General features: G+C 70.6%; 117 protein-coding genes and 2 pseudogenes. 55 read left to right on the top strand and 64 right to left on the bottom strand.

Annotated features, from left to right (window positions below):
- The first annotated feature begins 99 nt into the window (after window positions 1-99).
- The gene (locus tag ACIBQX_RS00595) at window positions 100-858 is read left to right on the top strand and encodes a GntR family transcriptional regulator (RefSeq protein ID WP_396999220.1); all 759 of its coding nucleotides are present in this window, start codon (window positions 100-102) and stop codon (window positions 856-858) included.
- 790 nt (window positions 859-1,648) lie between these two features.
- Here the strand turns inward: ACIBQX_RS00595 and ACIBQX_RS00590 are convergent.
- From ACIBQX_RS00590 to ACIBQX_RS00575, 4 genes and pseudogenes are all read right to left on the bottom strand, one after another.
- Complete coding sequence (locus tag ACIBQX_RS00590) at window positions 1,649-2,005, bottom strand: hypothetical protein (RefSeq protein ID WP_396999219.1); 357 nt, start codon at window positions 2,003-2,005, stop codon at window positions 1,649-1,651.
- Window positions 1,993-2,286: a hypothetical protein gene (locus tag ACIBQX_RS00585; protein WP_396999218.1), complete on the bottom strand. Its 294-nt coding sequence runs from the start codon at window positions 2,284-2,286 to the stop codon at window positions 1,993-1,995. The genes ACIBQX_RS00590 and ACIBQX_RS00585 overlap by 13 nt, the downstream gene beginning before the upstream one ends.
- On the bottom strand, window positions 2,283-2,786 hold the full coding sequence (locus tag ACIBQX_RS00580) for an ATP-binding protein (RefSeq protein WP_396999217.1): 504 nt from the start codon (window positions 2,784-2,786) through the stop codon (window positions 2,283-2,285). Before ACIBQX_RS00580 ends, ACIBQX_RS00585 begins: the two co-directional genes overlap by 4 nt.
- 108 nt (window positions 2,787-2,894) lie before the next feature.
- Window positions 2,895-4,040 (bottom strand): annotated as a pseudogene (locus ACIBQX_RS00575) (helix-turn-helix domain-containing protein); the annotation flags it as partial.
- A 197-nt stretch (window positions 4,041-4,237) separates the two neighbouring features.
- Between ACIBQX_RS00575 and ACIBQX_RS00570 the strand changes: the two are divergent.
- Window positions 4,238-4,927, top strand: a complete 690-nt coding sequence (locus tag ACIBQX_RS00570; RefSeq protein ID WP_396999216.1) for an HAD family hydrolase — start codon at window positions 4,238-4,240, stop codon at window positions 4,925-4,927.
- Here the strand turns inward: ACIBQX_RS00570 and cutA are convergent.
- The 5 genes from cutA to ACIBQX_RS00545 all read right to left on the bottom strand — a co-directional run bounded on the left by cutA (window position 4,917) and on the right by ACIBQX_RS00545 (window position 10,418).
- A complete protein-coding gene (gene cutA / locus ACIBQX_RS00565; RefSeq protein ID WP_396999215.1) occupies window positions 4,917-5,246 on the bottom strand; it encodes a divalent-cation tolerance protein CutA in 330 nt (109 codons plus the stop codon). The two genes, ACIBQX_RS00570 and cutA, sit on opposite strands and share 11 nt — an antisense overlap.
- 364 nt (window positions 5,247-5,610) lie before the next feature.
- Window positions 5,611-5,928 carry a hypothetical protein gene (locus ACIBQX_RS00560; protein WP_396999214.1) on the bottom strand — a complete coding sequence of 106 codons (318 nt, stop codon included), beginning with the start codon at window positions 5,926-5,928 and terminating at the stop codon, window positions 5,611-5,613.
- Window positions 5,913-6,902, bottom strand: coding sequence for a hypothetical protein (locus ACIBQX_RS00555; RefSeq protein WP_396999213.1), 990 nt, complete (start codon window positions 6,900-6,902; stop codon window positions 5,913-5,915). The genes ACIBQX_RS00560 and ACIBQX_RS00555 overlap by 16 nt, the downstream gene beginning before the upstream one ends.
- Before the next feature lie 630 nt (window positions 6,903-7,532).
- Entirely contained in the window at window positions 7,533-7,823 is a 291-nt protein-coding gene (locus ACIBQX_RS00550; protein WP_396999212.1) for a hypothetical protein, read from the bottom strand.
- A complete protein-coding gene (locus ACIBQX_RS00545; protein ID WP_396999211.1) occupies window positions 7,824-10,418 on the bottom strand; it encodes an NACHT domain-containing protein in 2,595 nt (864 codons plus the stop codon).
- 196 nt (window positions 10,419-10,614) lie between these two features.
- On the opposite strand from ACIBQX_RS00545, the gene ACIBQX_RS00540 reads away from it, so the two are divergent.
- Both ACIBQX_RS00540 and ACIBQX_RS00535 read left to right on the top strand, forming a co-directional pair.
- Window positions 10,615-10,764 carry a hypothetical protein gene (locus ACIBQX_RS00540; RefSeq protein ID WP_396999210.1) on the top strand — a complete coding sequence of 50 codons (150 nt, stop codon included), beginning with the start codon at window positions 10,615-10,617 and terminating at the stop codon, window positions 10,762-10,764.
- A gap of 289 nt (window positions 10,765-11,053) precedes the next feature.
- Window positions 11,054-11,401 (top strand): DUF6968 family protein, encoded by a 348-nt coding sequence (locus tag ACIBQX_RS00535; RefSeq protein WP_396999209.1) that lies wholly within the window; start codon window positions 11,054-11,056, stop codon window positions 11,399-11,401.
- 5 nt (window positions 11,402-11,406) lie between these two features.
- Here ACIBQX_RS00535 and ACIBQX_RS00530 read toward each other — a convergent pair whose 3' ends face one another.
- The gene (locus ACIBQX_RS00530; protein WP_396999208.1) at window positions 11,407-11,730 is read right to left on the bottom strand and encodes a cupin domain-containing protein; all 324 of its coding nucleotides are present in this window, start codon (window positions 11,728-11,730) and stop codon (window positions 11,407-11,409) included.
- Between the two features lie 73 nt (window positions 11,731-11,803).
- Between ACIBQX_RS00530 and ACIBQX_RS00525 the strand changes: the two are divergent.
- A pseudogene (locus ACIBQX_RS00525) lies at window positions 11,804-12,794 on the top strand (helix-turn-helix domain-containing protein).
- On the opposite strand, the gene ACIBQX_RS00520 reads toward ACIBQX_RS00525, so the two are convergent.
- Together ACIBQX_RS00520 and ACIBQX_RS00515 are read right to left on the bottom strand one after the other, a co-directional pair.
- A complete protein-coding gene (locus tag ACIBQX_RS00520; protein WP_396999207.1) occupies window positions 12,741-13,064 on the bottom strand; it encodes an STAS domain-containing protein in 324 nt (107 codons plus the stop codon). The pseudogene ACIBQX_RS00525 and the gene ACIBQX_RS00520 sit on opposite strands and share 54 nt — an antisense overlap.
- Before the next feature lie 277 nt (window positions 13,065-13,341).
- Window positions 13,342-15,540 carry a BTAD domain-containing putative transcriptional regulator gene (locus ACIBQX_RS00515; RefSeq protein ID WP_396999206.1) on the bottom strand — a complete coding sequence of 733 codons (2,199 nt, stop codon included), beginning with the start codon at window positions 15,538-15,540 and terminating at the stop codon, window positions 13,342-13,344.
- A 94-nt stretch (window positions 15,541-15,634) separates the two neighbouring features.
- On the opposite strand from ACIBQX_RS00515, the gene ACIBQX_RS00510 reads away from it, so the two are divergent.
- Window positions 15,635-16,513 carry an alpha/beta fold hydrolase gene (locus tag ACIBQX_RS00510; RefSeq protein WP_396999205.1) on the top strand — a complete coding sequence of 293 codons (879 nt, stop codon included), beginning with the start codon at window positions 15,635-15,637 and terminating at the stop codon, window positions 16,511-16,513.
- Here the strand turns inward: ACIBQX_RS00510 and ACIBQX_RS00505 are convergent.
- From ACIBQX_RS00505 to ACIBQX_RS00465, 9 genes are all read right to left on the bottom strand, one after another.
- Window positions 16,503-17,876, bottom strand: a complete 1,374-nt coding sequence (locus ACIBQX_RS00505) for a serine hydrolase domain-containing protein (RefSeq protein ID WP_396999204.1) — start codon at window positions 17,874-17,876, stop codon at window positions 16,503-16,505. The two genes, ACIBQX_RS00510 and ACIBQX_RS00505, sit on opposite strands and share 11 nt — an antisense overlap.
- A gap of 24 nt (window positions 17,877-17,900) precedes the next feature.
- Complete coding sequence (locus tag ACIBQX_RS00500) at window positions 17,901-18,404, bottom strand: GbsR/MarR family transcriptional regulator (RefSeq protein ID WP_396999203.1); 504 nt, start codon at window positions 18,402-18,404, stop codon at window positions 17,901-17,903.
- 206 nt (window positions 18,405-18,610) lie between these two features.
- Window positions 18,611-19,570, bottom strand: coding sequence for a DUF5996 family protein (locus ACIBQX_RS00495; protein WP_396999202.1), 960 nt, complete (start codon window positions 19,568-19,570; stop codon window positions 18,611-18,613).
- A gap of 46 nt (window positions 19,571-19,616) precedes the next feature.
- Entirely contained in the window at window positions 19,617-20,060 is a 444-nt protein-coding gene (locus tag ACIBQX_RS00490) for a hypothetical protein (RefSeq protein WP_396999201.1), read from the bottom strand.
- A 71-nt stretch (window positions 20,061-20,131) separates the two neighbouring features.
- Window positions 20,132-20,560 carry a MarR family winged helix-turn-helix transcriptional regulator gene (locus ACIBQX_RS00485; protein WP_396999200.1) on the bottom strand — a complete coding sequence of 143 codons (429 nt, stop codon included), beginning with the start codon at window positions 20,558-20,560 and terminating at the stop codon, window positions 20,132-20,134.
- Window positions 20,561-20,587: 27 nt separating this feature from the next.
- On the bottom strand, window positions 20,588-21,385 hold the full coding sequence (locus ACIBQX_RS00480) for an SDR family oxidoreductase (RefSeq protein WP_396999199.1): 798 nt from the start codon (window positions 21,383-21,385) through the stop codon (window positions 20,588-20,590).
- A gap of 354 nt (window positions 21,386-21,739) precedes the next feature.
- On the bottom strand, window positions 21,740-22,204 hold the full coding sequence (locus ACIBQX_RS00475; RefSeq protein WP_396999198.1) for a Clp protease N-terminal domain-containing protein: 465 nt from the start codon (window positions 22,202-22,204) through the stop codon (window positions 21,740-21,742).
- A gap of 2 nt (window positions 22,205-22,206) precedes the next feature.
- Complete coding sequence (locus ACIBQX_RS00470) at window positions 22,207-22,437, bottom strand: hypothetical protein (RefSeq protein WP_396999197.1); 231 nt, start codon at window positions 22,435-22,437, stop codon at window positions 22,207-22,209.
- A gap of 50 nt (window positions 22,438-22,487) precedes the next feature.
- Window positions 22,488-23,357 (bottom strand): helix-turn-helix domain-containing protein, encoded by an 870-nt coding sequence (locus ACIBQX_RS00465; RefSeq protein ID WP_396999196.1) that lies wholly within the window; start codon window positions 23,355-23,357, stop codon window positions 22,488-22,490.
- Window positions 23,358-23,486: 129 nt separating this feature from the next.
- Between ACIBQX_RS00465 and ACIBQX_RS00460 the strand changes: the two genes are divergently transcribed.
- Together ACIBQX_RS00460 and ACIBQX_RS00455 are read left to right on the top strand one after the other, a co-directional pair.
- Window positions 23,487-24,236 carry an SDR family oxidoreductase gene (locus tag ACIBQX_RS00460; protein WP_396999195.1) on the top strand — a complete coding sequence of 250 codons (750 nt, stop codon included), beginning with the start codon at window positions 23,487-23,489 and terminating at the stop codon, window positions 24,234-24,236.
- 47 nt (window positions 24,237-24,283) lie between these two features.
- Window positions 24,284-24,499, top strand: coding sequence for a tautomerase family protein (locus ACIBQX_RS00455; protein ID WP_396999194.1), 216 nt, complete (start codon window positions 24,284-24,286; stop codon window positions 24,497-24,499).
- Window positions 24,500-24,538: 39 nt separating this feature from the next.
- On the opposite strand, the gene ACIBQX_RS00450 is transcribed toward ACIBQX_RS00455, so the two are convergent.
- The 3 genes from ACIBQX_RS00450 to speB all read right to left on the bottom strand — a co-directional run bounded on the left by ACIBQX_RS00450 (window position 24,539) and on the right by speB (window position 26,575).
- On the bottom strand, window positions 24,539-25,084 hold the full coding sequence (locus ACIBQX_RS00450; RefSeq protein ID WP_396999193.1) for a YdeI family protein: 546 nt from the start codon (window positions 25,082-25,084) through the stop codon (window positions 24,539-24,541).
- Entirely contained in the window at window positions 25,081-25,488 is a 408-nt protein-coding gene (locus ACIBQX_RS00445; RefSeq protein ID WP_396999192.1) for a VOC family protein, read from the bottom strand. Before ACIBQX_RS00445 ends, ACIBQX_RS00450 begins: the two co-directional genes overlap by 4 nt.
- A gap of 64 nt (window positions 25,489-25,552) precedes the next feature.
- Entirely contained in the window at window positions 25,553-26,575 is a 1,023-nt protein-coding gene (speB, locus tag ACIBQX_RS00440) for an agmatinase (protein WP_396999191.1), read from the bottom strand.
- A gap of 56 nt (window positions 26,576-26,631) precedes the next feature.
- Between speB and ACIBQX_RS00435 the strand changes: the two genes are divergently transcribed.
- Both ACIBQX_RS00435 and bla read left to right on the top strand, forming a co-directional pair.
- On the top strand, window positions 26,632-26,919 hold the full coding sequence (locus tag ACIBQX_RS00435; protein WP_396999190.1) for a hypothetical protein: 288 nt from the start codon (window positions 26,632-26,634) through the stop codon (window positions 26,917-26,919).
- A 153-nt stretch (window positions 26,920-27,072) separates the two neighbouring features.
- Entirely contained in the window at window positions 27,073-28,032 is a 960-nt protein-coding gene (gene bla, locus ACIBQX_RS00430; RefSeq protein ID WP_396999189.1) for a class A beta-lactamase, read from the top strand.
- A gap of 7 nt (window positions 28,033-28,039) precedes the next feature.
- On the opposite strand, the gene ACIBQX_RS00425 is transcribed toward bla, so the two are convergent.
- The gene (locus tag ACIBQX_RS00425) at window positions 28,040-28,870 is read right to left on the bottom strand and encodes a helix-turn-helix domain-containing protein (protein WP_396999188.1); all 831 of its coding nucleotides are present in this window, start codon (window positions 28,868-28,870) and stop codon (window positions 28,040-28,042) included.
- 88 nt (window positions 28,871-28,958) lie between these two features.
- Between ACIBQX_RS00425 and ACIBQX_RS00420 the strand changes: the two genes are divergently transcribed.
- From ACIBQX_RS00420 to ACIBQX_RS00370, 11 genes are all read left to right on the top strand, one after another.
- Window positions 28,959-29,393: a PPOX class F420-dependent oxidoreductase gene (locus tag ACIBQX_RS00420; protein ID WP_396999187.1), complete on the top strand. Its 435-nt coding sequence runs from the start codon at window positions 28,959-28,961 to the stop codon at window positions 29,391-29,393.
- Window positions 29,393-30,406, top strand: a complete 1,014-nt coding sequence (locus tag ACIBQX_RS00415; protein WP_396999186.1) for an aldo/keto reductase — start codon at window positions 29,393-29,395, stop codon at window positions 30,404-30,406. The genes ACIBQX_RS00420 and ACIBQX_RS00415 overlap by 1 nt, the downstream gene beginning before the upstream one ends.
- Window positions 30,407-30,417: 11 nt before the next feature.
- Window positions 30,418-31,272, top strand: a complete 855-nt coding sequence (locus ACIBQX_RS00410) for an alpha/beta fold hydrolase (RefSeq protein ID WP_396999185.1) — start codon at window positions 30,418-30,420, stop codon at window positions 31,270-31,272.
- A gap of 118 nt (window positions 31,273-31,390) precedes the next feature.
- On the top strand, window positions 31,391-32,029 hold the full coding sequence (locus ACIBQX_RS00405; protein ID WP_397001497.1) for an urease subunit gamma: 639 nt from the start codon (window positions 31,391-31,393) through the stop codon (window positions 32,027-32,029).
- Window positions 32,022-33,818: an urease subunit alpha gene (locus tag ACIBQX_RS00400; RefSeq protein ID WP_396999184.1), complete on the top strand. Its 1,797-nt coding sequence runs from the start codon at window positions 32,022-32,024 to the stop codon at window positions 33,816-33,818. Before ACIBQX_RS00405 ends, ACIBQX_RS00400 begins: the two co-directional genes overlap by 8 nt.
- Window positions 33,818-34,501, top strand: a complete 684-nt coding sequence (locus ACIBQX_RS00395; protein ID WP_396999183.1) for an urease accessory protein UreF — start codon at window positions 33,818-33,820, stop codon at window positions 34,499-34,501. Before ACIBQX_RS00400 ends, ACIBQX_RS00395 begins: the two co-directional genes overlap by 1 nt.
- Window positions 34,502-34,527: 26 nt before the next feature.
- Entirely contained in the window at window positions 34,528-35,214 is a 687-nt protein-coding gene (gene ureG / locus ACIBQX_RS00390) for an urease accessory protein UreG (RefSeq protein ID WP_396999182.1), read from the top strand.
- Window positions 35,211-36,017, top strand: coding sequence for an urease accessory protein UreD (locus ACIBQX_RS00385; protein ID WP_396999181.1), 807 nt, complete (start codon window positions 35,211-35,213; stop codon window positions 36,015-36,017). Before ureG ends, ACIBQX_RS00385 begins: the two co-directional genes overlap by 4 nt.
- Window positions 36,018-36,080: 63 nt before the next feature.
- Window positions 36,081-36,809, top strand: a complete 729-nt coding sequence (locus tag ACIBQX_RS00380) for a TIGR04222 domain-containing membrane protein (RefSeq protein ID WP_396999180.1) — start codon at window positions 36,081-36,083, stop codon at window positions 36,807-36,809.
- A 45-nt stretch (window positions 36,810-36,854) separates the two neighbouring features.
- The gene (locus ACIBQX_RS00375) at window positions 36,855-37,814 is read left to right on the top strand and encodes a sigma-70 family RNA polymerase sigma factor (protein WP_396999179.1); all 960 of its coding nucleotides are present in this window, start codon (window positions 36,855-36,857) and stop codon (window positions 37,812-37,814) included.
- Between the two features lie 62 nt (window positions 37,815-37,876).
- Entirely contained in the window at window positions 37,877-38,677 is an 801-nt protein-coding gene (locus ACIBQX_RS00370) for a nuclear transport factor 2 family protein (protein WP_396999178.1), read from the top strand.
- Window positions 38,678-38,838: 161 nt separating this feature from the next.
- Here the strand turns inward: ACIBQX_RS00370 and ACIBQX_RS00365 are convergent, their stop codons facing one another.
- Window positions 38,839-39,228: a hypothetical protein gene (locus ACIBQX_RS00365; protein ID WP_396999177.1), complete on the bottom strand. Its 390-nt coding sequence runs from the start codon at window positions 39,226-39,228 to the stop codon at window positions 38,839-38,841.
- Here ACIBQX_RS00365 and ACIBQX_RS00360 point away from each other — a divergent pair.
- Together ACIBQX_RS00360 and ACIBQX_RS00355 are read left to right on the top strand one after the other, a co-directional pair.
- A complete protein-coding gene (locus tag ACIBQX_RS00360; protein WP_396999176.1) occupies window positions 39,227-39,391 on the top strand; it encodes a hypothetical protein in 165 nt (54 codons plus the stop codon). The two genes, ACIBQX_RS00365 and ACIBQX_RS00360, sit on opposite strands and share 2 nt — an antisense overlap.
- Window positions 39,376-40,059, top strand: a complete 684-nt coding sequence (locus ACIBQX_RS00355; protein WP_396999175.1) for a response regulator — start codon at window positions 39,376-39,378, stop codon at window positions 40,057-40,059. The genes ACIBQX_RS00360 and ACIBQX_RS00355 overlap by 16 nt, the downstream gene beginning before the upstream one ends.
- A 10-nt stretch (window positions 40,060-40,069) precedes the next feature.
- On the opposite strand, the gene ACIBQX_RS00350 is transcribed toward ACIBQX_RS00355, so the two are convergent.
- Window positions 40,070-41,053 carry an aldo/keto reductase gene (locus ACIBQX_RS00350; protein ID WP_396999174.1) on the bottom strand — a complete coding sequence of 328 codons (984 nt, stop codon included), beginning with the start codon at window positions 41,051-41,053 and terminating at the stop codon, window positions 40,070-40,072.
- Window positions 41,054-41,155: 102 nt separating this feature from the next.
- Here ACIBQX_RS00350 and ACIBQX_RS00345 point away from each other — a divergent pair, with 102 nt between their 5' ends.
- The 5 genes from ACIBQX_RS00345 (at window position 41,156) to ACIBQX_RS00325 (ending at window position 44,639) form a co-directional block, all read left to right on the top strand.
- Entirely contained in the window at window positions 41,156-41,701 is a 546-nt protein-coding gene (locus ACIBQX_RS00345) for a dihydrofolate reductase family protein (RefSeq protein ID WP_396999173.1), read from the top strand.
- 44 nt (window positions 41,702-41,745) lie between these two features.
- Entirely contained in the window at window positions 41,746-42,354 is a 609-nt protein-coding gene (locus ACIBQX_RS00340) for a dihydrofolate reductase family protein (protein ID WP_396999172.1), read from the top strand.
- Between the two features lie 136 nt (window positions 42,355-42,490).
- Window positions 42,491-42,826 (top strand): YciI family protein, encoded by a 336-nt coding sequence (locus tag ACIBQX_RS00335; protein WP_396999171.1) that lies wholly within the window; start codon window positions 42,491-42,493, stop codon window positions 42,824-42,826.
- Complete coding sequence (locus ACIBQX_RS00330) at window positions 42,823-44,145, top strand: RNA polymerase sigma factor (protein ID WP_396999170.1); 1,323 nt, start codon at window positions 42,823-42,825, stop codon at window positions 44,143-44,145. The genes ACIBQX_RS00335 and ACIBQX_RS00330 overlap by 4 nt, the downstream gene beginning before the upstream one ends.
- On the top strand, window positions 44,142-44,639 hold the full coding sequence (locus tag ACIBQX_RS00325) for a DinB family protein (protein ID WP_396999169.1): 498 nt from the start codon (window positions 44,142-44,144) through the stop codon (window positions 44,637-44,639). Before ACIBQX_RS00330 ends, ACIBQX_RS00325 begins: the two co-directional genes overlap by 4 nt.
- Before the next feature lie 180 nt (window positions 44,640-44,819).
- Here the strand turns inward: ACIBQX_RS00325 and ACIBQX_RS00320 are convergent, their stop codons facing one another.
- A complete protein-coding gene (locus ACIBQX_RS00320) occupies window positions 44,820-46,214 on the bottom strand; it encodes an OFA family MFS transporter (protein ID WP_396999168.1) in 1,395 nt (464 codons plus the stop codon).
- 99 nt (window positions 46,215-46,313) lie between these two features.
- Between ACIBQX_RS00320 and ACIBQX_RS00315 the strand changes: the two genes are divergently transcribed.
- Both ACIBQX_RS00315 and ACIBQX_RS00310 read left to right on the top strand, forming a co-directional pair.
- On the top strand, window positions 46,314-47,504 hold the full coding sequence (locus tag ACIBQX_RS00315; RefSeq protein WP_396999167.1) for a sensor histidine kinase: 1,191 nt from the start codon (window positions 46,314-46,316) through the stop codon (window positions 47,502-47,504).
- On the top strand, window positions 47,501-48,148 hold the full coding sequence (locus tag ACIBQX_RS00310; RefSeq protein ID WP_396999166.1) for a response regulator: 648 nt from the start codon (window positions 47,501-47,503) through the stop codon (window positions 48,146-48,148). The genes ACIBQX_RS00315 and ACIBQX_RS00310 overlap by 4 nt, the downstream gene beginning before the upstream one ends.
- An 82-nt stretch (window positions 48,149-48,230) precedes the next feature.
- On the opposite strand, the gene ACIBQX_RS00305 is transcribed toward ACIBQX_RS00310, so the two are convergent.
- The 3 genes from ACIBQX_RS00305 to ACIBQX_RS00295 all read right to left on the bottom strand — a co-directional run bounded on the left by ACIBQX_RS00305 (window position 48,231) and on the right by ACIBQX_RS00295 (window position 50,164).
- Window positions 48,231-48,797: a hypothetical protein gene (locus ACIBQX_RS00305; protein ID WP_396999165.1), complete on the bottom strand. Its 567-nt coding sequence runs from the start codon at window positions 48,795-48,797 to the stop codon at window positions 48,231-48,233.
- Between the two features lie 102 nt (window positions 48,798-48,899).
- A complete protein-coding gene (locus tag ACIBQX_RS00300; RefSeq protein WP_396999164.1) occupies window positions 48,900-49,730 on the bottom strand; it encodes an alpha/beta fold hydrolase in 831 nt (276 codons plus the stop codon).
- Window positions 49,727-50,164 carry a MarR family winged helix-turn-helix transcriptional regulator gene (locus ACIBQX_RS00295; protein WP_396999163.1) on the bottom strand — a complete coding sequence of 146 codons (438 nt, stop codon included), beginning with the start codon at window positions 50,162-50,164 and terminating at the stop codon, window positions 49,727-49,729. Before ACIBQX_RS00295 ends, ACIBQX_RS00300 begins: the two co-directional genes overlap by 4 nt.
- 87 nt (window positions 50,165-50,251) lie before the next feature.
- Here ACIBQX_RS00295 and ACIBQX_RS00290 point away from each other — a divergent pair, with 87 nt between their 5' ends.
- Complete coding sequence (locus ACIBQX_RS00290; protein WP_396999162.1) at window positions 50,252-50,830, top strand: TetR family transcriptional regulator; 579 nt, start codon at window positions 50,252-50,254, stop codon at window positions 50,828-50,830.
- Window positions 50,831-50,833: 3 nt separating this feature from the next.
- Here ACIBQX_RS00290 and ACIBQX_RS00285 read toward each other — a convergent pair whose 3' ends face one another.
- The 8 genes from ACIBQX_RS00285 to ACIBQX_RS00250 all read right to left on the bottom strand — a co-directional run bounded on the left by ACIBQX_RS00285 (window position 50,834) and on the right by ACIBQX_RS00250 (window position 58,573).
- Window positions 50,834-51,526 (bottom strand): class I SAM-dependent methyltransferase, encoded by a 693-nt coding sequence (locus tag ACIBQX_RS00285; RefSeq protein ID WP_396999161.1) that lies wholly within the window; start codon window positions 51,524-51,526, stop codon window positions 50,834-50,836.
- A gap of 304 nt (window positions 51,527-51,830) precedes the next feature.
- Window positions 51,831-53,294 carry an amidohydrolase family protein gene (locus tag ACIBQX_RS00280; protein WP_396999160.1) on the bottom strand — a complete coding sequence of 488 codons (1,464 nt, stop codon included), beginning with the start codon at window positions 53,292-53,294 and terminating at the stop codon, window positions 51,831-51,833.
- A 168-nt stretch (window positions 53,295-53,462) separates the two neighbouring features.
- Entirely contained in the window at window positions 53,463-54,449 is a 987-nt protein-coding gene (locus ACIBQX_RS00275) for a zinc-binding alcohol dehydrogenase family protein (protein WP_396999159.1), read from the bottom strand.
- Window positions 54,446-54,808 carry a hypothetical protein gene (locus tag ACIBQX_RS00270; RefSeq protein WP_396999158.1) on the bottom strand — a complete coding sequence of 121 codons (363 nt, stop codon included), beginning with the start codon at window positions 54,806-54,808 and terminating at the stop codon, window positions 54,446-54,448. The genes ACIBQX_RS00275 and ACIBQX_RS00270 overlap by 4 nt, the downstream gene beginning before the upstream one ends.
- Window positions 54,805-55,668, bottom strand: coding sequence for an extradiol ring-cleavage dioxygenase (locus ACIBQX_RS00265; RefSeq protein WP_396999157.1), 864 nt, complete (start codon window positions 55,666-55,668; stop codon window positions 54,805-54,807). Before ACIBQX_RS00265 ends, ACIBQX_RS00270 begins: the two co-directional genes overlap by 4 nt.
- Window positions 55,669-55,692: 24 nt before the next feature.
- Window positions 55,693-56,499 carry a citryl-CoA lyase gene (locus ACIBQX_RS00260; protein ID WP_396999156.1) on the bottom strand — a complete coding sequence of 269 codons (807 nt, stop codon included), beginning with the start codon at window positions 56,497-56,499 and terminating at the stop codon, window positions 55,693-55,695.
- Window positions 56,496-57,686 (bottom strand): CaiB/BaiF CoA transferase family protein, encoded by a 1,191-nt coding sequence (locus tag ACIBQX_RS00255; protein ID WP_396999155.1) that lies wholly within the window; start codon window positions 57,684-57,686, stop codon window positions 56,496-56,498. The genes ACIBQX_RS00260 and ACIBQX_RS00255 overlap by 4 nt, the downstream gene beginning before the upstream one ends.
- An 86-nt stretch (window positions 57,687-57,772) precedes the next feature.
- Window positions 57,773-58,573: an IclR family transcriptional regulator C-terminal domain-containing protein gene (locus ACIBQX_RS00250; protein WP_396999154.1), complete on the bottom strand. Its 801-nt coding sequence runs from the start codon at window positions 58,571-58,573 to the stop codon at window positions 57,773-57,775.
- Window positions 58,574-58,841: 268 nt separating this feature from the next.
- On the opposite strand from ACIBQX_RS00250, the gene ACIBQX_RS00245 reads away from it, so the two are divergent.
- Window positions 58,842-60,107 carry an MFS transporter gene (locus ACIBQX_RS00245; protein WP_396999153.1) on the top strand — a complete coding sequence of 422 codons (1,266 nt, stop codon included), beginning with the start codon at window positions 58,842-58,844 and terminating at the stop codon, window positions 60,105-60,107.
- A gap of 96 nt (window positions 60,108-60,203) precedes the next feature.
- Here ACIBQX_RS00245 and ACIBQX_RS00240 read toward each other — a convergent pair whose 3' ends face one another.
- Complete coding sequence (locus ACIBQX_RS00240) at window positions 60,204-60,626, bottom strand: pyridoxamine 5'-phosphate oxidase family protein (RefSeq protein WP_396999152.1); 423 nt, start codon at window positions 60,624-60,626, stop codon at window positions 60,204-60,206.
- Window positions 60,627-60,971: 345 nt separating this feature from the next.
- On the opposite strand from ACIBQX_RS00240, the gene ACIBQX_RS00235 reads away from it, so the two are divergent.
- Together ACIBQX_RS00235 and ACIBQX_RS00230 are read left to right on the top strand one after the other, a co-directional pair.
- On the top strand, window positions 60,972-64,742 hold the full coding sequence (locus ACIBQX_RS00235; RefSeq protein WP_396999151.1) for a multicopper oxidase domain-containing protein: 3,771 nt from the start codon (window positions 60,972-60,974) through the stop codon (window positions 64,740-64,742).
- The gene (locus ACIBQX_RS00230; protein ID WP_396999150.1) at window positions 64,739-65,176 is read left to right on the top strand and encodes a DUF4149 domain-containing protein; all 438 of its coding nucleotides are present in this window, start codon (window positions 64,739-64,741) and stop codon (window positions 65,174-65,176) included. Before ACIBQX_RS00235 ends, ACIBQX_RS00230 begins: the two co-directional genes overlap by 4 nt.
- A 4-nt stretch (window positions 65,177-65,180) precedes the next feature.
- Here the strand turns inward: ACIBQX_RS00230 and ACIBQX_RS00225 are convergent, their stop codons facing one another.
- On the bottom strand, window positions 65,181-65,906 hold the full coding sequence (locus ACIBQX_RS00225) for a DUF2249 domain-containing protein (protein ID WP_396999149.1): 726 nt from the start codon (window positions 65,904-65,906) through the stop codon (window positions 65,181-65,183).
- 235 nt (window positions 65,907-66,141) lie between these two features.
- Between ACIBQX_RS00225 and ACIBQX_RS00220 the strand changes: the two genes are divergently transcribed.
- Complete coding sequence (locus ACIBQX_RS00220; RefSeq protein ID WP_396999148.1) at window positions 66,142-67,293, top strand: TetR family transcriptional regulator; 1,152 nt, start codon at window positions 66,142-66,144, stop codon at window positions 67,291-67,293.
- 79 nt (window positions 67,294-67,372) lie between these two features.
- On the opposite strand, the gene ACIBQX_RS00215 is transcribed toward ACIBQX_RS00220, so the two are convergent.
- The 4 genes from ACIBQX_RS00215 to ACIBQX_RS00200 all read right to left on the bottom strand — a co-directional run bounded on the left by ACIBQX_RS00215 (window position 67,373) and on the right by ACIBQX_RS00200 (window position 71,097).
- Entirely contained in the window at window positions 67,373-67,687 is a 315-nt protein-coding gene (locus tag ACIBQX_RS00215; protein WP_396999147.1) for a hypothetical protein, read from the bottom strand.
- Between the two features lie 232 nt (window positions 67,688-67,919).
- Window positions 67,920-68,675 (bottom strand): ABC transporter permease, encoded by a 756-nt coding sequence (locus ACIBQX_RS00210; protein WP_396999146.1) that lies wholly within the window; start codon window positions 68,673-68,675, stop codon window positions 67,920-67,922.
- Complete coding sequence (locus ACIBQX_RS00205; RefSeq protein ID WP_396999145.1) at window positions 68,672-70,183, bottom strand: hypothetical protein; 1,512 nt, start codon at window positions 70,181-70,183, stop codon at window positions 68,672-68,674. Before ACIBQX_RS00205 ends, ACIBQX_RS00210 begins: the two co-directional genes overlap by 4 nt.
- Window positions 70,180-71,097: an ATP-binding cassette domain-containing protein gene (locus ACIBQX_RS00200; protein ID WP_396999144.1), complete on the bottom strand. Its 918-nt coding sequence runs from the start codon at window positions 71,095-71,097 to the stop codon at window positions 70,180-70,182. Before ACIBQX_RS00200 ends, ACIBQX_RS00205 begins: the two co-directional genes overlap by 4 nt.
- A 107-nt stretch (window positions 71,098-71,204) precedes the next feature.
- Here ACIBQX_RS00200 and ACIBQX_RS00195 point away from each other — a divergent pair, with 107 nt between their 5' ends.
- From ACIBQX_RS00195 to ACIBQX_RS00175, 5 genes are read left to right on the top strand one after another with little or no spacing between them, the layout of a single operon-like run.
- A complete protein-coding gene (locus tag ACIBQX_RS00195; protein ID WP_396999143.1) occupies window positions 71,205-72,341 on the top strand; it encodes a sensor histidine kinase in 1,137 nt (378 codons plus the stop codon).
- Window positions 72,338-73,015, top strand: coding sequence for a response regulator transcription factor (locus ACIBQX_RS00190; RefSeq protein WP_396999142.1), 678 nt, complete (start codon window positions 72,338-72,340; stop codon window positions 73,013-73,015). Before ACIBQX_RS00195 ends, ACIBQX_RS00190 begins: the two co-directional genes overlap by 4 nt.
- 59 nt (window positions 73,016-73,074) lie before the next feature.
- Window positions 73,075-73,584 carry a PadR family transcriptional regulator gene (locus ACIBQX_RS00185; RefSeq protein ID WP_396999141.1) on the top strand — a complete coding sequence of 170 codons (510 nt, stop codon included), beginning with the start codon at window positions 73,075-73,077 and terminating at the stop codon, window positions 73,582-73,584.
- Window positions 73,581-74,273, top strand: coding sequence for an ABC transporter ATP-binding protein (locus tag ACIBQX_RS00180; protein ID WP_396999140.1), 693 nt, complete (start codon window positions 73,581-73,583; stop codon window positions 74,271-74,273). Before ACIBQX_RS00185 ends, ACIBQX_RS00180 begins: the two co-directional genes overlap by 4 nt.
- Window positions 74,270-76,792, top strand: a complete 2,523-nt coding sequence (locus ACIBQX_RS00175; RefSeq protein WP_396999139.1) for an FtsX-like permease family protein — start codon at window positions 74,270-74,272, stop codon at window positions 76,790-76,792. Before ACIBQX_RS00180 ends, ACIBQX_RS00175 begins: the two co-directional genes overlap by 4 nt.
- Here ACIBQX_RS00175 and ACIBQX_RS00170 read toward each other — a convergent pair.
- Window positions 76,773-77,048 carry a hypothetical protein gene (locus ACIBQX_RS00170; RefSeq protein ID WP_396999138.1) on the bottom strand — a complete coding sequence of 92 codons (276 nt, stop codon included), beginning with the start codon at window positions 77,046-77,048 and terminating at the stop codon, window positions 76,773-76,775. The genes ACIBQX_RS00175 and ACIBQX_RS00170 overlap by 20 nt on opposite strands.
- Window positions 77,041-77,598 carry an RNA polymerase sigma factor gene (locus ACIBQX_RS00165; RefSeq protein WP_396999137.1) on the bottom strand — a complete coding sequence of 186 codons (558 nt, stop codon included), beginning with the start codon at window positions 77,596-77,598 and terminating at the stop codon, window positions 77,041-77,043. Before ACIBQX_RS00165 ends, ACIBQX_RS00170 begins: the two co-directional genes overlap by 8 nt.
- Before the next feature lie 212 nt (window positions 77,599-77,810).
- On the opposite strand from ACIBQX_RS00165, the gene ACIBQX_RS00160 reads away from it, so the two are divergent.
- Together ACIBQX_RS00160 and ACIBQX_RS00155 are read left to right on the top strand one after the other, a co-directional pair.
- Window positions 77,811-78,176 carry an ArsR/SmtB family transcription factor gene (locus ACIBQX_RS00160; RefSeq protein ID WP_396999136.1) on the top strand — a complete coding sequence of 122 codons (366 nt, stop codon included), beginning with the start codon at window positions 77,811-77,813 and terminating at the stop codon, window positions 78,174-78,176.
- Window positions 78,173-78,805: a cation transporter gene (locus tag ACIBQX_RS00155; RefSeq protein WP_396999135.1), complete on the top strand. Its 633-nt coding sequence runs from the start codon at window positions 78,173-78,175 to the stop codon at window positions 78,803-78,805. Before ACIBQX_RS00160 ends, ACIBQX_RS00155 begins: the two co-directional genes overlap by 4 nt.
- A 28-nt stretch (window positions 78,806-78,833) precedes the next feature.
- Here the strand turns inward: ACIBQX_RS00155 and ACIBQX_RS00150 are convergent, their stop codons facing one another.
- On the bottom strand, window positions 78,834-79,970 hold the full coding sequence (locus ACIBQX_RS00150) for an FAD-dependent oxidoreductase (protein ID WP_396999134.1): 1,137 nt from the start codon (window positions 79,968-79,970) through the stop codon (window positions 78,834-78,836).
- A gap of 175 nt (window positions 79,971-80,145) precedes the next feature.
- Here ACIBQX_RS00150 and ACIBQX_RS00145 point away from each other — a divergent pair, with 175 nt between their 5' ends.
- A complete protein-coding gene (locus ACIBQX_RS00145; RefSeq protein ID WP_396999133.1) occupies window positions 80,146-80,754 on the top strand; it encodes an LLM class flavin-dependent oxidoreductase in 609 nt (202 codons plus the stop codon).
- Window positions 80,755-80,759: 5 nt separating this feature from the next.
- Here the strand turns inward: ACIBQX_RS00145 and ACIBQX_RS00140 are convergent, their stop codons facing one another.
- A complete protein-coding gene (locus ACIBQX_RS00140; RefSeq protein WP_396999132.1) occupies window positions 80,760-81,665 on the bottom strand; it encodes an LLM class F420-dependent oxidoreductase in 906 nt (301 codons plus the stop codon).
- 188 nt (window positions 81,666-81,853) lie between these two features.
- On the opposite strand from ACIBQX_RS00140, the gene ACIBQX_RS00135 reads away from it, so the two are divergent.
- Window positions 81,854-82,348: a signal peptidase II gene (locus tag ACIBQX_RS00135; protein ID WP_396999131.1), complete on the top strand. Its 495-nt coding sequence runs from the start codon at window positions 81,854-81,856 to the stop codon at window positions 82,346-82,348.
- A gap of 39 nt (window positions 82,349-82,387) precedes the next feature.
- Here ACIBQX_RS00135 and ACIBQX_RS00130 read toward each other — a convergent pair whose 3' ends face one another.
- Complete coding sequence (locus tag ACIBQX_RS00130; protein ID WP_396999130.1) at window positions 82,388-82,963, bottom strand: TetR/AcrR family transcriptional regulator; 576 nt, start codon at window positions 82,961-82,963, stop codon at window positions 82,388-82,390.
- A gap of 66 nt (window positions 82,964-83,029) precedes the next feature.
- On the opposite strand from ACIBQX_RS00130, the gene ACIBQX_RS00125 reads away from it, so the two are divergent.
- Both ACIBQX_RS00125 and ACIBQX_RS00120 read left to right on the top strand, forming a co-directional pair.
- Window positions 83,030-83,530, top strand: coding sequence for an FBP domain-containing protein (locus ACIBQX_RS00125; protein ID WP_396999129.1), 501 nt, complete (start codon window positions 83,030-83,032; stop codon window positions 83,528-83,530).
- Window positions 83,531-83,600: 70 nt separating this feature from the next.
- The gene (locus ACIBQX_RS00120; protein ID WP_396999128.1) at window positions 83,601-85,163 is read left to right on the top strand and encodes an FAD-binding oxidoreductase; all 1,563 of its coding nucleotides are present in this window, start codon (window positions 83,601-83,603) and stop codon (window positions 85,161-85,163) included.
- A 52-nt stretch (window positions 85,164-85,215) separates the two neighbouring features.
- Here ACIBQX_RS00120 and ACIBQX_RS00115 read toward each other — a convergent pair whose 3' ends face one another.
- From ACIBQX_RS00115 to ACIBQX_RS00100, 4 genes are all read right to left on the bottom strand, one after another.
- Window positions 85,216-86,682: an MFS transporter gene (locus tag ACIBQX_RS00115; protein ID WP_396999127.1), complete on the bottom strand. Its 1,467-nt coding sequence runs from the start codon at window positions 86,680-86,682 to the stop codon at window positions 85,216-85,218.
- 58 nt (window positions 86,683-86,740) lie between these two features.
- The gene (locus tag ACIBQX_RS00110) at window positions 86,741-87,370 is read right to left on the bottom strand and encodes a TetR/AcrR family transcriptional regulator (RefSeq protein ID WP_396999126.1); all 630 of its coding nucleotides are present in this window, start codon (window positions 87,368-87,370) and stop codon (window positions 86,741-86,743) included.
- A gap of 64 nt (window positions 87,371-87,434) precedes the next feature.
- Complete coding sequence (locus ACIBQX_RS00105; protein WP_396999125.1) at window positions 87,435-88,175, bottom strand: ABC transporter permease subunit; 741 nt, start codon at window positions 88,173-88,175, stop codon at window positions 87,435-87,437.
- Complete coding sequence (locus ACIBQX_RS00100; protein ID WP_396999124.1) at window positions 88,172-89,062, bottom strand: ABC transporter ATP-binding protein; 891 nt, start codon at window positions 89,060-89,062, stop codon at window positions 88,172-88,174. Before ACIBQX_RS00100 ends, ACIBQX_RS00105 begins: the two co-directional genes overlap by 4 nt.
- Before the next feature lie 244 nt (window positions 89,063-89,306).
- On the opposite strand from ACIBQX_RS00100, the gene ACIBQX_RS00095 reads away from it, so the two are divergent.
- Complete coding sequence (locus ACIBQX_RS00095; RefSeq protein WP_396999123.1) at window positions 89,307-89,759, top strand: hypothetical protein; 453 nt, start codon at window positions 89,307-89,309, stop codon at window positions 89,757-89,759.
- Between the two features lie 111 nt (window positions 89,760-89,870).
- Here ACIBQX_RS00095 and ACIBQX_RS00090 read toward each other — a convergent pair whose 3' ends face one another.
- Complete coding sequence (locus ACIBQX_RS00090) at window positions 89,871-90,116, bottom strand: hypothetical protein (RefSeq protein ID WP_396999122.1); 246 nt, start codon at window positions 90,114-90,116, stop codon at window positions 89,871-89,873.
- A gap of 92 nt (window positions 90,117-90,208) precedes the next feature.
- Between ACIBQX_RS00090 and ACIBQX_RS00085 the strand changes: the two genes are divergently transcribed.
- Window positions 90,209-90,445 carry a hypothetical protein gene (locus ACIBQX_RS00085; protein ID WP_396999121.1) on the top strand — a complete coding sequence of 79 codons (237 nt, stop codon included), beginning with the start codon at window positions 90,209-90,211 and terminating at the stop codon, window positions 90,443-90,445.
- Window positions 90,446-90,568: 123 nt separating this feature from the next.
- On the opposite strand, the gene ACIBQX_RS00080 is transcribed toward ACIBQX_RS00085, so the two are convergent.
- On the bottom strand, window positions 90,569-91,672 hold the full coding sequence (locus tag ACIBQX_RS00080) for a glycerophosphodiester phosphodiesterase (RefSeq protein ID WP_396999120.1): 1,104 nt from the start codon (window positions 91,670-91,672) through the stop codon (window positions 90,569-90,571).
- Window positions 91,673-92,373: 701 nt separating this feature from the next.
- Between ACIBQX_RS00080 and ACIBQX_RS00075 the strand changes: the two genes are divergently transcribed.
- A complete protein-coding gene (locus tag ACIBQX_RS00075) occupies window positions 92,374-92,721 on the top strand; it encodes an Lsr2 family protein (RefSeq protein ID WP_396999119.1) in 348 nt (115 codons plus the stop codon).
- Between the two features lie 319 nt (window positions 92,722-93,040).
- On the opposite strand, the gene ACIBQX_RS00070 is transcribed toward ACIBQX_RS00075, so the two are convergent.
- Window positions 93,041-93,637: a helix-turn-helix domain-containing protein gene (locus tag ACIBQX_RS00070; RefSeq protein WP_397001495.1), complete on the bottom strand. Its 597-nt coding sequence runs from the start codon at window positions 93,635-93,637 to the stop codon at window positions 93,041-93,043.
- Window positions 93,638-93,996: 359 nt separating this feature from the next.
- Between ACIBQX_RS00070 and ACIBQX_RS00065 the strand changes: the two genes are divergently transcribed.
- Window positions 93,997-95,460, top strand: coding sequence for an MFS transporter (locus ACIBQX_RS00065; RefSeq protein ID WP_396999118.1), 1,464 nt, complete (start codon window positions 93,997-93,999; stop codon window positions 95,458-95,460).
- On the opposite strand, the gene ACIBQX_RS00060 is transcribed toward ACIBQX_RS00065, so the two are convergent.
- Window positions 95,455-96,360, bottom strand: a complete 906-nt coding sequence (locus ACIBQX_RS00060; RefSeq protein ID WP_396999117.1) for a LysR family transcriptional regulator — start codon at window positions 96,358-96,360, stop codon at window positions 95,455-95,457. The genes ACIBQX_RS00065 and ACIBQX_RS00060 overlap by 6 nt on opposite strands.
- 118 nt (window positions 96,361-96,478) lie before the next feature.
- On the opposite strand from ACIBQX_RS00060, the gene ACIBQX_RS00055 reads away from it, so the two are divergent.
- Entirely contained in the window at window positions 96,479-97,795 is a 1,317-nt protein-coding gene (locus ACIBQX_RS00055; RefSeq protein ID WP_396999116.1) for an aspartate aminotransferase family protein, read from the top strand.
- 39 nt (window positions 97,796-97,834) lie between these two features.
- Here the strand turns inward: ACIBQX_RS00055 and ACIBQX_RS00050 are convergent, their stop codons facing one another.
- Entirely contained in the window at window positions 97,835-98,425 is a 591-nt protein-coding gene (locus ACIBQX_RS00050; RefSeq protein WP_396999115.1) for a TetR/AcrR family transcriptional regulator, read from the bottom strand.
- 107 nt (window positions 98,426-98,532) lie between these two features.
- Here ACIBQX_RS00050 and ACIBQX_RS00045 point away from each other — a divergent pair, with 107 nt between their 5' ends.
- Window positions 98,533-99,558, top strand: a complete 1,026-nt coding sequence (locus ACIBQX_RS00045; RefSeq protein ID WP_396999114.1) for an aldo/keto reductase — start codon at window positions 98,533-98,535, stop codon at window positions 99,556-99,558.
- A gap of 43 nt (window positions 99,559-99,601) precedes the next feature.
- Here the strand turns inward: ACIBQX_RS00045 and ACIBQX_RS00040 are convergent, their stop codons facing one another.
- The 3 genes from ACIBQX_RS00040 to ACIBQX_RS00030 all read right to left on the bottom strand — a co-directional run bounded on the left by ACIBQX_RS00040 (window position 99,602) and on the right by ACIBQX_RS00030 (window position 102,261).
- Window positions 99,602-100,705, bottom strand: a complete 1,104-nt coding sequence (locus ACIBQX_RS00040; protein ID WP_396999113.1) for a winged helix DNA-binding domain-containing protein — start codon at window positions 100,703-100,705, stop codon at window positions 99,602-99,604.
- Between the two features lie 3 nt (window positions 100,706-100,708).
- Window positions 100,709-101,737, bottom strand: a complete 1,029-nt coding sequence (locus ACIBQX_RS00035) for an aldo/keto reductase (RefSeq protein WP_396999112.1) — start codon at window positions 101,735-101,737, stop codon at window positions 100,709-100,711.
- 101 nt (window positions 101,738-101,838) lie between these two features.
- The gene (locus ACIBQX_RS00030) at window positions 101,839-102,261 is read right to left on the bottom strand and encodes a VOC family protein (protein ID WP_396999111.1); all 423 of its coding nucleotides are present in this window, start codon (window positions 102,259-102,261) and stop codon (window positions 101,839-101,841) included.
- Window positions 102,262-102,371: 110 nt separating this feature from the next.
- On the opposite strand from ACIBQX_RS00030, the gene ACIBQX_RS00025 reads away from it, so the two are divergent.
- The gene (locus tag ACIBQX_RS00025) at window positions 102,372-103,379 is read left to right on the top strand and encodes a helix-turn-helix transcriptional regulator (protein WP_396999110.1); all 1,008 of its coding nucleotides are present in this window, start codon (window positions 102,372-102,374) and stop codon (window positions 103,377-103,379) included.
- Here ACIBQX_RS00025 and ACIBQX_RS00020 read toward each other — a convergent pair.
- Window positions 103,376-103,555 carry a hypothetical protein gene (locus tag ACIBQX_RS00020; RefSeq protein WP_396999109.1) on the bottom strand — a complete coding sequence of 60 codons (180 nt, stop codon included), beginning with the start codon at window positions 103,553-103,555 and terminating at the stop codon, window positions 103,376-103,378. The two genes, ACIBQX_RS00025 and ACIBQX_RS00020, sit on opposite strands and share 4 nt — an antisense overlap.
- Window positions 103,556-103,757: 202 nt before the next feature.
- Entirely contained in the window at window positions 103,758-104,402 is a 645-nt protein-coding gene (locus tag ACIBQX_RS00015; RefSeq protein WP_396999108.1) for a hypothetical protein, read from the bottom strand.
- 220 nt (window positions 104,403-104,622) lie between these two features.
- Here ACIBQX_RS00015 and ACIBQX_RS00010 point away from each other — a divergent pair, with 220 nt between their 5' ends.
- Together ACIBQX_RS00010 and ACIBQX_RS00005 are read left to right on the top strand one after the other, a co-directional pair.
- Window positions 104,623-105,033, top strand: coding sequence for a YkvA family protein (locus ACIBQX_RS00010; RefSeq protein WP_396999107.1), 411 nt, complete (start codon window positions 104,623-104,625; stop codon window positions 105,031-105,033).
- A 251-nt stretch (window positions 105,034-105,284) separates the two neighbouring features.
- A partial coding sequence (locus ACIBQX_RS00005; RefSeq protein ID WP_396999106.1) for a DNA-directed RNA polymerase subunit beta occupies window positions 105,285-107,260 on the top strand: 1,976 nt, incomplete at its 3' end.

The following is a 107,260-nucleotide window of genomic DNA, read 5'->3' as shown; positions in this document are numbered from 1 at the left end:
TTTGCAACGTTACGGCCAACGTAGTACGTTGTGCAAGAGTGCTTATCAATAAAGCATCGGAAAGCCCGGGGCACCGCGTAGCCCCAGCTAGGAGCCTCAATGGTGGAGATCAAGGCCCCTGTCTCACGATGGAAGCAGGTAGCCGACTACCTCAAGGAACGCATTCTCGACGGCACCTTCCCTGCTGGACAGCCGCTCCCCTCCGAGCAACAGCTAGCCGAGGAATTCGGCCTCTCCCGCCCGACCATCCGCAACGCCATCAACGAACTGAAGAGCGCCGGCCTGGTCGAGGTGCAGCGCCCTCGCGGCACGTTCGTCAAATCGCCCACAGCGCGTCCGGCCCGTGCTGAGCAGCGGAGCTTGATCCGTACTCCGGAGGGCTCCTATGAGGATGCCGATGGGGCAGGCTGGCAGGACGTCGAGCCACCGTCTCACGTGCGTATCAACGCGATGCAGGGCCAAGCAGAACTCCTCGGCATTCCGCCCGGTGAGCCCATGCTGGTCCGTCTGACAGTCCAGAACGCTGAGGGCGTCATGCGGACCCACCGTCTGATCGTTCCGTTCAGCGTGGCGCAGGACACCCCATGGGCAGACGATCCGTCTCTGCCGTCGCCCTCCGAGGTGTACGCACACTTCGACGCGCACGGACGTCTGGTATGGCAGGAGCACGTCCGGGCGCGAATGCCGCTGCCCGACGAGGCGGACACGCTCAAGTCGGTGGCGGGAGTGCCGGTTCTCCACATCACACGGGTCGCCGCCCTGGACAAGCGCCCGGTCGCGCTGGAAGAGATCGTTGTGCGGGGTGACGCGCTGGAAGCGGTCTACAGCATCCCTGTCACCCGACTCAAGGGACGCTAGGCATTACACACCGTTGAGATGGTCATAGCGGAAGTGCGCTGCACAACGGCGCCCTACACATCGGGGCTGATGTGGTAAGCCTGCCAGTTGTCGCAGGGTGGGGAGCAGGGGCACAACCCACCAAAGCGTTGCAGCGGCAAGGATCATGAGTGCCGCCCCCGCGCCGCCCGCGACCTTCCCCCACTCGCGTTCGGACCGCTCCTGCGCTTGGCGGCGTGCCCGGCATCCTCTGCACATCTGCGCGGGATCGCGCCTGGTGAGCCTGGCTCTGGCTTCCAGCGTCGGCAGGAGGCTCAACGCGGTGCCCGTGACCCACAACATGGCGACTATGCGGACGGCGTCGCCGATCATGACGCTGCCCTTCCCACATGGTGGTGTCCGGCGGCGAGATCCATCCAGGCTCTAACTGCGCGCCCGTAGCCTCCTCTCGCCGTCTCCTCGTAGCCCCCGCTCTCGGCGCGGCGTCGAACGAAGAATTCACCGCCCTCGTAGGAGAGGATGAACTCCTCACAGCAGGACGATTCGAGCACGCGAGGGAGCGCGCGGCCCGGTGGGATGTACGGAACCCACTGGTACATGTGAGATCACTTCCAGGGGGCGCGGCGGTGGGACCTGGGGTGTTGGGGGCCGCGCCACCGCCGCGCCTGCTTATGACGTCGTGGTCCCTGTCACTTCGCGCTGACGGCCGCCCTCTGGGGTCGCGTGGGCCTGGCCTTCGAGCGCGGATGTGTTGGGGTTGGATCCCTGGCCCGCCGCCTGCAGCACCCACAGCCGGCGGGCCAGGGTAGCTCTAGGCGGATCGCGCGTTATGCAACAGGGCCGACTGCCAGGCCAGCGTCGAGGCGAGCGCAATGGCGTCCGACTCCCGCACGGTCTTAATGACCCCGGCCGCCGCTATCTCGAACGTGAACGTTTGACGCAGCTCAGCCGTCCACCACATCAGGCCGGACGGGTCCTCCGCACGGTCGATCTCCCACGCGGGATAGGTGTTGCGCAGCACCGAGAGCTGGCGGGCCGGCCAGTCCTGCAAGACTGCTGCCCCTGCCACGACCTCGCGTAGGTTCTGTTCGGCGGCTCGAAGGATCGCGTTCAACCCGGCGTCGGTCATTCCCACGCTCGGCGTGCTGGGGTTGATCATGCCGCGCATTCGTCTCGCCTCTCGTCGATGGCCAGTTGCTCCAACGCGTGAGCGATCAGCGCGGCCGTCTCGGGCGATACGCGTCCAAGCTCCACGAACCCCGCGCCGAACTCGTTCACGTCGGCGCGCAGGTAGGGCATAGTCTCGGCGCGTCCGAGGCTGGCCAAGCCGTCCTTGAGGCTGGTCGCCGCCTGCTGCGCCCGCGCCCACGCGCGTACGTAGCTCATCCCTTCCTCAAGCAGGTGAGCCGGGTCCCCCTCCGCCCAGCGCAAGTCCGATTGCTCACTCATGAGAACCGCCCCTTTCCGCCAGTACGTGGGAGCCGGGGAAGGGAAGGATTCTCGGGTCGGTCGACCTCGCACCACACGGCCTTGCCGTCCTTGAGGATGCGCACGCCACACCTGTCGGCGATGCTGTGCATCAGCGGCACGCCGTACCCGAACTCGGAGAGTTCCGCAGGGACTCGCCAGACCGGGAGTCTGTGCGGATCAGGGTCTCGAACCTCGATCCGCAGCGTCCGCGCCGTGTACATCAGCAAGAGGCGCACCGGTAGATCCGAGTCGCCCCAAGCAGCGGCGTGCTGGACGGCATTCTTGACCAGCTCAGTGGCCAGCAATCGCGCGGATTCGACCAAGTCGGGCAACCGCCATACGGTCAGCACCTCGCGAATGCACTGCCGTGCGGCATAGCTTGCCTCTGGGGCAAGCGGGAGCAGGAAGACGCGAGATTTCAGATCGTCCGGCACTGTCGAGTGCTCTGAGTCGGTGACGACCTCGAACGCGGGTCTCATGCGATCTTGCCCCCCTTCCCTTCGCCTACGGTCAAAGTGCGCTTTGACCGTAGGGCGGGAGAGGGGCGTCAACCCGCGCTGAGAGCGCGGGTTCGCTCTCAGCGCGGGCTACCCCAGCAGGCCGACTCGTCGGGCGATGGCTTGCACCTGGGGTTGGAAGGTCGGGCGAGCGCGCTTGAGCAGCGATCGCACCAGGTCGCGAGCGAGGGTGTTGTAGCGCATGTCCTCTGGGCCGCTGGCTTCGGCGTTCATCAGATGCAAGATGACCGCCGCGTCCTCCTGTCGCTGGTCGTAGCAGCGCGCGACTTCCAAAGCGAAGGTCATGCGGCGCTCCAGGGACGGGCACTGGTTGACGTCGAGGCGATCAGCGACGTACAGCGCCTCTGCGACTTCTCCCGCCTGCATCTCCACGCTGACCGTGTGCAGGCCGACGTTCAAAGGGCCGAACACCGTCCAAAAGACGTTGCCCTCTCCCGCCTCGCGCGCTGCGTCGGTGGCGGGTCCCTGCACACGCTCGCGCGCGGTCCAGTGGTCATGTCGCCGGCCTGACGCGATAGCCGCGACCAGCCATAGCGCACCCTCTAGCGCTGCCTGATCAGGAGTGCGGGTGGGAAGTTCTCGCCGGAGATCTTCAATGGATCGGAGGGCCACGTCTTCCGCGCCCTCCGCTTCTCCCTGGGAGAGGAGGATCTGACCAAGGTTCCATTTCGCGGCGGCGAGCCTCAGCGGGTCGTCGGCTGACTCGGCGGTCGTCACCGCTCGGTCGGCGACCATGAGGGACAGGTCCATGCGCCCCACGCGCTTGGTGAAGGTCCGCAAGAGGAAGTACAGGTCAGTGGCGATCTGGTACGCCTCGCGGCGTGCCTGCGCATCCGAGGACACGCGGAGGGCGCGTACGGCGCCCTGAACCTCTCGCGTGAGGTCAGGTACGAGCTTGCTGACCTCGGTAAACCGGTTCGTCGATCCTTGCCACAGCCCCCATGCGGTGTCCACCTGCCCTCTCAGCGTGGCAAGGTCGGGCGCCTCTTCGGGCGCGCTCTCGTGGGCTGTCAGGACGCGTTGCAGGGTGGCAGCCACCGGATGAAGGACACTGTCGTCCTCGAAGGAGGGCTCTCCGATCAGGACGGCGATCGGAACATCGAGCACCCGCGCGAGTTGGTGCAGCTTGTCGATGGTGGGGGTGCGCAACCCTCGTTCGATCTGGCTCAGGTAGTTCTCGCTGATGCCCGCCAGGCCGGCCACGACGGCTTGCGACTTGTTGGACGCCGTTCAGTAGAACTTGATCCGTTCACCAATGGGGATCTCCGGCGAACCCATAGCATTGGCCTCCCGTACGTCCGGTCACCAGCGCGCCGTGAATCATCGTTCTCCACGGTAGGCCGGAAAGCCCGTCTACGTGAGACTCTTGGAGCGCATCGTCTAACTCAGTCGGAAGGGCGGGTCCTGTGGCCATGAACCGGCTCGTTCTCTGGGACATCGATCACACCTTGATCGAAACGGGTGGGGTGGGGCGGGAAGTCTTCGCAGACGCCTTCGCCCAGGTGACTGGGACTCCCATGAAGGACATGGCTGAGGTCAGCGGGCGGACCGAACTCGTGATCTTCGCCGACACGCTCGACCTGCACGAAATCCCGCGCTCTGACGAATACTTCGCGCGCTTCATCGACCTCCAAGCGCGAAGGTATGAAGAGCGGGCACACGAACTCCGTCTACGCGGCCGTGTCCTACCAGGAGCGCTCAACGCGCTTCAAGCGCTGGAACGTGTACCAGGCATGTCTCAATCCGTGCTGACCGGAAACACGAGAGCATCAGCCCAGGCCAAGCTCAAGGCTTTCGGCTTGGATCGATACCTAGACCTGGAAATTGGCGCATACGGTGAGGACGATCCCGTTCGCGCTCACCTCGTTGCGATTGCCCGTGACCGCGCCTACTACAAGAACAGGCTGACCTATACGCCGGCAACCACTGTGGTCATCGGGGACACACCTCAGGACGTGATCGCGGGCAGAGATGGCGGGGCGCACGTGATTGGAATCGCCTCGGGCAAGAGCAGCGCCACCGACCTCAAGGCAGTGGGCGCGGACATCGTGTTCCCTGACCTCACCGACAGCGCCGCCCTTATCAGGGCGATCACTGCGTGAGTCCGCCGGTTTGCCCATCGATCCATTTGAGGTAATCGTCATCGCCGCCCACGATGGGCGTCACGACGATCTCGGCCACATCCTGAGCTTTATGCGCTCGGATGTGCTCCTCGACCGCACGAACGTGCGTGCTCACCGTCCGCAGGAGAAGTTGCCATTGCTGGGCCTCAACCCCGACACCATCATGCCGATAGACCGACACGACAGGCCCACTCACCTGAACTACCGCCGCATATCCCAAGCCTACGAGCTGGTGAGCAAGTCGATACGCGTCCTCACGGCTCTCCGCAGTCGTCACGACTTGTACGTAGTTCGCCATGGAACCTTCCTGGTGTCCCTCACTGCGACCAACGGATGAATGAACGCCTGTAGTTTCTCTCCGGTATTGCTCGTGCTCAAGCGATCGTACGTTGCAACGCCACGTCAGGAGGTCCAATTCGGTGGGATGCATCGCCAAGCGAGATTGAAGCGATCCCAGACCTCGGCTTCTCTGTCGCGACCCTTCGCGATATGGGCATCCAGGCGGAAGCCAAACCGTATTAGTCTAGCAACTAGTATCTTCCCCGTCGCGATCGAACCAACCCCCGAGCCATCCGACCGTGAAGGCCCTACCTGGGAGGAATCTTTACGACGCTGGCCAAACGCAATTAGGTCGAAAGATGTGCACAATGTGAAGATTTGAGTTATGACGAGAGGGCGAAAGCTACACGCTCGGTAGCCTCTTCCACGTAGCGTACTGGCGGCATTTTAATAGCGCTCGTCACCCAAAGTTCGCCCCTATCGCGAGAATCCTTTAAAATTGAGATGGCCTCGTCCCACCGTTCGAGTAATATTAACTGCATGAAGGCGAACGACGGCTTGAGTGCTGAAGTGTCCCACTTTTCAACGTCCTTTCTTATTGCCGCAAGCCCGCTCAGCTTCTTCTGAGCTAGCCACGCAATTGAGCGAAGTGTGAAGCGTACATCTAATGTATTTTCAATATTCTTTATGAAGTCTGCCATCGTTCTGACTGCAGACAGTATTCATTTTCCATTAGATCATCGAGATAGAGATAGACATGTCCCGTGGCCGCCATGGTGGCAGAACTATCGAGAGAGAGCCAACTTTTGGTGGCCGCCAACGATCCCAAGGTTGTGATATTCGATATCGCATCTCCTATATAGTCGCTGGTTAGCGTCAGTGGGGCGCCTATCGGAGGGCTATTTTTGACCTTTCGCGAATATGTCGCATTTACCTTTCCTTGTGTATGAATAAAGGCATTGCGTCTTTGGAATATTTCTACTATCGAATCCCAGTCTATGCAGAGTTCACGGAAGCGAATCCCATACTTCTCGTACAGGGCTGCCCAATCGTCGATGCCCCCACGTAGGGCTATATCGACTTTGCGCTCAATCAGAGAATTAATTACTTCCTCGATTGAGCCATAACTCAACAGTTCGGAAAGGCTGAACTCCTTATCCGCGCCAAGGCTCTCCGGCGGCTGATGGCGTAGACGCGCTCGATACGATTCAGCAAGCAGTGACTCGATTGCACTTACGGATGCAATAAGAACGGATCTAAGAATAAGATCCCGCGGCCGTGGACGCTTCGTGATCTGCAGGATGGCAAGATTCAGGCGAGCCGATACTGCAGCAAATCCGACATCGCCCTGATCTCGAAGGATAAGGGCCAAGTCGCCGCGGCCTTTTTCGCGAACGGCGAACTCAGCTTGCTTGCGTTCAGCAGGATTTGTGATGTCGAGCGCAGCTGACATGCTTGCATCATATTGCTCTCCCCAGCTCTTAAGCTGATCTTGGTTATCATCTGTCGATATAGAATCCATGACTTGCTTTAGTCGCCGCTGCGAATCTCGCACTTCGTCGATGGCGATTGCCTCAGACAGCGCCATCTCATGCAACGTCATCATCGTTTCCATAAATTCGAAAGCATGGCTAGCCATATCGGCATTTTTTGTGGCGCCTTTAATGTTGGCCATCAGAATTCTCTTTCCAAAAAGTGTGCCTGGTATGAGATGGGTTAGTGCTCGCCATCCTTACGGAATGATAAGTCATCAGGTGAACCCTTGCTAGGGGAGTTGGTGAGCAGAAACAGCTCCTGTCCTCCTCACTCCGAAGCGTCGAGGTGTCCCCTTGCCGCGTCAAGGTCAAGCCGGGGAGCCGGTCTTCCTGACTGGTCAGGGGAGGGGCGGCCTATGCCGCATTCACGACGCCGGAAGCTCAGGTGCTCAACCAGACATCAGCGGCCCGCAACTCCGGTTCAGTGGCTACTGTTAACGGTGGCGGTGGCGGTGGCGGTGACGGTGACGGTGACGGTGACGGTGACGGTGGCGGTTATGGGAGGCTTGGAGACGGAGAGGGTGCATCTTCCTTGGGCGAGTAAGGAAGAAAGAAACCCCACGCGATCGCGTACGTCCTATCTAGAATCGATCTTGCGTGCCTTCCATAGCAGGTCGCTGCTCTCTGCGGCGGGTCATCGCGATGGTATCGTTCGGAGACTCTGGCCATTGGGCGTAGGGCGTGCAAGGCCGCCCAGGCACGGTGCCCATCCAGCGTCCCACACGTAGGCGCAGGAGGCACCCGCCTGAATGCATCCGCCAAGAGTTTCCCTACAGGGGACGCGGAGGAAACTCGTAATTATCAGGCATGATTGGCGCCGGCATTACCCCCCTGTCGATCTGGTCTGGGATCTCACCTCGCCGCAATTGCTCGACAGCTTCGATTGCGCTCTCGTAGACCTTCGTGTCTATGTCATCCGTACTGCGTATAATAGAAAATGCTTTAACTGCCTCCTCTTTATATCCTAGCTCAGCTAGCGTAGCTGCCGCATTGAAGCGGTCATATTCGTCGGCTCGTTCGCTCTCTGCGACATGTATGAGTAGAGACTTTTCGTCTGTCATCTAACTCGACTCCCTCTCGTTGTTGGAGCTTATCCTTCCGCTAATCATAGCCTGCTCTCTAATTATTTCGACCGCAATCCCTGGCACGAATGAGGTGTTGAAACTCTTTATCATGGAAGAAAGAATTTGATCGGCGAGCTCATTCTTGTCTAGTTTCGACAGCATGCGGGCAGCCTTAAGCCGGTAATATTGATCAAGTTCTGAATCCATTCCAAGCTCTTCTAGCACCTCGATAGCCTCATAAATTCCAAACTCGCCTAGCGCCTCGATCATAAGAGACTTGTCTAGCTGTACATCAGCGGAACGAGGAAGTTCACGCATAATGATGACCGCTTCCTCCTTGTTACCAAGGCGTCCTAGTGCCCAAGCGGCAGTGAGCCGGTACCTCGGCTCTAGAGCGTTGTCATGCGCCACACCTGACAGCCATTCAATTGCCTCGCTTCTGGGCAGCATCTTGGCCTTTGTCTCTGCCACACGTAGACGAGTTCGTCCATCAGTTTGCGTTTCACTGATATCATCTAGCGCCTTGGCTACCTCGTCCGGATGACACCACCCGATCGAGCTCAAAGCTACAAATGCGTCATCGTGCCCCGATGTCGCCTTCTGGGAAAGTATCGACAATAGCCTTTCAGTCAGCTCTGGGTCAATATCGGCGCCGTCGGCGACGCATCTAGCCGCAAGATATACGCCTTCTCTATCATTGATCCTGCCGCTCCCATTATCCGCTAGGAGAGCTTTAATGAAGGAATTTGACTTTACGCCGAAGTTTGCCAGGCAACCCATCGTCAACGGGATAACCTCCGCCCAGGCCGCCATGTGCCTATAATTCTTAAGCTCTTCCCAAAGGTCATCTGGAGATGTCGCGTACTGTTCGGCCAAAGCGCGAGCTGTGCCGTACTCCTGAAATGTTTGATGCCGGAAAAGATACCATTCCTTTCCTTTTAGAATTTGCGTTTTCCTCAATAGGCCAGCTGTTCTCCAAAATTCCAAACCATCCTTGGTTAGAGATTCGCCCTTGCGCCCGACGTCCCAGTGTTGCTGCAAATCCAATTGCAGCAACGAAACCAGCCGTTGTTCGGTAGGCGAGTCATCTGGACTTCTTCCATAGTAACCCATATGAATTCGCCTAGCCACCTGATAAATGAACCAAGTGTAGAAGGTTCTTGAATACTCTCCTGTTTGCTCCGTAGTAGTGTATCCAGATCTTCGTCGACGGGACTCCCAACTTGCAAACAGCTTCTCTATATAGTCGCGATACAGATCCTTGCGATAGTTGGGTAGCGCTTTTCGTACATCCTCTCCGGCATAGAGGGTTAGGAAGGTAAGCATCAGGGGATTCGATGCGATATCCCGGAGCTGTGGGCGTGCCTCAAGTTGATCGCTAAGCCACGCCACATTATTGCGTATCCAGTCCTCTGGATTCTCGAGTGTCGGCCCTTTCATGCTGGCAAGAACAGTGAACCACTTCTCGATAAACAATTGAGAGTCTCTGGGAAGGAGAGGGAGTATTCTATAATGAGCGAAGGGTAGGGCTGAATATCCTGACGGCCTGGAAGTCACAACAACACGAGCGTGCGATGCGTTCATGTCAATCGTGCTTCCTATAACGCGCAACTCTTCCCAAATCTTGTCTTGATCGGAATGTGCCTCGTCCAGCCCATCAAAGAGAAAACAAACATGATCTTCCTCAATAGCTCGCTCCAGGGCTTCTCTAGTCCGGGATCTACTGCCGTCGCCGTACAACAGGGCCACAGCTTGATTCAATGCCGCATCTTGAAGGGATATCGAATCTGATACTTCAGCCTCAGCCAGATTTACATAGATAGGCACATAGTCGTCATCGCCGCTGGCTAGGCGTGCCGCTAGCATTCGCATCATTGTGGATTTTCCAGAGCCCGGAACGCCGAGTATGACAACACATGGCGGGCCGTGCCGGACTATATTTTCTGGGACAATAGCCGCCCTGTGTTCATTAGGGCGTTCGTCCAAACGTGACTGCTGCCATAGCCATTCAGCGGTTTTAATGACGGCCTCACGAGGCTTGTTGTGTGACCCATCTGAGCCCAAGTGAATCTCTATGGGGCCTTCTTGCGTTCTTCCAGTTTCTGGCAGGGCCTCCAATTTGACATAGACTGAGCTCAGGCGAATCCTGCCGAGCTCTAGATTATCTGACTCGACCGGGATGCCTGCCAAGGTTAGGAAACCATATCGATTAATTACCTGATCTCGGTAGTCTCGCAGAATGGCGTCGCTCGCGCCTGTTTCGCCTCGTGGGAGACGAAGTGGTTGAGCATTCTCCACTAGCCTCTTCCAGACTCGTTGATCGGGGGGCGGAGTGCCGGCCCAGCGGCTCCACACTTTTACAAGTTCCCAAACCTTAGGGAAGTCCCGATGCAGAGGAATTTGTGCTTTTTCCGGATCCTTCGCTAGCCAGTCGCTAATGCGCTGCGGGCTCAGCGTGATATTAGAAGTCTTCCTAACTTCATTGGCGGCCTCGCGGCGTGAGCCAACTTGGCCCGCACGCATACGGGCGGACTGGGCACGCGCCTCAAGCGCGCGCAGCTGGTCATAGAGCGCACGAGCGGCCTCTGCCACTGTGATTCACCCCCCCTACGGCCGGGGATCGCTTACGCCTCTGTCCGCTCCGGACGCGTCCGGACATGCACGTGACCTGGAACTGGAGACTCAGTATGACCGCAGTGCCCGGAATCCGTCGACGGGATGTCCCGGGGCGCGCAAGCTCTCCCTCAAGGTTCCGTCATCGGGGCGGGACCCTCCATGAGGGGGCATCATGAACAACAACGACAACACCGACACCAGCAAGAAGAGCATGATCCGCCGTCTTTACGAGGCGGCGATGGTCAGCGCCGCGCGTGCCATCGCGGGAGCCGTGGGGTCCGCAATCGTCGCGGGCATCATCTGGTGGTTCCAGAACCGCTGAATTCCTGAGGTCATACTGGGCGGCACTCAAGCCGCCCGGTCAGCCGCCCGGTCGTGGTCTAGCCGGGAGCCAAACAGGGGAGCCAATGCCCTCCGACCAGGGGGGCGGCCATCGACGGCCAGAGGCGCCGGTGCAGGTAAAAGGCTCCCCGTCCGACCCCCACAGACTTGGTCAGACCCTCTTCCCCTGCCGTCGCGTCAAGGTCAACTCCGGTCCGCCTCGAGCGGGGATCTGTCGCCTTATCTGGCTATCGTGTTCGGAACCGCGTCAGAAGCCGAGTGGGGGACGAATGCCGAAGACGTATGAGCTGGGCGAGGTCGTCGCCGAGCGCCAGGTGGAGGCCGTCGCCGAGGACGGCACCCGCGCACCGGTGGTGCTGAGGATCGGCAAGCCGCTGCCCGACCCCCTGCCGGGCGGGGACTGGTTCTGCCCCCACCAGATCCTGGGCCTGGGCGACGAGGCCGTGCTGGCGTTCTTCGGCATCGACTCCCTGCAGGCCTTCCTGCTGTCGGTGTACGGCATGCGGCTGAGCCTGCAGGAGCGCGCCGAGGCGGCCGCCGTCACGCTGGACTGGCTGGGGCAGCCCGACCTGGGCCTGAAGGTCGACCCGGAGGTGCACAAGCTCTTCGGCGCCTGACCGTCCTACCGGGGCAGGATGCTGATGCCGAGCATGCGTGCCCCGGTCTCGGTGCGCGGGCGGTGCGCGCTGCCCGGCGCGAACACCACATAGCTGCCCGGCCCGAGCCGCCGCCCCCTGTCGAGGAACTCTCCCGACACGACGTAATAACGCTCCTCTCCTTCGTGTACGTCCACTTCGGGCCATTCGGCGCCGGGCGCGAAGTCGTACATCCAGCCGCGGGCCCATGCGGTGGCCGGCAGCCGCCGCCGGACGATCCCGGGGGCCACCTCGACCGCTTCGACCTCGTCCACCTGGGTGACCTGGATGTCATCGGGTTCGTGTGTCATGCCCTCATCGTGGCCGGTGGGCGGCACCCGGCCCAGCGTCTGGATTGACGCGTGCAGGTACATTCCTGCCATGATGAGCCCGCACCGGGTGGTCGCCCTCGTCCTGCCCCCGCAGTCGACCTTCGAGCTGGCGTGCGCCGCCGAGGTCTTCGGAGTGTCCCGGCCCGGCCTGCCCACCCGCTACGACTTCAGGGTGTGCGCCGAACGTCCCGGGGCGGTGCCGACCCTGGCGGGCTACGACATGGCCGTGCCCGACGGCCTGGCGGCGCTGGAGACCGCGGGCACGGTCGTGATCCCCGGCTGGCAGCGCCCGGACGAACCCGCCGGCCCCGCCGTGATCGACGCGGTACGACGGGCCCACCGGCGCGGGGCGCGCATCGTCGCCCTCTGCTCCGGCGCCTTCCTCCTGGCCCAGACGGGACTGCTCGACGGCCGCCGGGCCACCACCCACTGGCGGATGGCCGCCGACCTGGCCGCCCGCTTCCCCGAGGTGCTGGTCGAGGCCGACACGCTCTATGCCGACCTGGGCGACGTGGCCACCAGCGCGGGCACCGCCGCGGGCATCGACCTCTGCCTGCACCTCGTCCGTGCCGACCACGGCGCCGCCTACGCCGCGCAGGTCGCCCGGCACATGGTCATGCCCCCGCACCGCGAAGGCGGGCAGCTGCAGTACGCGGTGACTCCCGGCCGGGCACCCGACTCCCTGGCCCCCGCTGCTCGACTGGGCCGCCGAACGGCTGCACGAACCGCTCACCGTCGACGACCTCGCCGCACGGGCCGGGGTCTCGCCGCGCACGCTCGCCCGCAGATTCGCCGGCCGGCTCGGTGTCAGCCCGGGCCGCTGGCTGCTGGGCCAGCGGGTCTCGGCGGCGCGGGCACTGCTGGAGGAGACCGATCTGCCGGTCGAGACGATCGCCGCACGGGTCGGGCTGTCGTCCGCCACCAACCTGCGCAGGCGCTTTCACAGCATCGTTCGGACGACCCCCGCCGCTTACCGGCGCTCCTTCGGCTCACACCACGAAGGGGAAGGTGCGGTCCAGGCCGGAGATGTGCAGCAGCCTTGACACGCACGGGCGCGGCTGCGTCAGGGCGAGGATGATGCCGCGCTGCCGGGCGCACTGCTGGAGGTCGATGAGGAGGCTGAGCCCGCAGGCGTCGCAGAAGGTCACGCCGGACAGGTCGAGGACGAGCATGCGGGAGCTGGAGCGCAGGACGTGGAGCAACTCCTCGTGCAGCGCCGGGCAGGTGACGAGATCCAGCTCGCCGGACAACTGGACGATGGTCGGCTCGGCGGGGCCTGCCCCGCCGAGCGGGGCTGTGTCGGTGACGGTCATCAGCTTCTCCTCTCGGACAAGCGCGAAAGTGGGGCGGTCACCGGATGGCCGGCGGGCCCAGCGTCTAAGGAGATGTGAGCGGTCTGTCGCCACAGGTGACACCGGCGTGCATGCCGGTGCGCGAGAAATGCTCGATACCGCAACCCTACGCTCCAGTTGCCGGAAAAGCACTGGTGTGCATGCTCTGACCTGGGCCGCCACGGGGAAAGAATGCGCCAACCTGTGTAGCCGTACGACTCGGCTCAGGTGAGCTCGGTGAGGTCAGGGAGGTAAGAGGTCAGGTGAGGTCAAGGAGGTCAGGGAGGGCGGTGGCGAGGTCGGCGAGGTGCTGGGCGACCGGCCCGAGGGTGAGCAGGCCGCTGCCCGCGCCGGCCAGCTCGGCGGCGGCGGGCGCGAGCTCGTGGTGCGCGCGCCGCATCGCCTCTTGGTCGCCGACGCCGATCGCGGCTCGCGCGATCAGGCACCACAGGGCCTCGAACAGCAGGTCGCGGGGCGGTTCGGGGACCTCGCGCAGCGCAGCGCCTGCCTCGTCGCGCCGGCCCTGAGTCAGCAGCACCAGAGGACGAGCCCAGGGCTCGTACGGCCCCCAATCGGCGCCCTCGTCCACCAGACCACTCCACCCGGAGTCATCCGGGGCGGGCGGTTCCCGGTCGTTTAGGCGGTCGGTTGGGGCCGGTCCATCCCCGTCGTCGCGGCGGTCATCCGGGGCGGGCCGGGCCCGGTCGCCGGGGCGGTCATCCCGGGCGGGGCGGGCCCGGTTGTCGCGGCGGTCGGGCAGGGCGTGCCGTAGGCGTAGGCCCAGCAGTGCGAGTGGCAGTAGGCCGTGCTCCAGGCCGGGCATGCCGGCGCCGTCCAGCCGCGCGGCGGCGGCCCGGTAGGCCGCCTCGGCCTCGGACGCCGGGCCGGTCTCGGCGAGCCGCATCGCCCGGTACCACTGCGTGAACACCCTGGCCAGCGGCAGCTCGTGCCGCCCGGCCAGCCGGTCCGCTTCGGCCGCGTGCGCGTCGGCCCCCGCGAAGTCGGCGAGCGCGGCGCGTGCCTGGAGGCGGATGAGGTGGCCGAGCACCTGATAGGTGACCAGCCCGTGCCGGGCGGACAGGGCGACCAGCTCGGCGCCGATCCGGTCCCGCCGCGGGGCCAGGCCCGCCCGGTCGAAGGTCTGCATGAACACGCCGTTGAGCGCGAAGGCCAGCAGCCCGGGATCGTCCAGGCGGCGGGCGATCTCCTCGGCCTGCCGGGCGGCTTCGGGCCCGCGGGGTGAGGAGGTGCCGCGCGACTCCAGGGCGATCGTGGCCAGCAGCCGGGCACGTGCCACCTCATGGGTGCCCGTCACCCCGTGCGTGCCCGTCACCTCGTGATGGCCCGTCACCCCGTACGCGTCGGCGTCCTCGGGTGTGTCGCCCAGGGCGCGTTCGGCCGCCGCCACGACGAGCGCCGCCTGCCGGGGGTCGTCGGAGCGGGTCCAGATCGCCGGAACGTCGTAGGCGCCGATCACCCGGGCGGTCAGGTCGGCGTCGCCCAGCTCCTCCGCCGCGGCGATGGCCGCGAGACGGTGCCGGCGCGCGGCTTCCAGGCCGGTGCCGCCGGTCACCGCGAGGCTGCGCAGCATGCTCACCGTCGACTCCAGCCTGGACCTGGCGCCGGAGGTGACGGTGCGGTCGTAGACGGCGGCCGTCTGCGCCCAGATCCGGGCCGCCGCCCTGCCGGGCCCGGAGGCGAGGTCGAGGTGGTCGGCGTGCTGGAGGATGTCGTTCTCCAGCCGGCGCAGCGCCGGGCCGGGATCCACCCCCAGCTGCTCGGCCAGCAGGGTGCGCGCCCGGCGCAGCACGGCGAGCGCGTCGCCCTGCCGGCCGGTGCGATAGAGGGCGAGCGCCAGCAGCCGCCAGGCGTCCTCGCGCCAGGGATGCTCGGTCACGTGCGCGTCCAGGTCCGGCACCGCCTCGGCGTCCCGGCCGAGCGTCAGCCGGGTCTCGGCCTGGCGTTCGACGGCGTGCAGCCGCAGCTCGGCCAGCCGCGAGCGCTCCGTGCGGGCCCAGTCCTGGTCGGTGAGCCCGGCGTAGGCGGGCCCGCGCCACCATCCCAGCGCCTCGGCCAGCCGGTCGAGCCCGTCCTCGGGAGGCAGCGTCGCGGCGGCGGCCACGGCCCGTTCGAAGCGCCAGGCGTCCACCGCGTCCGGCCCGGCGCGCAGGGCGTAGCCGGGCCCGACGGTGACGAGGAGCCGGGCGGGGCTGCGGGGCGGCCGTTCGGGCTCCAGAGCGCGGCGCAGCGCGGCCACGAAGGTGCGCACCGCCCCCACCGCTCCGGGCGGCGGATCGTCCCACAGGTCCTCGACCAGGTCGGTGACCGGGACGACGCGCCGGCGGGCGATGATCAGGCGGGCCAGCACCGCGCGGTGCCGTGGCCCCTTCAGAGCGATCGCGTGACCGTCGTCGTCCCAGGCCGTCACCGGCCCCAGCACCCCGAACTCGACCCGCACTTCCGACCGTCCCTTCTCCTGGCCACGGTAGCGCGCTGACCGGATGCTCATTCACGCCCGGCAGGCTGAAGGCAACCTACGGAAGGACGACACCATGACGCCTGTCATCGCCGGCTTCGACTATCAGCGGGTCCCCGTCGCCGACGGCGTGTCACTGAACACCGCCGTCGGCGGCACGGGCAGCCCGATCGTGCTGCTCCACGGCTTCCCGCAGACACACCTGATGTGGCGGCACGTGGCCGCCGACCTGGCCACCGACCACACCGTGATCTGCCCCGACCTGCGCGGCTACGGCGCCAGCGGCAAACCGGCCGAGACCGACGGCAGCGTGTACGCCAAGCGCACCATGGCCGCCGACGTCGTCGCCCTCGCCCGCGAGCTGGGGCATGACCGGTTCGCGCTGGCCGGGCACGACCGCGGCGCCCTGGTCGCCTTCCGCGCCGGCCTGGACCACCCCGAGACGATCACCCACCTGGCCTGCCTCGACGTGCTGCCCACCCTGGACATGTGGGACGTCATGCACGGCACGACCGCCGCCGTCGGCTTCCACCTGTATCTGATGGCCCAGCCGCCGGGCCTGCCCGAGCAGCTGATAGCCGCTGGTGCGGACGCCTTCTTCGGTCACTTCCTGGACATCTGGGCCAACGACCCGGGGGCGATCCCGCCCGACGTCCGTGCCGCCTACCTCGATGCCTCCCGCGCGGCCGTGGACTCGATCGTGGCCGACTACCGCGCCTCCGCCGGGATCGACGTCGAGCACGACCAGGCCGACCGCGCCGCCGGGAACCGGCTGCGGATGCCGGTCACCGTGCTCCAGCAGGACTGGGGGAGCGCGCTCGGCTTCGACGCGGCGGCGCTGTGGCGAGCCTGGGCGCCGGACCTGCGCCACGTCCCGGTCACCTGGGGCCACTTCATGGCCGAGGAGGCGCCGGCCGACATCGCCAAGGCCCTCCGGGACCTGCTCAGCCGCTGATCGGCGCGCTCTTGGGGGTGGCGCGCATGCCGATGTACACGCAGTCGGTGCCGTCGGTCAGGGTGGAGAACACCACGGGCACGTGCTCCTCGCTGAAGGAGGAGCCGCCGCCCGTCGCGGCGAAGACCGTCTCCGACACCGGCACCAGGTCCATCTCCAGCGGTGGCGAGAAGTCCTTCATGCCGTCGACGAACGCGTAGCGGATGCGCGCGCCGTCGTCGTCCTGGGCGACCGTGACGACGACCCCCTCACGCCTGTAGTCGCCCACCAGCCGCGACATGTCCACCACGGGCGGTTCGGCCGCCGGGCCGAACGGCTCCGGCATGCGCACCCCGGCGAGCTCGTCCAGCAACTCGCGGAACAGCTCGCCGTACAGCGGCCGGGCGTCGCCGCCGTTGGTGAGCAGGGCGACGGCGACCCCGGCGTGCGGGACGACGCGCAGGTAGGAGTACTGGCCGATGGCCGCGCCGTCGTGGCCGTACCCGGAGACGCCGTTCCAGTCGTACAGGGTCCAGCCCAGGCCCCAGCCGTCGGCGCTGACGGTCCATTTGTCCGGGCTGTCGACCTCGCGGCGCCGCATCGCGGCGACCGCGTCGGCCGACAGGACGCCGCGCCCGCCGTCGAGGTGCATCTGGGCGAAGCGGGCGAGGTCGCCCGCGGAGATGATCACTCTGCCGTACGGTCCCGCCGAACGCGGCATCAGATCCCAGGCGGGCGCCGGATCGGGGTCCTGGCCCGGGTCCCCGAGGTGGCTCATGGCCACCTGGAACCGCAGCGCCTCCTCGGGCAGCGTCATCGAGTGGTCGAGCCCGAGCGGGGTGAGCAGGCGGTCCTTCAGCGCCTGGTCCCAGGTCTGCCCGGTCAGCACCTCGACGATCCGGCCCAGCACGACGTAGCCGAGGCTGCTGTAGGACAGGGCCGTTCCCGGCGGGCAGTCCAGCGCCACCTGGCCCGCGGCCTTGACGTAGGTGGCCAGGCAGTCGTCTCCCCGGCCGGAGTCGAAGGTGAAGTCGCACGTCAGGCCGCCGGTGTGGCTGAGCAGCTGCCGGACGGTGATGGCCCGGGTGGCTTCCGGATCCGGGGTGGCGAACTCGGGCAGCACGCTCACCACGGTCGCGTCGAGGTCCAGCAGCCCGGCGTCGACCAGCTGCATCACCAGCGTGGCGGTGTAGACCTTGGCGATCGAGCCGGACAGGAACAGCGAGTCGGTCGTCACCTCCACGCCGGTGCCGCGGTGCAGCACACCACTGGCCAGCTCGTGGAGGTCGCCGCCGGACAGCACGGCCAGGCAGGCTCCGGGGACATGGTGGGCGGCGCGCAGCTCGTCGAAGCGAGCCTGCCAGCGGGCGGCGTCGAAGGTCATCGGTGATCTCCTCATCGGGGTGGGTCAGCTCGTCCTTGAGTCGGCGGGCAGCTCGCCGGAGGCGCGCAGGGTCTCGCGGTAGTCCCGCCACTCGGCCGCCAGCGCGGGCATCCGCCCGGCGAGGAAGCGGGCGAAGGCGGCGGCCTCCAGCAGGCGCGCCCGGCGGGCCGCGGGGGCCTCGCCGAGCGCTTCCAGGCCGTGTCGTGCCAGCGCGCCGAGCGAGGTGTACTCCGCCTGCTTGTCCACCATGCTCAGCCAGATCGCGGGATGCAGGCTGACGCGGTCCACGCGCTCGCCGGCGGCTCGTGAGCGCTGGATCCAGGACCACTCCTCGAGCATGGCGACCGCGCCGCTGACGGCGCTGCGACTGGCCCGCAGCGCCTCGCTCAGCTCGGCGATGGTCTGCTGCGGCGGATCGCAGATCATGAGCCACCCGGCGACCCGCCCGGTCATCGGCGGCAGAGCGTTCTGCCGGGCGAAGTGACGTCCGACCTCGTCGGCGAAGGCCAACTCAACTTCATAAGCCATATGAGAGACATTAGCGACATAACTGAAATGACGCAAATTTCTGACATATCAGTCCAAGGTGCCACCGACGGGAGCGGGCCATCACCGGGTCGGGCGCGTCCCCAGCCTTCGCGGGGTCGTCGACGACCTGGCCGGCGGGTTCGACCTCGACCTCGACCGGCTCTTCGAGTCCGCCCTGGAGCCGCTGCTCGACGGCTTGGCCCCGGTCATCGAGGGACACGCCCCGGCTGGTCGGCGCCCAGCTGCGGATCGGTGACCCCGCCGGGGCAGGCGTACCGGGCGATATCCCACCCGGCGAGCCGGGCGCCGGCGCGGTAGGCGCTGTCGTAGAAGGCGAGCACGGCGGCGCGCGGATCGGCCTCGGCCCGCGCGTCGTCGTAGCGCAGCACAGCCAGATGACCGCCCCGCTGCGTGATCCACCGGGCGGCCCCGGGCGTCAACGGCTCGTCGGCGAGGCCCTCGGGTTCGGGGGCGGTGTAGGAGTAGAAGGCCGGCTCGGGGAAGGCCGGGTCGCCGAACCAGAACCCCGAGCTGATGACCTCCCGCGAGTACGCCTCCCGGGTGACGGGGTCGGCGTCGGGCGGCTGGTCGATCCGGCGATCGGAGAAGCGGGTGCAGGCGATGTCGAAGGTGTGCCAGAAGTGGTGCACCGGGCTGGTCTTGCCGGAGTAGCCGGCGGCGAACTCCTCCAGCAGCAGGTTCACCTGACTGAGGATCTGCCAGTAGCGGGTGACCATGACCGGGTCGTAGGCCGCGTGCTCGGTGTCGTCGGCGAACGGCCGGTCCGCGTCGGGCAGGTCGAACGGGTGCGGCTGGTCCAGGCTCACCCGCACCCCCAGGCTGTCCAGCGCCCGCATGGTGTCGCGGTGGAAGGACGCCACCGACCCGCCGGGAAGCCCGAACGAGACCTCCCGCCCGTCCACGGTGGTGACGACCAGCCGGTGACCGAGGAAGTCGAAGTCGATGGTGAAGATCGGGTTGCCGTCGACCTGGCCCATCGGCCGGGTGGTGAGGCCACGCCCGGTGACATGGAACGGCGCGTTCCACCAGTGGTTGCGCCGGACCGCGCAGGCGAGCCGGATCTTGCCCACCACCTGGCAGAACCGATGCAACGTCTCCTTGGTGTCCTGCCAACCGGCCAGCGGCATCGCGGCGAACTGTTCCATGACACCACCCTTTCCCCGGGGGTCCGGGCCGAACCGGCGGCCGCTCCTAGCCGCCGGGGCGGACGATCATCAGCACGACCACGACCGCCCACAGCAGGTTGTAGATCCCGGCCAGCATGGACAGCGTGCGCAGCCCCTTCTCGTCGCCGGGCCGGGCGAGCGCGTCGCGCTGGCGCGGATAGATCTGCAGGGCCAGCACGCCGCCCGCGACGAAGGTGAGGACCATGGAGATGTTGAGCCAGATCTCGCTCATCCGCCCCTGGACGAGCGCCAGAGCGATCGCGACCACCGGCACGACCAGGCCGAAGACGCCGTAGCCGCGGGTGATGCGGTGCAGCGCGACGGCCACGGCCCGGTTCCGCTCCTCGGAGGGTGGCGCGGCGCCGGCCGCCACCGGCGCGTAGCGCGGGAACAGGCTCGCCGCGACGGCGGAGCCCCCGACGAACACGATGCCGGCGAGCACGTGCACCGACAGCAGTACGGCTTCCATGACGGTCTCCTTCCGTAACCTTCAGGCAGCCTGAAGCCTAGCAGTGAAAGCTTCAGGCTGCCTGAAAGGGGTCAGAGTCCGTCGAAAGCCGCCCGGACCGCATCGGCGACCTGCCGCTGGATCGGGTCCGCGGCCGGGCCGAACAGCCGCTCGTCGACCACGGCCACCGCCTTCTTGGCCGATCGCAGCAGCCGCGTGCCGTCAGCCGTGAGCTCGATCGCCGAAGCCGAGCCGGCCCGCGCGGTGGTGTCGCGCACCAGCCCGGCGGCGGCGAGCGCCTTCACCGCGCCGTGGACGCTCTGGACCGTGGTCCCGGACATCCGAGCCAGATCGCTGAACGACGCCCCGGGCACCCCCGAGATGTGACCGAGCAGCCCGAGTTTGCTGACGGTGAGGTCGAGTGGCGCCAGGGCGGCGTTGAGCTCCGACTCGATCCGGCGCGCCAGCGTGAGCAGCACGATGGAGGGACTGGTCACGGGCGGTTCGTTCGCGGTGGTCACCCGGCAAGTTTCCCGCACCCGGGGCGTTCAGGTCCTGCGCCAGTCGCCCGATCCGAGCGCCCCTGCGGCCTGCGGCCCCATCAGCCCGAGCCCCCCGTCGACGAACAACGTCGCCCCGGTGACGTACGACGCGTCCGGCCCGGCGAGGAAGGCCACCGCGGCGGCCACCTCGCGGGCGTCGCCCGGCCTGTCGATCGGGTAGCCGGGCCTGCTGCCGTCCTGCGGCGGCTGGTCCTCCTGCCCGGTCATCGGGGTGGCGATCTCCCCGGGAGCCACCGTGTTGACGGTGATGCCGTGCTCGGCCAGCTCCAGCGCGAGCACCCGGCTGAGCATCCGCAGCCCGCCCTTGGCCGCGCAGTACGGCCCGGCCCCCACCTTCGGATACTCCTCGTGCACGCTGGTGACGTTGACGATGCGGCCGCCCCCGCCGGCGGCGGCCATCCGCCTGGCGGCCCGCTGCGCGCACAGGAACGCGCCGTCGAGGTCTACGGCCAGGACGGACCGCCAGTGCTGGTAGTCCATCCGCAGCAGTGGCTCGGCCGAGCCGGTGCCGGCGTTGTTGACCAGCACGCCGATGCCACCCAGTTCGTCGGCGAGCTCATCGACGACCCCGGCCGCCCGCTCGGGGTCCGTCAGGTCGTGCCTCCGCACCGCGGCCACCCGGCCCAGACCGCGCACCAGGTCCGCGGTCCGCCCGGCGCCCTCCTGGTCACTGTGGAAGGTGACGCCGACATCGAACCCCTGCTCCGCCAGCGCCACGGCGGTGGCCTTGCCGATGCCGGAGTCCGCTCCCGTGACGACCGCGACCCGCGTGTACCCGCTCATGACCGTCCCCTTCCTTCCTCCCGGTGCCGCCCGCGAGGCACTCACTGCCCGCCGGCCGGGCGATCAATCCGCGCCGTGACACGAGCCGCCCGGCCCAGCAGGTACCTGTTCGGGGAGGCAGGCGGCCGTGCGGTAGTCGTCCAGGGCGCCCCGGCGGTCTGCGACGCCTCCTGTATGGCGTCCTCGGTCCCGGAGCTCACATCTCCTGGCCGGACAGGTCCATGATCGGGCGTACCTCCACGGCGCCGAACCGGGCCTCGGGGAACCGCGCCGCGAGATTCTGTGAGATGTGTCGAAGAAAGGCGCTCCTCGACGGCTGACCCGTCGCGTTCGGCGGGAGCCCGGGTGGGTCGATCAGTCGCCGTCCGGGAGCGTGCGCAGTACGCGGGCGGTCAGGTCGGCCTGGTCGACGCCCGCCAGGGCGAGCGCGCGCGGGACGGTGCCCGCCTGAGCCTGGAGGATGCCGAGCAGCAGGTGTGCGGGCCGCAGGTCCTTCTTGCGGTGTGCCCTCGCGATGCGTTCGAGGGCGAGTTTGGCCGACGCGCCCAGCTGGGTCGGGGGCTTGGGGCTCCGGGTCGGCCGGGGAAGGTCGAAGGCGGCGCGGGACACCCCGGCCACGCTCAGGCTGTGCTCGAACTCCCGATCCAGCGCGTCCCGGATCGCCTGGTGGTCGAGCCCGGCCGAGGTCAGGGTGGGCTCCGGCTGGGCCGCGATCGCCAGCAGCAGGTGCTGCGCCTCGATCGTCGCCGAGCCGTCCTGGTGGGCCTCGTCGGAGCCCCGCTCGATGATGGTGTGGAGATATCTGTCGAAGCTGGACATGGTCACCGTCTCCTCAGCGTGACGCCGGCTTCGATGAGCCGCTTGGCGTGCTTCTTGTGAACCGCCTGGCGCGTCACCCCGAGCGCCTCGGCCACCTGCGGCCAGCTCCAGCCGGTGCGCATCGCCTGCTCGACGGCGGCGTCCTCGATCTGATCGGCCAGGCGCCTCAGCGCCGCCACGGACGCCAGCGCGTCGGCGGGCTCCTGGGAGGCGGGATTCTCAACGGCGGACATACGGGCAACCGTAGGCGACCGCCGCCAAATCAGTCAACTTAAGTTGCTTATCACCTCTGGCGGATGTCGGGCCCGTCATTCGCCGCCAGGTCCTGCGTACCGATGACCAGGAGCAGCTCCAGTTGGGCGGCGCCCTGGCTGCCGGGCGGCGCGGTGAACCACAGCAGGCGCTGGCGCCCGTCCTCGCTGAACAGGCAGTAGCAGTCCAGCTCGATGACACCCAGCGAGCCGTGCACGATGCGCTTGTGGTCGCCGCGGCGCAGCGCGACGTCGTGGACGTCCCACAGGTCGGAGAACTCCTCGCTGCGCCGCCGGAGCGAGGACACCATCTTGGCCACCTCGGGGTCCCGGCCGCGCCGGGCGGCGACCGCCCGCAGGTCGGCCACGAAGGCCCGCGAGTGGTGCGGGTGGTCCTCGGCCGGATAGAGCGCCCGGGAGGCGGGGTCGGTGAACCAGCGGTAGACGAAGCTCGCGGCCGGGCCCCGCGTCGTCGGCGGGCGGCCGAGGAGCGCGACGGCCGGCTCGTTCTGCGCGAGGGTTTCGTGCAGGTCGGTGATGATCTGAGCGGGGGTGGTGGTGAGCCGGTCCAGCAGGCCGAGCAGCGCCGGCTGGACGTGCGCGGTCGGGCTGTGCGCCGCCTGCGGGATGGGGCGCTCCGCCAGATGGAACAGGTGGTCGCGTTCGTCGCCGTTCAGCCGCAGCGCCCGCGCGAGGGCCGCCAGCGTCTGAGCGGACGGCTGGGCGCCGTTGCCGCGCTCCAGCTCGGTGTAGTAGTCCGCCGACAGCCCGGCCAGTTGCGCGACCTCTTCGCGGCGCAGACCGGGCACCCGGCGCCGGGGTCCGGTGGGCAGGCCCACGTCGGCCGGTCGGATCCGGGCCCGCCGGGACTTCAGGAACGCGGCCAGCTCAGGAAGGTTCACGTTCTCATCATCGCCCGGTGCCGAGGCCGAAGCCAGGGGATGGCGACCCCAGGGTGGGTTCAGCCCTGGCTACGGGTGGCGCGTGACGCCATCGTGGACGGCACAACGGCCTCAACTGCAGGAGTTCCCATGTCCCAGCTCGACCCCGACCACCCTCGCGTCGCCGTTGTCACCGGCGGGTCCCGAGGCATAGGCGGGCAGGCGGCGCGCCGGTTGGCCGCCGACGGGTTCGCCGTCGTGATCGGCTACGCCGGAAACCGGGACCTGGCCGGGACCACGGTCAAGGAGATCACCTCGGCCGGCGGCCGGGCGGTGGCCGTCCAGGCCGACGTCGCCGACGAGCAGGCCGTGGCCGCGCTGTTCGGCACGGCCGAGTCCGCGTACGGCGGCGTCGACGTGGTCGTGCACGCCGCCGGCCGGATGCTGTTGGCGCCCATCGCCGACCTGGATCTGGCAGAGCTGGACATGCTGCACCGCACCAACATCCGCGGCACCTTCGTCGTCGCCCAGCAGGCGGCCCGCAGGGTGCGCCCCGGCGGCGCGATCGTCACCTTCTCCACGTCCGTGGTGGGCCTGGCCTTCCCCGGTTACGGCGCCTACAGCGCGAGCAAGGGCGCGGTGGAGGCGGTCACGCTCATCCTCGCCCGCGAACTGCGCGGCAGGGACGTCACCGTCAACGCCGTCGCGCCCGGTCCCACCGCGACCGACCTGTTCCTCGACGTCAACGACGACGAGGCCGTCGCCCGGCTGGCCGCCCAGCCCCCGCTGGAACGCCTCGGCACCCCCGAGGACATCGCCGAGGTCGTCGCCTTCCTCGCCTCCCCGGCCGGCCACTGGATCAACGGCCAGGTCATCCGCGCCAACGGCGGCATCATCTGACGCCCGCGGCCGTCATCGCCCATCCCGCACGAGAAAAGAGAACGATCATGCCATTCGCCAACTTCAAGGTTCCCGCCGACACCCTCACCCCGGAGCAGAAGGAGCAGATCGTCACCCGCACCACCGAGCTGTACGTGGAGATCTACGGTGAGCGCGCCCGCGCCAACACCATGGTGCTGGTCGAGGAGGTCACCGACGGCGGCTGGGGCATCGGCGGCGACGTGCTGACCCTTGCCAAGCTCCAGGGGACGCCCGAAGGCTGACCCTCGCCAAGCGTCCAGGGGACGCCCGAAGGCCGACCGTCAGGGCCGGCTCAGCAGGCCGGAGACCGCCTTGTCCAGGCGGGCCGCCCGCCCGGCCGGGGTCCTGGCCTTCAGCAGCGGCAGGATGAGCCGGTAACGGGACGTCCTGTCGAGCGCCTCGAAGCGGGCGGCGGCCTCCGGCCGAGCCGTCAGCGCCTCGGCCAGGTCAGGGGGGACGGTGGCGTCACGCTGAGCGGCGTACGCCGCCTCCCACCGGCCGTCCGCCTGCGCGGCGGCGACCTCCGCCAGCCCGGGCGGGCGCATCCGCCCGGCCGCGGTCAGCGCCTCCACCCGCTCCACGTTCACCCGCGACCAGGGGCTGCTCCTGCGGCGGCGCGAGTAGCGCTGCAGGTAGGCGTGCTCGTCGAGGGCCTTGCGATGGCTGTCGATCCAGCCGTAGCACAGGGCGACCTCCAGCGCCTGCACGATCGTGATCGAGGGGGTGGCCGACCCCTTCTTGGCGATCTTCAGCCAGACGCCGCCCTCGTCCTCGTGATGCCCGGCCAGCCATGACTCCCACTGGCCGGCGTCCGTGAAGTGGATCATCGGCCCAGCATCTCCAGGTAGTGCTTGTTGTACATGATGCCCAGCACGTTGCCGAACGGGTCGGCCACCGAGGCGGTGACGAACCCGGGACCGTGTTCGGTGAGGGGCAGGTAGGGCGTGGCCCCCAGGGCCAGCAGCCGCTCCAGGGCGGCCCGCACGTCGTCCACGTGCCAGTGGATGATCGCTCCCGCCGGCTCGGCGGGAGCGCCCGGCGGGGCGTAGCGCCGGTCGATGAGGCCGAGCTCGGCCTGCTGGTCGCCGATCCTGAACTCGTAGTACGCGGCCGGCAGCCCGTCGCCCGGCCGCTCGAAGTACGGCTCGATGCCCAGCACCTCGGTGTACCACTTCTTGGCCGCCTCAAGGTCGTCGGCGAAGAAGTTGACGGTGGCGAGTCCTCGCAGCATGTGGTGCCCCTTTCCCTTGCTCGAACCCTAGAAGCCGTTGAGGAACGTACGGTTCCTCAACGCTTCAGGAGTTCGCGCGACCGTCCAGGAGCGGGCGCCGGGGGTCCCAGGTGGTGCCGTCCCTGGCGTCGCGGCGCCTGCGGGCGATCGCCGACAGGGCTTCCAGAACCACCCGGTTCGCCAGCGCGGCGGTGATGTCCGCGTGGTCGTAGGGCGGGCTGACCTCCACCACGTCCACGCCCACGACCGGCAACTCCAGGCAGGTCCGGCGGACGGCGTCGAGCAACTCGCGAGCGGTCAGCCCGCCCGGCTCGGGCGTGCCCGTGCCGGGAGCCGCGCCGGGGTCGCAGACGTCGATGTCCACCGAGAGGAACACGCCGTCGCAGTCGTCGGTGGCGATGCCGAACGCCTCGGTCAGGCATGCGGTCAGGCCACGCTCGACGATCTCGGTCATCTCGTAGGAACGCATCCGCTGCTCGGCCATCCACCGCAGCACCTCCGGCCCCGGCCAGTACCCGCGCAGCCCGATCTGCAGAAACCTGTCACCGCGCAGCGCGCCGGACTCGATCAGCCTGCGCATCGGCTGCCCGTGGCCCCACAGCGAGCCGAAGTCGACGTCGCCGGTGTCCGCGTGCGCGTCGAAGTGGACCATCGACACCCGGCCGTGGCCGAGCACGTCCGCCACGCCGGAGGCGTCCGCGTAGGCGATCGCGTGGTCACCGCCGAGGATCACCGGGACCGCTCCGGCCCGGACCACCTTGGCGACCTCGGTGCGCAGGTCGGCGAGGGACTTCAGGACGTCTCCCGAGAACATCTCGACGTCGCCCGCGTCGTACACCTTGAGGTCCTGCAAACCGTCGGTGCGCAGGGCCAGACTGGGCCTCGTGCCGTTGTGCGCGAGGTAGTCCGTCGACCGGATCGCCTGCGGCCCGAACCGGGTGCCGGGCCGGTGCGAGGTGCCGCCGTCGAACGGTGCGCCTACGATCACCACGTCGGCGTCATCATAGGTCGAGGGATCGGTCAGATCGCAGGGAGGAATGCCAAGGAAGGTAATGTCCGGACCGTACTGTGTGCCGTAACGAGCCATTCGCGCAGCCTAATCCAGGGAGGCCGCGCGGCCCTGTCCCCCCAGTGAAAAGAGAAATGGCCATTATCGAGAGAGTCCTCATAGCCATCACCGAAGTCGTCGCCATCCTGGTGGAGGTCAGCGCCCGGGTGAACCGCCGGATGGTGGCCCATCCGGTGACGACCGCCCCCATCGGCGGGGTGGCGCTCTTCGCCGTCTGGACGCTGGGCTCCTGGTTATCGGGAGCGCCCGCCTGGCTGTGGGCGGGATGGCTGGCCGCCGGACTCACGATCCTCCTCTGGGCGCGCACGGCCTACCTCGTCGGCGTTCACCGTCGCCGCCAGGCCCAGCCCGGACGCGGATAGCCGACGGCATCCCCCCGGGCGATGGTCGTAAGGCCGCTTTGACCTGCGACCATATGGGAATCGTGATGGATTCCTTCGCGATATCGCTATTAGACATGCCCTGATCACATCTGCTTTGCTCCTGCCGTCTGACAACGACAGTAAGGACATGGCATGAGATATCTCCGCACCCGCCGTTCCACGGCGGCGCTGCAGGCGACCGCGTTGACGTTCTCCCTCCTGGCGGGCGGCGCCGTCGGCACGGGCGCCGCCTCGGCCGCGACGGTCACGGCGGCGGTGCCGGCGCCGCCGGGGGAGGCCCAGGCCACGAAGCAGGCCAGGAAGGAGCTGCGGGCGCTGGAGGCGTCCTTCAAGGGCCGCGTCGGCGCCTACGCCATCGACACCGGCACCGGAAAGACGATCTCCTACCGGTCGGGGGAGCGGTTCCCGCTGCTGTCCACCTTCAAGGCGATCGTCGCCGGGGCCGTGCTGCACAAGGCGCGCACCTCCGAGCCCGGCCTGATGGACAAGGTCGTGCGCTGGACCGAGGCCGACCTGAAGGAGAATTCCCCGATCACCGAGAAGCACGTGAAGGACGGGCTGACCGTCGCCGAGCTGTGCAAGGCGGCCATCACCCGCAGCGACAACACCGCCGCCAACATGTTGCTGAAGCAGATCGGCGGCCCCGCCGGGCTGACCCGCTACTTCCGCACGTTGAAGGACCCGCTGTCGCGGCTGGACCGTTGGGAGACCGAGCTCAACGACTGGAGCCCGAAGGACAAGCGCGACACCACCACGCCCGCGGCCATGGCCCGTGACCTGCGCGCGCTCACGGTGGGCAAGGCTCTGGACGCCAGGGACCGGAAGCGGCTGAACGCCTGGCTGATCGCGAACGAGACCGGCGACGCCCGCATCCGCGCCGGCCTGCCCAAGAGCTGGACGATCGGCGACAAGACCGGTACGACCTCGAAGTACGGGTCAGGCAACGACATCGCGGTCGTCTGGCCCCGCACGTCGGCCGCCCCCATCATCATGGCGATCTACACCAACCGGAAGGCCATCGACGCCCCGGTCGTCGACAAGGTCGTCGCGGACACCGCCACCATCCTGGCCCGCGGCCTCGGCAAGCTCTGACCCTTGGTCAGGCCGGGGCGTGTTCGGTGAGAAGGTCGAGCGCGGCCGAGGTGGCCTCGTCCGCCGGGAGGTAGACGACCAGGCGGTGCTCGTCGGCGCCGGGCAGGTCGAGGCTCTCGTAGGCCAGCGCCAGCTCACCCGCGTACGGGTGGCGCCAGCGCTCGGCGCCGGTGCGCCCAGGAAGGCCGGCCGAGGCGGCGTACCGGTCGCTGAACTCGGCGCCGGCGCTGATGGACAGCTCCTCGGCGAGCCGCGCGGCGTGGGGGTCGCCGAGTGAGGCGGCGGCTCTGAGGTCGGCGGCCCGCTGACCCGCGACATGCGCCCAGTCGGGGAAGGCGGACCTGGCCCGGTCGTCGGTGAAGACGAACCGGGCCAGATTGGGCGGCCGGCCCTCCAGCAGGCCGACGGGGCCGGCCAGGCGCTCGAAGCCGGGGGAGCAGGCGAGCAGGTCGTTCGGCCGGTTCAGCACCACCGCCGGGGTCGCCCCCAGCCGGTCGAGCAGCGCCGCGACCGTGGGGCGCACCGCGCGGACCAGCGGCTCGGCCCCCTGGCAGGTGCCTCCGGTGACGGTCTTGACCAGGCGGTACAGGTGGACCCGCTCGTCGGTGGACAGGCTCAGCGCGTCGGCGAGCGCGGCGAGGATCTCGGGGGAGGGACGGCGGTCGCGCCCCTGCTCCAGCCGGGTGAGGTATTCGACGCTGATCCCGCTGAGCGTGGCCAGCTCGGCGCGGCGCAGACCCGGCGTGCGGCGGCGTGACCCGCCGGGGAGGCCCACGTCGGCGGGTGTGACCGTCTCCCGCCGGGAGCGCAGGAACGCGCCCAGCTCGTTGTCTCCCATGCCCGCGAGTCTAGGCGAGGGTGGCCCTGGCAGGGCTCGTCTCACGGCGGTCTCCCTCCACCTGGCCCGGTCCGGCAGGCTCGGGGCCATGAACGTATTCACTGACGGCGAAGTCGCCTATCTGACCGGCCGGCTGCTGGGACGGCTCGCCACGGTCGGCACGGACGGCAGGCCGTCCGTCAGGCCGGTGGGGGTCGTCTACGATCCCGAGGCCCAGGGCATCGTGATCGGCGGGCACGCCGGCTCGAACATGGCGGGGAGCAAGAAGTTCCGCGACGCGCGCAGCCGTCCGGAGGTGTCGTTCCTAGTCGACGACCTGGCGGCGGTCGATCCGTGGACGCCGCGCGGGATGGAGATCCGCGGGCACGCGGAGACGTACACCGAGGGTGGCGAGCGGGTCGGCCTGCGCCTTGACGCGTCGTTCCCGTTCGATCCCGCGTGGATGCTGATCCGACCGCGCCGGATCCTGGCGTGGGGCATCGATCAGGGCTCCTTCGAGCTGTCCGCGCGCCAGGTGGCCTGATGCGCTACCGACTGCTGGGCCGGACCGGGCTGCGGGTGTCCGAGCTGTTCTTCGGCGCGATGACCTTCTACGAGCGAGGGGACGCGCTGCCGAGGTATCGCGCCATGCTCGACGCGTACGCCGGCGCCGGTGGCAACGTGATCGACACGGCCTCGGCGTACGGCGAGAGTGAGAGCATCCTAGGCGAGCTCCTGGAGGGCCGCCGTGACCGGTTCGTCGTCGCTTCCAAGTACACGCTGTCCCGCGACGGCGGTGACCCGAACGCCGCCGGCAACCACCGTAAGAACCTCGTGCTGTCCCTGGACCGCAGCCTGCGGCGGCTGCGCACCGACTACATCGACCTGTTCTGGGTGCATCTGTGGGATCGGCGCACGCCGGTGGAGGAGACGATGCGGGCGCTGGACGACGCCGTTCGCGCCGGGAAGATCCTGTACGTGGGCATCTCCGACGCGCCGGCCTGGCTGGTGAGCCGGGCCAACACGCTGGCGGAGTGGCGGGACTGGACACCGTTCGCCGGGCTGCAGGTGCCGTACAACCTGCTCAAGCGCGATGCCGAGCGGGAGTTGCTGCCGATGGCGGAGGCGTTCGGGATGAGCGTGGCCGCGTGGGGACCGCTGGCCGGTGGCGTGCTGTCGGGGAAGTTCACCGTGCCCGGCGGCGTCGACGGGCCGACCCGGGTCGACCCCGCATCCCTCACCGACCGGGATCACGCGGTGGCGCGTGCCGTGCTGAAGGTCGCCGGCGAGTTGGGCGTCAGCGCGGCCCAGGTGGCGCTCGCGTGGACCCGTGCCCGGTATGGCGGCGTGCATCCGATCATCGGCGCCGGCAGCGTCGAGCAGGTGACGGACAACCTGGGCTCGGTCGACGTGGTGCTGTCCGAGGAGGCGATCGGGGAGCTGGAGGCGGCGACGGACTTCGCGGTGGGCTTCCCGGTCGATTTCATCGCCGAGTGCGAGGCGGATCCGTGGGTGTTCGGCGAAAAGCCGGTTGCCGTGTCCGGAGCCCGGATGTGACCATGCCAGCCATGCCTTCCTTCTCCGCGTTCGACGGGACCGATCTCGCCTACCACGTGCTCGGCGCGGGGGCCCCGGTGATCTGCCTGCCGGGCGGCATGCAGGACACCGGCTACCTCGGCGAACTCGGCGGCCTGCCGGCGCACCGGCAGTTGATCATGTTCGATCTCCGGGGCACCGGGCGGTCGGCGATCCCGCGGGACGCCGCCTCCTACCGCTGTGACCGGCTCGTCGATGATGTCGAGGCGCTGCGCGAGCACCTGGGCCTTGAGCGATTCGACCTGCTCGCGCACTGCGCGGGCGCGAACCTCGCGGCCCTGTACGCGGCCCGGCACCCCGAACGGGTCGGCAGGCTCGCGCTGATCACGCCGAGCACCAGGGCCGTCGGGATCGACGCCACCGGCCAGGCGCGCCTGGAGCTCGCACGGCTCCGCGCGGACGAGCCCTGGTTCCCGCCGGCCTTCGCGGCTCTGGAGACCATCGTGGCAGGCGACGCCACCGGCGACAGGTGGGCGGCCGTCGACCCGTTCTTCTACGGCCGATGGGACGAAGCGGCCCGAGCCCATCTGGCCGCGCAGGACGGCCGGCGCAACGACGAAGCGGCGGCCGCCTTCGGCGCCGAGGGCGCCTTCGACCCGGACGCCACTCGCGCGGCCCTGTCCGCCTTCGCCGCGCCGGTGCTGGTGCTCGCCGGAGAGGTCGACCTGAACTCGATCCCGGTCGTCGTGGCCGAGTTCGCCGCGCTGTTCCCCAACGCCGATCTCGTGGTGCAGCCGGGAGCCGGCCACTATCCGTGGCTCGACGACGCCGGCCGATTCGTGACGACGACGGCGGCGTTCTTCGAGGACGGCGCGCCCAGCGCCTGATCCGATCGCCGGACCCCGGTGACGGACACCTCACCGTCCCGCCACGTCACATTGAGTGGTCACAAGATTACGTTCGGTGAGCACAGTCAACGGGGCGATCGAAGGCGAGGTGGCGGACATGCACCTGACTCCGCACGAGCGGGAACGGCTGATGATCCATGTGGCCGCGGACGTGGCCGAGAAACGCCGGGCGCGGGGAGTGCGGCTCAACTACCCGGAGGCGGTCGCGCTGTTGACCGTGCACGTGCTCGAAGGGGCGCGTGACGGTCACACCGTCGCCGAGCTCATGGCCTCCGGGCGGGGAGTGCTCACGCGCGACGAGGTCATGGAAGGCGTCCCGGAGATGATCCCCAACGTCCAGGTGGAGGCCACCTTCCCCGACGGCACCAAGCTGGTCACCGTGCACGACCCGTTCCCGGAGGCGGGGGAGGAGCCGCTGGTCAGCCCGGGGAAGGTCGAGCATCCGGAGGAGGCGGGGTCCGTGCACTTCAACGTGGGCCGGGAGATCACGACGGTGAGCGTCGTCAACGACGGCGACCGGCCCATCCAGGTCGGCTCCCACTACCACTTCTACGAGGCCAACCCCGGTCTCACCTTCACCCGGGCCGACGCGTACGGCAAGCGCCTGCACATCCCGGCCGGCAGCTCCATGCGCTTCGAACCCGGCTGTCCACGGGAGGCGGAGCTGGTGCCCATCGAGGGCAAGCGCGTCGTCGCGGGCCTGCGCGGCCTGGTCGGAGGTCACCTCGATGGCTGAGCCGCTGTCCCGCACCGACTACGCCGACCGGTTCGGCCCGACGACCGGTGACCGTATCCGCCTGGCGGACACCGACCTGCGGATCGAGATCACCGACGACTGGTCCGGCGGGCCCGGACGCAGCGGCAACGAGGTCGTCTTCGGCGGCGGCAAGGTGATCCGTGAATCGATGGGCCAGTCCTGCGCGCCCCGCGACTCCGCTGAACCCGGCGCCCCCGAGCCCCCGGACACCGTCATCACCGGCGCCGTCATCCTCGATCACTGGGGTGTCGTCAAGGCCGACGTCGCCATCCGGGACGGCCGGATCGTCGCGCTCGGGAAGGCGTACAACGACGAGACCATGGACCCCGTCCATGACGGTCACGAGCAGGCCACCGACTTCCTCATCGGCCCCGAGACCGAGGTGATCGCGGGCAACGGCAAGATCCTCACCGCGGGGGGAGTCGACACCCACGTCCACTTCATCTGCCCCGAGCAGATCCACGAGGCGCTCGCCGCCGGCGTCACCACCCTCATCGGCGGTGGCACCGGCCCGGCGGAGGGCAGCACCGCCACCACCGTCACGCCCGGTTCCTGGCACATCGACCGGATGTTCGAGGGACTGGACTCCTTCCCGGTCAACATCGGGCTGTTCGGCAAGGGCAGCACCATGTCCAGGGAGTCGCTGTTCAACCAGGTGGACGCGGGCGTGCTCGGCTTCAAGATCCATGAGGACTGGGGCGCGACTCCGGCCGTCCTGCGCAGGTGCCTGGAGGTGTGCCAGGAGACCGGCGTCCAGCTCGCCCTGCACGCCGACTCGCTGAACGAGGCGGGCGTGGTGGCCGACACCATCGAGGCGATCGGCGACCACCCCATCCACGTCTTCCACGTCGAGGGCGCCGGTGGCGGCCACGCCCCCGACATGATCACCATCGTGAGCCGGCCGAACGTGCTGCCCGCCTCCACCAACCCGACCCGGCCCTTCACCTACAACACCGTCAAGGAGCACATCGACATGGTGATGGTCTGCCATCACCTGAATCCGCTGGTGGAGGAGGACCGCGCCTTCGCGGATTCGCGGATCCGGCCCTCCACGATGGCCGCCGAGGACATCCTGCATGACCTGGGCGCCATCTCGATCATGTCGTCGGACGCTCAGGCCATGGGCCGCATCGGCGAGATGATCATGAGGACCTGGCAGACCGCGCACGTCATGAAGGCCCGGCGTGGCTTCCTGGACGGCGACGACGGCGCCGACAACCATCGCGCCCGCCGCTACGTCGCCAAGTACACCATCAACCCGGCCATCGCCCAGGGCATCGACCACGAGGTCGGGTCGATCGAACCGGGCAAGCTGGCCGACCTGGTGCTGTGGGAGCCGAAGTTCTTCGGCGTCAAGACGCATCGCGTCATCAAGGGCGGCCAGATCGCCTACGCCCAGGTGGGCGACGCCAACGCCTCCATCCCGACGCCGCAGCCGGTCCTGCCCCGTGCCGTGTTCGGCGCGACCGGCCGGGCCTCTCGCGGCAACTCCGTCAACTTCGTGACCGAACGGGCCATCGACGGCGGCCTGCCCGAACGGCTCAAGCTGGACAAGCAGTTCAGACCCGTACGCAGCACGCGGGAGGTCCGCAAAGCGGATATGCGGGAGAACAACGCCACCCCCGACGTCCAGATCGACCCCGACACGTTCACGGTGCTGATCGGCGGGGCGACGGCCAAGGACGTGCGCACCGAGATCGACGATCAGCTCGTCGAGCGCGCCTACGCCACGGAGCTCCCCATGGCACAGCGCTACTTCCTCTTCTGATGAGTCAGCCGCACAGCGCCGCACTGCTCGTCCTGGCCGACGGCCGCTTCCCCGCCGGTGGGCACGCCCACTCCGGCGGGGCGGAGTGGGCCGTCACGGCGGGACGCGTTCACGACGTCGCGAGCCTGGAGGAGTTCTGCCGCGGCCGGTTGCACACCAGCGGGCTGGTCGCGGCGGGCCTGGCCGCCGCGGCCGCCGCCGGCCACGACCCGCTCCTGCTGGACCAAGCCGCCGACGCCCGCACCCCCGTACCCGCCCTGCGGCACACCGCGCGCAGACTGGGCCGCCAGCTGATGCGGGCCGCCCGCGCCACCTGGCCCTCGGCCGAGCTCGACGCACTCGCCGCCGCCCGGCCACGCGGCGCTCACCAGCCCGTCGTCCTCGGCCTCACCGCCCGATCGGCGGGCCTGACCCCGCTGCAGGCCGCGTACGTGGCGGCGTACGAGTCCGTCAGCGGCCCGGCCACCGCCACCGTCCGCCTGCTGAGCCTGAACCCGTTCGACGCCACCGGCGTCCTCGCCCGCCTCACCGCCGACCTCGACGCCATCGCGGCGCACGGTGCCGAACGCGCGTCACGGGTCGCCGCCGAGGGCGTCGACGCGCTGCCCGCGGCCTCGGCGCCGCTGCTCGACCTCGCCGCCGAGCGGCACGCCGACCGCCCGGTACGCCTCTTCGCCTCCTGATCGCCGACCACACCATCGGAGCAGCCATGCACCTGCACCACGCGGACGCCCTCCCCGCCTCCGCCCCCGCCGACTCCGAACGCCCCGACGGCCGCCGCCGAGCCCTGCGCATCGGCCTCGGCGGGCCGGTCGGCTCCGGCAAGACGGCCACGGTCGCGGCCCTGTGCCGTACGTTGCGCGACCGGCTGTCCATCGCCGTCGTCACCAACGACATCTACACCTGTGAGGACGCCGAATTCCTGCTCCGCGAGGCCGTCCTGCCCGCCGAGCGCATCCAGGCGGTCGAGACGGGGGCGTGCCCGCACACCGCCATCCGCGACGACATCTCGGCCAACCTCGAAGCCGTCGAGGACCTGGAGGATCAGGTCGGCCCGCTCGACCTGATCCTGGTCGAGTCGGGCGGCGACAACCTGACCGCGACGTTCTCCAAGGGGCTCGTCGACGTGCAGATCTTCGTCATCGACGTCGCGGGAGGGGACGACATCCCGCGCAAGGGCGGTCCCGGCGTCACCACCGCCGACCTGCTCGTCATCAACAAGACCGACCTCGCCCCGTACGTGGGCGTCGACCTGGCGGGGATGGCCCGCGACGCCAAGGCCCAGCGGGGCGACCTCCCGGTGGCCTTCACCACGCTCAAGTCCGAGGGCGGCGTCCAGCCGGTGGCGGACTGGGTCGGCGAACGCCTCGCCGACTGGACCGCGGGCGCCGCATGACCGTCGCCGCCACCCGGCCGGCCCGAGAAGCCGCGCGCCTCGGCGTACGGGCCACCGCACGGATCACGGCGACGGCGGTGGGCGGGGCCACGGCGCTTCCCGTTCTGTGCGGGGACGGGCCGTTCGAGCTGCGCCGCGGCCGGTCGTACGGGAAACAGGCGCGGGTGTGCGTCCTGGGCGCGATGAGCGCCCCACTCGGCGGCGACCGGCTGCGCATCGAAGCCACCGCCGAGCAGGGCGCCGACCTGCGGGTCACGACGGCCGCCGCGACCGTCGCGCTGCGCGGGCCCACCCGCGAGCACGCCGCCTACGACGTGCGGCTGACCGTGGCGGAGGGGGCGCGGCTGCACTGGCTGCCCAAGCCGCTGATCTCCGCCGCGCGCAGCAACCTCCGGCAGAGCTGCGTCATCGACCTGGCCGCCACCGCCCGGCTCGTGCTGCGCGAGGAACAGGTCCTGGGGCGGGCCAACGAGCCGTCGGGGCGGCTGACCGGCCGCCTCACCGTCCGGCACGACGGTCGCCTGCTGCTCGACCAGCAGACTGAGTACGGTCCCGGGGCTCCGTCGTGGGACGGTCCCGCCGTCCTCGGCGGTCATCGGGCCGTCGGTCAGCTGCTCGTCGTCGACCTGGCCTTCGCGGAGGAGCGGCCCGGCGTCCGGCTGTTCGGCGGCGGCCTCGGAGCGGGTGAGGCCGTGCTGACCCCGCTCACCGGCCCGGCCATCCTGGTGACGGCCGTCGCCCCGGACCCGCTGGCGCTGTGCCGTCTCCTCGACGCCGCTTCTTCGCGGGTGGCCGGTCTCTGAAAATCTTCCTGTACGTCCGCAGACGCATGGGTGAGGATGGAGTCCCGAGGGTGGACGGTGGTCATGCTCCTGATCGTTGTCGTGTCAGGCCTGGTGGCCGTCGTCGTTCTGGTTCTGGTGGAATGCCTGTCGCGGTGGCGGAGCGGGCGTGGCCGCGTCGGTGAGATCACCGACGCCTACGAGCTGGCCGTGCTGGCCGGCGGCGGCCGGTCGCTGGCCGACACCGTGATCACCGCGCTCGTCAGGCGGAACGTCGTCCGTGAGTCCCCGGAGGGCCTGTGCTCGCCTGTCGCGGGCATGTCGGCGGAGCATCCGGCCGAGCGGCTGGTGCTCGCCATCCTGTCGAAGCGGATGGGCCACGCCCGCCGAGCCGAGATCGAGGGGGCGCCGGGCTGGAGGCCGCTGAAGAAGCGGATCCGCGCCCAGCTCGTGCGGCGAGGGCTGTTGCGCCCCACCTGGACGCTGTGGGTGGCCGGGGTCGCGGTGCTGGGCGGGTTCGCGGTGTTGTGGGCGAACCTCGGGTTCGTCGCGGTGATGGTCGTCGTGGTCGCCGATCTGCTGTCCGGGGACTGGGAGGCCGCGCTGGGCATGATCGGGCAGCAGTGGTCCATGCTGCTGGCGCCGCCGTTGACGGTGGCCTTCGCGCTGGTGCTGAGATGGGTAACGTTGGTGCGGACGCCGGCGGGCGAGGCGGCTTACGAGGACGTGCTCGCGGCGCATCCCGGCTATGACGACAGCCTGGAGGCGTACGTGCTCCACGGCGAGCGCCCGCGCGATCACGAACATCGCTGATCTCCAGGGCCGCCTCCGTACCGGTTGTGGATGAAGGTGGTGGCGATGAGTGAGTTGACGGCGGCGCGGGCGGGTGATCGCCATGCTTTCGACCGGCTGGTGGGGCCGTTCCGGGATGAGTTGTGCGCCCACTGCTACCGGATGCTGGGGTCGGCGCATGACGCGGAGGACGTCGTCCAGGAGACGCTGGATCGCGCGTGGCGTGGTCTGGGGCGGTTCGAGGATCGGGGGTCGATCCGGCCGTGGCTGTACAAGATCGCTACGAACAGGGCGCTGACGCTCATCGAACGCCGGGGTCGCCGTGAGCTGCCCGCCGATCTGCGAACGGCCGGCGAGGTCGCGTGGCTGGAGCCGTACCCGGATCGGTTGATGGGGTGGACGGCGGAGCTGAGCCCTGAGGCGCGGGTGGTGGCGCGGGAGAGCGTGGAGCTGGCGTTCGTGGCGGCGCTGCAGCATCTGACGGCGGTGCAGCGGGCGGTGCTGCTGCTGCGCGAGGTGCTGGGGTTCGCGGCCGGCGAGGTCGCCGGCCTGCTGGACACGTCGGTGGCTGCGGTCAACAGCGCTCTGCAGCGGGCCCGGAAGGTGCTGGCGGAGGTGCTGCCCGAGCGGACGCAGCAGCGGACGCTGGGTGAGCTGGGCGAGGAGGGGCGGCGTGAGCTCGCTCAGCGGTATGCGCGCGCGTGGGAGGCGGGCGACGTCGAGACGATCGTGGCCATGCTGACGGAGGACGCGAAGTACTCGATGCCGCCGCTGACGGCGTGGTACGCGGGGCGGGCCGGCATTCGCGGGTTCCTGGTCGACGGGCCGTTGCGGAGTCGCTGGCGGTTCGTGCCGGTGGGGGCGAACGGTCAGCTCGCCTTCGGCACGTACATGTGGGACGAGGAGCGAGGCGTGCACGTTCCGGCCGGTCTGGACATGCTCGTGGTGCGGGGCAGGCGGGTCGCGGAGGTGGTCTCGTTCCTGGACGCGGACTTCGCCGCGTTCGGGTTGCCGGATTCGCGATGAGTTTCCGGTTCGGCGGGGGTTGTAGGGGTGACGGTGACATCGAACCGGAGGGACCTCATCTCATGGCAACCGACGACATGCGGATTCGTACGCTGATCGAGCGCTGGGCGGAGGCGGTGCATCGGGGCGACCTGGAGGGGGTCGTCGCGGATCACGCCGAGGACATCGTGATGTTCGACGTGCCGCCTCCTCAGGAGGGGGTGCGGGGCATCGAGGCGTACCGGGAGACGTGGCCGCCGTTCTTCCGGTGGCAGGCTCAGGGGGCCTGCTTCGAGATCGTGTCCCTGGAGGTCACGGCCGGCGCTGACGTGGCCTTCGCGCAGGCGCTGCTGCGGTGCGGCATGCCGGGAGAGGATCCGGGCAACCGGCTGCGGCTGACGCTGGGGCTGCGGAAGGAGGGCGGCCGGTGGGTGGTGGCGCATGAGCACCACTCGTTCCCGATCATGGATCGGGGCGCGGCCGAGCGGGAGGTGCGCCAGGTGCATCAGCGGTGGTTCGACGCCACCGCGGCCAAGGATCTGGACGGCATGATGGCGTCCGTCGCCGACGACGTGGTGTCGTACGAGCATGAGGCTCCGCTGCAGTACGCGGGGGCGGCGGCGGTGCGGGAGGTGTGCGCGCGCGGCCTGGGCGTCGACGGTGACGTCAGCCTGGCGATCCCGGATCTACGGGTCCTGGTGGGGGATGACCTCGCGGTGGCGTGGGGGCTCAACCGGGTCCGGGTCGCCGGGGAGGCCGAGCACTGGTCGCGGGGCACGCGGGTGTTCGAGCGCAGGAGTGGCGCGTGGGTGATGGTCCACCAGCACCTTTCGATTCCGTACGACCTGAAGACGGGCGAGGCGAGGGCCGATCTGTCTCCGTGATGTTCACGGTTGGAGAATGGACAGGTCGACGACGGCCCGGCACCCACGAGAGCAGGTAGAGCGGGCCGGGAAACGGCGCGGGGCCATGGTGGCGGACCTGTACGTCGGCGGTGCCGGAGAGGGCGATCAGCTGGTGGACAGGAGCAGTGCCGGCGCGCCTTCTACCGGCAGGTCTTCGCCGTGCAGAACGTGACCTCCGGGTAACGGGAGGACGGCTCGTCCAGCAGGGGTTGCGGCCGGTTGCGGAGGTGCAGGTCGAAGAAGGCGCCGACGTATCGGCGGGTGATCTCCAGGGAGCGGGCGCCGGACACCTCGGCGCCGGAGTCGACGCCGAGCTGGTCGACCAGCGCGCCGTAGTCGGTGAAGGACACGTGCACCGCGCCGGTGAGCAGCACCCAGCGCTTCCACCCGGTCAGGAGCCGCCAGTCGTGCTCCCAGGTGGCGGCTGCCGGGTGGCCGGAGCCGGGGGTGTAGGTGGCGGGCTTGCCCAGGAACATGAACGGTCGCGACAGCCCGCTGCCCGGGATCGAGCCGTACGTGGTGCCGTCCATGTCGATCCCGGCGCGGAAGGCCAGGGAAGCGCCCACCGGGTCCGGTCGGGGGCTGATCGGGCTGCGTGAGCGGCTCGCCGTCTACGGCGGGACGCTGGACGCCGGACCGAGACCCGGCGGCGGCTTCCGGGTCCAGGCCCGGCTGCCGTGGACGTCGGCGTGACCGGCCCGCTGCGGGTGGTCATCGCCGACGACCAGGCGCTGGTGCGCACCGGATTCCGCATGATCCTCACCGCTGACGGCATCGAGGTGGTGGCCGAGGCGGCCGATGGCGCCGAGGCGGTCGCCGCCGTCCGGCGGACCAGGCCGGACGCGGTGCTCATGGACGTCCGGATGCCGCGGATGGACGGGCTGGAGGCCACCCGGCGGATCCTGTCCGGTGACGCGAGCGAGACCCGCGTCCTCATCCTGACGACCTACGACCTCGACCAGTACGTCTACGCCGCCCTCACCGCGGGCGCCAGCGGCTTCCTGCTCAAGGACGTCACCCCCGAGCATCTGGTGGCGGCGCTGCGGCTGGTGCGCTCCGGTGACGCGCTGCTCGCCCCGGCCATCACCCGGCGCCTGATCGAGCGGTTCGCCCGCCGGGACGAGGCGAAGGCCGCCCTGCACCGCGATCTGTCGGAGCTGACGCCCCGGGAGCTGGAGGTGCTGCGCCTGCTCGCCACCGGCCTGACCAACGCGGAACTCGCCGACCGGCTCACCATCAGCCCGACGACGGTGAAGACCCACGTCGCCCGTATCCTGTCCAAGCTCGGTCTGCGTGACCGCGTCCAGGCCGTCGTCGTCGCCTACGAGACCGGCCTGGTCTCCCCGGGCGCCCCCGGGTGATCCGCGCGTGTCAGGCCCGGACGGCGGCCCTCTCGTCGAGGAGTCCCTCGCCGAGCAGGTCCGACCACACCTGGTCGGGCACGTCGGCCTCGAACGAGGCGATGTTGTGCCGTACCTCCTCGGCCGTGCGCATCCCGACCACGATGCCCGCCACCGACGGGTGCCGCAGCGGGAACGCCATCGCCGCCTGGGGCAGCGTCACACCGTGCGCCTCACAGACGTCGGCGATGCGGTTGGCGCGGCGCAGCACCTCCGGCGAGGCGGGCGCGTAGTCGAAGAAGGCGTCCTCGGCGGGCCGGGGAGTGGCCAGCAGCCCGGAGTTGAAGATCGAGGCCGCCAGGACGGAGACGCCCCGCTCGGCGCACGCGGGCAGCAGGTCGTCGAGGGCGCCCTGCTGCAGCAGCGTGTAGTGGCCGGAGAGCATCACCACGTCGACGTCGGTCTCCCGCACCAGGGTGGTCAGCATGCCGCTGTGGTACATCCCCGCCCCGATCGCGCCCACCACGCCCTGCGAGCGCAGCTCGGCGAGCGCCGGGTAGCCGTCGCGCAGGGCGGTGTCGAAGTGCTTCTCCGCGTCGTGCAGGTAGAGGGCGTCGATGCGGTCGACGCCCATCCGGGTCAGGGAGTCCTCGACGCTGCGCAGGATGCCGTCGCGGGAGAAGTCCCACACCCGCCGGTGCGTGGCGGGCACCATGAAGGCCTCGTCCATCCGCCCCTCGGGGTTCTGCGGGACGAGGACTCTGCCGACCTTGGTGGAGAGGGTGAACTCCGATCGTGGTCTGTCGCGCAGGCTTGCGCCGAAGCGGCGCTCGGAGTGGCCGATGCCGTAGTGCGGTGAGGTGTCGAAGTAACGGATCCCGACGTCCCAGGCCGCTGCGAGGGCCTGTGCGGCGGTGTCGTCGTCCAGTGGGGTGAACAGGCCGCCCATGGGCCCACCGCCGAAGCCGAGCCGCGTCACTTCCACCGAGCTGCGCCCGAGTCGATTCGTCTCCATTCGCCCTATCTTGCCGGTAAGGGGGCCTGAAGCGAATCGTAAGAAGCTCCGGGCACAGTAGTGGTCATCGAAAGAAACACGCACAGCCCAGAGGAACCCACGATGCGTAAGCTCATCAGCTCGACCTACATCAGCCTCGACGGCGTCATCGAGGACCCCATGTGGACCATGCCGTACTTCGACGAGGAGGCCGCCGCCTTCGCCGGTGAGCAGACGGCCGCCGCCGACGCCCTGCTGATGGGCCGGCGCACCTACGAGGGCTTCGCCGCCGCCTGGCCGACCCGTGACGAGAGCGACCCGAGCACCGGCGCGGCCTACTTCAACAACGTCAAGAAGTACGTCGCCTCGACCACACTCACCGACCCGGAGTGGAACAACAGCGAGGTGCTGGAGGGCGACCTCGTCGAGGCGGTCACCGCTCTCAAGGCCGGGCCGGGCGCGGACATCCTGATGTACGGCTACGGCGTGGTCACGCACGCCCTGGTCAAGGCGGGGTTGGTGGACGAGGTCCGGTTCTGGATCCACCCCGTGTTCGTGGGCGGTCCGTCGGTGTCCGCGCCGCTGAGCGACGTCCAGACGACGCTGGCCCTGGCCGACACCCAGGTCATGAAGAGCGGCGTGATCATCGCCACCTACACGAAACCGTAGCCCGCTCATGGGGTAGAAGTCCCGCACCACGACAGGAGTGACAGATGGCGAGCAAACTGGTTGTTTCCACGTTCGTGTCGTTGGACGGCGTCATGCAGGCCCCCGGCGGCCCCGGCGAGGACGACTCCAACGGCTTCCCGCACGGCGGATGGCTGGCCCCGCACGTGGACGAGGGGTTCGGCCGCATCATGGGCGAGCAGCTCGACCGCGCGGACGGCATGCTGCTGGGGCGCAGATCCTACGAGATCCTCGCCTCGCACTGGCCCGGCGTGCCGGACGAGGAGGGCGGCGCGAAGATCAACAGCATGCCGAAGTACGTCACCACCAGGACGCCGATGGACGCCGCCTGGCGCAACACCCGGGTCCTGGTGGGCGAGGCCGCTCAGACGGTCGCCGAGCTCAAGCGGAGCACCGACGGCGAGATCCTGGTCCAGGGCAGCAGCGATCTCCTGCGCACCCTGCAGGAGGCCGAGCTGGTCGACGAGTACCGGCTGCTGGTCTTCCCCGTCGTCCTCGGCGAGGGGAAGCGGCTGTTCGCCGAGGGGGCCGCACCCGCCGGGCTGAAGCTCACCGGGGTGACGCCCACCGACGCCGGTGTCGTGTACGTCACCTACGACTGGACGGGCAAGCCCGCTTACGGCTCTGTCGCCTAGCGCGCTCCCGACGGGCCGGGCGAACTCGGGAAAGGCGGTGACCTCATCGTCCGCACGAATGTATCGGTGGGGTGTGTCCGGAAGCCGCCTGCCCATTCGTCACCATGGTGTACGCCGTCAATCCGAGGAGCGCGTCATGAAGTACATGATGTTCGTCTGCAGCGACACCGAGCCTGACACGGACAAGGAAAACGAGCCGGACATCGAGGCCTGGGTGGCCGAGAACGACGCACGCGGGCGGCGTCTGCGGGGCGCGGTCCTGGCGCCGGAGTCCGCGGCGACCACCGTCCGCGTCCGCGAAGGGGAGCTCATCCTCTCCGACGGCCCGTTCGCCGAGACCAAGGAGGTGATCGTGGGCTTCGACCTGCTCGAATGCGACGATCTGGACGAGGCGATCGAGGTCGCTCGCGCTCATCCGATGGCCAGGGCGGGACGGCTGGAGCTGCGTCCGTTCGCCGACTTCGAACAGTGACAGCGTCTCTGGAGGCGGCGTCTCTGGAGGCGGCGTCTCTGGAGGCGGCGTCTCTGGAGGCGGCGTCTCTGAAGCAGGCGTCTCTGGAGGCGGTGTCTCTGGAAACGGTGGCCGCCGACGCCTGCCCGCGCATCGTCGCCACGCTCATCCGCGTCACCGGCGACTGGACGCTGGCCGAGGACTGCGCTCAGGAGGCGCTGGCGCTGGCCGTGCGGCGGTGGCCGCAGGAGGGGGTGCCGGCCAACCCCGGCGGCTGGCTCATGACGGTGGCGCGCAACCGCGCGATCGACACGCTGCGCCGCGCCTCGGTGGAACGCCGCAAGCTGGAGGAACTGGCCAGGCTCGCGCCGGCCGGACACGACGGCCCCGAAGCCGTCGGCGAGGAGGAGGTCGTGGACGATCGGCTGCGGCTCATCTTCACGTGCTGCCACCCGGCGCTGCCGCTGGAAGCGCGCGTGGCGTTGACGCTGCGGACGATCTGCGCGGTGCCGGCCGCGCGGATCGCTCGCGCTTTCCTGGTCACCGAGCCGACCATGACCCGGCGCCTGACCAGGGCCAAGAGGAAGATCGCCGATGCGGGGATCCCGTACCGGGTCCCGACCGGCCCGGCCCTGGCCGAGCGGTTGCCCGGCGTGCTGGCGGTGCTCTACCTGCTGTTCACCCAGGGCTACGACGCCGACGGTGAGCCCGCGTTCGCGCAGGAGGCGATCCGGCTGGCGAGGCTGCTGCGCCGGCTCATGCCGGGGCAGAGTGAGGTGTCGGCGCTGCTGGCGCTCTTCCTCCTGCAGCACTCCCGGCGCGATGCCCGCCAGGACGCCGAGGGCAATCTGCTGCCGCTCGACAGGCAGGATCGTTCCCGGTGGGACCGGGCCTCGATCACCGAGGGCCTGGACATACTGGCCGGGGTCGAGCAGGACGGCCCGGACGGGCCGTACGGGCTGCAGGCGCGCGTCGCCGCCTGCCACGTCACCGCGCCGTCGGTCTCCGGCACGGATTGGCCGACGATCGCCCGGTGCTACGACGACCTGGCCCGGATGCACTCCACGCCCGTGGTCGAGCTGAACCGGGCCGTCGCGCACGGCTACGCGCACGGGCCACCGGCCGGGCTCGCGCTGCTGGCCGGGTTGCGTTCGGGCGGCGCGCTGGACGGTCACCCGCTGGCCATCGCCGCCGAAGCAGACCTCACCGCCCGGGGTGGCGACCGCGACCGCGCCGCGGTCCTGTTCCGGCAGGCGGCCGCCGTCGCGCACAGCGAGCCCGAACGCCGTGCGCTGCTCGACCGAGCCGACGAGAACGCCCGGCGGGAGCCGCTCCGATGATGAGCCCGGAAACCGAGACCCTGCTCACCTACCTGAACCATCAGCGACGGCATGTCCACGACATCCTGGCCGGCCTGAGCGAGGCGGATCTGCGGCGGCCGGTCCTGCCGTCGGGCTGGAGCTGCCTGGGCCTGGTACGGCATCTCGCCCTGGACGTCGAGCGGTTCTGGTTCCGCGCCGTCGTCTCCGGTGATCGGGCCGTCATCGACGGGCTCGGCCAGTCCGGTGACGCCTGGCAGGTCGGCCGCGACGTGCCGGTCGGAGCGGTCCTCACCTGCTACCGGCGGGAGATCGACGCCGCGAACGCCGTCATCGCCACCACCTCGATGCAGGCCGCGCCGGTGTGGTGGCCGGAGTGGTTCGCCGACTGGCAGGCGCGCACGCTGCGGGAGGTCGTACTGCACGTCATCACCGAGACCGCCTGCCATGCCGGTCATCTCGACGCCGCACGGGAGCTCATCGACGGCAGGAGATGGCTCGTCCTGACCAGGTGAGATCGTCCAGGGGACGGAGCCCGGCACCGCGTGGCGTTACCCGGCGAAGAGCTGGGTGAGCTTCAGGACCAACTCGTACACACCGAAGGCGAAGGGCACTCCGACCCAGGCCCAGGCCAGGACCATCAGCAGGGTGCGGCTGTCGTTGCTCATACGGGAGTCCTCATCGGCTCGTCACGGTCAGCGGGTGGCCGGGGTTTCCGGGGTTTCCGGCACGCGTTCGTGGAACTTCTCGGCGACCGGGCGGATCAGCTCGTTGGCCGCGAAGCCGATCACGAGCAGCGCGATCATGATGTACAGGGAGGTCGTGTACAGCGCGGGTCCCGACCGGCCCGCGGCTGCCTGCGCGTCGGCGATCGCGTTGATGATCAGTGGGCCGAGCACGCCCGCGACCGACCAGGCGGTGAGCAGCCGGCCGTGGATGGCTCCCACCTGGTAGGTGCCGAAGAGGTCCTTGAGGTAGGCGGGCACGGTGGCGAACCCGCCGCCGTAGAAGGACAGGATGCCGATCGTGCACATGATGAACAGCGGCTTGGAGCTGTCGCCGGCCAGCGCGATCGTCAGGTAGAGCAGCCCGCCCACGCCGAGGTAGACGCGGTAGATGTTCTTGCGGCCGATCAGGTCGGAGGTGGAGGACCACACGAACCGGCCGGCCATGTTGGCCAGGGAGAGCAGCGCGACGAAGCCGGCCGCCGCGCCGACCGCGACGGGGGTGTCGGTGTCGGAGAAGAAGTCCCTGATCATGGGGGCGGCCTTCTCCAGGATGCCGATGCCCGCGGTCACGTTGAGGCACAGCACGATCCACAGGCACCAGAACTGCGGGGTACGGATCGCGTTGCGCGCGGAGACGTCCGCGGTGGTGACCAGCGGCTTGGCGGCGGCCAGGGAGGGCGTCCAGCCCCGGGGCAGCCAGCCCTCGGGCGGCACGCGGACCAGCATCACCCCCACCGACATGAACACCGCGTAGACCACGCCGTGGACCAGGAAGGTCTGCGCGATGCCGGTCGTGTCCGTGCCGAACGCGCCGAGCATGCCCGCCGACCAGGGCGAGGCGATCAGCGCCCCGCCGCCGAAGCCCATGATGGCGATGCCGGTGGCCATGCCGGGCCGGTCGGGGAACCACTTGATCAGGGTGGAGACCGGCGAGATGTAGCCGATGCCGAGCCCGATGCCGCCGATGAAGCCGTATCCCAGCACCACCAGCCAGAACTGCCCGATCGCCACGCCGAACGCGGAGAGCAGGAAGCCGCTGGAGAAGCAGGTCATCGAGACGAACATGGCCCACCGTGGCCCGTTGCGCTCGACCAGCGTGCCGCCGAACGCGGCCGACAGGCCGAGCATCACGATGCCGAGCTGGAAGGGCAGCGCGCTCATCGTGCCGGACAGGCCGAGGGAGGACTCCAAGGGCGGCTTGAACACGCTCCACGCGTACGCCTGGCCGATCGCCAGGTGGACGGACAGGGCCGCCGGCGGGATCAGCCAGCGGCTCCAGCCGGGCGGTGCCACGGTTCGGGAGCGGTCGAGGAAGGCAGGGGTCAGCGGGGACCGAGCCGGGGGGATCATGTCGCCAGACATGCCGTATACGGTATGTGCTCCCGGGACCCCCGGTCGAGACCGAAACTACGTTGATTAATTGAATTTTTTGCTACTTCCCCGGACGAGGCAGCGACGGCCGTGCAGAACGAGACCGTACTTTCGGCCGGTTCGACCGGCGGCACCCCTGCCCTAGCCTGGACGACCGTGGGCTTCCCCGATCGGCGCAAGGCGGCGGCCGACGCCGGGCTCGGCGTCGTCATCGCGACAGCCGTCGCATTCCAGGCTTATTGGGTCGCCGATTCCTGGGGCGACGGCTACTGGCTGTTCGGCGCGGCCGTCGGCGCGTCGGTGGGCGTGCTCGCCCTGGTGCGCCGCCGCTCTCGCCTGTGGACGGCCGTCGCCGGCCTGACCGTGGCGGCGCTCGCCGTCCTCGTCACCCGTTTCGTCCACCTGCCCGCCGAGCCCAGCCCCGCCGCCTCCCTCGGCCTGGCGGCGCTCGCCGGCTCCGCGGTCAGGACCCTGCCCGCCCGCACGGCCTGCGCCGTCGCCGCCGGGGGACCGGCCGTGATGGCGGCCGGCTACCTCGCCAATCCCCGCTCGGCCGTGCCGGTGCAGGGCGCCCTGATCTGGCTCGCCGCCCTGGCGGCCGGGCTCGCCCTCCGGCTCCTCGCCGCCCGCCGCCACGCCGCCGCCGAGCGGGTACGGCACGCCGAACGCCTGGAGCTGGCCAGGGAGCTGCACGACGTCGTGGCCCACCACATCACCAGCATCGTGCTCCAGGCACAGGCCGCCCAGCTCGTCACCGCCAAGCATCCCGACCGGACGGCCGGTTCGCTCGCCGGCATCGAGACCGCGGGCTCCGAGGCGCTGGCCGCGACCCGCCGCGTGGTCGGCCTCCTGCGCGACACCGCCTTCGACGTGGCGGGCCACGAACGGCTCGCCGAGCTGATCGAGAACTTCGAAGGCCATGGCCGGCGGGCGCGCCTGCGGCTGGCCGCCGAGCCGGACGGCTGGCCGCCCGAGGTGAGCAGCACCGTGTACCGCGTCGTACGCGAGTCGCTGACCAACGTCTCCCGGCACGCCCGGCACGTCCGCACGGTCGCCATCGACATCACCCAGGACGAGGAGGCGGTCACGGTCGTGGTCGAGGACGACGCCCCGCAGGCGCCCGCCAGGCGCTACCGTCACGCCGGATACGGCCTCATCGGCATGCGCGAACGCCTCGAAGCCCTCGGCGGCACCCTGACGGCCGGCCCCCGCCCCGGCTCCGGCTGGACCGTCCGCGCCACCGTCCCGGCGCCGCCGTCGCTGTCCGGGAAGCGCCGATGACCATCCGGGTGCTGCTGGCCGACGACCAGGAGATGATCCGGGCCAGCCTGCGGATCATCCTTGAGGACCAGCCCGACATCACCGTGGTCGCCGAGGCCGGCGACGGCGTCGAGGCGATCGAGCAGGCCCGCAGGACGAGTCCGGACGTGTGCCTGGTGGACGTCCAGATGCCCCGCCTCGACGGCATCGAGGTCGCCCGCGCGCTGGCCGACGCGCCGCCACGCGTGGTCATGGTCACCACCTTCGACCTGGACGAGTACGTCTACGGCGCGTTGCGCTGCGGCGCGGCCGGGTTCGTGCTCAAGGACGCGGGCCCTGTCCTGCTCGTCGAGGCCGTGCGGGCCGCGCACGCGGGCGACGCGCTCATCTCGCCGTCGATCACCCTGCGGTTGCTGCGCCGCCTCGCCGACGGCGGAACCCGCGCCGAGGCCCGCCCGCTCGCGCGGCCCCTGACCACGCGGGAGCTCGACATCGTCCAGGCGGTCGCCCGAGGGCGCACCAACCAGGAGATCGCCGACGAGCTGTTCATCTCGCTCAGCACGGTCAAGGGCCACGTCGCGGGTGTCCAGGCCAAGCTCGGCGCCCGCAACCGGGTCGAGATCGCGGCCTGGGCCTGGGCGAGCCGCATGATGGCCACGGGCTGACCACGGGCCGGCCACCGCTCGCGGTCGGCTCCCGGCCTGGCGCCTGGCCCCGCTGTCCACCTCTCCACCGCCGCTGGGTGCGCTAGCGCACCCAGCCGGTGTAATGGCGTCCGGTACGTGGATCGCCGTGGTTCTCGGGAGTGCCGCCTCCCTCGGCGGGGCCGAGCGCCGCGGACACGGCTCGGACCAGCCAGGCGTTGACCGACAGTCCTTCCCGGCCGGCCGCCTGCTCGATGCGCGGTTTGAGGTGGTCGGGGACGCGCAGCGAGATCCGTGAGGTGCCGCCGTCGTCGGACTCCGGTGGCGCCGGGGGAACGGGCTGCCGGATGCCCATCGCGACCTCCACCGCGCCGGCCAGCGCGGTGCTCAAACTGCTCGGCGGCGCCCCTTGCGGTGACGTGCCGACAGGCGGTGGCGTCACCAGGAAGTCGGGGTCACGGCCGCGCAGCCGTACGTCGACCGAGCCTGGCGCGAGATCGCGGGTGATCTCGCCCGCGGCGGCCGACAGCGCCTCCAGGAGGGTGAGCCGGACGGCCGAGTCCAGCGGCGCGGTGAGGCGCTCGGCGAGCGCGCGGGCCTCCGGGCCGCCCGCCTCGGCGGCGACGGCCAGCTCGCGGCGGAGACTGTCGACGTACGGCGTGAGATCCATGACGGCACTATGGCGCTAGGTTGGCGTCACGGCAAGCCGGTGACGCCACGACCGGCGCGTCAGCGGAGGAGCGCCCGCGTCCGCCGGGCCACCAACGGCGCGTCAGCGGAGGAAGGCCAGTGTCCGCTCGGCCACGGTCGAGGCCGTCTTGCCTTCCGGGCCGAAATGGTTGAGGCCGTCCAAGGTTTCGAGGGTGGCGTCCGGCAGGGTGTCCCGCAGCACGCCGAACTCCGCTCTGCTCGTCCGCGAGCTGCGGCCGCCGCAGAGGATCAGCGCCGAGGCGGTGACGGCCGCGAACGCGGTATGGCGGCCCTGCTGGGCCGCGACCTGCTCGTGCTCGTTCAGGTTGGCCTCCAGCAGCGGCAGCATCCGTCGCCAGGCGGGCCCGCGGAGCCCGACCCGCAGCGCCAGGCGCAGATACCAGTGCGGCATCTTGGCCATGAAGGCCGGTGCACCGCCGGACCCGCGGACGAAGTGGGCGAACGCGCCGTAGGGGTCGCCCGCGGCCAGCCGTTCCCGGTAGGGGGCCATCCAGTGGGTGTGGACCGGGCCGCAGGGCACGCCGGGCTCGTAGACCGCGACGCGGTCGAACACCGGGAACGAACGTGCGGTCTCCAGGACGACGAGCCCGCCGTAACTATGACCGAACGCCGTTCGCGCGCCGGTCTCCGCCTGGACGGCCAGGAGGTCTTCCACCTCCTTGGCCAGGGTGTAGCCGGGGCCCTGGGGGCCGCTGCCGCCTCGGCCTCGCCGATCGACGAGGTGGACCGTACGGGAGCCGGCCAGCGCGGAGGCCAGCGGCAGGTAGTCCTGCGAGGCGCGCAGCGCGCCCCCGACCACGATGAGGTCCGGCCCCGCGCCCATGGTCCGATAGCTGATGGGGGTGCCGTCGGCCGAGGTGACCGTGCGCGGATGTGTGGTCTGGATGCTCACTTGGTTCTCTTCTTCTCGATGTCGTCGACGGCCGCCAGCAGGAGCGCGGTGTGCCTCGCGTACTCCTCGTACGGCACGCCGCTGTTGTGGACGAGGGCGGCCACCCGCTCTTCGAGCCCTTGCTGGACCGAGGACACCAGCCGCTTCCCCTCGTCGGTGAGGGTCAGCTGCCGGCGGTGCCCTCCGGCGGGGTCGGGCTGCACGTCGAGCAGTCCTTCGGCGGCCAGGACCGAGGTCATCCGGCTCACCGACGGCTCGGTCACGCCCAGGCTGTCGGCGAGGGCGCGTTGCGTCGAGACGCCCAGCTCGCCGACCAGGGTCAGCGCCAGGAAGCGGCTGTAGGAGATGTCATGCTCCGCCCGCAGGATCCTGTCGGCCGCCCGGTCCAGCCGGGCGGTGAGCACATGCAGGTTGAAACTCAGGTTCCGTTCCACGCTCATAACTTAGCATGCTTACTTAGCCTTGCAAGTTACGCCGGTAAAATCTGAAAGCAGACCATCAATTGGCAGTAAACTTCAGCCATGGACACCGGCGGGCTACGCGAGCGCAAGAAGGTCAAGACGCGGGAGGCGATCCTGCGTGAGGCGTTCAGGCTCTTCCACGAACGCGGCTACGGCGCCACCACCATCGAGCAGATCGCCGCCGCCGCCGAGATCTCCCCGGCCACTTTCTTCCGCTATTTCCCGACGAAGGAGGATCTCGCCACGCTCGACCGCTTCCCGCCCCTCATGGAGGCGTTGCCCGTTCAGCCGCCGGGCACACCGGTGGCCGTCCTGCGCGGCGCGTTCCGCACGGCGTTCGCCGCCCTGTCCGCCGAGGAGATCGCCGCAGGACGTGCGCGCGAGGTGTTCGCGGCCACCGTCCCCGAGCTGGTGGCGGCCAACCTGCGCCGAAGCCCCGGCCTCATCCAGGAGATCCGCGAGATCGTGGCGGACAGGGCCGGCCTCGCGGCGGACGACCCCCGGCTGCGCGACGCCATCGGCGCGGTCTTCGGGGTCGTGGCGATGGTCTGGCAGCAGTGGGCCCAGGACCCCGGCCTGGACGGCCCCGCCGAGATCGACCGGGCCCTGGCGCACCTGGAGTCCGGCCTGGGCGGCTGAAGCCTACGGGCGGCGGGTGACGAACACGTACTCCCGGCTGTCCTCGGTGTACGGCTCGCGCGCGAAGCCTCCGTACAGGGCCTCCGGTTCGAGACCGGCGACGTCGAGGAGGCCGAGCCACTCGTTCTTCGTCGCCCACCAGAAGGAGCTCGTCGCGCCGTCGTCCAGGACCATGTCGATCCGGTTGTCGCCGACCGCGTAGCGGATCGTGTGCGGCACGGGCCGCTCCTGGCGCAGGCCGTCGAGCCGGGCGGCGATCCGGTGGTCGAAGGCGATGGCGTTGAAGGCGAACCGCCCGCCCGGCCGGAGCGAGGCGGCGACCCGCTCGAACACGCGGCGGCGGCCGGCCCACGTCGGCAAGTGCTGCAGCGACCGGAACGGGCAGTAGATCAGCGCCGCCGGCTCGTCCAGGGAGAGTTCGCGCAGGTCGCACTCGCGCAGGTCGAGCGTCACCCCGGCGGTGGCCGCGTGGGCGCGCGCCTGTGCGAGCATCGCCGGCGAGATGTCGATGCCGATGACGGGCCGACCGGTGGCCCGCGCGACCGGGATCGCGACCCGCCCGTTCCCGACCGCCAGCTCGACCAGCGGCCCGTCCGCCGCACGCGCGAGCTCCACGTAGAAGGCGATGTCGGCCGTCATGTGCGCCGACCACTCGTCGTACCGGCTCGCGAACGCCTCGTCCCAGGTCGTTGGCATCGATCCATGATCGCACACGGCGAAGGGACTGTCCGGCCGCGTTGCGGACGCTCCGGCGAACGGGATGACGTCGCTTCATGCCCTGAGGAACGTCAGAACAGCCGTCGTGGTTCGTCCTCACCGCGTTGCGCGACGGCGCGGAGAGCGGCAAGGCCTGCTACGCCGCCTGCCCGCTCCGGGAGCCGGTACGGCAGGTGGAGCGTGCCTCCCCGCCCCTCCCGATGTGGGCCACGATCGGTTCGCCCTGCGAGCGGAGGCCCGCGGCGGGCGGCTCGCGCCTGCACGGGCCCGCATCGGGGTGGTCCTACTCGGCGCTGTTGCTGTGCGTCGCCGACGTTCCGTAGTCGGTGTAGGTGTACGGGTTGTCGAGGACCTCGACCTGCGGGACGTCGGGGTTCATGCCCTTCTCCCACGCCTCCTCGCCGAGCTCGGCCTTCAGGTAGTCGACGGTCTGCCCGACGACCTGCCGGGCCCGGTCGAGGTCGATGCCGACGAGCCGGTGGTCGCGCTTGACGATGCGCCCGTTGACCAGAACCGTGTGCACGTCGCCGCGCTGCGCCTGCAGCGCCACGTGGCCGTACGGGTTGAAGATCGGGAACATCACCGGCGAGCGGTCGTTCTTGATCAGGACGACGTCGGCCTTCTTGCCGGGTTCGAGGCTGCCGACGGCGCTGTCCAGCCCGAGCGCCTTGCTGCCGCCCCGGGTGGCCCAGTCGACCACGTTCTCGGCGCGCAGGGTGCAGTGGGTGACGGTCTCCTGGTGGGCGTGGGCCTCCAGATGCTCGCGGGAGCGGTCGGCGCCGAGCGTGGTGCGCATGGCGGAGAACAGGTCGCCGCTCCACCAGGCGCTGGTGTCCATGGACAGCGAGACCGGGATGTCATGCTGACGCAGCCGCCAGGTGGGAGGGTAGCCCTGGCCGGCGCTCTGCTCGCTCTCGGTGGACACCGAGACCGAGCCGCCGGTGGCGGCGATCCGGTTGTAGGAGTCGGGGCTGAGCGTGGCGGCGTGCACGTAGATGGTCGACGGGGTCATGAACCCGTTCTCGTGCATGAGACGGATGCCGTCGTCGTTGGTGGCGCCCCAGACGCCGGCGTGCGTGCTCACCGGCACGTCGAGGTCGCGGGCCACCTCGAAGGCGGCGCGCTCGGGGAACTCCGGGTCACCGGTCACGTCGAAGGCCATCTGGAAGCCGAGCATGTCCCCGCGGCCGTCGATGCGCCGGGTGACGAAGTCTCGGAACTCCGGCTTGGCGGACCAGTCCCACGGCCCCTGCTGGATGTTGCCGTAGCCGAGCACGAACCGGCCCGGGACCGCCTCCAGGGCGTCGACCGCGGCGTCGGCGTGGTCCACCGTCTGCAGCCCGTGGGACCAGTCGACCGTGGTGGTCACGCCGGCGTCCAGGGCCTCGATGGCTCCCAGCAGGTTGCCGGCGTAGATGTCCTCCGGCCGGAAGAACTTGCCCGACTCCAGGTAGTACCACACGAAATACTGGGTGAGCGTCCAGTCGGCGCCGTAGCCGCGCATGGCCGTCTGCCACAGGTGCCGGTGGGTATCGATCATGCCGGGCATGACGATGCCGCCACGGGCGTCGATCTCGAGGGTCTCCGCCGGGACGTCCAGCTGGGGGCCGACGGCCTCGATGCGTTCGCCGATCACCAGGACGTCGGCGTCGCGCAGGACGGTGTGCCGGTCGTCCATGGTGAGTACGGTCCCGCCACGGAAGACCACGGGGCGATCGGAGGTATCAGAGGTGGTCGTCTCGCTCATGATGTCCCAGTTCTCTCATCACCGGAGTGACGGACAAGTCGCCGCATAGCGGACAGGTGAAATGTTGCTGTAACGATGAATGCATTTCGTCCCTGTGTCAACATCTCCGCCATGAGTCCCTGGGCAGGTAAAAGGGGAGTTGACCCAAGAAACGGACGCATGTCCGAATTACTGCGCCGTGGTGAGCACGCTCCGGTGCGAAGCCTGCCCCGAGGCCTGCCGCTCCCATGCCGTGGCGACGTCCGTCAGCGGCACGGTGTCGTACGGGACGCTCATCTTCCCGGCCGCCGCGTGCTCGACGACCGCCACCAGAGCGTCGCGTCTCTGCTCGGCGGTGAGCTCGTTGTTGGTGTAGCCGAGCAGCCGCAGCGAGCGGCTGCGCAGGGTCGCGGAGTCGAACGGCGCGGTCTCGCCGGCCGAGCTGCCGAGATTGACCAGGCGTCCGTGCGGCCGCAACGTGCGCAGGGCCGCGGCCGCCGGCAGGCCGAACAACGTGTCGAGCACCAGGTCCACCGGGCCGTCACAGGCGTCGAGCAGGCGTACGGCCAGCGTGTCGACGTCGTCGGCGCCCGAGAGGTCCACCACGGCGTCGGCGCCCAGCTCGGACGCGCGTCGCCGGCCCGCGCCCGAACGGCAGGCGGCGATCACCCGCCGCGCGCCGTGCAGGCGGGCCGTCTGGACGGCGACCTGCCCGACGACGCCTCCGGCGCCGAGAATGACGACCTGCTCACCGGCGCGCAACTCGCCGCGCCAGGTCAGCGCCATCCAGGCGGCGATCGCCGACAGGCCGAGCGCCGCCACCAGCGGCGCCTCGACGTCGCCGGGCAGCGGCACGAGGTCGGCCTCCGGCACCACGCAGTAGTCGGCCATGCTGCCGTCGCCCGGCCGCATCCCCGCCGTGGTGCTGAACCAGACCGCGGTGCCGCTGGGGATCGTGCCGGCCCGCTCGACGACGCCAACCCCCTGCACACCCGGTACGTACGGCAGGGCCGGCGTGCCGAAGTAGGAGGCGCCGGTGGCGCAGAGCACGTCGAGCGGGGTGATCGGGGCCGCGGTCACGCCGACGAGCGCGGTGCCGTCCGGCTGCTCCGGAGCCTCACGCGTGGTGATGGCGGGCGGCAGGCCGCACGCGCGGATGGTCGCGGCCCGCATCATGTGGCGATGTCCGGATACGGCATGGAGAAGTGCGCGAGCCGGGCCGCGTACTCGAGCTGGAACCCGAGCGGCTCGGCATGGTCGCGCTCGAACATGGCGATGAACAGCGTCAGGGTCAGGAAGGGGTGGGCGCCCAGCTCGAACAGCGTGCTGTAATCATGGGTGCGCAGCGCCTCCCGCTCCTGGTCGGTGAACGCCAGCCAGGTGCTGGCCTCGGCCTCCGGCACGTTGAGGATCACGTTGGCGCGCTCGCGCTCCCACCAGGCGACGGTCTCCACCGGCTGCTCGCGATAGCGCTCGACCAGCTCGGGGTCGCGGTCCACGGTGTAGAGGAACTTGTTGAGCAGATACTTGCTCATGCGGGCGCTCCCTTCGGGTACCAGGTGAAGTAGGCCTCCATGGTGTGGAACAGGTCGAGGGTGTCGACGTAGTCGGCCTTCCGGCCCTCTCCGGCGACGCCCATCATGAGCATGAAGTCCATGAATCCATGGGTGGCGTTGCCGGGGCTGTGCAGGCTGTCCAGGGTGACCTCCGACAGGCAGCCCTCGATGTCGCCCTGCGCGATCCACTCCACGGCCCTGGCGTCGAACTCCGGATCGGGGCCGTGCGGCCCGAACTGGCGCGGCCCGCCGAGCTCGAGCGACAGGTGACCGGTGCCGATGACGGCGACCCGCAGGTCCGACGGCCAGGACTCGACGAGCTCCCGGATGGCCTTGCCGAGCTGCACGAACCGCTTCGGCTGCGGCAGCGGCGGCGCGAAGATGTTGGTGTAGATGGGCACGATCGGCAGGTCGTTCTGCGGGCGCAGCGTGATGATCGGGCAGGTCACGCTGTGATCGATGCGCAGCTCGTTGCTGAAGGCCAGGTCGAAGCCGGAGTCCAGGCCGCCGCGCAGGATGTGCGAGGACAGGTCCTCCTGCCCGCGCATCCGCATCCGGGGCAGGCCGAACTCGCGCTCCTCGTTGTACCAGTTCGCGTCGTAGAACGGCGCCTTGCCGACCAGGAACTGCGGCATGTTGTCCAGCCACAGCTGGTGGAAGTGGTCGGATCCGACCATGACCAGCACGTCAGGGTCGGCCCTGGTCAGCGTTTCGCGGAACGCCTCCACCTTGCGCACCCATTCGTCGGCGAACGGAGGCCGGTCCTCACCCTGGGAGGTGCTCGCCCGGTAGTAGAACGGATGGTGCGTCGACGCGATGACCGCGGTGACGGTGGCCATGGCGGCTCCTTGGGGGGTCGGTGACTATTCGGATTCGGGGCTGACGTACGTGGCGTTACGGTCGACCGTCAGATAGACGTCCATCCCGATCGGCCGGGTGCGTTCTTCGGCGATGTGGCCGAGCAGACCGGCGGTGCGCGCGAGCAGCGCGAAGCCGCGCAGCAGCTCGACCGGCAGGCCGAGGTCGGCGAGCGCGGCGCCGCACACGCCGGCGCCGTTGAGCGGCAGCGTGCGGCCCAGCACCTGCGGATGGACCCGGCCGATGGCCTCGAACAGCCGCAGATGGGGTCCGCGCAGGCCCTCCTCCTCGGCGATGCCGAGGAGCACGGCGGTGCGCGGGTCGGCGCTCTTGTGCACCGGGTGGCCCAGGCCGGGCACGAACCGCTTGGCGGCGCGGGCCTCGGTCACGGCGGTCAGCGCGAGCGCGTCCCACTCCTCGTCGGTGCGGGGCGGCTCGCCCTGGTGGCCGGCGAGGGTGTCGGCGAGGAAGCGGCCGCAGTCCTCGGTGACGCCGAGGAAGCGCGAGCCGCCGCCGAGGAGCCCGGCGGCGATCGCGCCCTGCAGGGATTCGGGCGCGCTCAGGTAGGTGAGCCGGGCGGCGAGGGCCGTGGGGGTGAAGCCGTGGTCGGCCAGCGCCACCAGGACCGCCTCGAACACCCGCACCTGCGACGGCGTCGGGCGGCGCTGCGCGACGAGCCAGAAGGCCAGCTCGCCGAAGCCGACCTTGCCGATCAGGTCGTTGGACAGGTCGTGGCCGAGCAGCCGGATCGTGCTCGCGTCGGACGTGCCGATCGAGGTGGGGAAGCCGGGCGTGGTGTCGCCGTCGGTCACGTGACGCTCCTGGTCGGGTCGGGGCTCGCGAGCCACTTGCGGATCTCCGCGCCGTGCTCGTCGAGCGAGGGCGGCGGCAGGTCGTAGCGAGCGGGGGTGGCGGAGAAGCCGATGGGGTTGCGGACCGAGGGGATGGCCTGGTCGCCCTCGCCGACGGAGACGACCGGGTCGAGGCCGACCTCCTCGGCGAAGGCCACGCCGCCGTCGACGGTGTTGATCGGCCCGGCCGGCACGCCGGCGGCGGTCAGCTCGCGGAACCACTCCATCTTGGGCCGGGTCCGCAACCGTTCCACCAGCAACGGCCGCAGCTCCTCCCGGTTGGCGGTGCGGTCCTCGGTGCGCGCGAAGCGGGGGTCGTCCACCAGCTCGGGCAGGCCGAGCGCCTGGCACAGCTTGGCGAACTGGCCGTCGTTGCCGGCGGTGATGATGAGCTCGCCGTCAGCGGTGGGCAGCGGTTCGTACGGGAACAGGCTGGGGTGGGCGTTGCCCATCCGGAACGGCACCTCGCCGCCGGCCACGTAGGCGCTGCCGTGGTTGACCATCCCGGACAGCGCCGAGGACAGCAGGTTGACCTCGACGTGCTGGCCGTCGCCGGAGGCCTCGCGGTGCCGGAGCGCGGCGAGGATGCCGATCGTGGCGTGCAACCCGGTCATCACGTCGAACACCGAGATGCCGGCGCGGTAGGGCGGGCCCTCGGGATCGCCGGTCAGGCTCATCAGCCCCGAGATGGCCTGCACCATCAGGTCGTAGCCGGGGATCGCGGCCCCCTTGCCGGCGCCGAACCCGCTGATCGAGGCGTACACGACGGCCGGATTGGCCTCGCTGACGCTGTCGTAGTCCAGGCCGAAGCGGCGCAGCCCGCCGGGCTTGAAGTTCTCCACCACCACGTCGGCCCGCGCGGCCAGCTCCCGTGCGGCGGCGAGGTCGCCGTCATCGCGCAGGTCCAGGGCGATCGAGCGCTTGTTGCGGTTGATGGCGAGGTAGTAGGTCGACACCCCGTCGCGGGTGGGCGGCATCCAGGTCCGGGTGTCGTCGCCGCCGGGCGACTCCACCTTGATCACCTCGGCGCCGAGGTCGGCGAGCAGCATCGTGCAGTACGGCCCGGCCAGGATGCGGGAGAAGTCGGCCACGAGCAGACCGGCCAGTGGCCCGGCGGGTCGTTGGCGCTCGTCGGTCAGCTTGGTCATTCCGCTCAGAACCTCTCCGTCCGTCAAGCGGACGATTGTCCGCTGGAGCCCAGTCTCGGAGGTCCCGCTTTCTTCTGTCAAGGGGGTCAACCCGCCGTGACGTACGGCACCGACTCGTGCCGCGCCCAGTCGGCGCTGATCTCGCCGGCGGCCTGCAGCAGCAGCGGAAGGTACTCGTCGACCAAGGTCAGCAGCGAGGTCTCGGCGGCGTGGGCGTTGACGTTGAGGGCCGCGATGACCCGGCCGGACCCGTCGCGCAGCGGCGCGGCCACCGACCGGATCGCGGGCGCGAGCTGCTGGTCGGTCAGCGCCCAGCCCTTGGCCCGCACCTCGCGCAGCGCCGCCTCCAGCTCCTCCTCGCAGGGGCTCGCGCTCGGCTGCACGCCGGAGCGCCCCGGCTCCGCCAGCACCGACGCCAGCTGGGCGGGGGGCAGCGCGGCCAGCAGGACCTTGCCCAGCGAGGTGGCCGCGGCCGGGAACCTGGTGCCGATGTCGACCCGCAGCGTCACGATCTTGGGCACCGCGACGCGGGCCACGTACACGATGTCGGAGCCGTCCAGCTGGGCGATCGAGGAGGATTGGTGCGTGCGCGCGACCAGCCACTCCATGTGCGGCCGGGCGATCTCCCACAGCCCTGTCGACCGGACGTAGGCCACCCCGAGCTCCATGATCCGCGGCGTGAGCGCGAACCCGTTCTCGTCGGCCCGGGCGTAGCCGAGCTCCTCCAGGGTGAGCAGGATGCGCCGCGCCGTGGGCCGGGCCAGGCCGGCTTCGGTGGCGACCTCGGACAGCGTCATCACTGGACGGTTGGGGCGAAATGCCCGGATCACGTCAAGGCCCCTGGCGAGCGCTTCGATGAAGTCAGGGTCGCTGCTTCGACGGGCCACGGCGATCACTACTCCTTAGGAGTATTTCCGGTACGGCTGTGTGCAGCCGACTCTAAGGGATGAGTCCCGAGCTGTCCGCGACTCGGACACCCGGACCGCAAAGCTGTAGCGGTCCCGGTGAACGCACCCTCTTGACAGGTGTCATTCATCACATCATTCTAGGGCCACCCGTGAGCGACCGTGATGCGGACGAACGTCCGGAACCCCCGTCCCGAACCAGCGCCACCAGCGGCCTTGCGCGCGATCCACCCTCCGATTGGAGCAGCACATGAGCAGCACCGCTCAACAACCACCCGATCAGAGCACCGCTCGGTCCGACCAGTTGACCAAGGTGTCCATCGCCGTCGGCTTCGCCGTCCTTTGCGCCACGTACATGCTCAACGCCATGGACCGGCAGCTGTTCTACCCCCTGCTGCCCGACATCTCGAAGGAGCTGGGGTTCACCCTGGCGGAGTCGGGGTGGCTGGCGACGGGCTTCACGCTGGGGCTGGCGCTGGCCGGACTGCCGACCGGCTATCTGGCCGACCGGCTCTCCCGCAAGAGCATCATCATGGTCAGCGTCCTGGTCTACTCCCTCGGCACGCTCGCCATCCCACTGTCGGTGGGCATCGCCGACATGAGCGTCTACCGGCTCCTGTCCGGCGTGGGCGAGGGCGTCCAGGCCACCGCCCTGTACGCGGTCGTCGGCGCGTTCTTCTTCCACCGCCGCTCGGTCGCCGCCGGCGTGATCGGCGTCGCCTTCGGCGCGGGCGTCTTCCTCGGCCCCCTCGTCGGCACGGACATCGCCACCGGCTTCGGCACCTGGCGCGCCCCCTTCTTCCTGTTCGCCTCGGCCGGGCTGGTGCTCTGCCTGCTGACCGCCCTCTTCGTGTCGCGCAAGCTGACCGAGGCCGTCACCGGTGGCGGCACCGAATCCGCCGCCGTCTCCTACGACCACGTGCCCGCCTCGCCGTACAACCGCAACACCCTCGGCGTGGGCATCGTGTCCGCCGTGTCCGGCCTGGTCGTCTACGGCTACCTCGGGCTGTACCCGACCTTCCTCCGCGAGTCGCTCGGCTTCACCCCTGAGGACGCCGCGCTGGCCGTGTCGTTCTTCGGCTTCGGCGCGATGATGGCCCTGCCCGCCGGCTGGCTGGGCGACAGGATGAACCAGCCGCGCCTGCTCGCCTTCTCCCTCGCCGCGACCGCCGTCAGCACCTACTTCATGTACCAGGTCGCCACCACCCCCTCGGCCCAGTACGTGCTGTCCTTCCTGGTCGGCACCTTCGGCAGCGGATTCCTCTTCACCAACTGCGCCACCGCGATGCAGCGGGCCGTACGTCCTCAGCACGTCGGACGCGGCGCCGGGCTGTTCATCCTCTTCTACTACGTCGCGGCCGCCTTCTCCGGGCTGCTGTTCGCCCGGCTGGTCGGACTGCTCGGCTGGGACGGCGCGGGGCTGTGGCAGCTGACCATCCTGCCCATCGTCGGCATCGCCGCGGTCGCCCTCATGCAGACGTCCAAGATGGTGCTCCCGAGACAAGCCGCGCAGTAGGGACCGCTGTTCCGGGACCATGTCCGCCGACGACGCCGGAGATGGTCCACCGGACGTCTCGCGGGCCTGCGGGAGGCGGCCGGATGAGCCGTCCCGCTAGGCCGGCACCAGCTCGAAGCCGGTGACGATCTCCGGGCGGATGCGGATCACCTGGTCCATGGTCCCGGCCACCCAGGGGCTCAGGCGGGCCTTGAACCGCTCGATCTCCCGCGGGTCGGTGACCAGGCACGCCATGCCGGTGATGATCACGCTCCAGCCCAGCCGCTCGGCCGCGTCGAGCTCGTCGGCCTCGAAGGCCACCACCGCCCCGGCCGGCGCCACCTCGGCGCTGAGGATGGTGCCCAGGTCGGAGCGGATGATCACCTGGCCGTCGACGACGATGTGATTCACCGGTCGCACCGCCGGAAGCGCCTGGCGGGTGAAGACGATCCGGCCCAGCGGCACGCTGGCCAGACGCCGCAGCGCCTCCGCCTCGGGCAGGTCCCTGAGGTCTCGCGTGCCCGCCGTGCTGGATATCACCCGGCCATCCTCCCGTCGCGCGTCCGTCCGTGACAGGGACCTAAGTCATCTCTTCCACCCGTGAGGAGCCGCTCACGAGCAGGGACGGGCTTCCGTCCGGCTGCGCGGCGGCGCTGCCGGCCCATGTCACCGGCCTGGCCGGCTCGTCACCGGCCGGCACCGGCAGGGCGGCCTGCGTGCACCGCGCGTGTCGCGGCCCGGATCTCACCGGCACCCGCCGGCCGGTGCGGGAAAGGACTTTAGTCCCGGTGAAGGTGACCTTCGGCCCGGTCGCCGAGACGGGGTCCGGCCCTAGCGTGGGGCACGTCCCCTCTACCTGACCGCCCGCGGAGAGCACATCCGGCCGTGTCCACACCACCCGCGTCAGCGCGCCACCGCGATCCCCACAGTCCCCACCCGCCCGCCGGCCCCGCCGGCCCCGCCGTGCCGGCGTCCGGCCCGGAACGCGCGCGTCTGGCCGTCGGCAGGCTCCCGATGCTGGCCGGGGCCGCCGTCGCGCTGCTCGCGGGCCTGTCCGGGGGCCTGGCGCCGCTGATCGCCCAGGTGCCCGCGCCGGTGGCGTTCACCGAGCAGCACGGGCCGCTGATGGCGCTGGGCTTCCTGGGCACGCTGATCGCACTGGAACGCGCGGTGGCGCTGCGCAGCCGCTGGGCCCATCTCGCCCCCGCCCTGTCCGGGCTGGGCGCCGTCGCGCTGGCCGCCGGCGTCGAGCCGCTCGGCCGGTTGGCGCTCACCGCCGCCGGCGGCTGGCTGGTGGGCGCGTACGTGGCGCTGCTGGGGCGGCGGCTGAGCCGCGAGACCGCCCTGCAGCTGGCCGGGGGACTGGCCTGGTTCGCCGGCGGTCTGCTCTGGCTGGCCGGACGGCCGATCCCGGAGCTGATCGTCTGGTTCGCCGCCTTCCACGTGCTGACCATCGCCGCCGAGCGGCTGGAGCTGGCGCACGTCGTGTTCCTGCGGGCCGGCGTCCGGGGCGGGCTGATGGGCGCGGCCGCGCTGCTCGGCGCGGGAGCGGTGGTCTCCCTCGCGAACCCCGGCGCGGGCGCGCGGACGGCGGGGGCCGGGATGCTCGCGGTGGCCGCCTGGCTGGCCTGGCACGACGTGGCCCGCCGGACGGTCGGCGGCTCCGGGCTGCCCCGGTACGCGGCCGTCTGCCTGCTGGCGGGCTACGGCTGGCTGGCGACGGCCGGCGCGCTGTGGGCGGCCACGGGCCTGACGACCGGCGGCTATCTCTACGACGCGGCCCTGCACGCGCTGTTCCTCGGCTTCGTGATGTCGATGGTCTTCGGCCACGCCCCGGTGATCCTGCCCGCGCTGCTCCGCGTGCGGCTGCCGTACCGGCCGGTGCTGTACGCGCCGCTGGCGCTGCTGCACGTGGCGGTCGCCGCCCGCGTCGCCGGCGACCTGACCGCGCTGGGCCCGGTGCGCACGCTGGGCGGCGTGCTGGCCGTCCTCGCTCTGCTCTTGTTCGCCGGATGCGCGGTCGCGGTGGCGCGCTCGCGCGCCGGTCACGAGAGGAAGGTACCCGCGGTGAACCCCGCCGAGGTACGCATACAGAAGGGCCCGCGACCGATCACGCCGCCGCGCCCGCGCGCGTCATGGCACCTGCGGGCGAACGCGATCGTGCTCGGCTGGCTGGGCCTGACCGTCGCGGTGGCGCTCGCCGGGGAGGCGCTGCCGGCGCCCCGCTGGCTGCTCGTCCACGTGTTCCTGCTGGGCGCCGTCTCCACCGCCGTCCTCGTCTGGAGCGAGCATTTCACCGTGGCGCTCCTGCGGGCGCGCACGCCCGACCAGCGCTGGAGCCTGACGCGGCTCGCGCTGCTGAACGCCGCGACGGTGGCGATCCTGTACGGCGTCGCGGCCGGACCCTGGCACCTGGCCGCGGCCGGGGCGGGCGTGGCGGTGGCCGTCGTGCTGTGGCACGCCCACGCCCTGATCTCGCTGGTACGGCACGCACTGCCGGGCAGATTCGGTCACGTCATCGGCTGGTACGTCTGCGCGGCCGGGGCGCTTGCCGCCGGCGGCGTCCTCGGCGGGCTGCTGGCGGCGCACGTGGTCCACGGTGAGACGTACGAACGCCTGCACGCCGCGCACGCCCAGGTGAACCTGCTCGGCTGGATCGGCCTGACCGTGCTGGGCACGCTGTTCACCCTGTGGCCGACGGTCCTGCGCACCCGCATGTCGGAGCGGACCCGCCGGGCGTCACGGGCCGGGTTGCCGCCGGCGGCGGCGGGCCTGGCCGTGGCCGTCGCCGGGCTGGTGACCGGCTGGCGGTGGGTCGCGCTCGCCGGGCTGGCCGCGTACGCGGCAGGCACGCTGACCGCGCTGGTGCCGCTGGCCGACGCGGCCCGCCGGCGCCGCCCGCACACCGGGGCGGCCTGGATGCTGGGGGCCTCCGTCGTCTGGTTCGAGGTGGCGATCGTCGCCGACCTGGTGATCCTGGCCACTCGCCCGGCGGGGGAGGTGGCCGCCGCGCTGGCGCCGCTGCTGCCGCTCGTGCTGGCCGGGTTCGTCGCCCAGGTGCTGCTCGGCTCGCTGCTGCACCTGCTGCCCGCGGTGCTGGGCGGCGGCCCAGCCAGGTTCAAGGAGAACGCGGCGCTGCTGGAGCGCGGCTGGGTGGCCCGGCTGGCGGCGCTCAACCTCGGAGTCCCGCTGCTGGCGCTGCCGGTGCCCGCGCCGCTCAGGCTGCTGGGCTGGGCGCTGGTGCTGGCCGCCGGCGCCGCGTTCGTCATGCTGGCCGTGCTCGCGCTGACGAGGGCGCGCGCAGTCGAGGATCGGCCCGCCCGCGACCGCGAGGGGCGCGGGCGGGCCTGGCCCGCGATGGCCGGGGTGGCGGCCGGCTGCCTGCTGACGGCGGCGGCGGTCGTGGTGGCGACGACCGGCGGGGCCGGCCCACGGACGCAGGTCACCGCCACCGGCGCCCGGACGGTCGAGGTGACGCTGTCCGGGATGAGCATCCGGCCGTCGGTGATCGAGGCCGCTCCCGGCACCGTCCTGACGCTGCGCGTCACCAACACCGACGCCCAGCGGCACGACCTGCGGCTGGCCACCGGCGAACGCACCCCCATGCTGGGGATCGGGCAGAGCGCCACGCTGACCCTGCGGCCGCTGGGCGAGGCCGTGGACGGCTGGTGCACCGTCGCCGGGCACCGCGCCGCGGGCATGACCATGCGCGTCGTCCCGGCAGGGGCCCCGGCCCTGCCCGCTGACGCCAGGCACAACGGGCACAGTGCTTTCGGTGACCCCCTCGACCTGTCCGCGCCCATGTCACCGGGCTGGACCCCGTACGACGCGGCACTCGGACCCGCGCCCGGCGGGACGGAGCACGAGGTCGAGCTCCGCGTGGACGACAAGGTCGTGCGCGAGGTCGCGCCCGGCGTGCGGCAGCGCGTGTGGACGTACAACGGCACCGTCCCCGGGCCGGTGCTGCGCGGCCGCGTCGGCGACGTCTTCACGGTCACCTTCGTGAACGGCGGCAGCATGGACCACGGCATCGACTTCCACGCCGGGGCGAACGCGCCCGACGGCGTGATGCGGAGCATCGCGCCGGGGGAGCGGCTCACCTACCGCTTCCGGGCGGAGTTCGCCGGAGCGTGGCTCTACCACTGCTCCACCATGCCGATGACGCAGCACATCGCGAACGGCATGTACGGCGCGGTGATCATCGACCCGCCCGGCCTGCCGAAGGTCGACCGGGAGTACCTTCTGGTGCAGGGTGAGCTCCACCTCGGCGAGCCGGGCAGTGCCGCCCAGGTGGCCAAGATCCGTGAGGGCCGCCCGGACGGCTGGATGTTCAACGGCACCGCCGCCGGGTACGACCACGCGCCCCTGACGGCGAAGGCCGGCGAGCGGGTGCGGATCTGGGCCGTGGCGGCCGGCCCCAGCTCCGGTACGGCGCTGCACGTGGTGGGGGCGCCGTTCGACACGATCTACAGAGAAGGTGCGTACCTGTTGCGTGAGAGTGATCCTGGCGGCGCCCAGGTGCTGGATCTGGCCCCGGCTCAGGGCGGTTTCGCCGAGCTGGTCTTCCCCGAGCCGGGCACGTACCCGGTGGTGGACCACACGATGCGCCAGGCTGAGGGCGGCGCGCACGGCCTGTTCAGGGTGGGTGCCCGGTGACCTGGTGGTCGGTGGTGAGGTTCCTGCACGTGCTGTCGGCGGCGCTGTGGGTCGGCGGGCAGCTCACGGTCTCCCTGGTGGTGCTGCCGCTGGCCCGCCGCCAGTTGGACGACGAGCGGCGCGGCCGGATGCTGACCGCGATCGGCCGCCGGTTCGGGATGATCACCGGTGTCGTGTTCCTGCCCGTGCAGCTTGCCACCGGCGTGGCCATCGCCTGGCACAAGGGCGTCACCTGGGCGTCGCTGGCCGAGCCCGGCTACGGGCGGATCCTGGCCGCCAAGCTGGGGCTGTTCTGCGCGGTCATGGTCGCGGCGGGACTGCACGGCTGGGCCAACGGCGCAGGACACCGGCGCTCGGCCCGTGCCCTGGCGGTGGCCTCCCTGATCGGCTCGATCGGCATCATCCTGCTGGCCACCGCCCTACCGGCGACCTGAGCCGTCAGGGACGCCCGATCCGGACCCGCCACAGCTCCGGGCCGGACTCGGCGTAGTCCCAGGTGAACTCGCCGGGGTGCTCGGCGGCGAACTGGTAGTGGAGCGGCTTGGGATCGTGGTCGTTGACGAGCACGAACGCCGTCCCCTCGGTCAGGCCGTGGAAGGTGGCGAAGATCCGCTCGTGGCGCTGGGCCGGAGGGAGCGCGCACACGTCGAGCTCGGGGGCCGGGCCGGCCGCCGCCGGCCGCTGGATCGCCTGGTGGTCGCCGCCGCCGGCCGCGCCGAGAACCTCGTGCATCCCGTCGAGGAGGGCCGCGAGATCGACCCCGGCGTCGATCAGCGCCGGCAGCAGGATCTCGTTCTCCTTGACCAGGTGTGACTGGAAGACGGCGTTCAGGGCGGCGGCCAGGCCGATGATCTCGCCCTGGGTGCCGGCGGCGGCGAGGTCGCCGGTCAGCTCGCGCAGGGTGAGATGCTCGCCGTGCATGGCCTGGACCAGCAGCCGGGTGCGCGGCAGGTCACCGGCGACGCGGTAGAGCGTCTCCTCCTCCGCCATCGCGTGCGGCAGCACCTCCTCGGTGCAGAAGGCGGCCAGCACCTCCCGCCGGGGCGCCGGCGAGGTCAGCCGGTCGATCGAGCGGCCGATGGTGAGCGCGTGGTCGGACATGGTCCGGCCGAGCCGGTCGTGATGGGCGCGGATCGTCGCCAGCGTGGCGTCCTGTGCGGTCACGAGGCACTTCCTGTCTGTACGGCGAGATCGTCATGAGGGAGCGGGGAACGGGACGAGGAAAACGCTAGGCCCGCCGCGCGGGCGGCGTCATCGGCTGCAGGTCACTTCCCCGGCGGGACCATGGGCCCGAATATCAGGGCCGTTCTCCTCTGGCGTATCTCTTCTGGCGAAGCATTGAGATGGTCGCGGCATCGGAGTGTTGTGAGTATCGTACTGAGGGAGTGAAGGGGGCGCGATGGTGAGGTTGACCCGGGCGCAGCAGCAGGAACGCACCCGCGCGGCGGTGCTGGCCGCGGCGGGACAGGAGTTCGCCGAGCGTGGCTACACCGACGCGAAGGTCGACCGGATCGCGGAGCGGGCCGAGCTGACCCGTGGCGCTGTCTACTCCAACTTCCCGAGCAAGCGCGCGCTCTACCTGGCGGTCCTGGTCGACTCGATCGAGCCCGCGGGCCCGGCCGAGGGCGGCGCCCCGACCGCCGCCCCGACCGCCGCCCCGACCGGCGCCCCGACCGGCGGTCCGGCTGGCGGCGTGGCCGGTGGCGCGGACAGGCCGGCCGAGGCCGGCCTGGCCGAGGCGCTGAGCCGGTTCGCCCGCGCCCGGCTCGAACGGCTGCCGATGATCGGTGACACCTCCGCCGGCGGCAAGCTGCGCCTGCGCTCGCTGGCCGGGGTGTTCGACGACGATCCGGGCCGCACCACGCTGGCGCAGGCCGCCAAGCTGGAGGCGCTGCTGCTCGCGCTCACGCTGGAAGCAGTCGCGCCGCGTGCGGGCCGCCGGGTGCGGCTGGCCGAGCTGGTCCTCACCCTGCTGGACGGAGCCGGCCACCTCGCCGACACCGCGCCCGGCTTCGGCGACCCCTTCGACGTGGCACGCGCCTGCGAGCACCTGGCGGGCCTCGACCTCGCCGACACCTGGGATCCGCCGTACCTGCCGTTCGTCCCCTTGGCGGACGTGGTCGAGGAGCCCTGGCGGCCGCCCGCGTCGTCGCGGGATGAGATCACCGGCCGCCAGGTCGGCCTCGACGCCGACGGCGTGGTCGCGGTCCTCGGCGCGGACCGGCTGGAGGCCGCCGAGGAGGCCGTCCGTGCGGCCCGTCCGGGCGACCGGATCACCGTGGCCGTGGTCACGAGTGACCCCGCCGAGACCGGGCGGCTCATCCGGCTCAGGGTCGGCGACCTCATCGGGTGCCTGCGCGGCGTGCTCGCGCCGGACGCCTGGCAGGGCCCTCACCTCGTCCTCGATGACGGCTCCGCCATCGCCTCGGCCGCCGGACTCCCGGACGCCGACGACACCACCGAGGCCGCGGTGCGCGTCCGGGCGGGCGAGATCGTCGCCCGCGCCCGGGGCCGGGGCGCCGCCTACGCGGCGGCGACCGCGGAGGACTGAGACGGGAGACCTGTCCCCGCGCACGGGCCTCCGGCCATCCGCACCGCCAGGAGCCATGCGGTCGTAGGCCGCCTCGACCTCACATCCTTTCCAGGGCGGCCATCATGAGCAGCACGGAGAACGAGCAGCCGCCGAGAAGAAGGACCCCCGAGGCGACGAGCGCGAACCCGGCCGAGAACAGCCGCCGCACCAGCAGATAGACCACCACGACCCCCAAGAAGGCGGCCACGGGAAGATAGGGGATGAACAGGCAGGTGGCGCCCACCAGGAGAGCGCAGGCCAGAGAGACCGCCGCTCTGCCTCCACCCCGTAGATCACGACGTGTGACCACGGAGGCGACGCCCCCGGCGAATACGGCACTCGCCGCGATCATCGCGATGACGAAGTAGTCCACGAACAGCCTCCGGCTCGGCCGACTCCACAGAAGAAAGCGTTGGTCACCACATTCGATACCGCCCGGAGCCGAAAGGTTCGATCCAGCGGCCGGCGCGGCTCTGTGAGAGCGCGACCGCGTCGCGCCGGCCGACGCGCTGGTGGACCTCGACGTCATCGCGGCGACCGGCATCTACACCTACGACGGGTCGTACGTGTCGCTGAGCCGTGGCGCGGACGACCGTCGGGCGGGGTCACGCGTCGCGTGCCCGAAGCAGCAGCCCGCCGGTCAGGAGCGCCGCGGCGGCCCAGGCGGCCAGGACGCCCAGGCCGGCCCAGGGAGCGAGGGGGAGAGCGGACAGCTGGGTGGTCGCCTGGATGGACAGCCCGGCGGTCGTCGGCGAGATCTGCCACAGCAGCTCGGCGAGGTCCGGGTCGGGGATCATGAGGATGACGGCGGGGAAGAGGTAGAGCAGGCCGAGGACGACGCCGATGGCCGCCGCCGAGTCCCGTACGGCGGTGGCCACCCCCAGGCTGAGCAGGGCGACGAGCGCGAGGTAGAGGACCGAGCCGAAGGCGGCGCGCACCATCGGCCCGTCGTAGGCCGGCGGGGGGAAGCCGTTGCCGAGCAGGACGCGCGGCCCGGCGAGCGCGGACCCGAGCACGGCGACGCCGCCCGCCGCCAGCGTCAGCCCGGCCAGGAGGACGGCCTTCGCGGCCAGGACGGCCATCCGGTGCGGCATCGCCGCCAGGGTGGTGCGGATCATGCCGGTGCCGAACTCGCCGCTGATCGCCGTCACGGCCAGGACGGCGACGACCGCCTGGCCCGCCTGGATCCCGAAGAGGCTGATCCTGGCGGGATCGTGGCCGCAGCCGGCCGGGGCGCAGGACACCACGGCGGCCGCCACGACGCTCACGGTGACGGTCACCGCGACCAGCGCGAGCAGGAGCGGGCCGGTGCCCGGCAGGGTGCGGAGTTTCGTCCATTCCGCATGCAGATGCCGTCTCATGCGTCCCGCCCGCGCAACCGGACGACGGCCAGGGCGAGCGCCGACGCCGCGTAGCCGCACAGCACGGCGAATCCGGCCCACGGCGCCAGCGGGTAGAACCCGGCGATCGGCGCGTAGTGCCCGAGTACGTGGGCGTACTCCGGGATGCTCTGCTGGATCGCGAAGCCCGCGGCCGGAGTGACCCGCAGCAGCCAGTGCGCCGCGGTGTCGGGCAGCACGGAGGTGGTCGCGAGGACGTACGGGACGACGATCAGCAGCACGGCCGCGATGACCGCGCCGACGGCGCGCCGGAACAGCGTGCCGAGGGCGAGCGCGAGCACCGCGGAGACGGCGAGGAGGGCCGCCGTGCCGACGATCACCCGTGCCTCGGTGAGCGGGGACACCGGAAGGATCTGGTTGCCGTTGGCGCGCAGGATCCGGGTGCCGATCGTGAGGGTGATCGAGGTGGCGGCGAGCCCGGCGGCGAAGGTGGCCCCGGCGATCGTGACGGCCTTGGCCACCAGCATCCGGCCGCGATCGGGGACGGCGAGCAGCGTGGTGCGGATGAGCCCGCGCCGGTACTCGGCGGTGATGAACATGACCGCGACCACGATCACCACGATCAGCCCGATCAGCACCCCTGTGAGCGTGCGCTCGACGGTCTGCCCCTCGATGGACGGCGCGATGTCGCCCACCCCGGTGACGCTGAACGTGCCGCCGGACCGGCCGGCCCGGCCCGGATGGTGGAACGAGCCGTCGGGCCCCTTCGTGGCGCCGATGTCGTCATCGCGCCACGCGCCGGACGTCTCGCCCTCCAGGGTGACCCGGTCGAAGACACCGGTGGCCTCGGTGAAGCGCGACGCCGAGACGGACCCGCCGAGATCCCCTTGCGTCACCGTCAGATCGCCGGGAGAGGCGGCGAAGAGCCCGATCTCGACCGTGGCCGGGAGCCCGGTCAGCCGGGCGGTGCCGACCTCGGCCCAGCTCGCGCCGTCGGCGGACTCGTACCCGGCGAGGGTGTCGCCGGAGCGGGTCAGCCGCAGCCAGCGCGGCGAGTCCGGCGACACGCCGCCCGGACGACCGGCCACGTCGTGGGTGAAGTCGTGCTGCATCCGCGTCCCGTGTGCCCCGGTGACCAGCACCGCCGCGTACGCCGACCCCTGCTTCGTACTCTCCTTGACCATGACTCCGGCCTTCGCCCACGGTACGAGTCCCGCCACGACGTTCCGGACGCCGGGGGTGACGTCGGGCTTGCGAATCTGGCCGGACATGGAGGTCAGGCGGGCGGTGATGCTCCCGTTCCCGGCCAGTGACCGGTGCACGAAGAAGAACTTGTCGTCCACGGCTTCGCCGCCCGGCCCCACGGGAGCCGCGGGACAGGCGCTCTCGACGGGACCGGCGCCGCACGACGCGTGACTCCCCGAGGCGGACGACAGGCCGAGCAGCACGATGACCAGCGCCGCCGCGCCGATGGCGATCACCCAGCCGCGTACCGTCCTGAACTTGGTCCACTCGGCGCGCACCGTCATGGCCTCGCCCCACGGAACTCGGCGGCGTCCCTGGTGAGCTCCAGGTACGCCTCCTCCAGCGTCGCGCGCTGGGCGGCCACCTCGGAGAACGGCACCCCACCCGCGTTGAGCAGGGCCACGACGCGCTCGGCCGGCAGCCCCGAGACGACGAGCGTGTCCGCCGCGGTGACGGACACGGCGCCGCCGGCGTGGGCCAGCGCCGGCCTCGCGCGCTCCGGCGCCGTCGTGCGGAGCGTGATCCTTCCGCCGGAGGTGGCGGCGATCAGTTCGGCCACGCTCGTGTCGGCGATGACCCGGCCACGCCCGATCACCACCAGATGGTCCGCCGTGTCCTGCAGCTCGCTCATCAGGTGACTGGAGACCAGCACGGCGCGGCCCTCCGCCGCCAGCGAGCGCAGGAGACCGCGGATCCACACGACGCCCTCCGGGTCGAGCCCGTTGACCGGCTCGTCCAGCATCAGCACCGGCGGGTCGCCGAGCAGCGCCGCGGCGATCCCCAGCCGTTGCCGCATGCCGAGCGAGAAGCCGCCCGCCCTGCGGCGGGCCACCGAGGTCAGCCCGACCTGCTCGATCACCTCGTCCACCCGCCTGACGGGCAGTCGCTGGGAGTGGGCCAGCCACAGCAGGTGGTCGCGCGCGGTGCGGCTCGGCTGCAGCGCCGCGGCGTCCAGCAGCGCGCCGACGTGGCGCAGGGGCGTGCGCAGGCCGGTGTACGGCCTCCCGCCGACCAGGGCGTGCCCCTCGTCGGCGGCGTCCAGGCCGAGGATCACCCGCATGGTGGTGGACTTGCCCGCGCCGTTGGGCCCGACGAACCCGGTGACCTGCCCCGGCCGGACGGTGAAGGACATGCCGTCCAGCGCCAGGGCGGGGCCGAACCGCTTGCGCAGCCCGGACACTTCGATGGTTGCTCGCATGGGGTCGGTTGTACGCGTATGCCCCTTACGCGGGCCGAACGGAGGCTGTCACACCGCTGTTAGGTCCGGCACGGCATCCTGGACTCCTGCACTCTTGGGGGAGACCGATGCCGCGACGCCCGGCCACCGTACGGTGGCGTTTCACCGTCATGTACGCGGGCGTGATCCTCGCGTCCGCCGTCGGGCTGCTGGTCATCAGCGATCTCATCGGCCTGAGCGGGACACGGGTCAGCGAGACCGCGCCCGTCGGGAACGCCCCGGGCGGGCCCACGCTCGCCGCCGCGCAGGAGCTCATCGCCCAGCTGTCGGAGGCGCGGGAGGCCCAGTCACGCCAGACCCTGATCGGCTCGGCGGTCGCCCTCGCCGTCGTGGCCGTGCTGTCACCCGTGCTGGGCCATCTCATCGCGGGCCGGGTGCTGCTCCCGTTGCGGACGATCACCACGGCCACCCGCCGGATCTCCGCCGACAACCTGCACGAGCGGCTGGCGGTGCCGGGCCCCGCCGATGAGGTGAAGGACCTCGCCGACACCATCGACGACCTGCTCGGACGGCTGGAGGGCGCCTTCGCCGCGCAACGCCGGTTCGTCGCCGACGCCTCCCATGAACTGCGCACCCCGCTGGCCACCATGCGGGCGTCCCTGGACGTGGCCGTCGCCAAGCCCGGCCCCGTCCCCGTACAGATTCTGGACCTGGCCGACCGGTTGCGCACCGAGCTCGACCAGGTCGACCGGCTCCTGGACGGCTTCCTCACGCTCGCCCGCGCCCAGCACGGCGCCCTCGTCGACCGGCAGGAGGTCTCGCTCGGCCGCCTGGTGTCGGCGGCCCTGGACGCCAGGGCCGCCGACCTCGCCGCCAAGAACCTCACAGTGAACGGCGGCGACCCTGACGATGCCTGGACACGCGGGAGCACGACGCTGCTGTCCCGGATGGTCGGCAACGTGATCGACAACGCCATCGTGCACAACCACGAGCACGGCTGGATCAGGGTCACCGTCACCTCCGGCGCGACGCTCGTCGTGGAGACCGGCGGGCGCGTGCTCGACCAGGCGCAGGTGGCGCGGCTGGCCGAGCCGTTCCAACGGCTCGCGGCGGACCGGACCGGTTCCGACACCGGCTCCGGCCTGGGCCTGTCGATCGTCGCCGCCATCGCCACCGCCCACGGCGGCGCCCTGGACCTGCACGCCCGGCCGGAGGGCGGCCTCCGAGCCACCGTCACCCTGCCGCCTTCGGAGGTCCGGGCATGAGGGTGCTGGTGGCGGAGGACGCGCGGGCGCTGGCCGCCGTGCTGGCCGAAGGGCTGCGTGACCAGGGGATGGCCGTGGACGTGGCGCACGACGGCCTGGAGGCGGCGGCCAAGCTCGACCTCAACCCCTACGACGTGATCGTCCTCGACCGGGACCTGCCGGGCATCCACGGCGACACCCTCTGCCAGATGATCACCGAGCACGACCAGCGGGCGATGGTCCTGATGCTGACCGCCGCCGGCGCCCCCGGTGACCGGGTCAGCGGCCTGGCCCTGGGCGCCGACGACTACCTCGCCAAACCGTTCCACTTCCCCGAGCTCGTGCTGCGCGTCCGCGCGCTGGCCCGCCGCCGGCCCGCCGCCCGCGCGCGCGTCCTGCGCGCGGCCGGCGTCGAGCTCGATCCCGTACGACGCGTCGCCACCCGCGACGGCCGTCACCTGGACCTGTCGGTCAAGGAGTTCGCCCTCCTGGAAGCCCTCCTGCTCGCCACCCCCGCCTTCCTGAGCGCCGAGGACCTCCTCGAACAGGTCTGGGACGAGCACGCCGACCCGCTCACCAACACGGTCACCGTCACCATCAGCCGGCTACGCCGCAAACTCGGCGATCCCCGCGTCATCACCACCACCCCCGGCGTCGGCTACCGCATCGCCGACGCGCTCGACGGCTCCGCCTGACCGCCTCCCTTCGAAGATCCTCTTGAACAAGGCATACTGAATATGCATACTTAGTATCCATGTCCATCAGGCATGGCCTGCTCGCCCTGCTCAGCACGGGGCCGAGACACGGCTACCAGCTGCGGGTGGAGTTCGAGGCGTCGACGGGGGCGACCTGGCCGCTCAACATCGGCCAGGTCTACACGACGCTGTCCCGCATGGAGCGCGACGGCCTGGTCGAGCCGGGGGAGTCGGACGAGCAGGGCCGGGTCGTCTACACGATCACCACGGCCGGCCGGGCGGAGATGGCGCGCTGGTTCGGCACCCCCGTCGTCCAGTCCGACCGGCCGCGGGACGAGCTGGTCATCAAGCTGGCCATGGCCGTCGCCGCCAAGGAGGTGGACGTCACCGAGGTCATCCGCAAGCAGCGCACGGCGACCATGCGCGCCCTGCAGCAGCTGACCAGGGCCAAGCGAGCCGCCCCGGAGGGCGCGGCCCAGCGGCTCGTGCTGGATTCCATGATCTTCCAGGCCGAGGCCGAGCAAAGGTGGCTGGACCACTGCGAGGCCGTTCTCAAGGAGGAAAGATGACGGTCGTACGGCTGGCCGAGGTGGCCAGGGTGCATGGCGAAGGGGCGGCGGCCGTACACGCTCTGAAGGGCGTGAGCATCGAGGTGGACGCGGGAGAGCTGGTCGCGGTCATGGGCCCGTCCGGGTCCGGCAAGTCGACCCTGCTCAACCTCGCGGGCGGGCTCGACCGGCCGACGTCGGGGACGGTGCACATCGGCGAGCAGGACCTCGCCACCGTCCGCGACCTGGCGGCGCTGCGCCGCCGCGGCGTCGGCTACGTCTTCCAGGACCTCAACCTGATCACGTCGCTGACGGCGGCGGAGAACGTCATGCTGCCGCGCGAGCTCGACGGCGTGCGGTCCCGCCTGGCCCGCGAGCAGGCCATGGCCGTGCTGGCGGAGATCGACGTGGCGGATCTGGCCGACCGGTTCCCCGACGAGCTGTCCGGCGGCCAGCGCCAGCGGGTCGCGATCGCCCGCGCCCTGGTGGGCGAGCGGCGGCTGCTGCTGGCCGACGAACCGACCGGCGCGCTCGACACGCGCGCCGGCGACGAGATCCTGCGGATATTACGGGCGCGCTGCGACGCGGGCGCGGCGGTCCTGCTGGTCACCCACGAGCCGCGCTACGCCGCCTGGGCCGATCGGGTGGTGTTCCTCCGCGATGGGCTGATCACCGACTCCACGGACGCGTCGCTGGTGAGCGCCGGATGAGCGCCGTGCTCGCCGCGCTGCGCATCGCCCGCCGGAACGCGTGGCGTTCCCGGGGACGAAGCGCGCTCATCATGGTGATGATCGGCCTGCCCGTCCTGGTGATCACCACGATGCTCACCTTCGTCGAGACCGTGAACGTCACTGCCCAGGAGGGGCAGGTGGCCACGCTCGGCGCCGCGGACGCCCGCCTGGTGCGGACACGAGAGGGCACGGTGCTCCGCCAGGAGCCGAACGGGGGGAGCTGGCGCACAGGCGGCGACGAAGCGGCCGTGTCCAGGCTCGGCACCGCCGAGGTGACCGCACTGCTCGGACCGGACGCCCGGCTGATCCCCTTCAACACCGGCGTGCTCCGGCTGGGCACGGAGCGGGCCGACGCGTTGGAGACCGATCTGCGTGATCCCCTCACCAAGGGAGTGCTGACGCTGCGTGAGGGCAGGTTCCCCGCCGCACGCGAGGTCGCGGTGACACCCGCGCTCGGGCTGCGGCCCGGCGATCTCCTGCGGCCGTCCGGTGCGGCGCCGCTGACGGTGGTGGGCGTGGTCGAGCACCCGCACCGGCCGTCGCTCCGGCAGGTCGTGGGCCCGGATCTCCCGTTGGCGGAGCCGGAGGAGTTCTTCTCCCCGGGCGAGTACGGCACCGGATGGCTCGCCGACACCGCGAAGCCCGTGTCCTGGGCCGACGTGCCCACGCTGAACAGAGCCGGTCTGCACGTCACCTCCCGCGCCATGCTCACGGACCCGCCGCGCACCCCGGTTCGTGGCCCGGCCTTCGACGTCCAGAGCGTGGTCGGGCTCGGCACCATGGTGATCATGGTGGTGCTGGTGACCGTGCTGCTGGCCGGGCCCGCCTTCGCGGTCGGGCTACGGAGACGGCGCCGGGAACTGGCCGAGATCGCGGCGCAGGGCGGCTCGGCCCGGCACCTGCGGGCGATCGTGCTGGCCGACGGGCTGGTCCTCGGCGGTGCGGCCACCCTGGCGGCGATGGGGCTGGGCATCGGGGCCGGGGTGATCGGCCCCCACGTCGTGGCGCGCTGGGGAGTGGGAGCCGGAGCGCGCTGGGGTCCGGCGGTCGGCCCGGCCGACGTACCGTGGACGCCGGTGCTCTGCGTCGCGGCGCTGGGCCTGCTCACCGGGCTCGTGGCAGCGCTGGTGCCTGCGGTACAGGCGGCTCGGCAGAACACCGCGGCGGTGCTGGCCGGCCGTGCGCCCGCGGTGGCCGATCGGCGGGGATGGCCCCTGGTGGGGGTCGCCCTGGTGCTGGCCGGGCTGGGGGCGACCGTGGTGGCGCGGCGCCAGCCGGGCTCGGTGTGGGTGCTCGCCTCGGCGGTGCTGGTCCTGTTCGGGCTGGTGGCGCTGACACCATGGCTGATCGGTTACACCGGGCGGATGGCCGCGCGGTTGCGGCTCCCGCTGCGGGTGTCCGTCCGTGACGCCGTCCGCCACCGCTCCCGTACGGCGAGCGCCGTGGCGGCCGTCATGGCGGTTACGGCGACGGTCGTGGCGGTGGGCATCGGCGCCCACAGCGAGTACATGGACCGGCGGAACGCCTACACCTCGGCGCGCCCGACCGGCACGCTGGCGATCTGGGGCGGCACCATGGCCGACGCGACCTGGACCAAGCTGCGCGCCGAAACGGCCCGCCTGTTGCCGGGCGTGCCCCTGGCCGCCGGCCATCAGGTGCAGGACGCCCAGGGCCGCCGCTACGTGTTGCGGTACACGATGCGATGGAACGGGACGAAGACGCGTCGTACGGTGGCCGTCGGAGACCAGGTCCTGCTCGGGCTCCTGCAAGGGCGCCACGATCCACGGGCGGCCGCGGCGCTGGCGAGCGGCAAGGCCGTGGTGTTCGACCCGGCCGCGCTGCGGGACGGCAAGCTCACGCTGCGGGCGAGCTCCACGTCCGGCCCTCCGCGCAAGCTCGATGTGCCCGCGGTGCTGGCCACCCCCGCCGACGAGCACCAGGGCGGCGCCCTGCTGCCGCGCGCCCTGGTCGAGCGGGCCGGCTTCTCGACGGCCGAACGCCAGCTGTACGCCATGCACCGGCTGCCGGCCGACTCGACCCTGGGGCGCGATCTCGCCAAGGTGACCTCCCGCGTCACGGTCGCCGCCGAGGAGGGCTACCGCAACGTGCCCGACCCCGGCCTGTGGGGCTGGCTCGCCGGCGCACTCGTCCTCGTCGTCGGCGGCACGCTGGCCGCCACCCGCCTGGCCGCCGCCGACATGCGGCCCGAGCAGGCGACGATGACGGCCATCGGCGCCTCACCCGGGACGTCGCGGGTGGTCGTGGCCGGCCAGGCGCTCTACATCGCCGGGCTCGGCGCGCTGATGGGGCTGGTCGGGGGCACGGTGACGGGGGTGGCCCTGAGCCGGCCGATGACGACGTACGGCGCCGGAGATCCCGCCACGATCGCCATGCCGTGGCCCTTCCTGATCGCCGTGGCGGTCGGGCTGCCCGTCCTGGCGACCCTCGGAGCGCTGATCACCCGGACCGGGCAGCCCCTCACTCGCCGGCTCCTGTGACGCGCGCCGTCAGCTCGCACCCGCTGTCCGTGCACGTACGCCGCAGCCGTCCCATCGAGATCGTCTGCACGAGCCCGATCACCCAGCAGGTGGGACAGCCACGGAAGGCCAGCAGCGCGACCGGCGCCAGCAGCAGGCTGACCGGCCCCACCAGCGGGATGAGCGCGAACGAGGCGATCAGCGCGCCGAGACCGGCCGCGCCGCGCGCCAGGTGCCGGGGCACGGACGAACTGGCGAAACCGCGCTGCTCAGCCATCGTCGCCGTCCCCGACGGGCTCGGACAGCCGGCGGTGGACCACCGCGCGGGCGCGATGCAGCCGCGACTTCATCGCCGGCATGCTCAACCCCAGCGTGCTCGCCACCATCCGGCCGCTCAAGCCCTGCACGTCGCGCATGACGAGCACCCGCCGCTGGTCGGCGGGGAGCGCCGCGATCGCCGCCGCCACCCGCGCGCCCTCCAGCCGCCGGAACATCTCGTCCTCGGCCGACGGCACGAGGCTCTCTCCGGCGGGCGGGACGGGCCGTAACGCGAGCCGGGCCCGCCGGACGCACTCGTTGCGGATGACGCGGAACATCCACGAGGCCAGCGCACCGGTCGCCCGCAACGTGCCGATCTTGCGGTAGAGGACGATCAGCGCCTCCTGGGCCGCGTCCTCGGCGTCCTCCGGCGTGGCGCACAGCGTACGGGCGAACCGCCGCACGTGCGGGTGCGCGTTCGTCACCAGCGCCGCGAGCGACTCGGCGTCGCCCTCGCGCGCGGCGGCGACCAGCCGCTCGTCGGACCAGGTCGGGTCAGCCACGTCCACGCCCCCTCCTGCGCAGCACCACGACGCTACAGGTGCCGATGAGCAGGGCGGCGACCGCGGCGGCGATCCACAGGGTCATGACGAACCTCCATCATCTCGTGGCCCGGCGAGGTCGCCGGACACGTATGAGAGGCGCGCGGGCCACGAAAGGATTCACCTCCGTCAGGTCATCCTGGCGTACGATCATCGGCATATGGCGCTATCATCGCCACATGACGATTATTGGGGAAGGCGGGCGGTGCGTCAGCGCCGACATCGCCGCGGGCCTGCCGCCCGCGGCGGCGCTGTTCCACTCGCTGGCCGATGAGACCCGGCTGCGCATCGTGCGGCGCCTGGCGCGCGGTGAGGCGCGGGTGGTCGACCTGACCGGCGAGCTCGGGCTGGCCCAGTCCACGGTGTCCAAGCACCTGGCCTGCCTGCGCGACTGCGGGCTGATCGACTACCGCGCCGAGGGCCGCCAGTCGTTCTACGCGCTCACCCGCCCGGAACTGATGGATCTCCTCGCGTCGGCCGAGCAGCTGCTGGCCGCCACCGGCCACGCGGTCGCGCTGTGTCCCGAGGCGGAGGTGGGCAGGTGAGCGGTGCGGGGCTGCCCACCGTGACCGGGCCCGCCGCGCACCGCGCGGTCGGCTACGCCCGCTTCACCATCGGCTACAACCTCGTCGAGGGCGTCATCGCCGTCGCCGCCGGCATCGGCGCCTCGGCCGTCTCGCTCATCGGGTTCGGCATCGATTCGGGCATCGAGGTGGCCGCCGCCGCGGTGGTGCTGACCCGGCTGCGCGCCGAGATCCGCGGCGGCGAGCCTGACCCGGCCAAGGAACGGCGGGCCCTGAAGTTCATCGCGATCACCTTCTTCGCGCTGGCCGTGTACGTCGTCGTCGAAGGCGTACGCGACCTGATCGGCGGCGAGGCTCCCGACACCTCGATCGCCGGCATCGCGCTGACCGGCGTCTCCATCGTGGTCATGCCGGCCCTGGCCCACCTCAAGCGCAAGGCCGGCCGGGAGATGAACTCCCGCCTGGTGATCGCCGACGCCGCCGAGACCAAGCTGTGCGCCTGGCTGAGCGTGTCCACCTTCGCCGGGCTGCTCGCCTACGCCGCCTTCGGCTGGACCTGGATCGACGCGGTCGCCGGATTCGTCATCGCCGCCTTCGCCGTCATGGAGGGCCGCGAGGCCTGGGAGGGTGAGCTCGTCTGCGACGACTGACCGCCCCCACCGATGCGGTCGCCTCCGGTCAGATCCGGTCGCTGAGGGTGCTCAGCAGGCGTCCGAACCCCTGGGTGGCCAGGCGCGGCGGTGCGGCGCCGTTCATGCGCATGACGTACTCGCTCTGCATCAACGTCCTCGGTCCGGACACCGCGAGGCTGCGGGAGGCGATCGTGGAGGCCAGCGCCGCCCGCCGTCTCCGCCTGGCCGAGTAGACGCCGACGACCGCGGCCGGGTCGGGTACGGAGTCCAGGCAGTCGACGAGCGTGGCCACGTCCTCGAGTGCCTGGTTCGTGCCCTGTGCCATGACGGGCGGCATCCCGTGCGCCGCGTCCCCGAGCAGCACGCACCGCCCGGCGCCCCAGCGGCACGGCACCTTGTGCCGGATGTGCGGGAACAGCTGGGCGTCGCCGTCCCCGAGCGACGCCAGAACCCGCTCGACCGGCGCGGCCCATCCCGCGAACCGCCGGCGCAGCATCTCCAGCGGCTTGTCCACCGGCGGCGCGCCCGGCGACCACGGCACGTCGAAGAACCACTGCATGAGCCCGTCACCCGCGCCCATGTACCCGAAGTCGCCCCGCCGGCCGATCATCAACGTCGTGACCGGCCCCGGATCGAAGGGGGCGGGCGTGAGTCCCTGCCAGATCGCCGCACCCAGCACGGCCGCCCGGCCATCGCCCAGGACGAGGGCGCGGACCTGCGAGTGCACGCCGTCGGCCCCGACCAGGAAGTCGCCGTCGTACTCCTGACCTGACCGCGTCCGCACGCGCACGCCGTCACCGTCGGCCCGCAGCGCCGCGACGTGGGCGCCGAAATGAACGGTGCCCTCCGGCAGGCCGCCCTCCAGGAGGGTGATCAGCGACCCGCGCGGGATCACCCGTGCCTCGGAGCCGAACCGATCCGCCAGCGCCTCCAGATCGAACTCCAGCACCTGATGCCCGGCGGCCGTCCGCAGGCGCAACGTCGTCAGCCGCTGTCCCACCCCCGCCAGGCTTACGCCCAGGTCGCCGAGGATCGCCGTGCCGTTGCACCACAGGGTGACGGCCCCGCCGCCGAGGCGCGGCGCGGCCGCCTGCTCCAGCACCACCACCTCGTGCCCGGCGTCGGTCAGTCCCCGCGCCGCGGCCAGCCCGCTGATCCCCGCGCCCACCACGATCACCCGCACCGGCGAGCCCCCAAAGCTCTACAAGAAGTAGTACTACTCTTTATAGAGCATCAAGGTCGCCGCCGCCAGAGATCAGCGGCCGGTCGTACGGCCACTCGACCGCCGGAGCGTCGCGCGGGGGATCGGCGCCGGGGCGCGCGATGATGCTCGGGAGCCGACGTGACGGGAGCCAGGTATGCGTATCGGTGTCGTCTTCCCGCAGAACGAGATCGGCGCGGACGCGGGTGCGGTGCGCGCCTACGGCCAGGCCGTCGAGGAGCTGGGTTTCCGGCACGTGCTGGCCTTCGACCACGTGGTCGGCGCCGACCCGGCGGTCCACCAGGGCTGGCAGGGGCCCTATGACGTGCGCAGCACCTTCCATGAGCCCATGGTCCTGTTCGGGTACCTCGCCGCGCTGACCTCACTGGAGCTCGTCACCGGCGTCATCGTCCTGCCCCAGCGGCAGACGGTGCTGGTGGCCAAGCAGGCGGTCACGTTCGGCGGCGCCTTCCACCGGGTGACGGGAGCGGGCTTGGCGCCGCTGCCGGTGCGGCGGCCCATCCCCGTCTGGTTCGGCGGGCAGTCACCCCCGGCCTACCGCCGTGCCGGACGCCTGGCCGACGGGTGGTTCCCGCAGCTGTCCCTGGGGCCCGAGCTGGACGAGGCCAGGGCGATGGTCGAGGAGGCCGCCACGCAGGCCGGGCGTGACCCGGCCACCCTCGGCATGGAAGGCCGGGCCAGCTGGACGGGCGACGCCGGGGAGCTGACCGAGGCGGCGGACGCGCTCGGCCTGCGCGCCGGCTAGGCCGGTCAGCTCGAGACCACGTCGGAGGCGGCCAGGACGCGCAGGTGCTCCAGGGCGTCGCGGGGCGTGTCGGCGAGCGGCTGGATGCAGACGTGGTCCGCGCCGGCGTCGAGGTGGGCGCGCACCCGCTCGATGATCTTCTCCGGCTCGCCCCAGGCCACGATGGCGTCCACCAGCGCGTCGCTGCCGCCGCCGGCGAAGTCCTCGTCACTCCAGCCCAGGTCGCGCAGGTTGTTCACGTAGTTCGGCAGAGCCAGGTAGAGCGACATGAAACGGCGGGCGGTCCGCCGCGCCCGCTCCGGATCGGTGTCGACCACCACCGTCTGCTCCGGCGCCAGGATCGGATCCGGGCCGAGGACGGCACGAGCGCGCGCGGTGTGCTCGACGGGCACGAAGTACGGATGCGCTCCTTGGGCGCGCTGCGCCGACAGTTCCAGCATCTTGGTACGGAGCGCCGCCAGCAGTCGTGGCGCCGGCTCCGGCAGCGGGCCGCCGTACTTCGCCCCGTCCATGGCGTCCAGGTAGGTGCTCATCGCCGACACCGGCCGGCGGTAGTCATGGCCGCGCGCCGACACGGCGGGGGCGTGGCTCACGCCCAGACCGAGCACGAACCTGCCGTCGAACGCTTCCGCCAGGGCGTTCGCGCCGTTGGAGGCGGCGATGGCGTCGCGGGCCCAGATGCTGGCGATCCCGGTGGCGACCATCATGCGCTGCGTCGCGCCCAGCAGGAGCGCCGAATGGACCAGCGCCTCCTTGCCCTGCGGGCTCTCGCCGACCCACAGCGTCCCGTAGCCCAGCCGCTCCACTTCGGCGGCCGCCTCGCGCTCGAATGACGCCGATTCGCCGCCCAGGGTGCTGTTCCAGACCCCTACTCGTCCCATGCGCCGCTTGAGCGCCGCCACATCGGTCATCGCAGCCCACCGCCTCCGTCGTCACCTGTGTCACACCACGATATGCAGCCCCGCCCCGAGGTACGGGTCACGACTTGCCGTGTTCGCCCACCGGGTCGGGAACGCGGTCGGCGCGCCGGGCGCGGCCGATCTCGATAGATTCGGCACCAAGGATGTCGACGGGACTCACTGCGGATGGGGGCGGACGAATGCGGCCGTACGGATGGATGCTCATGCTGGCCGCGGGGGTTCTCGTCGTGGACCAGTCGTCCAAGTTCTGGGCGATCTCCGCGCTCTCGAACGGTGAGCGCATCGCGGTGATCCCCGAGCTGGTCCAGTTGCGGCTGTTGCTCAACCCCGGCGCCGCCTTCTCGATCGGCGCGGGGGCGACGTGGGTGTTCACCATCGTCGCGGCCGTCGCGGTCGGCGCGATCCTGTACGTCGGGCGGCGGCTGCGCTCCACCGCCTGGACCGTCGTGCTGGGCGCGCTGCTGGGCGGCGCCTTCTCACATCTGCTCGACCGCCTCTTCCGCGCGCCGGGCTTCGCCCAGGGGCATGTGGTGGACTTCATCGACTACGGCGGCCTGTTCGTCGGCAACGTCGCCGACATCGCGCTCACCTTGAGCTGCGTCCTGCTCATGGTGCTCACCCTGCGCGACATCCCCCTCGGGGACGCCACCGACAAGGGGCGTACGTCCGCCTAGGCAGAGCCGCTCGGCCAGGCGAGCCCCGGCACGTGTCGTTCACGCCGGCCTTGCCGGGTTGTTCCTGAGGGCGTGGTCGAGGGTGTCCAGGGCCCAGGCCCAGGAGGCGTCGGCGTCGCGCGGGGTGTGGCGGAAGCCGCCCGCCATCTCCAGGCTCACGAACCCGTGGAACGTGCTGCCCAGGAAGCGCACCGCGTCGGTCTGGTCGGGCTCCGGCAGGTCGTAGCCGCGCAGCAGCGCCCGCATCATCTCCGTGTGCCGGGGCCCCGCGCTGCCGGCCGCGGTCTCCGCGTCGAGCTCGAACCGGGACGCGGTGTAGCGGCCCGGATGCTTCTTGGCGTACTCGCGGTAGGTGTCGGCGAGCGCCACCAGCGCGTCCTTGCCCGCGCGCCCGGCCAGCGCGGCGGCGGCCTTGTCGGCCATCTCCTCCAGGGCCAGCAGCGCCACCCGCACCTTCAGCTCTCGCGCGTTCGCGATGTGCGCGTACAGGCTCGGGTCCTTGATGCCGAGCCTGCGCGCGACCGCCGAGCCGGTCACCTGGTCGAAGCCGATCTCGTCGGCCAGCTCCGCAGCCGTCCGGGTGAGGCGTTCGGCGGTGATGCCCGCACGTGCCATGGATCCTCCTGACTAACCAAATTAATTATTTGTCTAATTGTATTAGGGAAGCTAGCCTCGCCGTACATGAGACCCATCACTGAAAGCAGCATCCGAGGGTCGTTCGTCAACTGCTCCAAGGGAGAGGCCAAGCGCCTGGGCGTGCCCAGGGACCTCGACGAGCAGCCCTGGGACGACCTCGACTTCCTGGGCTGGCGCGATCCCGGCGCCCCCGAGCGCGGCTATCTGATCGCCGAGCGCGACGACGGCGGCCTCGTCGGGATCGCGCTGCGGGCCGCCCCCGGCGCCGCGCGAGGGTTCACCGCGCGCAGCATGTGCTCCCTCTGCCTGACCACCCACACCAGCGGAGGCGTGGCGCTGATGACCGCCCGCCGCACCGGCGAGGCCGGCCGCCTGGGCAACACGGTCGGGCAGTATCTGTGCACCGACCTGGCCTGTTCCCTCTACATCCGGGGCCGGAAACAGCCGGTCATGGGAGCCGATTTCGAGGAGACCCTCTCCGTGGACGAAAGGGCCGCCCGCGCGCGGGCCAATGTGACCGCCTTCATCGGCAAAGTGCTCGAGTGAAAGCGTGATCTGGTCACTCATCCATTACGCTGAGTGACGCCGGTTCGTCCGTACATCGAAAGGCTCGACGATGGCGTGTCACTCCGGAACCAAGATCGAGCCCGGCGACCCCCGCTACGAGCCGCTCCGCCGCGGGTTCAACTCCCGCTGGCTGGGCGCTCGGCCCGACTACATCCGCCTCCCGCGCAGCCGCGACGAGGTCAGGCAGGCGTTGCAGGAGGCGGTCGGCGAACCCGCGGCCCCGGAGAGGTCACGCATCACGGTCCGCTCCGGCGGTCACTGCTATGAGGACTTCGTCTGCTCTCCCGACGTGCGCGTGATCATCGACATGTCGCTGATGGACGGCGTCTACGCAGACGACGCCATGGACGCCGTCTGCATGGAGGCCGGCGCCACCATCGGCCACCTCTACAAGAAGCTGTACCAGGCCACCGGCCAGGCGCTGCCCGGCGGCTCGTGCCCCACGGTCGGGCTCGGCGGGCACGTGGCCGGTGGCGGTTTCGGCCTGCTGTCGCGGCAGTACGGACTCACCGTCGACTATCTGCACGCGGTGGAGGTCGCCGTCGTCGACGAGGCCGGCGGGGTGGAGCTGGTCACCGCCACCAGGGACGACGTCGATCCCGACCTCAAGGACCTGTGGTGGGCGCACACGGGCGGCGGCGGAGGCAACTTCGGCATCGTCACCCGGATGTGGTTCCGCGACCTGCCTCAGGCGCCCAGGAGCGTCCTGCTCGCCAGCGGCGGCTGGAAATGGGCGGAGGTCGACGAGGACCGGTTCCGGCGCATCGTCGGCAACTTCGGCGCCTTCTTCGACCGGCACCGGGGCGGCCCCGGCGACGCGTACGCCGACCTGTTCGCCATCCTCCTGCTGACCCACGCGAGCCGGCCCGAGATCGGGCTGATCGCCCAGATCGACGCCGACGTTCCCAACGCTCGCGACCTGATCGTCGCCTTCGAACGGGAGATCAACCGGGGTGTCGAACGCGAGCTGCACCCGCTGACCGAGGCGTTCGGCGAGCATGCGGCCTTCGCCGTCAGCGAGGCGTCCGGCGAGCCGGCGGGCCTGTTCGCCGGCGAGCGCCGGGAGCTTCCGGCGCTGCCCTGGAAGGTGATCAGCAGGGTCATGGGCGCCCCGAAACCCAACGACAAATGCGGCAAGTACAAGTCGGCCTACATGCGCAGGCCGCTGCCCCCGGAGCAGGTCACCGCACTGTGGCGGGGGCTGACCGAGGACAGGGAGACGCCCCGCGAGGCGGTGGTGCAGATCGACTCCTACGGCTCCGCCGTCAACCGGGTGCGGCCGGAGGAGACCGCCATGGCGCAGCGCGACTCCATCATGAAGCTGCAGCACCAGATCTACTGGCCGCAGGACCAGGACGGCACCGACCACCTGCGATGGATCCGCACCCTCTACCGGGACATGTACCCCGGCGGAGTCCCCGTCCCCGGCGAGACCACCGACGGGTGCTACATCAACTATCCGGACCTCGACCTGAGCGACCCCGCCTGGAACACCTCCGGAGTTCCCTGGTCCACCCTCTACTACGGCGGAAACTACCCCCGGTTGCAGCGCACCAAGCGGCGCTGGGACCCCCGTGACGTCTTCCGCCACGGCCAGTCCATCGAGCCCTGACGGCTTCGGGCGTCCACGCCGGTCGCGTGGTCCCGCGTACGGCATCCGTCCGTCACACGGTCACCGGCAGGGGCCGTATGTCGCGTGCCCGGATGAGCAGTAAGGAGATCACCACGCCGGCCAGCCCGGCGGCCGCCGCCACCAGGCAGGTGGCGGACAGGGCGCCGGTGAAGGCGGTCCGGGCCGCCTCCAGGTCGGGCCCGCTCACCAGGTCGAACCGGCCGCCGGCCACCAGGGCGGCCTGCCCGGGAAGCGCGGCGTCGATCCGCGCGGTGAAGATCGCCCCGAAGGCGGCGACGCCGGTGGCCGTGCCGAGGGGGAAGAAGGTGTTGGACAGGCCGGACGCCATCCCGGCCCGCTCGCGCGGCACGACGTCGAGCGTGACCCCCAGCAGCGGCGGAAAGGCCAGCGCCCCGCCGATGCCGAGCAGCACGAGGCCGGGGAACGCGACGGCCCAGTCACTGTCCGGCCCCACCCTGGCCATCAGCGCGAACGCGACGGCGATCAGCGCGAAGCCCCCGGCCAGCAGCCGGGAGGCGGGGATCTTCTGCCCCAGCCGCCCGGCCAGCGGGGCGACGATCAGGATGGGCAGCGTCATGGCCAGCAGGCGCAGCCCCGTCTCCAGCGGCGAGTGGCCGAGCATGCCCTGCAACCAGAGGATCAGGTACGGCAGGATGCCGAAGCTGCAGATCCTGGCCAGGAACGTGAGCAGCACCGCGCCGGTGAACGACGGCACGCGGAACAGCCGTACATCCAGCACAGCGTACGGGCGGCGCGTCTGGATCACGGTGAACACGCCGAGCAGCACCAGTCCGGCTGCCAGCGCGGCGAGCACGCCGGACGCGCCCCAGCCCTGGTCGGGGCCGGCGATCAGCGCGTAGTTGAGCGCGAACAGCATGGCGACGGCCAGCAGCGCGCCGAGGACGTCGAGCCGGCCCGCGGCTGCGGTCCTGGCCGGCTCGCGCAGCCGGAGCAGCGCACCGGCCAGCACGAGCAGGCCCACGGGCACGTTGACCCAGAAGATCCAGCGCCAGCCGAGCGTGTCCACCAGCAGGCCGCCGAAGAGCGGCCCGAGCCCGGCGGCGGCGCCGCCCGCGGCGGAGAACGCGCCGATCGCGCTCTGCCGGGCCCGGCCGGCCGGGTAGGCGCCGGCGATGAGCGCCATCGCGGTGCCCATGATCATCGCCCCGCCCACGCCCTGCGCGATGCGGAAGGCCACCAGGGCGCCCACGCTCCAGGCCGCCCCGCAGGCCGCCGAGGCGGCGGTGAACAGGACGACCCCGGCGGTGAAGATGGCCCGGCGGCCGACGCGGTCGGAGACCGATCCCGAGATGAGCAGCAGGGCGGCGAACGCGAGCGTGTAGCCGTTGATGGCCCACTGCAGGCCGTCCAGCCGGGCCGACAACTCACCGGCGATCTCGGGGAGGGCGACGTTGACGATCGTGATGTCCAGGGTGAGCAGAACCGCCGCCAGGCAGACGACGGCCAGGGTCCACCCGGCCTTCGGGGGCTGAGTCATGCGTACAAAGTACACAGAAATTAGGTAAACCTAAATAGGAAGTCCGGCGGGGGTGTGATCAGCGGGCCGCGAGCGCGTACACGAGGGCCCGGAGTCCGCTCAGGAAGGCGGCCTCATGGTCGAAGGCGCCGACGGCCCGGCGGGCGCGCGCCGGATCCTCGACGGACGAGGCCAGCAGGTCCTGGCGGGCGGCACGCCGCTCGGGGGTGGTGCCGGGCAGGTAGGACAGATGACCGAGGACGTACCACCACAGCTGGGCGTACGCGTCGGTCGCCTCCTGATCGTCCAGGCCGAGCTCGGCGAAGCGATCCAGCGTCCACACGAACAGCGCGGCGGCGCGCGGCGCGAACAGCTCGCCCTGCCGCAGGATCTCCACGACCCACACGTGCCGGGCGAGGTAGGCGTCCACCGCGGCGAACGCGGTCACGAGCCGCTCCTGCGGAGACCCCTCGCCGTCCGGCAGCGGCGGCAGGCCCTCGGCCACGTCGTCCAGGAGGGCGAGCACGAGCTCCTGCTTGTCCTTGACGTGCCGGTAGATCGCCATGGGGGCGGCACCCAGCTCGGCGGCCACCCGCCGGATGGTCAGCCCGCCGACGCCCTCCGCCTCGGCCACCCGCCGCCCGGCCGCCACGACGATCGCGCGGGTGAGGAACTGGCGACGTCCGCTGGAACTCGCACGGGTGACCATCTCCTCAACTTTACCGGCGGGCATCGAGGGCTCCGCCTTCGATGCCCGCCGGTAAAGTTGACGCTTACGCGTCGCGGCGTTGCATCAGCACGGCCCCCGAGACCATGGCGACCGCCACCCAGGCGAGGTAGACCGCGAAACCGCTCCACGGGCCCAGGGAGCCACTGCTCTGGCCGGACACGAGCAGTAAGCCGGCGTTGGTGGTGAAGTATTCGGACACGGTCCTGCCCCACGCGCCCGGGAGCTGAGTCGACAGCGTGGGCAGCACCAGCATCAGCGCGATGGCCGACACGATCGCGCCCGGCGTGTGCCTGATCAGCGTGCCCAGGCCCAGGCCGAACAGTCCGCACGCGGTCAGGTAGAGGCCGGCGCCGAGCGCGAACCGCACCACCTCGAGCAGGTCGATCGACGGCGGCTGGATGATCGCCACGCCGACCCCGATCGCGCCGGCCGCCGCGACCGTGCAGACGACCATCGAGACCGCGCCGAACAGCACGATCTTGCCGGTCAGCAGGCTCAAGCGCTTGGGCACGGCCATGAGCGAGGTGCGGATGCCCCCGGTGCGGTATTCGCTGGAGATCACCAGCACGCCCAGGGTGGCCATGGACAGCGCGGCGATCATCGTGCCGGTCAGGGCCAGGACGATCGCCTCCGCGCCGGGGATCGGCCCGGTGGCCATGCTCTTGGCCGAGGCGCTGATGAGGGCGGAGAAGCCCAGCATCAGCCCGCCGGTGACGGCCAGGGTCCACATCGTCGAGCGGACCGAGCGGATTTTGGTCCATTCGGACCTGAGGATGTCGATCATGAGGTGAACTCCAGGCTGTCCTTGGTGAGCTCCATGTAGGCCGCTTCGAGCGAGGGCTGCACGAAGGTCAGCTCCTCCAGCGGGATCCCGGCCCGTGCGGCGACGGTGCCGATCTCGAGGGGGCTCATCGCGGTCACCCGCAGGTGGTCGGGATGCGACTCGCCCACCTTGATCAGCTCGGCCACCTCGGCCAGCCGGGGCGAGCGCACGCGTACGTACCCCTGCGAGCTGCGGCCGATGAATTCCGCCACGCTCGTGTCGGCGATGAGCCGGCCCTTGCCGATCACGATCAGGTGGTCGGCGGTCTGCGCCATCTCGCTCATGAGATGGCTGGAGACGAACACCGTCCGCCCTTCGGCGGCCAGTTTGCGCATGAGCGTGCGGACCCACAGGATGCCGTCCGGGTCCAGCCCGTTGACGGGCTCGTCGAAGAGCAGGATCTCCGGGTCGCCGAGCAGCGCGGCGGCGATGCCCAGCCGCTGCGACATGCCCAGGGAGAACCCGCCGACCCGCCGCTTGGCGACCTCGCGCAGGCCGACGATCTCCAGCACCTCGCTCACGCGGCTGTCGGGGATGGCGTTGCTCTGCGCGATGGCCAGCAGGTGGTTGCGGGCGCTGCGCCCGCCGTGCACGGCCTTGGCGTCCAGCAGGGCGCCCACCTTGCGCAGCGGATGTCTCAGCTCGTGGTACGGCTTGCCGTCGACGAGCACCGATCCGCTCGAGGGGCGGTCGAGCCCGAGGACCATGCGCATGGTCGTGGACTTGCCTGCCCCGTTCGGCCCCAGGAACCCGGTCACCTGGCCGGGCTCGACGTCGAACGACAGGTCGGCTATCGCGACGACCCCGCCGTAGCGCTTGCTGAGGTTCGTTGCTCGGATCGCGGTCATGATCCAAGCGTGCCGTCCCGGGCGTTCGTTTTCGTCATCCCCAGGGCCGGTTCTCGGGCGAGGGCTCTAGGCCCCTGGTCCTACCCCTCAGGTCGCATCGGGGTGTGCGTGAAGACCTTGCTCGTCCAGGAGCCGACGCGGGGGAGCGGGGCGTGCTCCTGCTGCTGTCTCTCCCCCCTGTGGGGGAGGAGTCTGGCTCGCTGTGGGGAGTCATGCCCGATGCGCGGACTCTACGGTCACAGTCATGGTTGATACTGATCGCCCGCGCAAGTGGCCGGCGTACGCGGTGGCGGTGCTGTTCCTCGGTTACGCGGCGGGGAAGGCCGCCTTCGCGCTGCAGGCCCGCCTCGGGTTCCCGGGCGGCCCGCCCGTGTCGGCCGCCGAGGCGGAGAGCTATTTCCTGGACGCGGCGACCGCGCAGTGGTTCGCCACCGCCTCCGGCGTGCTGGGCGCGTGCGTCGCCCTCGCCACGGTCACGGCGCTGGGGCGCAGGGTGCCGAGAGTGCTGATGCTCTTCGTGCTGGCCGGGATGCTGCTGGCCGTCGGCGGTGGCGCCGGGATCATGATCGTGGACGGGTTCGTCGGCATCGGTGTGGGCTGGCGGTGGTACCACGGAGTCCTGGGAGTGTTGGTGATCGGCCTGTTCGCGGAGATGCTCCGGTCCTATGCGGCGGCGACGCGGCGTGCCGCGGGCTGACAGGGCGTCACGGGGCCGCGGGAGGCTCCGCGGCGAGAGGTGGTGCGGGCACGGGCGGGGCCGGCTCGGCACGGGGATCGGCGAGGTCGTGGGCGGAGCGGGCCAGCCAGATCACTCGGGCGGGGGTCCCGTCAGCGGCCCGCGCAGACTCTGCCACAGCGCCCAGGCGCCCGGAAGGCCGGCCGCGACCAGGACGAGCGTGTTCACCCACGTCACCGCGACGTCTTCGGCCACCTCCGTGAAGAGGGTCAACCGCCACAACGCGCCGAGGTCGCCGGTGCAGCCAGGAAAGATCAGCCAGCCGCCGCCAGGAAGTCGATCAAGGATTCCGGGCCTTGACGGCAGGCTGATGTGCACTTTCTCATCATCCAGTCGTGTACAAAGCGTTGCCGTACAACTACCGTTTGTGATGAACGATGGTCGTCCGCATAACCACCAAGGAGGTTCCAGTGCGTACATACCCCCGTAGGATCGCCGCCGCCACGGTGATCGCCGCCATCGGCGGCATGACCCTGTCCGCCCCGGCTCACGCTGTCGTCGATCCCGCGACGATGAAGAGCCTGGAGTCGATCACCAGGATCGATCCCGTGATGATGGCCAACTGCACGACCGGTGGTGTCGCCAGCCCCACCGGCGCCCTCGCCGTCCCGCCCGAAGTCCCGCTCGTGGGCTGCCTCACCCTCTGATCCGCCCATCTTCCGGAGCGCTGGGCGGCACGGTGATCGCCGAGGCGTGCGGGCGGGCCTCGCGCGCGCCGCCCAGGCCCGGAAGCGCCGGGCACTCGTCAGGAGCTCCGCTGTCGCGGCAGGTCAGAGCCTGGGATCCGCCGTCTGGCGGGCGACGACGGCCCGGCCCATGGCGGGGTCGTCGCAGAAGGCGCCGTCGACGCCCTCGGCGAGCAGCCGGTCCAGCCAGCCCATCACATCGCCCGTGGCCCGCTGGTACACAGGGCTCGCCGGGTTGCCCAGCCGGTGGTCCAGAGGCAGCTGGGAGTTCTCGTTCCGTACGGTCCACACGTGGACCTTCAACCGCCGGCGGTGCGCGTCCGCGACGAGCGTGGTCGGCTGCTGGAGTCTGCCGTCGGCGTCCACGGGGATGACGCGCCGCGTGTCCACACCGATCCCGTCGGCGTACGTCGCCACCTGACGCAGCCCCTCGGGCTTGACCATGTCGTCGTAGGTGCGCGAGTCGCCCGCCGCCGCCCAGTCGTAGGGGGCGCCGCCCTGCGTGATGAGCTGGATCAGCGGCAGCCTGGTCTTGGCACGCAGGTCACGCAGATTGGCCGTCTCGAACGACTGGATGAAGACCTTGCGGACCCGGTGCTCCTTCAGCACCTCCAGCAGCGGCTCCTCCAGCGACAGGCCGATCGAGTCGAAGTAGGTCGGGTGCTTGGTCTCGGGGTAGACGCCCACGCCGTGCCGCTGCGCCAGCTGCACGACCTCCTCGAACGTGGGCACCCCGGCCAGCCCGTCGAAGGCGGCGTTGTCCGGCCGCAGGTCCGGGACGCGCTCCTTGGCGCGCAGCGTCCTCAGCTCGGCCAGCGTGAAGTCCTCGGTGAACCAGCCGGTGACCTGCCTGCCGTCGATGGTCTTGGTCGTGCGGCGGTCCGCGAACTCGGTCCTGGCGGACACGTCGGTGGTGCCCGAGATCTCGTTCTCGTGCCGGGCCACGAGCACATGGTCCTTCGTGGCGACCAGGTCGGGCTCGATGTAGTCGGCGCCCATCGCGATGGCGGCCTCGTACGACAGCAGGGTGTGCTCGGGGCGGTGGGCGCTGGCGCCGCGATGCCCGATCACGAGCGGTGCGACGCCGCGGCGCTCGGCCGTGGCGGGAGTGGGCTGGGACAGCACGACGGCGACCGTGCCGCCCATCAGGACGGCGAGCGCTCCGGCGGCGAGCTTGCGGATCATCATGCGCGTACGGTAGGCCGCCCGGGTGGCCCGGGGGTTACGGCGCGATGGCTGGTTATGGTGCGGGCTCCATCACGGTGAGAGCCGGCTCGGCGCTCCGTGCCGGCGGTATCCGCCGACCGTCTCATTTCCCTGTCGGCCATGTCCGGGAATCGCGGACACCGGGCCGGGATGCCGATTGGTGTGCGGAGTGTTCCCGGAGTGCGGAAGGACCGTGGCCAATCGTTTGAATTCGGCTTCGATAGTGTGGTCCGCATCGTGATGATCCGCCGACGGGATATCGGCCGGATGACAACCCCGCGACGAGGTCCTTTGCCGCACCGGGCATCGAGGGCACACCGAACCGTTTCGGCGCTAGCCTATCGGCCCTGACTACGACGGCGCACCGACAACGCCCAAAGATTGAGGGGTACGTGGCGCCGTGCGCGGGATTGGCTCACCAGTGCTGGTCAGCGCCCGATGAGATTGGCCTTGAGTTCGTGTGGGCGTATGAGGCGGAAGGCATCCGCCGGTGACGCGCTAACGCGGTTCCGCCGTGAGGCCGGCTCACTATGCCGTGCGGAGTTCGGCGCGGCTGTGACTGACTTCGAGCTTCAGTGGCAGTTCGCCGCCTTGATTGGCGGGCACTAAGGTCTTGGGTGGCGCTTGTTCTACTGAAGAGCGCTACAGTAGCCAAAAAATCCTGACGAGCGTGGAGTTCGAACATGGCTAAGCGGATTCAAGAGATTTTCATTGACGACCTCGATGGCAGCCCGATGGAGTCGGAGAACATCGTCAAGTTCGGTCTCGACGGCGTCGCGTATGAGATCGACTTGGGGGAGAAGAACGAGGAAGCCTTGCGCAAGGCGCTGTCGCCCTTCATCACCAAGGCTCGCGCGGTCAGGAGTGAGCGGGCCGGGCGAGGCCGGCGCGGGGCGGTCGGCTCCGCTCGTGCCCTGAGCCGGGAGAAGTCGGCCGAGATCCGGCAGTGGGCCAGGACGCAGGGCCTTCCGGTGAGCGAGCGCGGCCGGATCGCCTCCACGGTGGTGGAGAAGTACGAAGCGTCCCACTAGGGCACGGGCGGAAGCTTGGAGAGCCGCCTCAGCTGGGCGGCGTGCTCCTTGTTCCTGCTGCGCGCCGGGCGCAGGGCACCCGGCGCGCGAAGCAGGCGAGAATCATGAATCTACAATGTAAAGGGCGCTGGCTCGCTCACTCGGTGACCGAAGCGAGAAAGCCGGCGTAGGCGACGTTGACCGATGCGCATGAGCGCCGGCATCGGGGCACCGCAGACACTGCGGACGCCACCCGGCACTGATCTCCGGCTCGACGGCGACATCCGACACCGTCATGACAGTGGCTCTGACGGCACGAGAGCTCTGACGGCACGAGCTCTCACTCGGCCGGGCCGTGTTTCGGTGCCGCACGGACGTGCGCGCGTTCGCCTTGTTTGCCGATGAGACTCAGGTGCTCGACGGGACCGGCGCTGGTGGCTCCGAACCAGTGCGGGGTGCGCGTGTCGAACTCCGCCGCCTCTCCGGGCTTGAGGATGAGGTCGTGCTCTCCGAGGACCAGGCGGAGGGTTCCGTTGAGGACATAGACCCAGTCGTAGCCCTCGTGGGTGCGCAGGTCGGGTTCGTCGTCGTCGCTGCCGGCCGGCAGGACGAACTTGTAAGCCTGGATCCCCCCGGGTCTGCGGGTGAGCGGCATGATGACCGAGCCGTCGCCACAGGGGATGGGACGCAGGTTGACGCGGGGGTCGCCGGTCGGCGGCGCATCGACGAGCTCGTCGAGCGTGACCCCGTGGGCACGGGCGAGCGGAAGCAGCTGCTCGAGCGTGGGACGTCGCAGGCCGGCCTCGAGCCGGGACAGGGTGCTGATGGAGATGCCGGTCTCTGCCGCGAGGTCGGCGAGCGTGACGTCGCGATGCAGCCGAAGGCGTTTCAACCTCGGGCCGACGGCGTCAAGGGTGCGGTCAATGGCTTCGTCCACCCCGCCATTTTGCCATTTGGCAACAGGGTTTGCACATCCGCCCGCCCTGTCAGCACGATGGCGGCGTGCGGCGGCGTCCAGGCGCCGGCCACCGCCGCACATGATCGGCTCGGAGTGGCAGATCGTCACCGCCGACGAGCACCCGCGCACGCTGACCGGCCGCGCGGGGACCGGGCGGTCCCCCTCCACGACGTCGTCGTCCGCGCCACCCGACACCGCTGATCATCCGCTCCGACAGCGCCTGCCCGAAAGGAATGCCCTTGAGCACGAACCGGTCCTCAGCCACAGAGGCCCTCGGCCCGATCGTCCGAGACCCACGACAACGACGTACGATCCTGGTCGGGGTCTGCGTCGCGCTCATGGCGGTCATCGCTTCGATGTCCGGGCTGAACGTCGCCCAGCCGGCGCTCGCCGTCGAGTTCGACGCCTCGCAGACCGAGGTCCTGTGGTTCATCAACCTCTACACCATCACTCTGGCCGCGTCGCTCCTGCCGCTGGGCGCGATGGGCGACCGGTGGGGCCGCAGGCCGATGCTGCTCGCGGGCCTGCTCGTCTTCGGAACCGCGAGTGCGGCGGCCGGCTTCGCCACGTCGTCCGAGATGATGCTCGCCGCACGTTTCCTGAGCGGCGTGGGCGCGGCGATGATCATGCCGGTCACCCTCGCGGTCATCACCTCGACCTTCCCGGACGAGGAACGTTCCAAGGCGATCGGCGTGTGGACCGGCGTCGCCGGCGGTGGCGGCATCCTGGGGATGTACCTGTCGGCCGTCCTGGTCGACCTGGCGAGCTGGCGGTGGCTTTTCGTCCTGCCGGTCGTGCTCGTCGTCGTCGCCCTCGTCCTGGCGCTGCGATCCATCCCGGACTCGCGGGAGGCGTCAGGGCACGGGTTCGACGTCGTCGGTTCTCTGTCGTCCGTGGTCGCGGTGGTCGGGCTGGTCTTCTTCCTGCACGAGGGCCCCGAACGGGGCTGGACCGCGCCCGCGACGCTGGCGAGCCTCCTCGTCGGCCTCGTCGCCGGTGCCGGATTCGTGGCATGGGAATTGCGCCGGCGGGCTCCGCTTCTCGACGTCCGCCTGTTCCGGGAGCGGGGGCTCGCGAGCGGTTCCGTGTCGCTCCTGACGGTCTTCGGCGTGCAGGCGGGGATCTTCGTGGTCCTCTTCCCGTACTTCCAGGCGGTGCTCGGCTGGTCCGGCCTCCGCTCCACCCTGGCGTTCATGCCGATGGCGCTGCTGATGATGTTCGCCTCCGGCCTCGCCCCGCGCGTGGCAGCGCGGATCGGCGGCCGCTCGACGATGGCCTCAGGGATCTTCCTGGGGGGCGCGGGGCTGGTCCTCATGGCCGCCTTCGTCTCCGTCGACGGCGGCTACCTCTCGATCCTGCCCGGCATGCTCGCCATGGGGCTCGGCATGGGGCTGACGATGACACCCTCCACCGAGGCCATCACCAGCGCCTTGCCGCGTGCGCGTCAAGGTGTGGCGTCCGCGCTCAACGACGTCACCCGGGAGTTCGGCTCGGCGCTCGGTGTCGCGCTGCTCGGCGCGGTCCTGACCGCGGGCTACCGCGACGCCATCGACTCCCGGCTCGCCGGAGTGCCCGACGCCGCCGCCGACACCGCCCGCGAGGGCATCGCCAACGCCCTCGTGGTCGCCGACCTGACCGGCCCTCAGGCGTCGGCGCTCGCCCGAGCCGCCCGGGAGTCCTTCGTCGACGGGTGGCAGCAGGCCATGTGGGCAGGCGCGGTGGTCATGGCGGTCCTGTTCGTCTACGTTCTCGCGCGGGGTCCGCGGCAACGGCGATCTTCTGGCGGGCCTACCGGATCATGAGGCGCTTGATGCGGCGGCGCTCTCGTGAAGCCGTGTCACCGCGCGGGCGATGAGGTCGCCACGGCGTTGATCCTGGCGGGCGTGCACGACGATGCGCCGCAGGATGGCAGGGCGGACGATCGGCCTGGCGACGAGTCCGTCGGGGAGCTCCGCCACGGCCAGGCGCGGCAGGACGGTGACGCCGATGCCCGCCGCCACCAGCCGCAGCGCCGCCCGGTGATCGTCCAGGCGGGCGGCGTGGCGTGGCGTGAAGCCGGCGGACCTGCAGGCGCTCAGGACGATCTGCCCGATCGGGCTGTCGTAGATGTCGTGATCGACCCAGGGTTCGGTCGCGAGGTCCCGGAGAGCGAGTTCGCGGGCGCCGACGAGCGGGTGCGTACCGGGGAGCACGGCGACGAGCTCCTCGACGGTGAGTTCGTGCCGCCGGTAGCCGTCGAGGTGCACGTCGGCGCCGTTGGCGGGCTCGGTCCTGATGTCCAGGTCCGGTCGCCGGCGGCCGCGTCCGTCGACGGGTTCGTTGAGGCTGATCTCGACGGTGAGGTTCGGCTGGTGCCGGCGGACGGCCCGCACGACTTCGGGTATCCATCGTTCGGCCGCGGAGGCGAAGCAGGCGATGGCCAGATGTTGCGCCTGGCCTCCCCGCAGGTCCGCGACGACGCGATCGAGGCGCCCGAAGTCGGCGAGCAGCGACTGGGCTTCGTCGGCCAGGTGCCGTGCGGCCTCGGTGGGGCCGATGCCGCGTCCCTGCTTCTCGAACAAGATCAGGCCGGTCTCTTTCGCCAGGGCGGTCATGTGCTGGCTGATCGTCGCGGGGGAGTAGCTGAGGTTCCGGGCGGCGCCGTTGATCGATCCGGCCGCCAGCACCGCACGCAGGATCGCGAGGCGTCGCGGGTTGAGCATGGTGCCGACTGTAAGGCAGTGCCGAATGGTATGTCGCATTTGTTTGCTTGTTACGACTCTTGTGGCGATCGAAGATGGCAGCGAGCACGACATTCGGCGTCGGTCAGAGAGGTTGACGATGGACACCACGTTCTGGGGCGAGGCGGACCGGCTGCTGATCCGCTACGGAGTCGGCTTCACCCCGAGGATCATCGAACGAGCCTCCGGCGTGCACGTCTTCGATCGTGAGGGCAGGCGGATCCTCGACTTCACCTCCGGGCAGATGAGTGCCATCCTCGGCCACGCGCACCCGGACATCGTGGCGACGGTCTCGTCCGCGGTCGCGTCGCTGGACCACCTCTTCAGCGGCATGCTCAGCGCTCCGGTGCTGGAGCTCGCCGACAGGCTCACCGCGACGCTGCCTCCCGCCCTGGCCAAGATGCTGCTGCTCACCACGGGGGCCGAGGCGAACGAGGCCGCGATCAAGATGGCCAAGCTCTCCACCGGCCGCTACGAGATCGTCTCCTTCGACCGGTCGTGGCACGGCATGACCCAGGGGGCGGCCTCCGCGACCTTCTCGGCCGGGCGGCGCGGTTACGGTCCGCCGACGCCGGGGAACCTCGCGCTGCCCGCGCCGAACGCCTACCGTTCGCCGTTTCGCTCCTCCGACGGGTCGTACGACTGGGAGACCGAGCTCGCCTACGGCTTCGCGCTGGTCGACCAGCAGTCCGCCGGGAGCCTCGCCGCCTGCCTCGTCGAGCCCATCCTGTCCTCGGGCGGGATCCTCGACCTGCCGCCCGGGTATCTGCGCCGTCTGAAGGAGATGTGCGACGAGCGCGGGATGCTGCTCATCCTCGACGAGGCGCAGACCGGCCTCGGCCGCACCGGGGCGATGTACGCGTTCGAGCGCGATGGGGTCACCCCGGACATCCTGACGTTGTCGAAGACCCTCGGGGCCGGGTTGCCCGTGGCGGCCGTCGTGACGACCGCCGAGATCGAGCAGGTCTGCCACGAGCGGGGCTTCCTCTTCTACACCACGCATGTCTCCGATCCGCTGGCGGCCGCGGTCGCGGTGACGGTCCTGGACGTCATCGACCGCGAGAACCTCGTCGAGCGCGCGGCGGAGTTGGGCGATCAGCTCACCGGCCGGCTGCTGGCGCTGCGCGACGGGTACGAGGTCGTCGGTGACGTTCGCGGCCGTGGCCTGCTCCAGGGTGTCGAGCTCGTGCGGGACAAGAAGAGCAAGGCGCCCGCCGACGCGCTGGGCGCCGCGGTCACCTCGGCCTGTCTCGACCGAGGCCTTCACATGAACATCGTCCAGCTGCCCGGGATGGGGGGCATCTTCCGGATCGCCCCGCCTCTCACGATCAGTGACGACGAACTGCACGCCGGTGTGGACATCCTCGAAGCGTCTCTCAAGGCGGTGCTCGACGCCGCGGCGCCCGTCAACCCATGAGCCGACGTGCGGGAACCGCCGGCCGAGGCCGGCCCAGGGTCAGCCCGGCCGGCTCGTTTCGGCGCCGTAGCGCAGGCCGTCGATGAGGAGCGCGACCATGCGCCGGCTGTATGCGACCCCCTCGTCCGTCACGGGCAGGCACAGGTTGGCGACGGCGTACAGGAGGTCCTCGGGGCTGATGCCGGCGCGGATCTCGCCGCCGGCCGTCGCGGCTTCGAGCAGTGAGCCGAGGGTGGGCGCGAGCCGCCGCATGAAGTAGCCGGGCAGGGCGTCGAAGGCCGGATCGCCCGAGTGGAGGGCGGTGGCGAGTCCTCGTTTGGTCGCGAGGAACTCGGTGTACCGGTGGAGCCACCTGGCGAGCGCTTCCCCCGGCTCGTACGCCGCGGCCAGGGCCGGGGCGGCGTCGGCGCAGGCGTCCACCTCGCGCTGGAACACGGCCTTGACGAGGTCCGAGCGCTGGGGGAAGTGCCGGTACAGGGTTCCGACTCCGACGCCGGCCAGATCGGAGATCTCCTTGGCGGGGGCGTCCACGCCCGAGGTGCCGAAGACGGCCTTCGCCGCTTCGAGCAGGGCGTCGACGTTGCGTCGCGCGTCGGCGCGCAGCCGGCGCGGCGCCGTGTTCTCCGTCACGACAACTCCTTCGCTTGCTTAACCGGAAAGCTTTTCCGTATAGTTCCGGAAAGGCGTTCCGTTTAAGTTCAGGATACGTCATCCAGCGCGATCTCAGGAGAAACGGCATGCGGTACCGCACCCTCGGCCGGACCGGCATCAAGGTCAGCCCCTATGCTCTGGGCGCCATGATGTTCGGGGCCATCGGCAACCCCGACCACGACGACTCGATCCGCATCATCCACCGAGCGCTGGACGCGGGGATCAACCTCGTCGACACCGCCGACGCGTACGCCCACGGAGAGTCCGAGGAGATCGTGGGAAAGGCGCTCAAGGGGCGTCGCGACGACGTCGTCCTCGCGACCAAGCTCCACCTGCCGATGGGTGACGACCCCAACCGGCGAGGCAACTCCAGACGCTGGATCATGACCGCGGTCGAGGACTCGCTGCGCCGCCTCCGGACCGACCACATCGACCTCTACCAGATCCACCGGCCGGACCCCGACACCGACATCGAGGAGACGCTCTCCGCGCTCTCGGACCTGATCCACAGCGGTAAGGTGCGGGCGATCGGATCGTCCGCGATGCCCGCCTCCGACATCGTCGAAGCCCAATGGGTGGCAGAGCGGCGCGGCCTGGAACGGTTCCGCACCGAACAACCGACCTACTCCATCCTCAGCCGCGGCATCGAAACCGAAGTGCTGCCCGTCGCCCAGCGCTACGGGATGGGCACGATGGTGTGGAGCCCGCTCGCGCAGGGCATGCTCACCGGGCGCGTCCGCAGGGGGCAGCGGACCGACCTCCGCCGCGCCGCCCACTTCAAGCACCTCAGTGACGAGCGCCGGCTCGACGCCGTCGAGCGGATCATCCCGCTCGCCGCAGAGGCGGGCCTGCCGATGACCCACCTCGCGATGGCGTTCGCGATCGCTCATCCCGGCGTGACCACCGCGATCATCGGGCCGCGCACCATGGCGCAGCTCGACGACCTGCTGGCCGGCGTCGACGTCACGCTCACCGACGAGATCCTCGACCGGATCGACGAGATCGTCCCGCCCGGCACCGACGTCGGCACGCTCGACATGGCCTACCTGCCCCCGGCCCTGCAGCGCCCGGCCCTGCGCCGCCGCCCCGCCGATGACCGTGTCGCCGCATGACCGGGCCGCCGCATGACCGCGCGGGCGCCCGGACCCGCGCCCCTCAGGCAGGCGCGGCGATCTGTACGCGGTGGGCGCCGCCGTCGGAGAGGAACGACGCCAGCGCCCGCCCCTGCTCGGCCACGGCGTCGCGGTCGGTCCGGGAGAAGGTGCGCAGCGGCGCGACGGTCACAGTGCCGGTCCCGGTCTCGACGGTCCAGGTCGCGGCCACCCGGCCGTCGACCAGGACGACGCGCGCACCGGCCACCGACAGACCCCGGTGGGCCTGGTCGATGATCCGGCCACGGTCGTGGTAGCCGAGGATCACGTTGTCGAACGCCGGCAGGAACCGTACCGGAGCGGGTGTGCCGGGGTCGGGGCGCGGCGCGTCGGGGAGGTCCAGCAGTTCCCGGCCTCGCTCGTCGCGGAAGGTGACGAGCTCGTCCCGGATCGCGGCCACCGCGCCCGGCAGCCCGGCGAGGCCGCACCAGGCACGCAGGTCGGCCGAGGCGGCGGGTCCGAACGCGGCCAGATAGCGCCGTACCAGCGCTTCACCGACCGGGTCGGAGCCGTCCGGGGACGGCGGGTCGATCTCACGTCCCAGCCAGGAGGAGAGCGGGACGTTGCGCACCCCCGCCCGCGCGCGCCACACCCCGCGCGGCGGCAGCTGCGCCACCGGGACGAGCGCGGCGATCACCATTTCACCCAGCGCCCGCGGTCCGGGCGCCGGCCAGCGCCCGGCCAGCTCCCGCGCGACCTGGCTCATCGAGCGCGGCTCACCGTCGGCCAGCAGCGCCCGGCCCGCCGCCGCGAGCTCGTCGAGGTCCACCCCGGCGAGCTCGTCCCGGTAGACCCCGAGCACCCGCTGGCGCAGCATGGCGTCGTGCCGGGACCGCCACGCCAGGACGTCCTCGGCGGTGACGAGGTGGACCGTGCGGCGCATGAGGTGGGTCCGCACCACGCTCCGCCGGATCAGCAGATCCGACAGCACCGCCGGGTCGAACGCGCGCAACCGCGACCAGAGCCCCACGAACGGCTCCTGCGGTTCCTGCGCCTGTAGCCCGCACAGGTGCCCGACGGCGTCGAGAACCGGCAGGTCGGCGCGGTCGAGCAGCAACTGCCGGGCGAGCGTCGCGCGGTTGAGCGCCCGGTTGCCCAGAACGGTCATCGGTCACGCCGCCGCGCGCTCGCCGGCCGATCGCCGGCGCAGCGCCGCCCGCGTGACGGCCGGCGGGTCGTACGACACGTCGAGCGGGCCCACGTCGGTCCCCGGAGGCACGATCTCGTCGATCCTGTCGAGAATGTCATCATCGAGGATGGTATCGGCGCCGGCCAGCAGGTCGTCGAGCTGCTCCATGCTGCGCGGCCCGATGATCGCCGCCGTGACGCCCGGGTGGGCGACCGCGAACGCCATCGCCATGTGGGTCAAGGGCACTCCGGCCTCCTCGGCCAGCAGGGCGAGCCGCTCGACGGTCTCGTGCGTACGCTCGTCGGTCATGTGCCTGGGCACCCAGGCCATCCGGCGCTCGGGAGCCTTCCGGTCCTTTCGGTGACGGCCGGTGAGCAGGCCCATCCCGAGCGGGCTCCACACGAGGGCGCCCAGGCCGTAGCGCTCGCAGACGGGCAGCACCTCCCGCTCGATGCCGCGGTTGAGGAGAGAGTACGGCGGCTGCTCGGTGCGGAAGCGGGCCAGAGCGCGCCGCTCGGCCACCCACTGAGCCTCGACGATGTCCGAGGCGGGGAAGTTCGAGGTGCCGATGGCGCGCACCTTGCCACTGCGCATCAGGTCCGTCAGCGCGGAGAGGGTCTCCTCGATGTCGGTCCGGGGGTCGGGGTGGTGGATCTGGTAGAGGTCGATGTGGTCGGTCCGGAGGCGGCGCAGCGAGTCCTCGACCGCGGTGACGATCCAGCGCCGGGAGTTGCCTCGCCGGTTGGGATCGTCCCCCATCGGACCGCTCACCTTGGTGGCGAGGACGACGTCGTCGCGGCGGCCTTTCAGCGCCTTGCCGACGATCTCCTCGGTCTCGCTGTAGGCGTACACGTCCGCGGTGTCGATGACGTTGATCCCGGCGTCGACGGCTCGGTGGATGATGCGGACGCAGTCGTCGTGGTCGGGATTGCCCACCTGGCCGAACATCATCGTGCCCAGGCAGTAGGGGCTGACCTGTATCCCGGTCCGCCCCAAAGGTCGCATTCTCATTCTGGTCGTTCCCTTCGAGCATGTGGTGATCGCGGGCGCGGCGGGGGGGGGGGGGGGGGGGGGGGGGGGGGGGGGGGCCCCCCCCCCACCACGCGCGATGCTCACCCGCCGTATTCGCTCACCACGTCCAGGACCCAGACGACGCCGAAGCGGTCCTTGAGCATCCCGTAGAGCGGCGCCCACTGCGCGGGCGCGAGCGGCTGCACGATGGTGGCTCCAGCGGACAGTTTCTCCCAGTACGTGGTGATCTCGTCCGCGGTCTCACTGCGGACGGAGAGGAAGAAGGAGTTCTCCCCCTGGTCCCACGGCAGGTGCGAGGGCACGTCGTAGGCCATCACGTGGAAGCCGTTACCGGCGAGCACCTGCCCCCACATCACCTGATCCGCCTCGGCGGGGTCCTGCACGCTCCCGGCGTCCTTGTACGTAATGACGGCGAGGTCCCCACCGAACACGGCTTGGTAGAACTCCAGCGCCGCACGGGCGTCGCCCCGGAAGTTCAGATGGGTCACGGACTTGACGGCCATGGATGGCTCCTGTGCCTCGATTGTCGATCGGTACGCCGTGGTCCGGCGCAAGACGACAGTCGCAGGGGTAGAGGACAGGATGTGGCCGCTACTTGGGCCAAAATGGAGTCATGCCGAAGACCTCAGCGCGCCTGCTGGCGTTGCTCTCGCTGCTCCAGGCGCGCCGGGACTGGCCGGGAGCGCTGCTCGCCGAGCGGCTGGACATCAGCCCGCGCACCGTGCGCCGAGATGTCGACCGCCTGCGCGAGCTCGGTTACCCCATCATGACCTTCAAGGGCCCCGACGGCGGATACCGCCTCGACGCCGGCACGGAGCTGCCCCCGTTGCTGTTCGACGACGAGCAGGCCGTCGCCCTGGCCATCGCCCTCCAGATCGCCACCACCGCCGGCGCCGGCATCGAGGAGGCCGCGGCCCGCGCGCTGAACACCGTCCGGCAGGTCATGCCCGCACGGCTGCGCCACCGGATCGACACCCTCCGGGTCACGGCCGTCGAGCGGCCCGCGCTCCGGCCGGATCCGCAGGTCGACAGCGGCGTGCTCATGGCACTGAGCGCCGCCGTGCACGCTCGCGAGGTGCTGCGCCTCGACTACGCCTCCTCCTCCCCGCAGAGCGCGGAGGAGGAGGACGCGCGGACCGCGCCGCGCCGCGTGCAGCCCCATCACCTCGTCACCTGGGGCGGGCGCTGGTACCTCGTCGCCTGGGACCTCGACCGCGAGGACTGGCGCACCTTCCGAGCCGATCGGATCACCCCCCGCACCCCCACGGGCCCCCGCTTCACCCCGCGCGAGGTGCCCGGCGGCGAGGTGGCCGCCTTCGTGGCCGCCAGGTTCAGAGGCGCCGGCGACTCCGGCGACTGGCCCTGCCGCGGGGAGGTGATCCTCGACCTGCCCGCCGCCGCCGTGTCCCACTACGTCCGCGACGGACTCGTCGAGGAACTCGGCCCGGACCGCTGCCGGCTCACCCTGGGCTCGTGGTCATGGCCCGGCCTGGCCGCCGCCATCGGCAGATTCGACGCCGACATCGAGGTCGTCGGCCCGGCCGAGCTCAAGGAGGCCTTCGCGCACCTGGCCCGCCGCTACGCCAAGGCGGCGGATCCTGAGGAGCGGCCGCACGGCTAGGCGGGAAGCAGGCCGAGGAGGTGGGCGGTGGCGGTGAGCAGGGCGGCCAGGGCGGTGATGACGGCGGCGATCGTCGTCGGTGCGACGTCGGAGAGCCGGCGGATCGCGTAATAGGTGAGCCAGAGAACGGCGAGAATGACCAGTGCGGCGCTCAGAAGGGGCAGCTGGGATGGCATGTGATCCCCCTTTCGTACGAGGGGAGAAGAGTCCCCTTTGGCTGCTTTTGAAGAGCTATATCGACCCTGTCCGCAATCGCATCGTTTGGTAATTGATCGACTACTCAGCGTCGATGTTGGCACTCTACTGCCCGAATGCGGAAACAGCCCTTCACTGCGCCACGCGACATGCGAGAAATTCTCTAGAGTCGCCTTCGATTGATTAAGCGAGTGGTTCGCGGCGTGGCGGTATGTCCAGGGCACGGGAGACGGCGGCGACGATCGAGGTCGCGTGGCCGGGGAGCTCGCGCGCGGCCCAGCCGGAGACCTGGTTCAGGAAGCCGGTCAGGTCCTTCTCCGCTCCGGCCAGCAGATGCCGCAGCTCGGCGGCGGTCACCTCGATCACCGGGCTGTCATCCTGTTCGCCGTCGACGGTCAGGCGGACGGTCTCGCCGACGCGTTCGACCGTCGGGGACGGATCGTGGCCGAAGTCGTAGGAGAAAGGGGCCGGCCCGCCGTCCAGGGCCAGGGACCAGTTTCGCCAGTCCTCCAGGCCGATGCAGCAGCCCGGCAGCAGGACGATGCCGGTGGCGGTGTCCGTGACGCGCAGGCCGCCGGCGGCGAAGAGGTCGTCCATCGTGAGCAGCCCGTGCAGGAAGGTCGCGACCGGATCCGCGGGGCGTGGCAGGGCGCCGGCCGGGGGATCGACGTGGTTGCACCCGGCGATGCTCATCACCGCGGTGCCGACCTCGGCCGGGCTGAGCTCGCCGCTGAGCGGAAGGTGGTCGTAGGACTCGGCCTCGGCGACCGGCCAGAGGGAGAAGCCGTCGGAGGGGTGGGCCTCCAGGACGGGCTGCACGATGATCACCCGCCCAGTCTGCCGCACCCCGGCGTCGGCCCGCCTCCTTCGGCCTGCCTGAACGGGCCGCGCCCATGGGCCGCCTTTACCGGCTCGCCTCAAAGGGCCGCCCGCTGCCTCAGGTCGCGGATCGGGCCGTGCGAGGCCTTGCCGGTCTCCGGTGAATGCGGGCAAGCATGCGAAAGGTAGAGTTCTGGCGGATCTGGGCGGACACGGGGAGGCATGACCAGTGGACGACCGGCTCGTGGTCGTGATGGCCGTGGTGGGTGGGGCGGCGCTGCTGTGGCTGCTCGCCCTGGCCGCGCTGGCGATCGCCCGGCCCCGGGGTAACCTGCTCACCGAGGCGATCCGCCTGCTGCCCGACCTGCTGCGGCTCATCTCGCGCCTGGCCCGCGACGCCGGCCTGCCCCGCCGGGTGCGCATCCGGCTCTGGCTGCTGGTGGCCTACCTGGCGCTGCCCATCGACCTGGTGCCGGACTTCATCCCCGTCCTCGGCTACGCCGACGACGCCATCGTGGTCGCCCTCGTGCTGCGCTCGGTGGTGCGCGGCGCCGGGCCCCAGGCGCTGGAGCGCCACTGGCCCGGCACCCCGGACGGGCTCGCCGCCGTCCTGCGTCTGGCGGGGCTGCCCTCCGCCTGAGCACCCGGCCGAGAGGACACCGTACGGGCCGTACGGTGTGAAAGCTCACCGCGACCGGAGGAGTTGACGAGACCACCCGGCTGTGCAATCATGAACGTGGCACGGTGGTTGACACCTCCACTATAGGTGGACACGCGTTTCTATACGCGTTATGCTGCTGCCTTGCGCCGTCTTTCGACGCCCCGGGATTTGGCCGGGGCGTTTGGCATGCGCGCAGTTCGATTCCATCCGTGCCTCCGGAAGGACATTTGTTGGCAGCCTCGCGCAACGCCTCCGCCGTACCCGCCGGTCCCAGTCGCGTCTCGTTTTCGCGCATCCAGGAGCCCCTCGAAGTTCCTGACCTTCTCGCCCTGCAGACCGAGTCTTTTGACTGGCTGCTCGGTAACGAGAAGTGGAAGGGCCGGGTCGAGGCGGCTCGTCAGGCCGGTCGCAAGGACGTCCCGACCCAGTCGGGTCTCGAAGAGATCTTCGAAGAGATCAGTCCGATCGAGGACTTCTCGGGGACCATGTCCTTGTCGTTCCGCGACCATCGATTCGAGCCGCCGAAGTACTCAGTCGATGAGTGCAAAGACAAGGACATGACCTTCTCCGCCCCGATGTTCGTCACGGCGGAGTTCATCAATAACGCCACTGGTGAGATCAAGAGCCAGACGGTGTTCATGGGCGACTTCCCGCTCATGACGCCGAAGGGCACGTTCGTCATCAACGGCACCGAGCGTGTCGTCACCTCGCAGTTGACGCGCTCCCCGGGCGTCTATTTCGACCGCAGCATCGACAAGACCTCGGACAAGGATTTGTACGCCTGCAGGGTCATCCCGTCGCGGGGTGCCTGGCTCGAGTTCGAGATCGACAAGCGCGACAGCGTCGGTGTGCGCATCGACCGTAAGCGCAAGCAGGCCGTCACGGTGCTTCTCAAGGCGCTGGGATGGACCACCGAGCAGATCGTCGAGCGGTTCGGCCAGTACGAGTCGATGCGGGCCACCCTGGAGAAGGACCACACCGCCGGTCAGGATGACGCCCTGCTCGACATCTACCGCAAGCTGCGGCCGGGTGAGCCGCCGACCAAGGAGTCGGCGCAGACCCTGCTGGAGAACCTCTACTTCAATCCCAAGCGTTACGACCTCGCCAAGGTGGGTCGCTACAAGGTCAACAAGAAACTCGGCGTCGATGCCGAGATCACGCGCAACACCCTGACCGAAGACGACATCGTCGCCACGATCGAGTACATCGTCCGCCTGCACGCGGGCGAGGAGTCGATGCCCGCGGCCGAGGGCGCGCCGACCGACACGGTGATCGTCGAGACCGACGACATCGACCACTTCGGCAACCGCCGGCTGCGCAGCGTGGGCGAGCTCATCCAGAACCAGGTCCGCCTGGGCCTGGCCCGGATGGAGCGGGTCGTGCGTGAGCGGATGACCACGCAGGACGTCGAGGCGATCACGCCGCAGACTCTGATCAACATTCGCCCGGTCGTGGCGTCGATCAGGGAGTTCTTCGGCACTTCGCAGCTGTCGCAGTTCATGGACCAGACCAACCCGCTGGCCGGCCTGACGCACAAGCGCCGCCTGTCCGCGCTGGGTCCTGGTGGTCTGTCGCGTGAGCGGGCGGGCTTCGAGGTTCGTGACGTGCACCCGTCCCACTATGGGCGGATGTGCCCGATCGAGACGCCTGAGGGCCCGAACATCGGCCTGATCGGTTCGCTCGCGTCCTATGGGCGGATCAACGCGTTCGGTTTCGTGGAGACGCCCTACCGCAAGGTCGTCGACGGCAAGGTGACCGACCAGGTCGACTACCTGACTGCGGACGAGGAGGACCGTTTCGTCAAGGCGCAGGCCAACACGGTGCTCAACCCGGACGGCACGTTCGCCGAGAGCCGGGTGCTGGTCCGCACCAAGGGTGGTGAGACCGAGCTGGCGCGTGCCGAGGAGGTCGACTACATCGACGTGTCGCCGCGTCAGATGGTGTCGGTGGCCACGGCGATGATCCCGTTCCTGGAGCACGACGACGCCAACCGGGCGCTGATGGGCTCCAACATGCAGCGTCAGTCGGTGCCGCTGCTCAAGAGCGAGGCGCCGCTGGTCGGCACCGGCATGGAGTATCGTGCCGCGACCGACGCCGGCGATGTGATCAGCGCGGAGAAGGCCGGTGTGGTGGAGGAGGTCTCCGCCGACTACGTCACCGTGATGAACGACGACGGGACCCGCACCACCTACCGGGTGGCCAAGTT

It is taken from the genome of Nonomuraea sp. NPDC049714 (genome assembly GCF_044465295.1).
Taxonomy (GTDB): domain Bacteria; phylum Actinomycetota; class Actinomycetes; order Streptosporangiales; family Streptosporangiaceae; genus Nonomuraea.
This window is presented reverse-complemented; position numbering and strand designations above follow the sequence as displayed.

Bases quoted from the DNA above. Each gene is read 5' to 3' on its own strand.
- ACIBQX_RS00595 (WP_396999220.1), top strand. From the start codon at position 100: ATGGTGGAGATCAAGGCCCCTGTCTCACGATGGAAGCAGGTAGCCGAC.
- ACIBQX_RS00590 (WP_396999219.1), bottom strand. From the start codon at position 2,005: ATGCGCGGCATGATCAACCCCAGCACGCCGAGCGTGGGAATGACCGAC.
- ACIBQX_RS00585 (WP_396999218.1), bottom strand. From the start codon at position 2,286: ATGAGTGAGCAATCGGACTTGCGCTGGGCGGAGGGGGACCCGGCTCAC.
- ACIBQX_RS00580 (WP_396999217.1), bottom strand. From the start codon at position 2,786: ATGAGACCCGCGTTCGAGGTCGTCACCGACTCAGAGCACTCGACAGTG.
- ACIBQX_RS00570 (WP_396999216.1), top strand. From the start codon at position 4,238: ATGAACCGGCTCGTTCTCTGGGACATCGATCACACCTTGATCGAAACG.
- cutA (WP_396999215.1), bottom strand. From the start codon at position 5,246: ATGGCGAACTACGTACAAGTCGTGACGACTGCGGAGAGCCGTGAGGAC.
- ACIBQX_RS00560 (WP_396999214.1), bottom strand. From the start codon at position 5,928: ATGGCAGACTTCATAAAGAATATTGAAAATACATTAGATGTACGCTTC.
- ACIBQX_RS00555 (WP_396999213.1), bottom strand. From the start codon at position 6,902: ATGGCCAACATTAAAGGCGCCACAAAAAATGCCGATATGGCTAGCCAT.
- ACIBQX_RS00550 (WP_396999212.1), bottom strand. From the start codon at position 7,823: ATGACAGACGAAAAGTCTCTACTCATACATGTCGCAGAGAGCGAACGA.
- ACIBQX_RS00540 (WP_396999210.1), top strand. From the start codon at position 10,615: ATGAACAACAACGACAACACCGACACCAGCAAGAAGAGCATGATCCGC.
- ACIBQX_RS00535 (WP_396999209.1), top strand. From the start codon at position 11,054: ATGCCGAAGACGTATGAGCTGGGCGAGGTCGTCGCCGAGCGCCAGGTG.
- ACIBQX_RS00530 (WP_396999208.1), bottom strand. From the start codon at position 11,730: ATGACACACGAACCCGATGACATCCAGGTCACCCAGGTGGACGAGGTC.
- ACIBQX_RS00520 (WP_396999207.1), bottom strand. From the start codon at position 13,064: ATGACCGTCACCGACACAGCCCCGCTCGGCGGGGCAGGCCCCGCCGAG.
- ACIBQX_RS00510 (WP_396999205.1), top strand. From the start codon at position 15,635: ATGACGCCTGTCATCGCCGGCTTCGACTATCAGCGGGTCCCCGTCGCC.
- ACIBQX_RS00505 (WP_396999204.1), bottom strand. From the start codon at position 17,876: ATGACCTTCGACGCCGCCCGCTGGCAGGCTCGCTTCGACGAGCTGCGC.
- ACIBQX_RS00500 (WP_396999203.1), bottom strand. From the start codon at position 18,404: ATGGCTTATGAAGTTGAGTTGGCCTTCGCCGACGAGGTCGGACGTCAC.
- ACIBQX_RS00495 (WP_396999202.1), bottom strand. From the start codon at position 19,570: ATGGAACAGTTCGCCGCGATGCCGCTGGCCGGTTGGCAGGACACCAAG.
- ACIBQX_RS00490 (WP_396999201.1), bottom strand. From the start codon at position 20,060: ATGGAAGCCGTACTGCTGTCGGTGCACGTGCTCGCCGGCATCGTGTTC.
- ACIBQX_RS00480 (WP_396999199.1), bottom strand. From the start codon at position 21,385: ATGAGCGGGTACACGCGGGTCGCGGTCGTCACGGGAGCGGACTCCGGC.
- ACIBQX_RS00475 (WP_396999198.1), bottom strand. From the start codon at position 22,204: ATGTCCAGCTTCGACAGATATCTCCACACCATCATCGAGCGGGGCTCC.
- ACIBQX_RS00470 (WP_396999197.1), bottom strand. From the start codon at position 22,437: ATGTCCGCCGTTGAGAATCCCGCCTCCCAGGAGCCCGCCGACGCGCTG.
- ACIBQX_RS00460 (WP_396999195.1), top strand. From the start codon at position 23,487: ATGTCCCAGCTCGACCCCGACCACCCTCGCGTCGCCGTTGTCACCGGC.
- ACIBQX_RS00455 (WP_396999194.1), top strand. From the start codon at position 24,284: ATGCCATTCGCCAACTTCAAGGTTCCCGCCGACACCCTCACCCCGGAG.
- ACIBQX_RS00450 (WP_396999193.1), bottom strand. From the start codon at position 25,084: ATGATCCACTTCACGGACGCCGGCCAGTGGGAGTCATGGCTGGCCGGG.
- ACIBQX_RS00445 (WP_396999192.1), bottom strand. From the start codon at position 25,488: ATGCTGCGAGGACTCGCCACCGTCAACTTCTTCGCCGACGACCTTGAG.
- speB (WP_396999191.1), bottom strand. From the start codon at position 26,575: ATGGCTCGTTACGGCACACAGTACGGTCCGGACATTACCTTCCTTGGC.
- ACIBQX_RS00435 (WP_396999190.1), top strand. From the start codon at position 26,632: ATGGCCATTATCGAGAGAGTCCTCATAGCCATCACCGAAGTCGTCGCC.
- bla (WP_396999189.1), top strand. From the start codon at position 27,073: ATGAGATATCTCCGCACCCGCCGTTCCACGGCGGCGCTGCAGGCGACC.
- ACIBQX_RS00425 (WP_396999188.1), bottom strand. From the start codon at position 28,870: ATGGGAGACAACGAGCTGGGCGCGTTCCTGCGCTCCCGGCGGGAGACG.
- ACIBQX_RS00420 (WP_396999187.1), top strand. From the start codon at position 28,959: ATGAACGTATTCACTGACGGCGAAGTCGCCTATCTGACCGGCCGGCTG.
- ACIBQX_RS00415 (WP_396999186.1), top strand. From the start codon at position 29,393: ATGCGCTACCGACTGCTGGGCCGGACCGGGCTGCGGGTGTCCGAGCTG.
- ACIBQX_RS00410 (WP_396999185.1), top strand. From the start codon at position 30,418: ATGCCTTCCTTCTCCGCGTTCGACGGGACCGATCTCGCCTACCACGTG.
- ACIBQX_RS00405 (WP_397001497.1), top strand. From the start codon at position 31,391: ATGCACCTGACTCCGCACGAGCGGGAACGGCTGATGATCCATGTGGCC.
- ACIBQX_RS00400 (WP_396999184.1), top strand. From the start codon at position 32,022: ATGGCTGAGCCGCTGTCCCGCACCGACTACGCCGACCGGTTCGGCCCG.
- ACIBQX_RS00395 (WP_396999183.1), top strand. From the start codon at position 33,818: ATGAGTCAGCCGCACAGCGCCGCACTGCTCGTCCTGGCCGACGGCCGC.
- ureG (WP_396999182.1), top strand. From the start codon at position 34,528: ATGCACCTGCACCACGCGGACGCCCTCCCCGCCTCCGCCCCCGCCGAC.
- ACIBQX_RS00385 (WP_396999181.1), top strand. From the start codon at position 35,211: ATGACCGTCGCCGCCACCCGGCCGGCCCGAGAAGCCGCGCGCCTCGGC.
- ACIBQX_RS00380 (WP_396999180.1), top strand. From the start codon at position 36,081: ATGCTCCTGATCGTTGTCGTGTCAGGCCTGGTGGCCGTCGTCGTTCTG.
- ACIBQX_RS00375 (WP_396999179.1), top strand. From the start codon at position 36,855: ATGAGTGAGTTGACGGCGGCGCGGGCGGGTGATCGCCATGCTTTCGAC.
- ACIBQX_RS00370 (WP_396999178.1), top strand. From the start codon at position 37,877: ATGGCAACCGACGACATGCGGATTCGTACGCTGATCGAGCGCTGGGCG.
- ACIBQX_RS00360 (WP_396999176.1), top strand. From the start codon at position 39,227: ATGTCGATCCCGGCGCGGAAGGCCAGGGAAGCGCCCACCGGGTCCGGT.
- ACIBQX_RS00365 (WP_396999177.1), bottom strand. From the start codon at position 39,228: ATGGACGGCACCACGTACGGCTCGATCCCGGGCAGCGGGCTGTCGCGA.
- ACIBQX_RS00350 (WP_396999174.1), bottom strand. From the start codon at position 41,053: ATGGAGACGAATCGACTCGGGCGCAGCTCGGTGGAAGTGACGCGGCTC.
- ACIBQX_RS00345 (WP_396999173.1), top strand. From the start codon at position 41,156: ATGCGTAAGCTCATCAGCTCGACCTACATCAGCCTCGACGGCGTCATC.
- ACIBQX_RS00340 (WP_396999172.1), top strand. From the start codon at position 41,746: ATGGCGAGCAAACTGGTTGTTTCCACGTTCGTGTCGTTGGACGGCGTC.
- ACIBQX_RS00335 (WP_396999171.1), top strand. From the start codon at position 42,491: ATGAAGTACATGATGTTCGTCTGCAGCGACACCGAGCCTGACACGGAC.
- ACIBQX_RS00325 (WP_396999169.1), top strand. From the start codon at position 44,142: ATGATGAGCCCGGAAACCGAGACCCTGCTCACCTACCTGAACCATCAG.
- ACIBQX_RS00320 (WP_396999168.1), bottom strand. From the start codon at position 46,214: ATGTCTGGCGACATGATCCCCCCGGCTCGGTCCCCGCTGACCCCTGCC.
- ACIBQX_RS00310 (WP_396999166.1), top strand. From the start codon at position 47,501: ATGACCATCCGGGTGCTGCTGGCCGACGACCAGGAGATGATCCGGGCC.
- ACIBQX_RS00305 (WP_396999165.1), bottom strand. From the start codon at position 48,797: ATGGATCTCACGCCGTACGTCGACAGTCTCCGCCGCGAGCTGGCCGTC.
- ACIBQX_RS00290 (WP_396999162.1), top strand. From the start codon at position 50,252: ATGGACACCGGCGGGCTACGCGAGCGCAAGAAGGTCAAGACGCGGGAG.
- ACIBQX_RS00285 (WP_396999161.1), bottom strand. From the start codon at position 51,526: ATGCCAACGACCTGGGACGAGGCGTTCGCGAGCCGGTACGACGAGTGG.
- ACIBQX_RS00280 (WP_396999160.1), bottom strand. From the start codon at position 53,294: ATGAGCGAGACGACCACCTCTGATACCTCCGATCGCCCCGTGGTCTTC.
- ACIBQX_RS00275 (WP_396999159.1), bottom strand. From the start codon at position 54,449: ATGATGCGGGCCGCGACCATCCGCGCGTGCGGCCTGCCGCCCGCCATC.
- ACIBQX_RS00270 (WP_396999158.1), bottom strand. From the start codon at position 54,808: ATGAGCAAGTATCTGCTCAACAAGTTCCTCTACACCGTGGACCGCGAC.
- ACIBQX_RS00265 (WP_396999157.1), bottom strand. From the start codon at position 55,668: ATGGCCACCGTCACCGCGGTCATCGCGTCGACGCACCATCCGTTCTAC.
- ACIBQX_RS00255 (WP_396999155.1), bottom strand. From the start codon at position 57,686: ATGACCAAGCTGACCGACGAGCGCCAACGACCCGCCGGGCCACTGGCC.
- ACIBQX_RS00245 (WP_396999153.1), top strand. From the start codon at position 58,842: ATGAGCAGCACCGCTCAACAACCACCCGATCAGAGCACCGCTCGGTCC.
- ACIBQX_RS00220 (WP_396999148.1), top strand. From the start codon at position 66,142: ATGGTGAGGTTGACCCGGGCGCAGCAGCAGGAACGCACCCGCGCGGCG.
- ACIBQX_RS00210 (WP_396999146.1), bottom strand. From the start codon at position 68,675: ATGAGACGGCATCTGCATGCGGAATGGACGAAACTCCGCACCCTGCCG.
- ACIBQX_RS00205 (WP_396999145.1), bottom strand. From the start codon at position 70,183: ATGACGGTGCGCGCCGAGTGGACCAAGTTCAGGACGGTACGCGGCTGG.
- ACIBQX_RS00200 (WP_396999144.1), bottom strand. From the start codon at position 71,097: ATGCGAGCAACCATCGAAGTGTCCGGGCTGCGCAAGCGGTTCGGCCCC.
- ACIBQX_RS00195 (WP_396999143.1), top strand. From the start codon at position 71,205: ATGCCGCGACGCCCGGCCACCGTACGGTGGCGTTTCACCGTCATGTAC.
- ACIBQX_RS00190 (WP_396999142.1), top strand. From the start codon at position 72,338: ATGAGGGTGCTGGTGGCGGAGGACGCGCGGGCGCTGGCCGCCGTGCTG.
- ACIBQX_RS00185 (WP_396999141.1), top strand. From the start codon at position 73,075: ATGTCCATCAGGCATGGCCTGCTCGCCCTGCTCAGCACGGGGCCGAGA.
- ACIBQX_RS00180 (WP_396999140.1), top strand. From the start codon at position 73,581: ATGACGGTCGTACGGCTGGCCGAGGTGGCCAGGGTGCATGGCGAAGGG.
- ACIBQX_RS00175 (WP_396999139.1), top strand. From the start codon at position 74,270: ATGAGCGCCGTGCTCGCCGCGCTGCGCATCGCCCGCCGGAACGCGTGG.
- ACIBQX_RS00170 (WP_396999138.1), bottom strand. From the start codon at position 77,048: ATGGCTGAGCAGCGCGGTTTCGCCAGTTCGTCCGTGCCCCGGCACCTG.
- ACIBQX_RS00160 (WP_396999136.1), top strand. From the start codon at position 77,811: ATGACGATTATTGGGGAAGGCGGGCGGTGCGTCAGCGCCGACATCGCC.
- ACIBQX_RS00145 (WP_396999133.1), top strand. From the start codon at position 80,146: ATGCGTATCGGTGTCGTCTTCCCGCAGAACGAGATCGGCGCGGACGCG.
- ACIBQX_RS00140 (WP_396999132.1), bottom strand. From the start codon at position 81,665: ATGACCGATGTGGCGGCGCTCAAGCGGCGCATGGGACGAGTAGGGGTC.
- ACIBQX_RS00135 (WP_396999131.1), top strand. From the start codon at position 81,854: ATGCGGCCGTACGGATGGATGCTCATGCTGGCCGCGGGGGTTCTCGTC.
- ACIBQX_RS00130 (WP_396999130.1), bottom strand. From the start codon at position 82,963: ATGGCACGTGCGGGCATCACCGCCGAACGCCTCACCCGGACGGCTGCG.
- ACIBQX_RS00125 (WP_396999129.1), top strand. From the start codon at position 83,030: ATGAGACCCATCACTGAAAGCAGCATCCGAGGGTCGTTCGTCAACTGC.
- ACIBQX_RS00120 (WP_396999128.1), top strand. From the start codon at position 83,601: ATGGCGTGTCACTCCGGAACCAAGATCGAGCCCGGCGACCCCCGCTAC.
- ACIBQX_RS00115 (WP_396999127.1), bottom strand. From the start codon at position 86,682: ATGACTCAGCCCCCGAAGGCCGGGTGGACCCTGGCCGTCGTCTGCCTG.
- ACIBQX_RS00110 (WP_396999126.1), bottom strand. From the start codon at position 87,370: ATGGTCACCCGTGCGAGTTCCAGCGGACGTCGCCAGTTCCTCACCCGC.
- ACIBQX_RS00105 (WP_396999125.1), bottom strand. From the start codon at position 88,175: ATGATCGACATCCTCAGGTCCGAATGGACCAAAATCCGCTCGGTCCGC.
- ACIBQX_RS00100 (WP_396999124.1), bottom strand. From the start codon at position 89,062: ATGACCGCGATCCGAGCAACGAACCTCAGCAAGCGCTACGGCGGGGTC.
- ACIBQX_RS00095 (WP_396999123.1), top strand. From the start codon at position 89,307: ATGGTTGATACTGATCGCCCGCGCAAGTGGCCGGCGTACGCGGTGGCG.
- ACIBQX_RS00080 (WP_396999120.1), bottom strand. From the start codon at position 91,672: ATGATGATCCGCAAGCTCGCCGCCGGAGCGCTCGCCGTCCTGATGGGC.
- ACIBQX_RS00075 (WP_396999119.1), top strand. From the start codon at position 92,374: ATGGCTAAGCGGATTCAAGAGATTTTCATTGACGACCTCGATGGCAGC.
- ACIBQX_RS00065 (WP_396999118.1), top strand. From the start codon at position 93,997: ATGGCGGTCATCGCTTCGATGTCCGGGCTGAACGTCGCCCAGCCGGCG.
- ACIBQX_RS00060 (WP_396999117.1), bottom strand. From the start codon at position 96,360: ATGCTCAACCCGCGACGCCTCGCGATCCTGCGTGCGGTGCTGGCGGCC.
- ACIBQX_RS00055 (WP_396999116.1), top strand. From the start codon at position 96,479: ATGGACACCACGTTCTGGGGCGAGGCGGACCGGCTGCTGATCCGCTAC.
- ACIBQX_RS00045 (WP_396999114.1), top strand. From the start codon at position 98,533: ATGCGGTACCGCACCCTCGGCCGGACCGGCATCAAGGTCAGCCCCTAT.
- ACIBQX_RS00040 (WP_396999113.1), bottom strand. From the start codon at position 100,705: ATGACCGTTCTGGGCAACCGGGCGCTCAACCGCGCGACGCTCGCCCGG.
- ACIBQX_RS00035 (WP_396999112.1), bottom strand. From the start codon at position 101,737: ATGAGAATGCGACCTTTGGGGCGGACCGGGATACAGGTCAGCCCCTAC.
- ACIBQX_RS00030 (WP_396999111.1), bottom strand. From the start codon at position 102,261: ATGGCCGTCAAGTCCGTGACCCATCTGAACTTCCGGGGCGACGCCCGT.
- ACIBQX_RS00025 (WP_396999110.1), top strand. From the start codon at position 102,372: ATGCCGAAGACCTCAGCGCGCCTGCTGGCGTTGCTCTCGCTGCTCCAG.
- ACIBQX_RS00020 (WP_396999109.1), bottom strand. From the start codon at position 103,555: ATGCCATCCCAGCTGCCCCTTCTGAGCGCCGCACTGGTCATTCTCGCC.